Source organism: Lonepinella sp. BR2357, assembly GCF_051851525.1.
GTDB lineage: Bacteria > Pseudomonadota > Gammaproteobacteria > Enterobacterales > Pasteurellaceae > Lonepinella.
This window is the reverse complement of the sequence record NZ_JBPDVG010000004.1, coordinates 1-115,343: the sequence shown is the minus strand read 5'-3', so window position 1 is coordinate 115,343 and position 115,343 is coordinate 1. Positions and strand designations below refer to the sequence as shown.

Here is a 115,343-nt window from a genome sequence, read left to right as displayed (position 1 = left end):
CGTGGTGTTAGATAACAATGTGAAACACTTGGAACGAATTCGCCGTGAAGTGGGCATGGTGTTCCAACATTTTAATTTATTCCCGCATTTGACGGTGTTGGAAAATCTGACTTTAGGACAAGTTTGGGTATTAAAAAAGAACAAACAAGTGGCCATTGATACCGCTTTAGGCTATTTAGAACGGGTGAAAATTGCCGATCAAGCTAATAAATACCCTGGGCAATTATCAGGCGGACAACAACAACGTGTGGCGATTGCACGCTCTTTGTGTATGTCACCGAAAGTGATGTTATTTGATGAACCCACTTCGGCATTGGATCCTGAAATGGTGAAAGAAGTGTTAGATGTGATGGTGGAACTGGCCGAACAAGAACGTATCACCATGTTATGTGTGACCCATGAAATGGGCTTTGCTCAACGAGTAGCGGATTCGGTGGTGTTTATGGATCAAGGCAGTATTATTGAACAAACGCCACCGGATGAATTTTTCCGTCAGCCAAAATCTGAACGAGGACGTCAATTTCTGGCGCAGATTTTGTAGGACGAAACAAGCTAGACGAGATAAAAAGAGAAAGTGCGGTGTTTTTCACCGCACTTTTTGTTGAGATCATTGAGTTGATTATTCTCTATCGGTTTCCAATTCCCGCTCAGTATAACCCGTATACACTTGACGTGGACGCACAATTTTTAAGGTGCCGAAATCGTACATTTCTTTCCAGTGGGAAATCCAACCTACGGTACGACCTAAGGCGAAGATCACGGTAAACATAGACACTGGAATACCAATGGCTTTTAAGATAATACCGGAATAGAAATCCACATTTGGATAGAGATTGCGATCAATAAAGTATTGATCGGTTAAGGCAATGCGTTCTAATTCCATGGCCACTTGTAGCAATGGGGTTTTAATGCCTAATTCTTGTAATACTTCATGACAAGTTTCACGCATGACTTTGGCACGAGGGTCGTAATTTTTATACACACGGTGACCAAATCCCATTAAACGGAACGGATCCTTTTTATCTTTGGCTCGAGCAATAAATTCAGGAATACGATCCACGGTGCCGATTTCTTCTAACATTTTGATACAAGCCTCATTGGCTCCACCGTGCGCTGGTCCCCAAAGAGAGGCAATCCCCGCCGCAATACAAGCGAATGGATTCGCACCAGAGGAGGCGGCTGTCCGTACTGTTGATGTTGACGCATTTTGTTCATGGTCAGCGTGCAGAATCAAAATACGGTTAATGGCTTTTTCCAATACAGGGTTGACGACATAAGGTTCGCACGGGGTGGCAAACATCATATGTAAGAAATTCCCCGCATAAGAGAGGTTATTTTGTGGGAACATGAACGGATGCCCAATGGAATATTTATAACACATGGCCGCCAAGGTTGGCATTTTGGCTAATAAGCGAAGTGCGGTTAAAGTACGGTGTTCTTCATCACTCACATCTAGTACATCATGATAGAATGCGGCCAACGCACCGCTGACCCCGCACATCACCGCCATGGGGTGTGAGTCACGACGGAAACCGTGGAAGAAACGGGATAATTGTTCGTGCACTAAGGTATGTTTACGTACCACTTTGCTAAATTCCGCATAATCGTCTTTGTCAGGGAGTTCGCCATAAAGCAATAAGAACGCCACTTCTAAATAATCACACTTCATGGCGAGGTCATGAATCGGATAACCGCGGTGTAATAAAATCCCTTTTTCCCCATCAATATAGGTAATTTCCGATTTACACATAGCGGTGGACATTAAACCGGGGTCAAAGGTGAATAAGTGATTTTTACTGAGTGCTTGTACATCAATGGAATCGTATCCCAAACTGGCTTTATGTACTGGCAAATCAAATTCTCGACCATCACTTAAACTTAGTTTTGCTGTTAAATCAGACATGGTTCACTCCTTTTGTCATTTGTTGTGTTTATGTTATGTTTTTGTGAACGTCATAGGTGTCTATTAAAGGATAATGATAGTTTAATAGATCGCATGATGGCGTCCCAAATTTGGTTTAAAAATTAACATAGTCTAAATATAACTCTATTTTGTATGTTTTGTCTGCAAAAAAGTATGTAAATTTTTTGTTAAATTTCAAAAGTGTGACGTAGATCATATTTTTCTTTTTCAGAATAGGGTAAAGTTACACTAATTTAGATGAGATTTATCACCTCTAAATTTTTTGTGTATGATGGATATTAAAATTTAATATAGGTAGGAACACGATGCAGAAGAATTCATTTCAGCAGTGGCTCGATCAAAGTGCGTTGTCTGGTGGCAATCAGGCTTATATTGAAGATCTTTATGAACGTTATCTTGAAGATTCTGATTCTGTGGAAGTGAGTTGGCGAGATGTTTTTGATCGTTTAGCCAAAAACACGACGACGTCAAGTCAACCAGAACAAGCCCATTCACCAATACGTGAGTATTTTCGTCGCTTAGCGTTGGAAAAATCACCCAAAGGGGTCACGGTGATTGATCCTAAAGTAGGGGAACGTTTAACCAGTGTATTAAGATGGCTCAACGCTTATCGCTATCGTGGGCATTTATTAGCGGATGTTGACCCGATTAATTTACGGGAAAAACCGGATGTTCCCACGTTAGATTATCGCTATTATAATCTGACTGAAGCGGATCTTGATGAAGTGTTTGATTTAAGTGGTCATATTTTCCACAAAGAAAAAATCAGTTTGCGTGAATTGGGGGAAACTCTAAAGAAAACCTATTGTGGCAGAATTGGCTTGGAGTTTATGCACGTCAATGATTTAGATGCACGGATTTGGTTACAACAACAAATAGAAAATTGGGTAAATGCACCGCACTTTAGCCAAACCGAGCAGGAAAAATTATTAGCCGAGCTGACCGCTGCAGAAGGTTTGGAGCGTTATATTGGGGCAAAATTCCCAGGGGCAAAACGGTTCTCCTTAGAGGGCAGTGATGCCTTTGTGCCGTTAATTAAAGAAATTATTCGTCATGGGGCGAAACAAGGCACGGAAGAAATGGTGTTCGGCATGGCTCACCGTGGACGTTTGAATATGTTGGTGAATGTGCTAGGTAAAAAGCCGGCGGAATTGTTTGATGAATTTGCCGGTAAACATCATGGTAATGGCACCGGTGATGTGAAATATCACCAAGGCTTTTCTTCGGATTTTATGACGGACGATGGCCTCGTGCATTTAGTGTTGGCTTTTAACCCATCCCATTTAGAAATTGTCAGCCCTGTGGTCACCGGTTCCGTGCGAGCCAGACAAAAACGCATTGGTGATGATGATCATCGCAAAGTGCTAGCGGTTACGGTGCATGGTGACAGTGCGGTGGCAGGTCAAGGGGTGGTACAAGAAACCTTGAATATGTCTGATGCTCGAGGTTATACTGTGGGCGGTACCATTCGTATCGTCATTAATAACCGAATTGGTTTTACCACCTCTTTCCCGAAAGATACACGTTCTACCGTTTATTGTACCGACATTGCCAAAATGATTGAGGCACCGATTATTCATGTGAACGGGGATGATCCAGAGGCGGTGGCCTATGCAGCTCGTATGGCGGTGGAATTTAGAACTTTATTTAAGCGTGATATTTTCATTGATTTAGTGTCTTATCGTCGTCATGGGCATAATGAGGCAGATGAACCGTCCGCCACCCAACCAATGATGTATAAAAAAATCAAAGCCCATCCAACACCACGTCAAGTTTATTCCGACAGACTGATTAACGCCGGCGTGATCAATAATGAAAAAGCCACTGGATTTATCAATAATTACCGTGACGCACTGGATCGTGGTGAGCGAGTGGTGCCTGAATGGCGTGAAATGAATTACGATAAAGTGGATTGGTTGCAGTTCTTAAATCCAGAATGGAATGCGGCTTATGAAAGTCGTTTTGATACACAACGCTTTAAAGCCTTAGCGGCAAGCATTTCACAATATCCAGAAACGCACCCGATTCATTCTCGCGTGGAGAAAATTTACGCCGATCGTGCCTTAATGGCTAAAGGCGAAAAATTGCTCGACTGGGGCATGGGCGAAACCATGGCGTACGCCACCTTGTTAGATGACGGTTATCATATCCGTTTATCCGGTGAGGACTGCGGACGGGGGACATTCTTCCATCGTCATGCGGTGCTACACTGTATTAATGACGGAACAGGCTATGTGCCATTATGTCATCTGCATGATAAACAAGGTAATTTTGAAGTATGGGATTCTGTGCTTTCCGAAGAGGCGGTACTGGCCTTTGAATATGGCTATGCCACCACCACGCCGAAAACGCTCACTATTTGGGAGGCTCAATTTGGTGATTTTGCCAACGGTGCACAAGTGGTGATTGACCAATTTATCAGTTCGGGCGAACAAAAATGGGGCAGAATGTGTGGTCTGGTGTTATTGCTCCCACATGGTTATGAGGGACAGGGCCCTGAGCATTCTTCTGCTCGGTTGGAACGCTATTTACAACTTTGTGCACAACACAATATGCAAGTTTGCGTACCGTCCACGCCGGCACAAATTTATCATTTATTACGTCGTCAAATGTTGCGTACCGTTCGCCGTCCATTGGTGGTGATTTCACCAAAATCCTTGTTACGTCATCCGTTAGCGGTGTCTGCACTGGAAGAGTTAACCAACGGTACATTCCAAAATGTAATCGGTGAAATTGATGAGATTGATCCAAAACAAGTGAAAAGAGTGGTGTTCTGTTCGGGTAAAGTGTATTACGATTTATTAGAACGTCGTCGCAAAAATAATCAAAGTGATGTGGCGATCATTCGGATTGAGCAACTTTACCCTTATCCAGAGGACGAAGTGCGGTCTATTTTGGGGGATTATTCTCATGTGAAAGATTACGTGTGGTGCCAAGAAGAACCGTTAAATCAAGGCGCATGGTATTGTTCTCGTCATAACTTTATGCAAAGCATTCCTGCGGATGCGAATTTGCGTTATGTGGGACGACCGGCCTCCGCCTCACCGGCCGCTGGTTACATGGCGTTACATAATGAACAGCAACAAAATTTAGTCACCGAGGCGTTGACGTTATCGGCTTAATTTTAATACACAATTAAAAAGGAAATATTATGAGTGATTTAGATATTCTTACCCCAGTATTACCGGAAAGTGTTGCGGACGCAACGGTGGTTAAATGGCATAAAGCGGTGGGTGAAACCGTCAGCCGTGATGAAATTTTAGTGGAAATTGAAACGGATAAAGTGGTGCTAGAAGTGCCGGCCAGTGCGGACGGTGTGGTTGCGAGCATTGCTGAAAACGAAGGGGCAACAGTGGTGAGCAATCAGGTTCTTGGCAAATTAAGTACCAAAGTGGATGGTGCTCGTGCCTCAGCACCAACGGCGACAAGTGAGGCTACGCCTGCGGATCGCCAAACCGCTAATTTAAATCCAGATTCACAAGATCATCAAGAAGATTTAAGCCCCGCTATTCGCCGCTTAATCGCAGAACATGATCTTGACCCGAAAGCCATTAAAGGTTCCGGCGTAGGCGGTCGAATTACCCGAGAAGACGTAGATCGTGCTTTAGCGAATCAATCCCAAACTGCGGTGCAAACTGGCGGAGATTTCTCACAAGCCAATTTGCGCAGTGAAAAACGAGTGCCAATGACTCGCTTACGTAAACGTGTGGCGGAACGCTTGCTTGAAGTGAAAAATACCACCGCCATGTTGACCACGTTTAACGAAGTGGATATGCAACCGATTATGCAATTACGTAAAAGCTATGGCGAAAAATTTGAAAAACGCCACGGTGTGCGTTTAGGCTTTATGTCTTTCTATGTGAAAGCGGTGGTGGAGGCGTTAAAACGTTATCCAGAAATTAATGCCTCTATTGACGGTGATGACATTGTTTATCATAACTATTTTGACATCAGTATTGCGGTATCGACGCCACGTGGCTTGGTGACACCGGTATTGCGTGATTGTGATCAAATGAGCATGGCCGAAATTGAAAAAGCAATTAAAACCTTAGCGGAAAAAGGACAAAATGGTAAATTAACTGTGGAAGAATTAACCGGCGGTAACTTCACCATTACCAATGGGGGCGTATTTGGCTCCCTCATGTCCACACCGATTATCAACCCACCACAAAGTGCGATTTTAGGCATGCACGCCATTAAAGATCGTCCGATTGCGGTAGAGGGTCAAGTGGTGATTCGCCCAATGATGTATCTCGCCCTTTCTTACGATCACCGTTTAATTGACGGACGTGAAAGCGTGGGGGCGTTAGTGACGATCAAAGAATTGCTTGAAGATCCAACCAGATTATTATTGGATATTTAATTTTTCGATTATTTTCGTGGGGCAGCCATGCCCCTAACATCAAATAAAAGGGACAGTCCATGAATTTACATGAATATCAATCCAAACAAATTTTTGCACAATATGGTTTACCGGTAAGTGAGGGGTATCCTTGTCAGAACGTTGAGCAAGCCATTGACGCCACTAAAAAATTGGGTGGTTCTGCTTGGGTCGCTAAATGCCAAGTTCACGCTGGCGGACGGGGTAAAGCGGGGGGCGTAAAAGTGGTGAAATCCACTGACGAAGTGCGGTCATTTTTTGACAAATTTTTAGGTCAACGTTTGGTCACTTTCCAAACTGACAGCCGTGGTCAACCGATTAATACTATTTACGTAGAAGCCTGTGCCGACGTCAAAAAAGAGCTTTATTTAGGGGCGGTGATTGATCGTAGCTCACAACGTGTGGTGTTTATGGCATCCACGGAGGGCGGGATGAACATTGAAGAAGTGGCTCAAAAAACACCGCACTTATTACACAAAGTGGCCATTGATACCTTAATTGGAGCGCAACCTTATCAAGGTCGTGAGCTAGCATTCAAATTAGGCTTAACAGGCAAACAAGTGGCTCAATTTGCGCATTTATTTACCCAATTAAGCAAAATGTTTATGGAAAAAGATCTAAGCCTATTAGAAATCAATCCATTAGTGATTTTACAAAATGACGACTTACATTGTTTAGATGCCAAAATCGTGGTGGATGACAATGCCTTATACCGCCAACCAGATTTAAAAGCCATGCAAGATCCAAGCCAAGAAGATGGTCGTGAAGCAGAAGCAGAAGCCTTAAGTTTAAACTATGTGGCCTTAGAGGGAAATATTGGCTGTATGGTGAACGGTGCAGGGCTTGCTATGGGTACCATGGACATCATCAAACTGCACGGCGGTCAACCCGCCAACTTCCTTGATGTGGGCGGTGGTGCCACCAAAGAGCGTGTGGCTGGCGCATTTAAAATTATTCTGTCTGACCCTAATGTGAAAGCCATTTTAGTCAATATTTTCGGGGGCATTGTGCGTTGCGACTTGATTGCAGAGGGCATTATTGCGGCAGTCAACGAAATCGGTGTCAGCGTGCCGGTGGTGGTACGACTTGAGGGCAATAATGCGGAATTGGGGCGTGATATTTTAGCCAAAAGCGGCGTAAATATTCTGGCCGCCAAAAGTTTAACAGATGCCGCTGAACAAGTGGTCAATGCAGTGAAATAAGGAGCGGTTATGTCAATTTTAATTAATAAAGATACCAAAGTCATTTGCCAAGGTTTCACTGGTGGTCAAGGCACCTTTCATAGTGAACAAGCGTTAGCCTACGGCACGCAATTAGTGGGCGGCGTGTCACCGAATAAAGGCGGCACCACGCATTTAGGGTTACCTGTCTTTAATACCGTGCGTGAGGCGGTAGAGCAAACAGGGGCAACGGCGAGTGTGATTTATATCCCTGCACCATTCTGTAAAGATGCGATTTTAGAGGCCATTGATGCAGGGATTAAATTGATCGTGTGTATCACTGAGGGCATTCCAACGGTGGATATGTTAACCGTGAAACAAAAACTGGCGCAAACCGATGTGGTGATGATCGGACCAAACTGCCCAGGAATTATCACGCCAGATGAATGTAAAATCGGTATTATGCCGGGTTACATTCATAAAAAAGGCCGTGTGGGGATTGTTTCTCGTTCTGGTACGTTAACCTATGAGGCAGTGAAACAAACCACCGATAACGGTTTTGGTCAATCCACTTGTGTAGGGATCGGCGGTGACCCAATTCCGGGTTCTAACTTTATTGATATTCTCAAACGTTTCCAACAGGATCCAGAAACTGAAGCCATTGTAATGATCGGTGAAATCGGTGGTTCTGCGGAAGAAGAGGCGGCTGCCTTTATCAAAGCTAATGTGACGAAACCTGTGGTGTCTTATATTGCAGGGATGACCGCTCCGAAAGGCAAACGTATGGGACATGCAGGGGCGATTATCAGTGGTGGAAAAGGCACCGCTGCTGAGAAAATTCAAGCCTTGCAAGACGCAGGCGTGACCACGGTGCAAAGTCTGGCTGAAATCGGTGAGGCGTTGAAAAAATTGTTGGGATAGTTAAAGTTACTTCCTACATTTTAAACTGCGGTGTAAAAATATTGATTTTTTACACCGCACTTTTTTGTGATGTGATTGACGAAATCAATTTTCCCTTTAAAATAGGCATAATGTTTTTATCTCAAGGATCCTATTGTGTTAAAAAAAATCTCTTTTTCAATGGCATTGCTTTTGTTAGCTGGTTGTAGCTTTGGCGATAAGCAAGACAGCATTCCGGCTGAATATGCGGGGGCCGCCTATCAATTATCGGATGTCAATGCGCAGAAATGGGCGTTTGTGGCCAAACAAACGGAGCAATGTATTTATCCGAATTTAACTCGAATTCAATACGAGCATTTTCAAAAAGAAGATAGCTACATTCATTCCCAATATGTGTTTTTCTATCCTTTAGAGGACATTATCGGCGAAGATAACGTCAAAATCATTCAAGGCGATCAAAAAGCCATGGACTATGCGACCTATCAATTTAAAAAATACAAATCTAGAACGGATGTAGAAAATCTAGAAAATAAACAATGTGCCGTATTACGCACCAAAGCCCGAGATGATTTAGCCGTAGTAAAAGGCGAACGTAAATCTGCCATGGTGGAAGAAAACAAAGAAAACGGCACTGCAAACGCAGACAGCAAAGCGGCCACGGATGATAATAGATTTTTCTTTGATATTATTAAGTGGGGCGCAGCGTTGTTGTTGTAGTTTTTTGTTAGTCAACATCCAACAAATCATCATATAAGGTTTCTAATTGACGGAAATCATTTGTCTTTTCGAGTTCAGTCAATGATGTCAATTTCAGGCAATCTCTAAATCTACCTAGAGGAATTGCCTGAATAGCTTGTTTTAAGGCAATCGGCTTGCCTAAATGGAACAAATAATAATCTTCCGAGCTTGTATTTTCTTTGCCTAATAGGGCGCCAAATTGCTTTTGTAATTCACTTCGTTTTGCTTTAATCACTGAATGCACAGGATAAACAAAGGTAATTTTATACTGCTGTGTGTCATCTGGGTAAGCAATGGCTAAATAACTGACTTCAGAAAGCAAAAGAGCTTGAATATTCTGTTTAAAGATTGTCGCTTTTGTATGGTAATAGTGCGCTTTTCCCTTGGCAAAAGATTCAATATAGTGCTTATCTCGTTCATCACCTAAACGAATGGTAAGGGTTAAATCGTGGTGATAACGTTGTTTCATGCCAGTATAAGGAATATGGTATGCTTCCTGTAAAGAGAGAATATTTTCGGATTTAACATTTTGTGGATAAATCACATGGTGAGCCAACTGTTTCTCTAAAAAGGCTTTCAGCCATGCTTGGCCTTGTTCTTTTTCTGAGGGCAACAATGGAAAGGCGCCGATACCTACTTCACGAATAGGCTGTGCGTAGGGGTTTTCATGTTGGTTATGCTTATCTTGAATAAAATAGCCAGGATATAAGGCATAAGCACCAAAAACGGGTCGAGATTTTTTTAATAACGTCTTTTGATCTTGATAAATGAGCGCATCCCGATAGCGGTGCATTTGGTTGATGGCATCATCAGGTACTAAATCTTGCGTATCTTGTGTTGTTTTTTTATCGTTCTCACTAGGGACTTTAATCCGATATTTTGCATCAAATATAAAAATGGATTTATTACCATTTTTAAATGTGATTTCCAATAAAATATCGGGTTTTTGGGTCACTGTATAAGATTTTATATGGACGTTATCTTTATCAAAACTGGGTTCATGGGCAAGTTTAATTTTAATCCCCTCGTTATTTTTAAAGCGAAATGCCCCTCCAACTCCATTTTTTAAACTCCACTCTCCAGTTGGTTTTTGGTTAAGTCTATTTTTATTGGATTCTACAAGATGAAAGCCCAAATCAAATAACATATTTTTGATCGTAATAAAGCACCATATCTCATAAAGTTCTTCAATAGATTTCATGGAAATATGCTTGTTTTCCCCAAAGAAATCTAAATAATACTTCATTTCTTGCCAAATTTGATACACTTGGCTATACCCTGATTTTTGCTGTAATGCAAGGCTTGAATGGGTAGGTAGTTCTGCCGGAATATTTTTTAAGAAACTAAATTTCTTTAATTTTGCTAAAGGTTTGAGCCAATTTTCTAAATCGTTTTTTAGGTAGTCAGAAAATTCTTCATTTTTCTTATCAATAAAAATTGCTTGAAGAATCTTGTTGAGTTGTTTATAGCTTTGATCAACAACAAATTTGATAAACCGATTTTCAGGTGTATCGGTACTTAAATATTTAGCATTGACAGGATAATGATGATGATATTCTTGATTATGTAAATGCTCTTTACATTTTTCTGCAATACGAGGGCTTAATTTCCCTTTAATTTTGTCGGCTTTGACAAAGTGCTGATTATCTCTCAATTTATTATGTGGTTGCTGTTCAATTATTTTGAGATTCTTCTCAAAATTGATTCTTAAACAGCGAAAATGGGCAAGCCAAAACAGAGGGAAATTTCCCCGCACTTCGTTTTGTTGACTGTCGTTTTCTGTTTTGCTTAAAAAGTTAAAGCGTAATAATGGAAATTCTTTATCAATTTTTTCATAAATTTCAGGTAAATCGGTATCTAGTATGATTTTCGTTGGCAATACTCGAAACGTTAATTCAATCCGTTTTACGACAGATTTTTCTAACTGATAAACAATAGGTAAACTAAACCAACCTAAGTTGTTACCCGTAGACACATTGCCTTTAAATTGATTGGCTTTAAAAGGTGGTTTCTTGGGATAAAATCGATTATTAATACCTTTGAAATAATGTACGATCTTGGCAGAAACTAACTTAGTTTTAAAGGTGAATTCAAAGGAATATTCACAGTTCTCAAAGAAAATAGGCGGATCGAGCATGATTTTATTATCATGGATCTGAAATGTTTTATCACCACAGTTTGCTTGTCGAACATCAATTCCCTCCAGATAGCAATATTCTGCTACCAAGGTATGGTGGCGTTGGTTCAATAAGGTCGTTAAACTTTTTTGACGATTATCGACCGAAATGGCACGAACGGTCAAATCAAAGTCATCTGTTTCAATACTAAGATATTCTTCCATGATTATGGCCAGAATGAAGTGAAATCAAAATAGTCTAATTTTTCTAACATATAAGCGAGTTTTTTCTGACTACGGCATTTAATCGGCTCGCTCGTCAGGCGTAATAAATCAATACGATTTTTCAAGATGAATTTTAGTTCTTCTTTTAGCAAGCTATCTAATTCTTTTAGTACATTGCTTTTTTCCCCCCGGCTAGATGAATTTTCTATGCTTTCATCTGATGAATTTTCTTGCATTTCCTCAGATGAGGTTTCCGTTGATTTATTGGTTTGAGCAGTTTCATCATCATCGAATAAGTTTTTTTGCGATATATCAATGATGTTTTCTGGTGTTTGGCTCGCTATTTTTTTCGGGCGTTTTTGTTTTTCACAGTACAATTTATCAATACTTCCCTCAATACGTGGCAACACTTTCATCATTAAAAAATCATCCCACAAGGCCTGTAATTCGGCTTCATTTTGTGGTTGAAAACAAATTACGCTAAGTAATAATTCATTTAATGCACGATAGGCTAATTCAAATGGCGTGTTGATTAAAATTTGATTAATCTTTGTGAGAAATTGCACACTTTTTTCAATATAAATATCATTTAGCTTATATTCTCTGGCACTGGAATAAATCGGGTAGGAGAGTGCTTTATTTACGGTGTTTGGTGAGAAATATTGATCAAATTTATTGGGATAGAATTCATTAAAGTCAAAACTTAACGCCCGATCTAATACTTTACGAGAAAAACCATGGGTTGTTTCATCCATATTTACCGTGCCGGCGACGATTAAGTTAAATGGCAAAGGGATACCATACTGGCTGAAATAGGCGACTAAAACAGGATCTTCGGTTAATTCCAGTTCATTTAAAAAATCCTCATTTTTCTCAAATTTTTTAAAATCTTGAGGGCTGAAGATCGGTTTAGATTGGTAATAAAAATGATCGTTGTTTTGTTTCCATTCTCTGGTTTCTAAAATAGAAAGGTAATCCGCAAAATATTGCTCCACCGGCGCTAAATTCATTTCATCCAAACAAAGCCAAAATGGTCGAATTTGTTCAATTTGAGAAAGATGTAATTTAACACGATTTTGCTCAAATTCTGGCTGTACGGTGATAATTTCTTTCCATGCTTTGATCAGAAATTGCAGTAAAGGGGTAACAATATAACGATCTTGACCAGATAAACGAGAAACATAACCCAATAAATCAGAGGGTTCATGCCAATCGGGACGAACGGGCACTAAGCAATAATTATCCCCATTTTGTCCAGTTATTTCCGCTTGTTGTGTGACAAAACGGGTTTTACCTGTGCCAGAAATGCCGGCAAGAATGAGGAATGGTTTTGGGAGGCGTATACTAATATTAGTTGATTTGTGGCTAGCTTTTCTATCTATAATAACATTAGTTACTAGATTATTAGATTTTCCTCTTGAAGGAAAATCTAATAATAATCTCTCATAAACAGACCCTTTCTCTACTACGGATAAATTAATATTACTCTCGTGTCTGTATACACAGATAATAGTTTCAGGAGATAATAATTTGTTATATCCAATAAATTCGCTTAGTCCACTTAATGATAATCTATGTTCTGATTTTGATGGTGGTCTTGAATATGTTACATGTACAATTCTATTTTCATTTATAATGTTTAGCGTAATCGTTTCATTTACTTCAGGATGCTGATGAACGTCTCTATCAGGAAAAAATATTTCCCTTGCCTCGGTAGGTACAAGTAGAAATGAACCTCGTCCAGTTCCATTTTCAGTTTGGCTAATTCCTAGCTCATTTGCATTAACTTTGTGTATCCAAACTAGTTTACTCATAATTTATCCTTATTTGTATTTTGTTAAGATCTTTTCTAATATTATTGCTATTTTCTTTGCAAATAATGGCGGAACCGCATTACCGATCATTTTGTATTTAGCTCCCATAGATCCCATAAATTGAAAATCATCAGAAAAAGACTGAAGTCTAGCAGCCTCTCTGACTGTAATACTTCTCCCTTGTTCTGGATCTGGGTGAATATGCCTTAATCCATCTTTATATAAATGAGCAGGAATAGTATTACTAGGCATGTTTTCTCGTAGTACATGGTATTTGTGTACATTAGATAATTTACCTGTTGCTTGGGTATAAATTTCTTGTAATGCTTTTGTGCTAGTATATTTATTTTCTCCATTTCTTATATCATTAGCTAGCATTTGGAAGATCTTTATATCTCTTAGACTATGGAATCTTGGCTCGTGATCTGTCAATGTATTTTTATCTGATGATATATGAGAAACTTTTCCTGCTTGATAAGTCGGGTAGAGTTTAGGTAAATCAGATATAGCGTCATGTACTGTTTTAGTTTTTTCTTTATTTTTATTCATTTCAGAATAAAATTCTGAAATCATTTCTTTATGGCTAGTAAATTTTTCTTTATTGACCGCAATTATTATAACCCTTTTTCTTTTTTGTGGAACACCAAATTCAGAGACATCAAATATAGCCTCTTCTTTAATATTTTCTGATATAGCATACCCTGCATTATTAAAAGCTAATAAGATGCGATCTAAAATAGGTTTTCCATCTGGCGTAGCACTAAGCATGCCCGTCACATTTTCAAATATACAGACTAAAGGTTTAAATTCTTCAACTATTCTAATATAGGATTCAAAAAGGTAGTTTCTATAATCATATTTCATTCCATTATTATCTCTGATTCTCCCCGCAATAGAATATGCTTGACAAGGAGGGCCACCAATAATGACATCAACATTATTTTTATCAATAATTTGCTTTAGGCCAACAGATGAGCCATAAATAGGATCATGATGAAACCCATTTATAAGTTCTTGAGTTCGTTGTAGATCAAAATGGATAATTATATCTTTAACATTGTGGTACCCCCATTTTTTTTCTAGCCTATTTCTAAGCACTTCTAATGGTTGTTTATCCCATTCAACGCCAGCTAATAAATTATATTTATTACTTTGTTTGAAGCCATCTGTTAGCCCCCCACAGCCTGCAAATAAATCTATTGTATTAAGCATTATTGATTATCCAATTCTAATATTTTCTTACCAATTACATATCCTAATAATGGAGGAACTGCATTACCAATCTGCCTGTATTGTTGGGTTTTATTACCTTTAAATTCAAAATGATCAGGAAATGATTGTAATCTCGCATTTTCTCTTGCCGTAGGTATTCTATTCCAACGATAGTGGAAATGATTTCTATGGCCCGTATCAATGGTTTTTGATGGTTTCTGGCTGTGGTATCTTGTCCACGCCTCATTAAATTTTCTTGAATTACCTACACCATCTGGAAGATCTTTGTGATTTCCGCCCTCTGGAACTTGTTTGATAACATTAATAACAAGATCTGTGTGTTTTGTACCAGTATGATTTAAAAGTTTATTAGATTTTTGTCTCATCATTTTTTGGTATTCAGAGCTAGGTTGCTTGGTATAATCACTAATATCTTGACCTAAAGAATATTCTAGGCTTGGTAAATCTCCAATTGCTTGTTCACAAGTTACATAATTATCAGGGCTATTTGTTGCTTGTGGAAATTCAAATACATCACCATTTAAAATACCTACAAAAAACATTCTTCTTCTTATTTGTGGTACGCCATAATCAGGTGCATATACTAGTTTTTCTGAAACAGAATATCCTAATTTATTAAATTCATTTATAATCGCATTTCTAGCTTTTCCTCCATATAGCGTTTTAATGCCTGGAACATTTTCAATAACGATATATTTAGGTTTTATTTTTTCAGCTAATTTAAAAACAGAATAGAATAACTTATTTCTTATATCATGTTCATTTCGTTTGCCTGTTAAAGAAAAACCTTGGCAAGGAGGGCCCGCAACAATTAAATCAATTTTTTTATTTCCAATTTCATTAACAATTGTTGTAATACTTTCTTCTTGAGATAAATCTAGATTTAATGCTTTCGCATGTTTGTGGTTGTGGGAGAAAGTATCTAGCGCAGATTGTTCTATATCTACACCAATAACACATTCAAATCCAGCTTGCTCAAAGCCAAATGACAATCCTCCGCAACCAGAAAATAAATCAATAAGATATTTTTTTTTACTCATGAGATGTTTACTCAACCCACTCAATCACGTCATCCACTGGCTTACGGTGTTTTTTCTTAATCTCTTTATTACGATATCCAAACGTCACCATGCAAGAGACACCGTATTCATTGAGATCAAATACCCTTTCTTCGGATAAAATACAGTTCACTTCATCATAGTTAAATCCCTCAATGGGGCAACTGTCAATACCGATTAAGGCGGCACCAGTCATCATATTCGCGAGAGCGATATAGGTTTGTTTGCTACACCAATCAAATAAAGTGCGTTCGCTTTCAAGGATTTTAATGTCATCTTGTTGGAATGATTTATAGCGGATGACCGTAGCCGCCATTTGTTCTGGCGTGAGGCCACGTTGTACGAGGGCATTGCGTAAGAAGTCGCTGTCATAGCGTGCATTTTTTTTGGCTAAGATCACCACTAAATGGCTTGCCTCATGAATTGGGTGTTTGATCCCCCAACTGACCGGGGCGATTTTTTCACGCAGTGCGGGGTTTTGCAATACAATAAATTTCCACGGTTCGGATCCGACAGAACTTGGAGACAGACGGCCTAATTCCAGAATATAATCCATGTCCTCTTTGGGAATTTTACGTGCCGGATCGTAGGTGCGACAAGCTGCACGGAAATGAAAGGCATCAAGTACCTGTTGTTTATTGATATCGGTCATTTGTTATCCTGTTTTTATAAAAAATCAATAAAATAAACCGCACTTTATATGCGGTTAAACCGAGTACAAGCGTACTCGGCGCATTTCACACAAGGCGCAACGCATGATAATTATCGTTGCTTGGGGAAGTTGTTAATTTAAGTATTTAAACACTTTCACCACTTTCTTTACATCAGACACTTTACGTGCCACTTCTGCCGCGGCTGAACCTTGATCTTGGGTGACGTTACCGAGTAAAAAGACTTCGTTATTTTCGGTAATCACTTTGACGTCGGTGGTTTTCACCGCAGAATCAAGCAACATATTGGATTTAATTTTGGTGGTGATCCAACTGTCTTGCGCTTTTTGTGTGGCGCTAATTGGCGAGCCAGTGCGCATTTCGTTGTAAACATCACCCACATTTTCAACACCTTTGGCTAAACCTGTGGCCACTTCTTTTAGGCTTTCTTCAGGCACTTGACCGAGCAATAAGATACGATTGCTGTAAGAGACAACAACAACACGTCCTTCTGCTTTGATTTGTTCATCTTTGGTGACGGCATCATAGACTTTCAGTTCTAAGGTTTCATCATCTACTTGTGAACCCACAGTGCGGGGGTCAGTTCCTACTTTGGTGGCAACGGCGGCGCCCCCTAATCCTAAAACAACACAACCTTGTAGCATAACGCTAGCGGTTAAGAGAAGACCGAGCTTTTTTAATATGTTCATTTTCATTTGATTTCCTCCTTAAAATAATCTGTATATAGTCTGTGGTGAGTTGTGCTTTTTGTCAACTGCTTTGTGTAAATAAACTGTGATCAATAAGCTCACAAAGGGCATTGATGAGGAATAAATGCCCTTCTAAAATGCGACTTTCCCGATGGCTTGGCACGGAGATTTCTAAGTCATTTTCGGTTAATAATCCACGTAAATGATCGCTATTATTACCGGTTAAGGCGATTACCGAAATTTCTTTGGTAAAGGCCTGTTGTACCACATTTAAAATGGGCGATTCATTGCCAAGAGAAGAGAGGACAATTAAAATATCGCCCTGTTGTGCCACGGCATTAAATTGGCGTTGCAGTAAGGTTTCGTTTGGGTTGTCAGCCATAATCGCTGAACCAATAGCACCCTCGAGGCTGAGTAATACCGAGGGAAAACTGGGCCGTTCTAATTCGTAGCGGTTGATTAAATTAGCCACTAAACATTGTGCATTAGCATAGGAACGGCCTAATCCGCACACAATAATTTTATGTCCACTTAATAAGCAATTAACCACATTTTGCGTGGCCAGACAAAGATTGTTGGCTAAAGATTTTGAGGCCTCAATTTGAATTTGAATATTTTCGGCAAAAAGATCGTTAATTTTTGTTAGCATGATTAATCCAAAAAATTAGGAATCCATTCAAGATCATCTAATTGTTGACCAAAGGCCACCAAATCAAAACGGCAATCGGCATCTTCAAGACTTTGTCCTCGTTGCATGAGCCATAAATTGGCGGCGTCTTGCCATTTTTGTTGTTTACGCCAATCGACACTGTCTACTGCGGAACCAAAATGATCGTTTTTACGTTGACGCACTTCCACAAATACAATAGTGTCGCCCTCTAACATAATCAAATCAATTTCACCGCACTTAAAAGATTGATTGGCGGCCACAAAGCATAGCCCTTGTTGTTCTAAAAAGAGGCGAGCATAGCGCTCAAATCTCGCCCCTTGTTGTTTGGTCGAACGGGTTCGTTTGGCCGAAAACATTAGTTTTTAATGGTATTGATATTGCCGTCTTGGTATTGGAACCACGTCATATCACGTTCAATATTACAGTTCGGGCCAGCGCTCAGTTTACCCGTTAATCCACTCACGGAATAACCGGGTACTTGACGTAATTCATTGAATTTATTAATTAATAACCACGCGTCTGCGCCCATGGCATACAATCGCATTAAGGAATAATCGCCACCGGTTTTGCTTTCAATGGTTTTATATTGTTCAGAATCCGTCTCTTTAAAGAACGGAATATCACTGAATTGTAACCCATTCATTTGTAAACGATATTCTGGCGTATTGTTGGAGGAATTAATCCGTGAGCTAGCATACAGTTTAAGATTCGGGTTTACGTTATCAATCACGGATTTGAGTTCGCTTAGTTGCTCACTTAAGGCCACAATATACATGGCTTCCGCTTGCTTACTGGCGCCTTCTTCTAAGGCCAGTGCAATGTCTTGCGCTTGATTGTAGAAACGAATATTGGCATCGGTGCCAGACAGTTGTTGCCAACGTACGGTAAAAGCACTGGCGGTGCGTTGCCCTAAGTCAGATTGTGGCACCATGACTAACGGAGAGCGAATATTATCATTCCACATTTTATCCGCAGCAGATTCGGCTTCATCTTCAGGGGCTAAACCATAATAACAAAGCTGATTGACAGCACGAGCATTTGGGGTGGAATTTAAAGCTAACACATTTAAGCCTTGAATGCTGCTTGGGTTACTTAACACCACATCCACATTGTTTTTTAACAATGGCCCCACGACAGCCATGGCGCCGGATTGTTTGGCTTGTTCAATGGCGGTTGGAATATCCGTTGTCATGGTATCAATCACATCAACTTGAATATTGCTTTCGCTCTCACCGGTTTCACCTTTAGCGTTATCGAAACCTGATTTCACGGTACTGCCAATTAATTGTGCATCCCCGCTTAAAGGCAATAACAAAGCCACTTTGTTGACTTGTGTTTGTTGGAAATTGGATAAACTTTTTAATTCTGTTGGGAATAAATAGGCCGCACTATGGGTTGCGTAAGCGGTTTTCCAATTTTGTAAGGCTTGGCTTAATTGGGTTGGTTGATTAATATTGTCATTGTAGGCTTGAGCCAAAGCGAGCCAACCGCCTAAGGAAACATCCCCGTCAGCAGATGTACTGTTTACAGTGCCTTTATTGGTTTTGCGTAATAACGCCCAAATGTCGTCAATATTGTCTTGTTTGCGTTGAACGTCAGTGAGATAGCTGTCAATTTTAATACGGGCTTTGACGGCGTCCATAAATTGATTTTGGTTTTCTGCAATTTGTGCGGAAACTTCATAATAACGGGCGCTTTGTGATGGGCTAAGTTGCGCCAAATTAATCAATTTTAATTGGCTTTCGGCTTGGCTATTCTGTTGTTTTGCCGCTGAAATATGGGCGTCAATAATGGATTTATCTAATAATTGTTCTGGTGTGAGTTCTTTGAGATTCAACTCTACTAATAAGGCCTCGGCTTGTGCCACTTTATTTTCCGTGATTAAGACACGAGCCGCTAAAAGTTTATAGGTTTGTTTATCTTCTAATTCTTGGGTTTGGGCTATTTTATTCATATAAAAATCGGAACTGGCATTGGCGTCCAATTTTAAGGTTTGATCAAAGTCACTTCCGAATAAATTTGTACAGCCTGCCAATAACACAGGAAATAAAAGTGGCATTAAACGTTTTTTAAATTTCGTCCCTTGTAATAGAATAGACATAATAACTCCGTGATAAGAAAGAAGTGTAGATCTTACTTCGCTCATCAATTAAAAGCAATAAAAGAAGAGATAAAATGACAAATTCAGGAACTTTATATATCGTTGCCACGCCCATTGGCAACTTACAAGACATTACGCAACGGGCATTAGACGTATTTTCCAAGGTGGATTTAATTGCAGCGGAAGATACCCGCCACAGTGGTTTATTATTAAGCCATTATGGCATTAAAAAGCCGTTTTTTGCGTTACATGATCATAATGAACAGCAAAAAGCGGATTTATTAGTGGAAAAATTACAACAAGGGCAAAATATTGCCTTAATTTCCGATGCGGGTACGCCACTCATTAGCGACCCGGGGTTTCACTTAGTACGAAAATGTCGTCAAGCAGGGCTGAACGTGGTGCCATTGCCGGGGGCTTGTGCGGCGATTACCGCCTTGTGTGCCTCGGGTATTGCCTCCGATCGTTTTTGTTTTGAGGGCTTTTTACCCGCAAAAAGCAAGGCTCGCCGAGATAAATTGGAAAACTTAGCCAAAGAAGACCGCACGTTGATCTTTTATGAAAGTACACACCGTATTGTAGACACCTTGGCGGATGTGGAAACCGTGTTGGGGGCAGATCGTTATGTGGTGCTTGCCCGAGAAATCACCAAAACATGGGAAACGATTTCTGGTGATCACGTGGGGAATTTGCGCCAATGGTTGGCTGAAGATGCCAATCGTACCAAAGGCGAAATGGTGTTAATTATTGAGGGGTATAGCCAAACGGAGAATGAGGCATTTGATCCACAAGTCGTGAAAGCCTTGCAATTAATTAGCCAAGCATTGCCGTTAAAAAAAGCGGCGGCGATTGTGGCAGAACTTTATGGCGAGAAGAAAAATGCCTTGTATCAATATGGATTAGCGCATTTTGGTTAAAATTTTGCGATCTAGATCAAACTTTTGAAAATCAAGGCTTTATTTATACTGGATAATGAATTTATAATCAACACTGGGAATTTTGCAGTATTGAGGGAACGATGAAGTTAGAGGAATTAGCCAAATTAGCTGGGGTGTCACGCACCACGGCCAGTTATGTGGTCAATGGAAAGGCCAAACAGTACCGAGTAAGTGATAAAACCATTGCCAGAGTCAAGGCATTAATTCATGAACATGACTTTAGACCCAATGCATTGGCAGCGAGTTTACGAGTGGGCAGAAGTCGCACGATTGGGTTAATTATTCCTGACTTTGAAAACATGAGTTATGCCAAAATTGCCAATCAATTAGAAAATCGTTGTCGTGAGAATGGTTATCAGCTCTTGATCGGCTGTTCGAATGACAATGAAAACAATGAGATGAGTTGCGCTAATCAGTTATTACACCGCAACGTGGATGCGTTAATTGTATCCAGTGCGTTGTCGCCCGATCATGGTTTTTATGCAGAATATGCAGATAAAGTGCCGGTCATTGGGTTTGACCGCCGTATCAACGCGGAAAATGTGTTGAATGTGTTAACCCATGATGAACAGGACGCTTTTCAATTAGCAGATAAACTCTTTCAACATTCCTATGACAAAGTGCTATTTTTAGGCGCTTTGCCCGAATTACAAACCAGTCGAGAACGGGAAATTGGCTTTCGTAAAGCCCTTGAAGTGCGGTCAAAATCGGCTGAGTTTTTATATGCGGAGCATTTCCATAAAGAAAGTTGTGCTAAAACTTTTTCACAATGGTTAAGCCATAATCCGTTGCCTGACGCCATTTTTGTGACCTCGCTCACCTTATTGCAAGGGATCTTCAGTGTGTTATTAAGCCAACGTAAATCGATCCCAAAAGATCTGGCGATTGCTACCTTTGGGAATGATGACATGTTGGATTTACTTGAAAATAAGGTGATTTGTAGCGTACAAAATCACCATAAAGTCGTGGATTCCTTGTTGGATCTCACATTTAAACGCTTACAGAGCCAAGCTCATGTGGCCAATTCAACCTTGTTGGTTCGAGAGATTGTCTGCCGTAATACTTAAGGTGCATTTTCGCACCTTATGGCCTCATGCGAAGTTATAGCATGCCCGCATCTACTGACAATTTACCCGGTTCAACCGTAATGCCTTTGGCAAATTTTTTGATCAGGGCATCTCTCACTTTGCTGTCGTCTAGGGTATAAATCGGCATACTGGATAATAACGCCCCAATGCTGTCACTTAAAAACGGCATAACTGATTGGAGTTGGGCGGCGTAATTATCTGGTGAACCTGACCAACGTAAAATTCGCAGATCTTTTAAATACACTTCGCCTTTTTCTGCATTATAGTAGGGAATGGTGTCAAAGGTGAGGTTTAGTTTACCGGCATAAATTTTATTGCTGAGGTTAAGTGAACTGTCAATGGTACCAGTGAGTTCCACACGTCCCGAATTATTTTCACCGATTTTGGCTTGTAGATTTTCAACTTTGTAATCCATGCTGAATAAACCTGGTAGGCCGAGTTTGTCTTCGACATTTAATTTTTCCGCTAAATAATGATTCACTTCGCTTTCGCTGATAGAAAAAGGATTGGCAGCTTGTGCTTGCGAATAAGTGAATACACCAAGGATGAGGCTACAACAGACCATAAATTTGTTAAACATAAGGATTTCCTATTTGTTAATGAATGTTTGCTAAAATAAATTTTTTATATCTTAACAGTTTTTGCGAATTGCTGTACAATTTTCCTTTAATTTAATATTAGGAAAGATGATGAAAAAAAGTATTTTGTTGATATTAGCAGTGAGTTTGCTTTCCGCTTGTACGTTTGGTGGTGGTTTCGGTGTTGGTCATGGCGGAGCTGGCGTTTCTCTTGGTACAGGGATTGGATTTTAAAAAAGACTTGTATTTTCACAAATTTTATGTATAATATGCCCCATATTTCGGACGCGGGGTGGAGCAGCTTGGTAGCTCGTCGGGCTCATAACCCGAAGGTCGTTGGTTCAAATCCGGCCCCCGCAACCACTTTCTGAAAGGTTTATAAGTCAGAAAGGAAATAAAGGTTCAGTGAAACCCAAATTTGGAATTTGGGTTTTTTTGTACGTAAAATTTGGACATTTACACTGGGCTTTTAGGCCCTTTTTTTGTGCTTGAAATAACCCTCACCCCAACCCTCTCCCAAAGGGAGAGGGGGCTGATCGAGGGAAGAATTAAATTTGTCATTAACACAAAAACCGTTCCCTCTCCCTCTGGGAGAGGGCTAGGGTAAAATTAAATTCGTCATTAACACAAAAACCGTCCCCTCTCCCTTTGGGAGAGGGCTAGGGTGAGGGTAAAAATAAACGGAGAAATCATGGCAACATTAGAACAAAAATTAACAGAATTACTACAAGATTCCGTGCAAGATCTCGGCTGTGAGCTGTGGGGAATCGAATGTCAACGCACTGGTCGTTTTATGACCGTACGTTTATTTATTGATAAAGAAGGTGGCGTGGGAATTGAAGACTGTGCCGATGTCAGCCGTCAGGTGAGCGCGATTTTAGATGTGGAAGATCCCATTGCGGATAAATACAATTTGGAAGTGTCCTCACCGGGTTTAGATCGCCCATTGTTTACCCTAGAACAATATCAACGTTATGTAGGCAAAGAGATTAGCGTACATTTACGTATTCCGGTGGCGGATCGTCGTAAATGGCAAGGCATATTGGAAAAAATCGACAATGATATGTTGACCTTGGTGGTGGATAATCAACCGCAAACCTTGGTGTTTGGCAATATTCAAAAAGCCCACGTGGTGGCAAAATTTTAATGACTGAATTTAACTATTAAAAGGATAATGAAAAAATGAGTAAAGAGATTTTATTTGCAGCGGAAGCTGTGTCTAACGAGAAATCCCTACCGAAAGAAGTGATTTTTGAAGCCTTAGAAAGTGCCATTGCACTGTCAACTAAGAAGAAACATGCGCAAAAACAAGAGCGTTTAGGGGTGGAAAAACCGTCTGAAATTGATGTGCGTGTGGTGATTGATCCAAAAACCGGTGAATTTGACACATTCCGTCGTTGGATGGTGGTGGAAGAAGTCACTAACCCGACGAAAGAAATTACCTTAGACGCTGCTCGCTTAGATGAACCTGAGATTCAGTTAGGCGATTTTGTGGAAGATCAAATTGAATCCGTAGCCTTTGACCGTATTACCATGCAAACCGCTCGCCAAGTGATCAGCACCAAGATTCGTGATGCAGAACGTAGCCGTGTGGTGGAACAGTTTATCAGCGAAGAAGGCAAAATCGTGATTGGTACGGTGAAAAAAGTCAACCGTGAAACCATTATTTTAGAATTAATTGGGAACAAAGAAGATCCGGTGAAAGCCGAGGCCGTGATTGTGCGTGAAGATATGTTGCCACGTGAAAATTTCCGCCCCGGTGACCGTGTGCGTGGCGTGTTATACAAAGTCAGCCCTGAAAGCAAAGGGGCGCAATTATTTGTTACTCGTGCCAAACCGGTGATGTTAGAAGAATTATTCCGTTTGGAAGTGCCAGAAATTGGCGAAGAAGTGATTGAAATCAAAGGCTCCGCACGTGATCCCGGTTCAAGAGCGAAAATTGCTGTGAAAAGCAGTGACAAACGCATTGATCCCGTGGGTGCATGCGTGGGCATGCGTGGGGCGAGAGTGCAAGCCATTACCAATGAATTAGGTGGTGAGCGTGTGGATATTGTGCTTTGGGACGACAATCCGGCGCAATATGTGATTAATGCCATGGCCCCTGCGGATGTGAGTTCTATCGTGGTGGATGAAGATAATCATTCCATGGACATTGCGGTTGAGGGAGCGAATTTGGCCCAAGCCATTGGTCGTAATGGACAAAATGTCCGTTTAGCCACGCAGTTAACTGGTTGGACATTAAATGTGATGACCACCGATGAGTTAAATGAAAAACACCAAGCGGAAGATAATAAAATCTTAAAATTATTTATGTCGGCCCTTGAAATTGATGAAGATTTTGCACAAATCTTAATTGATGAAGGTTTTACTTCTTTAGAAGAAATTGCTTATGTGTCGGTCAGTGAATTAACCGCCATTGACGGTTTAGAAGACGAAGACTTAATTGAAGAATTACAAACCCGAGCTAAAAATGTGATTACCGCGACGGCGTTAGCGGAAGAAAAAGCCTTGGAATCGGCACACATTGAAGATCGCTTATTAAATCTTGACGGCATGGAACGCCATATCGCCTTTAAATTGGCCGAGCAAGGTATCGTGACACTGGAAGAATTAGCTGAACAAGGTGTTGATGATTTAGCAGAAATTGAAGAATTAAGCCCAGAAAAAGCCGCTGAATTAATCATGGCAGCACGTGAAATCTGTTGGTTTAGTTAATCGTTGTAAGGAGAAACAGTATGACAGATAAAATAGAAAATCAAGCCCCTAAAAAATTGAGCTTACAACGCCGTACCAAAACCACAGTGAGTACGACAACCCCGACAGGTAAAGCCAAAGCGGTACAGGTTGAAGTGCGTAAATCACGTAAAATTGACACTGAGGCCGCCAAAAAAGCAGCAGAAGAGGCTCGTTTAAAAGCACAAAAAGAGGCAGAACAAAAAGCCCAACAACAAGCGAAAAATGAGGCAGCTCAGAAAGCTAACGAAAAGGGTAAAAAAGAGCTGGAAATTAAATCGGATTTAGTCAAAGCCAAAGTGGAATTGAAATCTAAACCAGAAAAAAGTGCGGTGCAAAAACCGTTAGATCCAGAAAAAGAAAAACGCCGTGCAGAAGAGGCAGAATTACGCCGTAAAGCGGATGAATTAGCTCGCCAAAAAGCGGAAGAACAAGCACGCAAAGCAGCCGAAGAGGCCAAACGCTATGCAGAGCGTGATGACAGTAGCGAAAGTAGCAGCACAGAAGAATTTGCGGATTATCATTTAACCTCAAGCTATGCTCGTGACGCGGAAGAAGAAAATGTTCGTCGCAATGAAAGCCGTGGCCGTGGGGGTAAAAATAAAGTCACTAAAGCCAAAAAAGGCGGGCGTGATGACGATAAAGGCAATAAAAATGAACGCCAATCGGATCGTCGCAACCAAAAAGATTTTAAAGGCAAAGGTAAACAAGGTAAAAAAGGCAGTTCCATTCAACAAGCCTTTACCAAACCTGCCGCTGCGGTCAACCGTGATGTGGTGATCGGTGAAACCATTACCGTGGCAGAATTAGCCAACAAAATGGCGATTAAAGCCTCTGAAATCATTAAAACCATGATGAAAATGGGCGAAATGGTGACGATTAACCAAGTGATCGACCAAGAAACCGCACAACTGGTGGCGGAAGAATTAGGTCATAAAGTGATCTTGCGTAAAGAAAATGAGTTAGAAGAATCCGTCTTAGGCGACCGTGATATTGAGGCAGAAAAAGTCAATCGTGCCCCAGTGGTGACCATTATGGGTCACGTTGACCACGGTAAAACGTCGTTACTTGACTATATTCGTAAAGCCAAAGTGGCTGCCGGTGAGGCCGGTGGAATCACCCAACATATCGGTGCGTATCATGTTGAAACCAAAGGCAAAGTGATTACTTTCTTAGACACCCCAGGACATGCGGCCTTTACTTCCATGCGTGCTCGTGGTGCGAAAGCCACGGATATTGTGGTGTTGGTGGTGGCTGCCGATGATGGCGTGATGCCACAAACCATTGAGGCGGTCCAACATGCGAAAGCCGCCGGTGTGCCGATTGTGGTGGCCGTGAATAAAATTGATAAACCAGAGGCCAATCCCGATCGTGTAGAGCAAGAATTATTGCAATATGAAGTAGTCGCCGAAAAATTTGGTGGTGACGTGCAATTTGTGTATGTGTCCGCTAAAAAAGGGACGGGCGTAGATGAATTACTTGACGCGATCTTATTACAATCGGAAGTGCTTGAATTAACTGCGATTAAAGACGGTATGGCAAGCGGTGTGGTGATTGAATCTTACTTAGACAAAGGCCGTGGCCCCGTGGCGACTATCCTTGTTCAATCGGGAACCTTAAACCGTGGCGACATTGTACTTTGTGGCTTTGAATACGGTCGTGTACGTGCTATGCGAGATGAAAATGGTAAAGAAATTGACAATGCCGGCCCATCTATTCCTGTGGAAGTGTTAGGCTTATCTGGCGTACCAGCCGCTGGTGATGAGGCCACCGTGGTGCGTGACGAGAAAAAAGCACGTGAAGTGGCATTATATCGTCAAGGTAAATTCCGTGATGTGAAATTGGCTCGTCAGCAAAAAGCCAAACTGGAAAATATGTTTAGCAACATGGCCGAGGGCGATTTAGCCGAATTAAACGTGATCGTGAAAGCCGACGTACAAGGTTCCGTCGAAGCCATTGTTCAATCTTTACAAGAACTTTCAACCGACGAAGTGAAAGTGAAAGTGGTGGGTTCAGGCGTTGGTGGTATTACCGAAACGGACGCAACTTTAGCTGCAGCGTCTAATGCGATTATGGTCGGCTTTAATGTCCGTGCGGATTCGTCTGCTCGCCGTATTATTGAAAATGAACATATTGATTTACGTTATTATTCGATTATTTATGAATTGCTTAACGAAATCAAAGCCGCCATGAGCGGTATGTTACAACCTGAATTCAAACAAGAAATTATCGGCTTGGCAGAAGTGCGTGACGTGTTCCGTCATCCGAAATTTGGTGCGATTGCTGGCTGTATGGTGACCGAAGGTGTGGTGAAACGTAACAACCCAATCCGTGTATTACGTGATAACGTGGTGATTTTTGAGGGCGAATTAGAATCTCTCCGCCGTTTCAAAGATGACGTAAGCGAAGTGCGTAACGGTATGGAATGTGGTATCGGCGTGAAAAACTACAACGATGTGAAAGTCGGCGACCAAATCGAAGTATTTGAAGTGGTTGAAGTAAAACGCACGATTTAATATTGAAACCCTTTACCCTCACCCCTGCCCCTCTCCCAAAGGGAGAGGGGGAAAGTGTGGTTAAAAGGTGAAGAATTTTGATATCCTTTAAATCGTTCCCTCTTCCCTGCCCCTCTCCCAAAGGGAGAGGGGGAAAGTGCGGTTAAAAAGTGAATAATTTTGATATTCTTTAAATCGTCCCCTCTCCCTTTGGGAGAGGGCTAGGGTGAGGGTATTAAGGGCAAATTTTAAGAGAAAACAATGAGCAAAGAATTTAAACGTGCCGACCGAGTCGCACAAGAATTACAAAAAGAAGTGGCCATTATCTTGCAACGAGAAGTCAAAGATCCACGCATTGGCATGGTTACCGTATCGGACGTGGAAGTCTCCCGAGATTTAGCCTATGCCAAAGTCTTTGTCACGTTCTTATTTGATCATGATGAAACCGCCATTGAACAAGGCATGAAAGGGCTTGAAAAAGCTACGCCGTATATTCGTTCATTACTGGGCAAAGCCATGCGATTACGCATTGTGCCAGAATTGCATTTTGAATATGATCGTTCCTTGGTGGACGGCATGCGGATGTCGAATTTAGTCAGCGATGTGATTCGTCAGGATCAAGCTCGCCACGTGGAAGATAAGGAAGCATAATGTCCCGACCACGCAAAAAAGGCCGTGATATTCACGGCGTTTTTTTATTAGATAAACCGCAAGGCATGTCGTCTAACGATATTTTGCAGAAAGTAAAACGCTTATATCAAGCCAATAAAGCTGGTCATACGGGGGCGTTAGATCCCTTAGCCACAGGCATGTTGCCAATTTGTTTAGGGGAAGCCACAAAGTTTAGCCAGTTTTTGCTTGATGCGGATAAACGCTATCTTGTCACGGCAAAATTGGGTGAACGCACTGACACTTCTGATGCAGAGGGTCAAGTAGTGCAGACCCGAGAAGTGCGGTCAAAAACATCGGATATTTTAACCGCACTTGAGCATTTTCGTGGCGATTTAATGCAAGTACCTACCATGTTTTCAGCCTTAAAACATCAAGGCAAACCCTTGTACGAATATGCTCGCCAAGGTATTACGGTAGAACGTGAGGCTCGCCCGATTACTATTTTTGAACTGAATTTCATTGGCTATGAATCACCCTATTTAACCCTTGAAGTTCATTGTTCCAAAGGGACTTATATCCGTACCTTGGTGGACGATTTAGGCGAACATTTAGGCTGTGGCGCCCACGTCACCATGCTCCGCCGTACTGCGGTAGCCGATTATCCCGCGGAGAAAATGTTAACTTGGGAACAGTTGCAAACCCTAGCCGAGCAGCAAGATCTTGCGATTTTAGATAGCCATTTATTATCTGTGGATAGTGCTGTTTCAAAACTCCCCATGCTGACATTAACCGCAGAGCAAACCCGAGCGGTTGGCTTTGGGCAACGAGTGAAATTTGAAAATAGCCAACAACTTTATGGTCAAGTGCGGTTATTTTCTGATAAGAATCTGTTCTTAGGTGTAGCGGAAATTAATGCGGATAATGTGATTCGGCCGAGTCGAATGGTGAATTTGTAGATTAGGGGGGGCATGTTGACATGCCCCTTTTTACGTGATTATTTCACTGTCACTCTAGCAAACTTCCGTTTACCCACTTGATAAACCGCCGTTGTTCCAGCTTGAATCATTTGTTTTACATTATCCACCTGCTCGCCATTGATTTTCACCCCACCTTGTTGAGCAGCACGAATGGCCTCAGATGTAGATGGCACTAACCCTGCTTCTTTTAACAAATTGGCTAAACCGATTTCGCCTGTAAAGGTAAATTCAGGCATTTCATCCGGCATGGCTCCTTTTTGGAAACGATTGATAAACTCTTGCTCCGCCACATCAGCAGCCGCTTGATCATGGAAACGTGCGGTAATTTCTTTGGCGAGTAAAATTTTCACATCACGTGGATTTTTACCATTTTCCACATCGGCTTTTAATTGAGCAATTTCCGTTAATGGGCGGAAAGACAGCAAATCGTACCAATCCCACATTAATTCATCAGAAATGGACATCACTTTACCAAACATTTCATTCGGTGCGTCGGCCACGCCAATATAGTTACCTAAAGATTTGGACATTTTTTTCTCACCGTCTAAGCCCACCAATAATGGCAAGGTAATGGCGACTTGTGGTTTTTGTCCGTTGGCTTTTTGTAATTCACGACCGATTAACAAATTGAACGTTTGGTCTGTTCCGCCAAGTTCTACGTCTGCCTGTAAATGTACAGAATCGTAACCTTGTAATAACGGATAAATAAACTCGTGAATCGCAATAGGTTGTTGATTAGCAAAACGTTTTTTGAAATCATCACGTTCTAGCATACGAGCCACGGTATAGTTAGACGCTAAACGAATCATGCCCTCGGTGCCAAGCTGCCCCAACCATTCTGAGTTGAATACGATTTGAGTTTTTTGCGGATCAAGAATTTTGAAAATTTGTTGCTTATAGGTTTCTGCGTTGCGTAACACATCTTCACGTGTTAACGGTGGACGAGTCGTATTTTTGCCTGACGGATCACCGACCATGCCAGTGAAATCACCAATTAAAAATTGCACCTGATGACCCAATTCTTGGAACTGGCGTAATTTATTGAGAACCACCGTATGGCCTAAATGAATATCGGGAGCTGTTGGATCCGCCCCTAATTTCACACGCAAAGGGCGATTTTCTTTTAATTTTTCGATTAAATCTTGTTCGGAGAAAATTTGATCAATACCGCGCTTTAGTTCCGCGAGAACAGTATTCAAGTCTGCCATTTTGCATTCCTAATAAAAATAAAATAAAGGTTACATTATAGGGTAATTCAAGTAAAGATAAAGGGCAGAATGCGATATTTTCACAAATATCAATCAATTTACTCGTTTTTTGACTTTATCCACAGGTAAATCCACAACCTTAGAAATCATATTTAAATCTAATCCTAAAGAAAGCATATTTTGAGCATTTTGTTTTATGGTTTCTAATCGTCCTTTTTGAATCCCTCTCGATTCAGCTGATGTCAGCAAGGAATATTCGTCCCATTTGCGTTTTAAACTCACATCATACATTTGTTTTTCTCTCTTATTTAGGTTGCTGTATTCGGCAATTTGAAACAGTTTCTCAAAAATCGGCTTATTTAAATAGCGTGGCAACTGATTTAAATCTGCTATATTTTTTAACACATACAACCATTTGTGTAAATCGTTTTCTAGTTTATTTTTGAGTATTAAGTGCGGTGAAAATATCGCAAGATTTTTAGTTTAATTTTGGAATGGAGATCACAAAAATGGGAATCTTCAAGGGGAAAACGTGGGGGAATAGGGCGATTGCCCGTTGTCGCTAGTGTGTAAATTCTTTGATAAAAGCAATTAAATGGATTTTTTGTGATGGGGTTAATGCTAACCAATGGCGATCCAATTCATCCTGATTCCACTCCGCCATTTCCATACAATCCGCAAAAAAATAGCTAATCGGTGTTTTAAGAAACGTAGCAATGGCGACTAAATGTGCCACGTTGATTTTGTTGGTGCCACGTTCGTAGCGGGAAAGTTGGGGCTGAGAAATATCCACATACTCCGCTAATCGTTCCGCAGAATAACCTTGTTCACGGCGTTTTTGTTGGATACGTTGACCGATCAATTTATCAATTTCCGTAGAGATTAACTGTGCCATGGTATACCTTTTTTCAATTATTCATTTACTGCATAATTCTTCTCTATTTTTTACGTTGACTGAATACTCATTGAAGAATATAATTAAGTTAAATTATTCATCTATTAATAAAATAAGGAGTAAATTATGCGTAATTTAAGAAAATTGGCTTTATTGGCGGTTGGGTTAGGGGTTTCTAGTGTGGCTTTGGCTGAGTGGGAATCGGCTGAACTTGAAACAATGTTTGATACATCAGGTCGAAATCCTAATGGGGATTATGTAACCTGTGACTATAAAACAGGTGGACTTGTTGGTGGTGGATACCGTTTTTCCGTTACAATGAAAGGCTCGTGTGAGCTTTATATCGAGGTCGATCCTGAAAGTGGAAAATGGAGAAGAAGATAAGGAGAACGATAATGTTAACATCCGAATTTGAAATTAACGGAAAAATTGCACTTGCTTGTGAACCTGAAAAATTGAATGAAATCAAAGAAACATTGTCAAATTTTGACTATCAATTTTTTGAAAGAGTTTCGTGGAGATTCTACTGAGCTGGTTACGTTGATTTTCAAAAAACAATTTTTATTGCAAAATCCTAGTCAGCAGGATATGGATATGGCGGTTAATGATGAATTAGAGAGATATATTCCTAGCTTATTCAAAGAATTATCCGTACTTTCCATTGATAAGAATGATTTCACAGGGCGTATTGTAGAAAAGTCAGAACAAGCGGAAAAAAGTTAGCGTTATTTTATTTTAATGACCCAAAACCGAGTTTAGGCTCGGTTTTATGTTGATAATAAATAACTAGTTGCACTGTGTATTCGTTTGTTCTAAAATAATGGCATATCAATCAACATCAAGGCAAAAATGTTTAATCTTACATCCGCTCATTTTCGTGATAATTATCTTTACCGTTTTTTTCAATATGGTGAAAGCAACAGTAAAATCCCTGCAAATTTGGCAAAGGTATTAGCACGAAAATTGGATATGATAAGTGCAGCGGAAGGTCTTAATGATTTACGCTCACCGCCAGCTAATCGTCTTGAGTTACTTGAACCGAAAGAAAATAAGGTATATTCCATTCGAGTAAACAAGCAATATCGGTTGATTTTTAAATTTGAAAATAACGAGATTTCCAATCTCTATTTGGATCCACATCATTACGATTTATAGGAAAAAACAATGTACGCTACACAACGCAAACCTACTCCAGTCGGTGAAATCTTACAAGAAGAATTTTTAATGCCACTTAATCTTAAAATTGGTGATTTAGCGGAAATGCTTGATGTACATCGCAATACTGCCAGTGCTATTGTGAACAATAAATCTAAAATCAGCCTAGAAATGGCAATGAAACTTGCCAAAACCTTTGATACCACGGCGGAATTTTGGCTTAATTTGCAAAATAACGTGGATTTGTGGGAATTAAATCATAATGTTAAATATCAACAGAGCCTTGAAAAAGTCAAAACAGTGAAAGAATGGGCTAGGTTGCCTGCTTTTGCTATGTGATGATATAAATTTAGCACTACAATTCCCCCCTAAAAACTGATAGAATCCATTCCATCTACGGCTTTTTGTTAAATGTATATGGAGTATTCTATGAAAATCGTTTTTCTTGACAGCACCGCATTACCAAAACACATTCCTATTCCACGTCCCAATTTTGAACATCAATGGGTCGAATTTGAACACACTTCTGCTGAACAGGTGTTAGAGCGTGCGGCAGATGCGGATATTGTGATTACCAGTAAAGTGGTGTTTAGCCGTGAAATCATGGCTCAATTACCCCAATTAAAACTCATTGCATTGACGGCTACTGGTACAGATAATATTGACAAAGTCGCAGCGAAAGAATTCGGTATTGCGGTTAAAAATGTCGCGGGTTATTCAGCGGTAACCGTGCCAGAACATGTGTTAGGCTTTATTTTTAGCCTAAAACACAGTTTACATTTGTGGTATAAAGATCAGTTGCAAGGTAAATGGACTGAAAGCAAACAATTCTGCTATTTTGATCATCCTGTGCAAGATGTACGTGGTTCAACTTTAGGCGTATTTGGTAAAGGTTCGCTTGGTTCAGAAGTGGGACGATTAGCCACGGCTTTGGGCATGAACGTGCTTTATGCGGAACATAAAAATGCCACTCAATGCCGTGATAGTTACACGCCTTTTTATGATGTGTTAGCACAAGCGGATGTGTTAACCTTGCATTGCCCATTGAACCCAGAAACGAAAAATCTTATTAATGCGGAAACCCTTTCTCATTGTAAAAAAGGGGCGTTGTTAATTAATACTGGACGTGGTCCATTAATTGATGAACAAGCGGTGGTGGATGCGTTAAAAAGCGGGCAACTTGGTGGCGTGGCCATTGATGTGTTAGGTAAAGAACCAGCTACCAAAGACAACCTATTAATTATGGCGAGTCAGACGTTACCGAATATTATTGTTACGCCACATATCGCTTGGGCATCGGATCAGGCGGTTGAGATTTTGGTGGATAAAGTGCGGTTAAATTTAGAAGAATTTGTGAGAACGGGAAAATAATGAATTTAGGCATTTCAGCGTTTATTGCCTTACGTTACTGGCGAGCCAAAAGTGCGGATCGTTTTGGGCGATTAGTGACTAACCTTGCCAGTAGCGGCATTGTACTTGGTGTGATGGCGTTGATTATTGTTTTATCGGTAATGAACGGGTTAGAACAACATCAAAAACGCCAAGTTTTATCGAGCTTACCGCATGCGATTGTGATGAAGAAAAATGGGCATTTTTCCACCGCACAATTTCAATCGGAATTGCCTGATTTAAGCCAGCAGAATGTGATTAATGGTGTGACGTTGATTAATAGCACAAAAGCTATTTATCAAACGGCAAACGGTGTGAGTGCAGGTCAAGTGATTGGGGTGAAACAGCCGAGTGATGATCATTTATTAGACTATTTAGATCAAGGCAAATTAGATCATTTATTGCCAACCGGTGAATTTAAATTAATTATTGGTTCACAATTAGCTCAAAAATTAGACGTGCAAGTGGGTGACAAAATTCGCCTAATGTTAACAGAAAATAGCCAATATACGCCCTTGGGTCGAATTCCTATGCAACGCTTGTTCACCGTGAGTGAGATTTATTTTGCCACGAATGAGGCATCAGGTTACGAAACCTTTGCTAATTTAGCGGATATTGGACGATTAATGCGGATTAAACCTGAAAATGCACAAGGTGTACGATTATTTCTGCAAGATCCTTTTCAAATTACTGAACTTCCCCAAATTTTCCCTGAAGAGCAATGGCAAATTGATGATTGGCGAAGTCAAAAAGGCGAATTTTTTCAAGCGGTACGCATGGAAAAAAACATGATGGGCTTGTTAATTAGCTTAATTATCGTGGTGGCGGTGAGCAATATTATTACCTCATTGAGTTTAATGGTGGTGGATAAACAGGGTGAAATTGCGATTTTACAAACCCAAGGCTTAACTAAAAAACAAGTGCGGTGGATTTTTATTCTACAAGGTTTTTTTGTGGGATTGGTGGGAACCTTGATCGGTGCCGTGTTAGGCGTGTTGATCACCCTGTATTTAGGCGATATTGTTAATGCTATTAACCCTGTGGGTATTTATTTACCGACCGAGATTAATCTGTGGCAAATTGCGGTGATTGTGGTGTTTTCGTTGGGATTGTCGTTGGTATCGACGGTTTATCCGGCGTATCGGGCGAGTCGGGTGGAGCCTGCCGAGGCACTACGATATGAGTGATATTTGTGGGGTTTCGCCCACGGGGCGACTTACTTTTTCTTTGCTTTGCCAAAGAAAAAGTAAGCAAAAAGAAAGGCAACCCCAACTTTGCCTTGTTTCCTGAAAATGTTTTAATTTGCTTAACGGAAAATGGCTGAACTCGCTACGCTCAGACAGACGCCATTTCCCTACAAATTAAAACATTTTCAGGCGGCAAACATGGGGTCCATTGGTGATGAAATAAAGTGCGGTGGAAAAATACCTAGTACTGGCATACTAGGTTAAGCATGGTAACGCTACTTCGTAGCTTAGAAAAAAATATCTATTTTTTAACCGCACTTTTATTTATGCTCGGTCAAAACTTGGGGCCCCGTCTGAACCGCCTGAGCGTTTTGGTATTTTTAGCTAAATTTTGCATGTCTGAGCGTAGCGAGTTCAAAATTTAGCGTGAAGAAAATACCAAATAAGCTCAGAAAAGCGGTGAAGTCGGGGTGTGCTTTTCTTTGCCTACTTTCTTTTACACAAGTAAAAGAAAGTATGGTCGCCCATCGGGCGAAACCCGATTTAAATAAATTAACCAATTTAAACTAAAAAACTTAACAAAGAACATAAAAATGACAACAGAATTATTAACCTGCAACAACATCACCAAACACTACCACGATGGCGAAACCAAAACCCAAGTGCTTAACAACGTTAATTTTACGTTGAACGAAAAAGAATTGGTCGCCATTGTCGGCTCGTCAGGTTCGGGCAAAAGTACCCTGCTTCATACCCTCGGCGGACTGGATCAACCGACCACAGGCGAAGTGTTTATCAAAGGGCAATCGCTACAAAAAGCAAGTAGCGATGAATTAGCCAAATTACGTAATCAATATCTCGGTTTTGTGTATCAATTTCATCATTTAATGGCGGATTTCACCGCACTAGAAAACGTGATGATGCCAATGTTAATCGGCAATCAAAACAAAACCGAAGCCAAAGATCGGGCGGAAAAGATCTTAAAATCTGTTGGACTTTCGCACCGCATTTCTCATAAACCGTCTGCCTTATCAGGCGGTGAACGTCAGCGTGTGGCGATTGCAAGGGCGTTAGTCAATAATCCAGCGTTGGTATTGGCAGACGAACCAACAGGGAATTTAGATCGTGCTACCACCGAAAGTATTTTTGAGTTAATTCAACGACTTAATCAAGAACAAGGTATTGCCTTTTTATTGGTCACGCACGATTTGCATTTGGCAGAAAAATTACAACGTCGCATGATTATGCAAGACGGCGTATTGCGAGTGGAGTAGGCGATGAATACCGCATTCTTAATTAGTTGGCGTTACCAACGAGCCAAGCAAAAAAATCATTTGGTTTCCCTGATTGCGTTTTTCTCTACACTCGGTATTGCATTGGGCGTGGCAGTATTGATCGTGGGATTGAGTGCCATGAATGGGTTTGAGCGAGAACTGAATAACCGTATTTTAGCCGTTGTTCCTCATGCTGAAATTATATCGGCGGAAAATCAGCCCATAACTGACAAACAACAATTAGTCAGCACCTTGCAACAAGTACCCAATATTCAAGGCGTATCGCCTTTTGTCAGTTTTACTGCTTTAGTGGAAAATGGGGCAAAAATGAAAGTGGTGCAAGTGAAAGGAGTGGACAAAACAGTACAAGATACGGTCAGCCGACTAGGGGATTTTGTCCTCGATCAGGCATGGCAATCGTTCTCTAATCATTCAGGCTTAGTATTAGGCTACGGCATTGCCAAAGAGTTAGAGGTACAAACAGGCGATTGGGTGACATTGCTGATTTCGCAAAATAACGGTGAAGACATGGCACAGCCAAGTCGTGAGCGGATTCAGGTGTCGGGAATTTTACGTTTAGACGGTCAACTTGATCATAGTTATGCCCTCATGCCGTTAGCCCAAGCACAACAATATTTAGACTACAATGCTAATCAAATTTCGGGTGTCGATCTGAAAGTAGCGGATCCGTTTAATATGAATAGCTTGGATTTTTCTGCGTTAAACAGCTATCCACAATTACTCAATTTACAAACTTGGGTGAGCAAATTCGGCTATATGTACCGTGATATTCAACTGATCCGTACCATAATGTATATTGCCATGGTGCTAGTGATTGGGGTAGCTTGCTTTAATATTATTTCCACGCTGATTATGGCAGTGAAAGATAAAGCAGGCGACATTGCGATTATGCGAACATTGGGGGCAAACAACGCCTTTATTAAACGCATTTTTGTTTGGTATGGCTTACAAGCAGGCATGAAAGGCTGTTTAATCGGCATTGTATTAGGGGTATTTTTAGCCTTAAATTTAACCGCACTTATTCAAGGTTTAGAAAGTCTGATTGGACGAAAATTATTGTCTGACGGCATTTACTTTGTGGATTTCTTGCCAACAGAATTACATTGGCAAGATGTGCTATTCGTGTTGGTTTCAGCATTATTATTGAGTTTATTGGCAAGTCTTTACCCAGCCAATCGAGCTGCAAAATTACAACCTGCTCAAGTATTAAGCAGTTATTAAAATAATTGCATTGTACTAGTTTACTAGTGCAGAAATTGATGCTACATTAACAGCATGTTTACACGGAAAGTGTTTTATTGATTTTATGAGAGTGATGAATTATGGTAAAAAGTAAAAATGAAATTCGTATTGCGAATGACGATACCCGTATTGGTAAAATTGAACAATTATTACCCCCAGTTGCCTTATTAGAAAAATATCCAGCCAGCGAGATTGCCGTTGAAACGGTGAAAACGGCACGCTCTGAAGCACATAATATTATTCACGGTGAAGATGATCGCTTGTTAGTGGTTATTGGCCCTTGTTCGATTCATGATCCAAAAGCAGCAATGGAATATGCTCAACGTTTAAAATCATTGCGTGATAAATATCAAAATAATTTACAAATTATCATGCGTGTATATTTTGAAAAGCCTCGTACGACAGTGGGTTGGAAAGGGTTGATTAACGATCCGTATTTAAACGACAGTTATGCGTTAAATGACGGTTTGCGTCTAGCACGTAAATTATTAGCCGATATTAATGATTTAGGCTTGCCGACCGCTGGCGAATTTTTAGATATGATCACGCCACAGTATGTGGCGGATTTAATGAGCTGGGGAGCGATTGGGGCAAGAACCACCGAATCGCAAGTTCACCGTGAATTAGCGTCTGGCTTGTCTTGCCCTGTGGGCTTTAAAAATGCCACCAACGGCGGCGTAAAAATTGCCCTTGATGCCATTGGATCCGCAGAAGCAACACACCATTTCTTATCGGTGACAAAATTCGGCCATTCCGCTATTGTCTCTACCAAAGGTAATCAGGATTGCCACATTATCTTACGTGGTGGCGATAAAGCCACTAATTATGACGCAGAAAGCATTGCCAAAGTCTGTGCCGATATTGAAAAAACAGGACATATTGGTCACGTTATGGTCGATTTCAGCCATGCCAACAGCAGCAAGCAATTTAAACGTCAAATGGACGTATGCCAATCTATCAGCGACCAATTAGCCCAAGGCTCAAAACAGATTTTTGGTGTGATGGTAGAAAGCCACTTAGTAGAAGGTCGTCAAGATTTAGTTCCGAATAAACCACTCACTTACGGACAAAGTATCACCGATGCTTGTATTGGTTGGGAAGACACTGAAATCTTGTTGCAACAGCTTGCAGAGGCGGTTGAGGAAAGAAGAAAAGGGTAATTTATTCAGTGAGATAGAAGTGCGGTGGAAAAAATAATAGTTTTTTTCACCGCACTTTTTTTGTTTGTGTATCTTCCTGAAAAGCCCCTTATACAAAGGACGATCTGCCGTTTGAGATTCCGAATAGTTGGGAATGGGTGAGATTGGGGGATATTTTGGACGTAAAAGGGGGAAAACGTATTCCAGCAGGATTAAAACTTCTTAGAGAAGATACTGGCTTCAAATATATTCGTGTTGCAGATATGAAAGATGGCTCTATTATGGATTCGGATATTCATTATATATCTGAAGAAATTTATCAAAAAATTTCTAACTATACTATTTCTTCAAATGATCTCTATATAACTTGTGCTGGAACGATAGGAAAGGTTGGTTTAGTTCCTGAAATTTTTGATGGTGCTAATTTGACAGAAAATGCAAATAAACTTATCTTTTCATATTTAAATAAAAAATGGTTATTTTATTTTTTATCTTCCAATTTTGTGCAAGAGCAGATAAAAGAAGCTACTACGAAAGTGGGGCAACCTAAATTAGCAATTAAAAGGATCTTAGAAGTACGTATCCCATTAATACCATTAAACGAACAACACCGCATTGTCGCCAAAATAGAAGAGCTACTTCCATTTATCGATCAATACGACCAAAAAGAACAAGCTCTAACCGCATTAAATAAAAATTTCCCCGAGCAATTAAAAAAATCCATTTTACAAGCGGCGATTCAAGGCAAACTCACCGAACAGCTAGACACCGATGAGCCTGCGATTGAGTTGGTTAAACGGATTCAAACGGAAAAACTGCGGTTAATTTCGGAAAAGAAATTGAAAAAGACGAAAGGGCAAATGAATATTTTTGATCCTGATAATTTACAGAATGAGAATGTGCCGTTTGAGATTCCTGAGAATTGGGTTTGGGTAAGGTTGGGAGCGATAATTTTATTGAACCCAAGAAATAAACTAGATGACGATTTAGATGTGTCATTTATTCCTATGAATTTGATTTCTGATGGTTATAAAAATGAACATTCATTCCAAAAGAAAAAATGGAAAGAAATTAAATCTGGTTTCACTCATTTTTCAGAGAATGATTTAGCTATTGCTAAAATAACACCTTGTTTTGAAAATAGAAAATCGGTTATTTTTCAAAAATTAAAAAATGGATTTGGAGCAGGAACGACTGAGTTATTTATCCTGAGAGCAATTAAAGAAACGATAAATATTCGTTATCTTTTTTGGTTTGTTAAATCTCATTACTTTATCAATAATGGGGTTAAATCTTATACTGGAACTGCAGGACAGCAGAGAATATCATCAAATTATATTAATAATTGTTTATTTCCACTCCCTCCTCTATCCGAACAACATCGCATAGTGGAAAAAATTGAATTGTTATTAAATCAAATCAATCATTTATCGTAGGGTCGGATCTATGTATCCGACCGAAATTACGCTCCGTTAATCAATGGGCGGATACGTAGATCCGCCCCTACAAAATTATCACCAATCAATAATCTTATTCACAATTGCCTGTTGTTCCGTGCTAGTTCTACGCAAATAAATTCGGGTAGTTTCAATACTTTCGTGTCCCATTAAATCGGCTAAAAAGGCAATATCATTAAATCGTTCCAAAAAACTTTTAGCAAAGCGATGGCGAAATGAATGGGGATAAACTACTTTCGGATCGAGTTGATAACGTTTTGCCAAGATCTTTAATTGCCCTGAAATGCCCCTCGTAGTAATGCGTTCGCCGTATCGATTTAAAAAAATAAAACCATATTGTTTATGTTGAGCCGTTAGCCAAGCTAAACATTCTTGTTGTAATTTTTCGGGGATATAAATTCGGCGTAATTTCCCGCCTTTGGAATAAAGATCAAGAAAACCCACTTGAATATGTTCGCATTTAAGTTGAATAAGCTCGCTCACCCTTGCCCCAGTCGCCGCCATAAATCGAATGACAAAATACCAATAAAGCTCATTATCTTCTTTTAAACGTTGTTTAAAATAATGATAATCGGCTTCGCTAATCACATTTTCTAAAAAAGGCTTTTGTTGTACTTTTACGAAAGACATTTTCCACTTTTCTTTTTTGATAAATTCCAAATAAGAATTAATAGATCGTAAGCGTAAATTAACGGTTTGCGGTTTGAAATGTTCAATTAAATAAACCTTATATTCTTTCAAATTAGATTTATTAATTTCGGGAAAAAGATGAAAATATTGTTTCACGGCAAATAAATAAGCGGAAACGGTATTTTTAGCGAGATTAGATTGCATTAAATGCTGTTGATATGATTTTATCATATTGATTTCCTTTTGTTGGTTGAAAATCAATATGATAAATCAAGCATTGTTTGTTTATACAGGTAATGTTAAAATAGATAAAAATTTAATTGAAAGGTCTAGAAATGACAAAAAAGATAAAGATTAATGAAAAAGGGTACGACTTATCTCATTTGGATGTCTTTTATCATACATTTATACAAAATGAAACTAAAACATCTAATCAAAAGACATACCGTTGTCTTATTGAATTTAGTCATCACTGTTTTACTAAGAGTCCTAATATTCATAAGGGTGAAACATTAAATGATTATGACACTATGTTACATTATAAAACAGAAAAAGAAACAAGAATATTTGATTATGATAGATATGAATTATCAAAAAAGTTACCAGAAATTCTAAAAAATATGGATAAGCAAAAATGCTTTTTCACTTCTGCTGACGATAAATTCTTGACTATTTCAATACAACGATTAGATGGAACATTCATTGATTACGAAATTTATTTTTCACTCAAGCGATCTAAAAAATGTGATGTACATATCTTCATAAACAGTGCGTATGCTAAAGACGTAAATTACAAGCACAAGGAAAGAAAACAGATCAGACGTAAACCAATTTCATTTTTTGTATTACTGAAAAATACATTAGAAAACAAGAAAATAAAACGCCCGAAATAGTAAAGCCCCATAAAATTATGGGGCTGTACAGAAACCGCTTTATAACCGCTCTTGGGCTAGTAACCTAAAAAGGCTGGACAAACGCTAGGGAAATTCCCCATTTCTGCTTACACGTCTTGTTAGTAATCTTAGTATATAATATCTATTCTTTAATAGCAAAATATTTTGAAGCTTACTAGAGCTAGATAGGATCAAATCCATTGATCCTGCTATAGGCTCAGGCGGTTTTCTTGATTTAATAACAATTCAATTTTTTCTACTATGCGATGTTGTTCGGCTAGTGGCGGGAGTGGTATAAATTCATCTTTTAATAATACATAATGTCGGGCATATCCACGATTTCTGAGTTTATCTGAGATATACTGAAACCAATAATACATATATAAATAATTAACAAGAATAAATTTATGTAATTTTGTTCCATCAGCACCAATAACGAATGGAAAATCAATATATTTTATATTTCTAGTATGGTCTCCAAATAATACAACAGGAATATCTTTAATTAATTTTAATTCCTCATCAACATAACCATCTATAATATTTTTCCCTTGACTAACTACAGGATGTTTCCCTATTTTTTTTATTTCTTTTGATAATACTTGGTTATCTTTACTACCTATAAGGTAGGATATTGTTTCTAACTTCACCCAAACCCAATTCTCAGGAATCTCAAACGGCACATTCTCATTCTGTAAATTATCTGGATCGAAAACTGCCGATTGCCCTTTCGTCTTTTTCAATTTCTTTTCCGAAATTAACCGCAGTTTTTCCGCTTGAATCCGTTTCACCAGTTCAATAGCAGGCTCATCGGTGTCTAGCTGTTCGGTGAGTTTGCCTTGAATCGCCGCTTGTAAAATGGATTTTTTTAACTGCTCAGGGAAATTTTTATTTAATGCGGTTAAGACTTGTTCTTTTTGATCGTATTGATCGATAAATGGAAGTAGTTCTTCTATTTTTGCGACAATGCGGTGTTGTTCATTTAATGGGGGGAGTGGAAATAGTATATTATTTAATTCATCAACAGGAAGCCCTTTTACTGTTAATCCCTGCCCTTGTAGCTTTAATGTTTTGAAGAAATAAATGAAAAATAATTTATGTATATCATCAGATAATATAATTCCTCTAAGATCTTGATTTATGGCTAAATCTATTTTATTTATTGCAATTTTTCCTAATCCCATTCTAGTGCAGAGAATGATATTTTCTTTTGGTATTATGTTGGATGAACTATTTTCTAAACCTATTTGAGAAATGAGATCGGTAGTTCTATCTATATAAATACTATCTTTATCCAAGTCTTTAACACTAGCCCAAGGAATTTTTCCATTCCAATATTCAAATACATTTTTTAATGGCGTACCGCCACCAATATTTTGAATAATAATATCCCCCAATCTCACCCACTCCCAACTCTCAGGAATTTCAAATGGCAGTTCGTCCTTTGTATAAGGGGCTTTATCGGCAGATTTTTTGCTTTTTTTAATTTTACCTTCGGCAATCAAGCGGTCCTTTTCCGCTTGAATTTTACCTAGCAAAACACTTGCAGGTTCATCATTCGGATCTTGTGGCACAAGTTTGCCTTGAATGGCAAGTTGCAAAATCGCATTTTTTAATTGTTGAGCTTTCATTTTTTGTTTTACTCTGTTTAAAATTCAGTTATCAAGTAATACTTAATAACTGAATTTATCATAATATATTGTTATATAATGATTAATCTCATTATTGATTGATTTTTAATCGCAGGTGTCAAAATTTTTAATCTACAACTTAATCCCCAAAATCCCCGTAATTTCCCCCAAAATGCGATCAATATCGGAATTCAACGCGGTGCGTTTTTGTTGATATTGTTGGATCAACTCATCAGGCGGTAAAATTTCTTCTTCTTCGTGGGGGAAACCGCATAAATCAAGGTTAAATTGACGATCAGCAATCTCTTGATAACTAAAACTTTTCGCCTTAAAAAATCCTTCAATTTCAATGTCTTTGCGGTCATTCCACCATTCCACTACATCATTAAAATGTTCCAATTTCATCGGTTTGGTTTTAGAGAAATTTTTATAGCCTTGTGGCATATCTAAGCGATAAATCCAGGTTTTTTCCGTGGCTTGGGTGTTGTCAAAAAATAAAATATTGGTGGTAATCGACGTATAAGGAGCGAACACGCTATGGGGCAAGCGAATAATGGTATGCAAATTCATTTCGCTCATTAATTTTTGCTTAATCGCCACTTTGGCATTGTCGGTGCCGAATAAAAAACCATCTGGCAACACAATCGCCGCTCGTCCATTTTTCTTTAAACGGTACATAATTACCGACATAAACAAATCCGCCGTTTCGCTGCTACGTAAATTGGCGGGAAAATTGGTTTTTATTTGCTCAATTTCACTGCCCCCATAAGGCGGATTCATTAAAATAATGTCAAATTTATCGGCTTCGGTATAATCTTTCACCGATTTTTCAAGGGCATTGTCGTGGTGAACATCGGGGTTATCAATGTCGTGTAATAACAAATTGGTGATACAAAGTAAATGTGGCAGGGCTTTTTTCTCAATGCCGTAAACCGATTGATTAAACAAACTGCGGTCAGAAACCGACTGAATTTGCAACTCCAACACCTTTAAGGCGGAAGTTAAAAATCCGCCCGTACCACAGGCAAAATCCGCAATGCGTTCGCCTAATTTCGGCTTGATCATCTGCACCATAAAATCGGTTACGGCACGTGGGGTATAAAATTCCCCCGCATTGCCCGCACTTTGTAGGCTTTTTAAAATATTCTCGTAAATATCGCCAAAAGCGTGGCGTTCTTGGTATTGTTCAAAATTAATTTCATCAATAATATTAATTACTTGGCGTAATAATACACCATTTTTCATATAGTTATTATTATCTTCAAACGCCGCCCGAATAATCCGTTGATTCATCGGGGTTTGAGCGGAAACAGGCAGATTTTTCAACGCAGGAAAGAGATCGTTATTGACAAAATTGAGCAGTTCGTCGCCTGTCATTGCTTTGCCGTCTTTCCGATCTTTCGCCCAATTTCCCCAACGTAAAAAATCGGGGATAAGAGAGCGGTAATTATCGTTAATCAACTCCCATTCTTGTTCTTTGGCATCGTAAATTTTTAAAAACAAAATCCACACGATCTGCTCAATACGTTGTGCATCACCGTTAATCCCTGCATCATTTCGCATTACATCTTGCAGGCGTTTGACTAAATTATTTAGGCTCATAGGGTTCCTTGTGTTGTTGTTCGTTTAAAAGTGCGGTTCAAAATGGGGGATTTTTATTCTGCATAAATCATCTTCTCCAACCCTTTTACCGCTTTTTGATACAATTCTTTGCCACCAAATTTTTTGATAATCGACACTAAACCGCCAAAAGGGCTAAATTGTGGCGTTTGCAAGAGTTCGGTTTTGGCTAAATCTTTTACGCCTGATTTCACATATTCATCAAGTAGCAAGCCTAAAACCTGTTGATTTTCTTCGGGATATTGTTCCACATAGCCACTTTGTTTGACTCTCTCGGCTCGTTCGGTTTTGGTGAGTGGGGTTTTGTTGAATGCCACGCTACTGAGCAAGTCAAAATCATCAATATTGTCATCGAAATGGGCTTTTTTGCGTAAGCTGACGAGCCATTTATTGTTGGCGTAGAATTTTTCGGATAGGGTTTCAGAACCTTGCTGCCATTGTTGTTTAAATTGTTCAAAGTCGGCAAAATCTTGTTGAATATGGCGTTTGGAGAATTGATCGATGTCTTCATAAACCAATTCGCCTTGTTCGTTGAGATATTGCACTTTTTCATCAATAATGCGTAAGGTGAGTTTGCCTGCTTCAATGATGATCGCAGGTTTGTAAATTTTAGGTTCTTCTTCTACCTTGTCAGGTTTATTTCCGTTATCTGGATCGGGATATTTTGTTGGTTTGGGATTAGGCTCAGGATCTAAAATGACAACAGGTTCCCCATCAAAATCAGGATCGGCAAACAATTTGCTTACACCACGAAAATCCATAATGGTGAAGAAATTTTTATCCGCTTCGGGGCGAAGTCGGGTGCCACGTCCGATAATTTGTTTGAATTCGGTCATGGATTGAATATTGGCGTCTAATACCACCAGTTTGCAGGTTTGGCTGTTGACGCCTGTGGTCATTAATTTTGATGTCACCGCAATCACAGGATAGGCTTTTTCTTCGTTTTTTACATCACAAAAGGCTTCTAAATCACCTGTTTTGCTGGACTGATCGCCGGTGATTTGGCGAATATATTTGGGATTTTGTTGTACCATATCCGCATTTAAGCGACAAAGCTCGGCGACCATTCGTTGTGCGTGGTCAATATTGGCACAAAAAACAATGGTTTTGTCATTGCGATCGTTTTGCTTTAAATGCTCGGTAATGCGTTCCGCCACAAGGCGAGTGCGGTCATCTAGCACGATGTTGTAATCAAAATCTTTCACCGTGTAAAGGCGGTCTTCTACGGGATTACCGTTTTTATCTAACAAGCCTTTAGTCGGTCGCCAGCCTTTTAAATCGCAATCTAAATTGACATCAATCACTCGATAGGGTGCAAGAAAGCCGTCCTCAATGCCTTGTTTTAGGCTGTAAGTGTAAATCGGATCGCCGAAATAATGAATATTGCTGGCATCCGCCGTTTCTTTGGGCGTGGCGGTCATCCCAATATGGGTAGCTTGATTGAAATAATCCAAAATGGCTCGCCAGTTAGAATCTTCTTTGGCACTGCCACGATGACATTCATCAATAATAATCAAGTCAAAAAAGGACGGTTGGAACTGTTTAAACAGCTCATTTTCTGCGGTAGGACTGCCGTCTAATTGCTGATACAACGCCATATAAATTTCAAAGGCACTGTCCATTTTGCCTTGTACTTTGGTGAGCACTTTTTTAAACGGCTTAAAATCTTCTCGAATGGGTTGATCCACCAAAATATTGCGATCCGCCAAGAACAAGATCTTTTTCTTCGCTCCACTGGCTTTTAAACGGTGAATAATTTGAAAAGCGGTGTAGGTTTTGCCCGTTCCTGTTGCCATTACAATCAAAATGCGTTGCTTTCCTTGAGCGACCGCTTCAATGGTGCGATTAATAGCGATTTCTTGATAATAACGCGGTTCCCGAAAGGTATTTGCGTCGGTGTAATAAGGCTGTTGAATCAGTTTTAACTGTTCGGGCGTATAGCGGCTGAAAAAACGCTGGCTTAATTCATCAGGCGTTGGAAATTGGTTTATCGGCAAAGTGCGTTGTACGCCAGTTAAAAAATCATGTTCTACAAACTCGTCACCATTACTACTATAAGCAAAGGGAATATCAAGTAGTTGAGCGTAATCTATGGCTTGTTGTAAGCCAAATCTGGAGGAATGCGTATTATCTTTAGCCTCCACAACGGCAATTTTCCGGTTGGGGGAATGATAAAGCAAATAATCTACTCGCTTGGCTTCTTTGCGAGAGGCTTTTTTCGTTTTCGGATCTATCAACATTCGTCCGTCAGTAAATGGTTTTCGCACCGAAAAGCTGTATTCTTCGCTGATTTGACGCTCGTTCCAACCTGCTTGAACAATGGCTGGCGTGATAAATTTGGTGCGAATATCCGCTTCGGACATTTGGCGTTTTTCTTCTGGTGTGAATTCCGTGGACATAAGGTTAACTTCCGATAATGATTTATTATGTTGAGATTATGCCAAAATTCTTGAGATTTTTCTATCTTTCCAACAAGATAAAAATTTCAGAAATTTATACCGCACTTTTCCCTTAAAAAGCCCATGAATTTGGTATATGATATACGGCATATTTTGTTATGCAGAGATAGATTTTATGGCTAAAAAACCGACGTCCACACGAGAGCAAACGCTAGAGCAAGCCAATATTCCGCCGCATTCTATTGAGGCGGAACAGGCGGTGTTAGGGGCGGTGATGTTGAATAATCAGCATTGGGAAAATGTGATTGAACGTGTGGTAGCGGATGATTTTTATACGGCAGCACATCGTTTTATTTTCCGTGAAATGGACATGTTGGCTCGTCAGAATTCACCGATTGATTTGATTACCTTAGATAAATCCTTGAAAGATCGAGGGGTAATTGACGAAGTCGGTGGGTTTGCTTATTTAGCAGAATTATCTAAAAATACGCCAAGTGCAGCGAATATTAATGCTTATGCGGAGATCGTGCGAGAAAAAGCAGTGTTGCGTGAGTTGATTGGGGTGGGGAATAATATTGCTCAGATGGCCTATCAACCAAAAGGCAAAGATGTCAAAGATATTCTCGATCAAGCCGAGCGAGAAGTGTTTCAAATTGCGGAAAAACGCACCTCTGAGAAAGAAGGACCAGAAAATGTGTTGTCGATTTTGGGGCGTACCATTGATCGCATTGAAATGTTGAGAAATATGGAAAACAATGGGTTAACGGGCGTATCGACAGGGTTTATTGATTTAGATCACATCACATCAGGTTTACAGAAGTCAGATTTGATCATTGTGGCGGCGCGTCCCTCCATGGGAAAAACGACTTTTGCCATGAATATTTGTGAGAAAGTCGCATTAGCAAATGAAAAACCCGTGTTAGTGTTCAGCTTGGAAATGCCAGCAGAAAGTATTATGATGCGTTCTTTGGCGTCTTTATCAAGGGTGAGTTTGAAGTCGATTATGACAGGTAAAATTAATTCTGATGATGATTGGGCGAGTCTGTCGTCCGCAATGGGACTTTTAACCCAAACACCCAATATGTTTATTGATGATTCCTCTGGGTTGACGCCGACAGAATTGCGTTCCCGTGCTAGACGAATATATCGTGAGAATGGCGGATTGAGCCTGATTATGGTGGATTATTTACAATTAATGCGTGCCCCCGGTTTTGACAATAACCGTACTTTGGAGATTGCTGAAATTTCTCGTTCTTTGAAAGCGCTTGCTAAAGAATTAGAAGTGCCAGTAATGGCCTTGGCGCAGCTTAACCGAACCTTGGAAAATCGTCCGAATAAACGGCCTGTGAATTCAGATTTACGTGAATCAGGATCTATTGAGCAAGATGCGGATTTAATTATGTTTATTTATCGTGATGAAGTTTATAATCCAACGGAAGAAAACAAGAATAAAGCCGAGATTGTGATTGGTAAGCACCGTAATGGCCCAATCGGGCGTGTTCCGTTGATATTCCAAGGGGATTTTTCACGCTTTGATAATGCCGCACATAAACTTGATGATGAAGATTAAGAAGAAAAAATGAAACCAGCCACCGTAAAAATTAGTTCAGTTGCACTGAAACATAACATTCAAAAAATTAAACAAAAAGCACCGCACAGTAAGTTAATTGCCGTGGTGAAAGCCAATGCCTATGGGCATGGGGTTGAATTTGTCGCTCGAGCCGTAGAAGACAGTGTCGATGGTTTTGGCGTCGCACGTTTAGAAGAAGCCTTAACCTTACGTTCTAATGGGATTATTAAACCGATTTTATTATTAGAAGGCTTTTTTTCCGCTACCGATTTGCCGATTATTGCGGTGAATAATATTCAAACCGTCGTGCATAATCAGCAACAATTAAGTGCATTACAACAAGCGGATTTGCCTAATCCGATTAAGGTCTGGTTAAAAATTGATACTGGTATGCACCGTTTGGGCGTGCATTTAGACGAAGTGGATTATTTCTACCATGAATTGCAACAATGTCAAAATGTGCAACCGCAAATCGGTTTTGTCAGCCATTTTAGCTGTGCGGACGAATTAGAAAGCGGTTATACCGAGTTACAATTACAACGTTTTTTACAAGCCACCGAGCATAAACAAGGTGAACGCACCATTGCTGCATCAGGCGGTATTTTATTTTGGCCACAATCCCATTTAGATTGGATCCGCCCAGGGATTATTATGTATGGCGTGTCGCCAACCAATACACCGGCCGATATTTACGGCTTAAAACCGGTGATGACCTTAACCTCCTCCTTGATTGCCGTGCGAACGCATCAAGCCGGTGAACCAGTGGGTTATGGGGGCATTTGGGTGAGTGAAAAAGACACCAAAATTGGTGTGGTGGCGATTGGTTATGGTGATGGTTATCCACGCAATATTCCCGTAGGTACACCGGTATTTATTAACGGTCGCCGAGTGCCAATTGTGGGACGTGTTTCCATGGATATGGTGACGGTAGATCTGGGAGCAGATTGTCAAGATCAAGTGGGTGATGAAGTCATTTTATGGGGCAACGAATTACCTATTGAAGAAATTGCCAGCATGTCGGGGATATTGAGTTATGAATTAATGACTAAATTGACACCACGAGTATTAACAGAATATGTCGATTAATCAGAATATTACCCCCTCTCCCTTTGGGAGAGGGCAGGGGTGAGGGTAATATAATATTAAAATGGTTTAAACCCTCACCCTAACCCTCTCCCAGAGGGAGAGGGAACGAATTATTAATCATTAAAAAAGGAAATTACAATGAAAAACATCAATCCAACCTCTACCGCTGCGTGGAAAGCCTTAGAGCAACATAAAGCAACTTTTGCTAAAACCACGATTCAACAACTTTTCGCACAAGAACCAAACCGCTTTGCAGATTATTCATTAACCTTTAATGATGAAATCTTAGTGGATTATTCTAAAAACAATATTAATCAAGATACCCTGAAATTATTACGTCAATTAGCGGAAGAATGTTCCCTTTCTACTGCGATTGAAGCGATGTTTACAGGCGAAAAAATTAACCGTACCGAAAATCGTGCCGTATTACACACCGCACTTCGTAACCGTTCTAACACCCCTGTTTTGGTCGATGGCAAAGATGTTATGCCTGAAGTCAATGAAGTCCTTGCTAAAATGAAAGGTTTTTGCCAACGTGTGATTTCAGGCGAATGGAAAGGTTACACTGGCAAAGCTATTACAGATGTGGTGAATATCGGGATCGGCGGTTCAGATCTTGGTCCTTATATGGTCACGGAAGCGTTACGCCCCTATAAAAATCATTTAACCATGCACTTTGTGTCTAACGTAGACGGCACGCATATTGCGGAGACCTTGAAAAAAGTGAACCCCGAAACCACACTTTTCTTAATCGCCTCTAAAACATTCACGACGCAAGAAACCATGACCAATGCAGGATCGGCTCGTGACTGGTTCTTAGCACAAGCGAAAGATGAAAGCCAAGTGGCAAAACATTTCGCTGCACTTTCTACCAACGCCACTGAAGTGGCGAAATTTGGTATTGACACTGACAATATGTTTGGTTTCTGGGATTGGGTAGGCGGCCGTTATTCTTTATGGTCAGCGATCGGGTTATCTATTGCGTTGTCCATTGGTTTTGAAAATTTTGAAGCCTTATTATCGGGTGCTCATGAAATGGATAAACATTTCCGCACCGCACCGATTGAGCAAAATATTCCTGCCACATTAGCCTTAGTCGGCTTGTGGAACACCAGTTTCTTAGGGGCTCAAACAGAAGCGATTTTACCTTACGACCAATATTTACACCGTTTTGCGGCGTATTTCCAACAAGGTAATATGGAATCCAATGGTAAATATGTGGGACGTGATGGCAAAGTGATCACCAATTACCAAACTGGCCCAATTATTTGGGGCGAACCCGGTACCAATGGTCAACATGCGTTCTATCAATTAATTCATCAAGGCACCAGTTTAATTCCTTGTGATTTTATTGCTCCGGCTAAAACCCATAATCCATTAGCGGATCATCACGAGAAATTACTCTCTAACTTCTTTGCTCAAACGGAAGCTCTTGCGTTTGGTAAAACCCAACAAGAAGTCGAAGCAGAATTTGTCAAAGCCGGTAAGAATTTGGATGATGTGAAAGACATTGTGCCATTTAAAGTATTTACAGGTAACAAACCCACCAACTCAATTTTAGTACAAAAAATTACCCCATTCACATTGGGTGCATTGATTGCCATGTATGAGCATAAAATCTTTGTACAAGGTGTGATTTTCAATATCTTTAGTTTCGACCAATGGGGCGTGGAATTGGGTAAACAGCTTGCTAACCGTATTTTACCTGAATTAAAAGATGGCGAAAAAGTGGCGAGTCATGATAGCTCAACCAATGGGTTGATTAATCAGTTTAAGGCGTGGCGCTAAACATTTTTTGAAATAATTTATGAGGTCTTTCTCTCAATTTAGGGAAAGACCTTTTTATTGTGCGGTTGTCAGAATTCACATGCCCCTTGAGGGGCATGTGAAGTAATAGGCCCTTATAGGGTAGCCGAAAAAACGCACGTTTTACGTGCGGATTGTTATTACCCCCAATCCCTTTCCCACGCCCGATCATCCAATTCTTGTTCAAAATGGCTTTCCACTAGCCGTTTAGTAATATCGCTTTTCGGATGGCTAAACACATTTCGGGTGTCGCCATATTCCACCACCATGCCCTTATCTAGCACGAGCACTTGATCCGCAATATGTTTGACAAAACCAAGGTGTTGGCTTACATAAATATAGGATACGCCACGGCGTTCTTGCACGTTTAGCATCAAATTGGTCAGTTGTGTTTTGACGGAGGCATCTAGGGTGCCAATGGTATCATCTGCAATAATGATTTGCGGTTCTAAAATAAGGGCTTGTGCTAGGGCAATACGTTGTTTTTGACTGGCGGAAAGTGTCTTGATTTTGACATTGGTATGGTCTGGATAAAGACCCACTAAACGCAAGGTTTCAAAGATTTTCTCATTGCGTTGTGATTCATCTAGTTCGGTGCCAAGGCGTAATGGTGTGTCCAGAATTTGCCCAATATTTAAACGAGGATTAAAGGCAAAATTGGGATCTTGCATCAGCATGCGAATACGTTTTGAACGATACTGATAATCCCCGAATGTCACGGGTTTTCCCTCTAATAAAATACAACCTGACGTGGGGCGTGTAATGCCGACAATCATTTTCGCTAAGGTCGATTTCCCCGAGCCATTATTACCGATAATCGCCAAGGTTTTTTTATGTTCAAGGCTAAAACTCACGTCTTGCACGGCATGAAAGGTATCGGGGCCAAATAACCCTTGGTGTTCTTTAAAGGTTTTGGATAAATCGTTAACTTCTAAAAGTGCGGTCATTTTTTCTTCCATTTTTCGGGCAAACCCATTACTCGGTCTGTTGTTGTGCAGTATTGTCAATGTTTAACACTAACGGGCTAGCCGTTTCTTTGATGGCGCCATTTTCCCGTAAGTTGAGCGGGTGGTGACAAGCAAATTCATGTTGTCGAACACGGCGTAGAGGCGGTTTATTGACACAGTCTTTTTGTGCAAATGGACAACGGGGGCCTAAGCGACAACCCATCGGCATGTGTTCCAATAATGGTACGCTGCCTCGCAAGGTACTTAAACGGCTTTTGAGTGGTAAAGGTTGACTGAAATCTGGCGTGGCATGCAACAACGCTGCTGTATAAGGGTGAAATGGGGTCTCTAGTACGCTTTCTTTCGGCCCCATTTCGGTGTTTTGGCCACAATAAAGTACGCTAAAACTGTCACACCATTCACTGATTTCGGCAATGTCGTTACTGGCCAGTAAAATGGTCATGCCGTTATTTTTATTCATGCTAGACAGCAAGCGAAAGATTTGTAATTGCGTAGTGGGTTCCAGTGAATTGGTCGGTTCATCGGCAATCAGTAAGCGAGGTTGATTCGCCACCGCAATGGCAATCATCACTTTTTGTCCCTCTCCCTCAGTGATTTCTTTCGGGTAGCTGTTCATGATGTCTTTGTGTTCTTTGATCCCGACACGATGTAACAATTCAATGGCACGGCGTTTTTTCCAACCGAACCATTTCCACCAACGGCCTTTAAACGTCCAAGAGGGAATATTTTGAATAATTTGTTTACCAATTTTACGGCTCGGATCAAGATAGGTGAGCGGTTGTTGATAAATCATGGAAATGGCTTTGCCCACCAGTTTACGTCGTTGATAAGGGCGTAATTTCAGCAATTCCACATCGTCAAAACGAAAGCGATCGGCGCTGATGATCCAGTCTTCTTTTACCGCATTACAAATCACTTTGGCAATGAGGCTTTTGCCTGATCCTGTTTCGCCCACCAGTCCGCAAATTTCACCCTCATTTAGGGTTAAATTGACATTATCTACCAATTTAATGCGCCCTTGTGGGGTGGGAATTTCAATGCAAAGATTACGAATATCTAATAATGCCATGTTGACTCCTATTCATAATATTTGTTGATGGTTTTACATAAGCCGTTACCAAATACGACCACCACGAGCAAGGATAAAATAATGGCAATACCCGGTAGAATCACCGTCCAAGGGGCGAGATAAACCAATTCTAAGCTATCTCGAATCATTGCCCCCCATTCTGGTGTTGGGCGTTGTGCACCGAGGGCAATAAAACTTAATGCACTGATTTCCATCAGGGTGACTGAAAAAGAACGAATGACTTCTTGAATATAGCGTACGCTGATATTCGGTAAAATGGTTTCTTTCAGCAACACCAAATTAGATACGCCCTCTAAACGGAGGACCAAAACATATTCTTTTTTCAATTCTTGTCGGATTGCTTGATAAATTTCATGGATAAAGTGCGGTAATAATGCGAGGAAAATCGCCAACATCGCATTGGGGAGGCTCGGTTCCATTAATGTGGCAATCACGATACTGATTAACAAAATCGGAATGGATAAAAACGCATCTAGAAAATGCCCTAACATACGTGATTTTAACCCTTTCGACATACCAGCCAGAATACCTAAAATGCCGCCCAGTAGCGAAGCAAAAAATACCACAATCACGCTGCCACCAAAGGTGTAAGTGACACCATAAATCAAGCGACTAAAGACATCTCGTCCAAGATCGTCTGTGCCTAAAAAGTAAATCACTTTACCGGTATTGTTCCAAGAGGGCGGCGTTAATTCTTCGCCAACAAATTGCATATCGCTACTATAAGGCGCCAGCCAAGGGGAAAAAATCGCAATAAATAATAAACCTAGAGTGGCATAAAAACTAAATAGCGCAATACGATTTTTGCGGAACAATAACCAAATTTGGTTTAACGTATCACTTTCACGAAATTCGTAGGGTTCTTTATCGAGCATTATTCAGCCATCCTTTTTTGCCAAAGGGATCGAGTATAAATAAACTCAATTCCGCCATAATATTTACGATTATGATAAATAAACCAATAATTATCACGCCCACCGCAATACTATTATAGTCCTGTTGTTCCATGGACAAAATTAACCAACGCCCAATACCAGGCCATGCGAAAGTGGTTTCAATTAACATGGACAAGGCCAAAGTAAAGGTGATTAAGCGGGGAATTTCTGGGATCAACACAGGGAGCGTGTTACGAAAGATGTAACGGCGCAAAATGGTAAAATTTGACCAACCACGGGTCATGGAAAATTTGACGTAATTTTGCGACAAAATCCATTCGGTGCGTTGTTGGATTAGCTTGGTGATTTCCATGGTCGGTGAAATGGCCAACACTAACGTTGGTAACGCCAGATGTTGGAATACATTTTGAATCACTTTGATGCGATAAGGCACATCTAAAAACCATACATCAATCACACTAAACCCCGTGATCTTTGGGATTTCATACAACACATTGTATTGCCCTACGGCGGCAATTTCCCACTGATAAACAGCGCCTAAATACAGTAAAATTGGTGCAATCCAGAACACGGGCACCGACACACCGAAAGAAGACAAGGCGCTGATGGTTTTACCGTAAATCCGATTTTTGTTAAAGGCACCAATAATCCCCCAAGGCACACCAAATAAAAAGGCCAGAAAAATGGCGGCAAAACACAGTTCCAAGGTGGGTGGAAATACGGTAAAAATTACCGAATTGAGAGAATCGCCGCCGTTATAGGTTATACCTAAATCGCCGGCTAATAAATTGCTCACATAGTCGATATAACCCGAAAAAAAGTGCGGTCTAGAAAAAGCAAGATTGGACGGCTCACGCATAAAAATCGTGTAGCTTACCAAAGAAAGTAACAGTAAGTTAATAAAGGTCAGAAAAATCCGCCGACAAAACGCATAAATCATTTTTTCCGTCCTTTCATGGATAATTTACCAAAATGAATATTCCCAAAAGGGGTGATTTCAACACCTTGCACATTGGTATTGGAAATCAACAAACGCTTGATATTGGCAATAGGAAAAATCGGCAACTCGGTTAAAATTTCTTGTTGTGCCAAAGCATAATCTGCGTTACGTAATTCCGTATTGTTACTCATTAAGGCTAAATCTAACAGGTTATCAAATTTGTGTGAACACCAGTTAGAAAGATTGGTGATTTCGTTGGTGGTGTTGCAGGTTAACAACGGGCGTAAAAAACTATCAGGATCAAGGCTACTAGACAGCCAACCGCTGACGATCAGATCATAATCTTCGGTTTTATTATATAGGTTACGCATTAAAAAGTTGCGAGAAACCGACCGCAGTTTGACGCTCACGCCCACTTTGGCTAAATCGGATTTGATCATTTCGGCCATTTTTATTGGTGAGGGATTATACACTTGTTCTTGATCGATCACCCACATTTCTAATTTCAGTTTTTTATCTTGTAATAAGGCTTTAGCTTGTTGTGGATCGTAAGGATAATCTTGATAACGACGGTTATCATGCCCCGCCCAAGAGGCGGGGGGGATAATGCGATTGGCGATCGTTGCTGTGTCATAATAAATATGTTGGATAATACGCTCACGATTAATGGCTTGCGCAATGGCACGGCGAACATTGACATCTTGCATGGCTGGACGCAAAAAATTAAAGGCCAAATAGGCTAAATTCATGCCGTCGGTCATGGTCATTTGAAAACGCTCGCCACGTTGTTTTAACAAGCCCAGTTGGCTTGGATCGGGATAATTCGCAATTTGACATTCATCATTGAAAAATTTGGCCAAACGCCCCATTCTATCGGTCGACAGATCAATGACAATATGCGGAATTGAGGCTTTTTTGCCCCAGTAATGAGGGTTGCGCTGTAAGCGAATATATTGGCTACGGAAATAATCTTTCAGTTGATAAGCGCCCGTTCCCACCGGTAATTCATCTAACTGGCTAAGGTTATCCTTGGCATTCAGTTGTAAGACATATTCCTGTGATAAAATCACCGCATATTGACTGGCCAAATGAGATAACACTGACGCATCGGGCGCAAACAGTTCAATTTGCACCGTATAAGGATCGATGGCGGTAACTTGTTTGATTTTTTGGTTGAGTTTGATACTTTCAAAATAAGGAAAGCGGGATTTTTTGGCTAACTCGTGATAAATCTGATATTGTTGATTGACTTTTTGATTGCTATCAGCGGCAAATTCTGGCAAAGCGGTATCATGCCCTAACACCCTATTTAACGAAAAAACCACGTCATCTGCATTGAGTGTACGAGTTGGGGTAAACCAAGGTGTATGGTGAAATTGCACGCCTTTACGTAAATGAATAGTAATGATTTTGCCATTGGGTGACACTGTATAGGACTGTGCCAGTGAGGGCTGAATGGCAGCGCTATTGTGAGTGGGTTCAAATAATTTATTATAGATTTGCTCCGTGACCACATTCATACTGGTGCCAGCGTCTGCGGTTTGTGGATTAAATGAAAATCCACTGGCATTGGTGCAGTAAATTAAGCCATTATTTGTTATAATTTGTGGCACTTTCGGGGCAGCCAATGCCATCGTCGTGGCGCTGAGTAGGCATAGCCACAAGAAAAAACGGCATGGACGAAAAGCAAATGTGTTAAGCATAATGTCAGTTATTTGTGATAAATTAGCTTAATTTTATAGGATTTAGGCCGAGATTAAAAATAAAAATGTTCAATAGTTTACAAAAAGAAGTGAATCAATTTATTGACCGTGGTTTAGACCGCAGTTTACGTCTGGCAGTGACGGGACTGAGCCGTAGCGGAAAAACTGCTTTTATTACCAGTTTAATCAATCAGTTATTACATATTAACCGTGCCGATAATAGCCATTTACCGCTGTTTGATGCTGCTCGCAATCATCGTATTTTAGGCGTAAAACGTATTGCACAACAGGATTTGAGTGTACCACGTTTTGACTATGAGCGAAATTTGGCCGAACTTATGCAAAATCCACCGCACTTTCCGCAGTCTACCCGTGGCGTGAGTGAAACCCGTTTGGCGATTCGTTATGAACGCCAAAGCGGATTGATGCGTTATTTAAAAGAAACAGGCACATTGTATCTGGATATTTTTGATTACCCCGGTGAATGGTTGCTCGATTTACCGTTGTTGGAACTGGATTATCAACAATGGTCACAAGGTTTATCGGCGTTATTTTCGCCCCACCGTCAGGCGTTGGCGCAAAATTGGTTAAACAAAGTCGCAACATTGGATTTAACCGCAGTGGCGAATGAAGATGTATTGGCCGAGATCGCACAGGATTACACCGATTATTTACAGGCCTGTAAGGCGCAAGGGTTGCATTTTATTCAACCGGGGCGATTTGTGTTACCGGCAGAATTAGAGGGGGCGCCAGCGTTGCAATTTTTCCCGCTGTTACAGCTCACAGATGAACAATGGAAACAGTTAAAAAATACTGCCAGTTCAAACAGTTATTTTTCCGTGCTAGAAAAACGTTATGAATATTATCGTAATAAAATTGTGAAAAAGTTCTATCAGGATTATTTTGCGCATTTTGATCGTCAAGTGATTTTAGCCGATTGCTTGACACCGCTCAATCATAGTCGCCAAGCCTTTGAGGATATGCAAGAGGGCTTAACCCAATTATTTCACAATTTTCATTATGGTAAACGTCATTTGTTAAGCCGATTATTTTCCCCTCGCATTGACAAATTAATGTTTATTGCGACCAAAGCCGATCACATTACTACGGATCAGTTGCCGAATTTAATGAGTTTAATGCGTCACTTGGTGCAAAAAGGCGGGAGCTATGTGGAATTTGAGGGCATTGAAACCGAATACAGTGCGATTGCTGCCATTCGGGCCACCCAACAGGTGAACGTTACGCAAAATGGACAGAAATTCAAAGCCATTCAAGGCGTGCGTTCCAGTGATTTACAACGGGTAACGCTGTTCCCCGGTTCAGTGCCAATGAATATTCCCAACGAGGCTTTTTGGCAACAGAATAAATTTGAGTTTGATCAGTTTGAGCCACAACGGCTAGAACAAGGCGAAATCATACCGCACTTGCGTATGGATACCGTATTACAATTTTTACTCGGTGATAAGTTAGATTAGGACAAGATATGAACGATAAAATGATTTTTGATGAAACCCAAGCAACGGAAAATGACAATGTTTTTCAAGCGAAACAAGAGTTTAGCGAAACCGAGGCGGACATTGAACTGGACAATTCACCTTTAGAGGGGGAATTATTAGAGGAACAATTTGAACAGGCCATTGGGGCAACATCCAACTGGTGGGTGAGAGGATTGATGATCGCCTTTGGATTATTATTCGTGGCTACGGTGGCACAATCTATTCAATGGTTAGTGGATACGTGGCAGCAACATCAATGGATTTATTTTGTCTTTGCTTTGGTGAGTTTTTTTGTGGTGATATTGGGCATCACGGCCGTTGGGCGGGAATTGCTACGCTTGCGCCATTTACGCCAACACCTCTTAATGCAACAACAAAGTACGCATTGGCAAGCGAATACGACATTGAATACGATGCAAAGTGCGGTGCAATTTGAGTCAGATTTTTCTCATGAACAAGCCCAATCCTTTTGCTTAAAGGTGGCGGAGGCAATGCAGATCGATCCACAACAACCGAGCATTGTGCAATGGCAAAAACAAATTTCCGAAAGTCATAACGCACAAGAAGTGGGCTTTTTATTTAGTCAAACCGTGATGCAACCCTTTGATAAAAAAGCCAAACAACTGATTACGAAAAACGCCTTAGAAAGTGCGGTAGTGATTGCTATCAGTCCCTTGGCCGTGGTGGATACCTTTTTTATGGCGTGGCGCAATATTCGCTTAATCAATCAAATTGCCCGCTTATATGGTATTGAACTGGGCTATTTCAGCCGTTTGCGTTTGATGAAATTAGTGTTGATGAACATGGCGTTAACTGGTGCCTCTGAACTGATTCAAGAAGTGGGCATGGATTGGCTGTCACAAGATATGTTGGCGAAATTGTCTGCTCGAGTGGGGCAAGGCATCGGTGCGGGATTATTGACCGCACGCTTAGGCATTAAAACCATGGAATTTTGCCGCCCGTTAGCGTTCCAAAAAGGCGAAAAACCTCGTTTGAGCCATATTCATAAGGAAGTGTTAAGCCATTTAAAATCCACGGTCTTGATGTCAAGCAAGTTGAAACAAACGGAAAAATTGTAAAGATTAATTGACGATTTGCCTTTTTTGGTTTACATTTTAATCATCTAACGCTATAAAAACGTAGAGAGAATGAAAAAATGACCGAAAATGCACCGCAGTTCATGCCCACTTTTACTGACATCGTGGCTGAAAGCGACAGTATGCAAGCCTTGTTGGCGACCGCTAAAAAGTTTGCCGCACTGAATGCACCGTTGTTAATTCAAGGTGAAACAGGCACGGGTAAGGATTTATTGGCCAAAGCCTGTCACCAAGCAAGTGAACGGCGAGGCAAGAAATTTATTGCGGTGAATTGTGCTGGTCTGCCGAGTGAAGATGCGGAAAGCGAGATGTTTGGTCAAGCCAAAGGTGATAAAACCAGTATCGGCTTTTTTGAATATGCCGAGGGTGGCACCGTGTTATTGGATGGCGTGGCGGAATTATCTTTGCCACTACAAGCAAAATTATTGCGTTTTTTAACCGATGGTACGTTCCGACGAGTAGGCGAAGAACAAGAACATTATGCCGATGTGCGAGTGATGTGTACAGCGCAACAGCCTTTGCACTATGCGGTGCAACAGGGAAAAGTGCGTGATGACTTATTTCATCGTCTGAATGTACTCGTGTTAGATGTCCCCCCTTTACGCAAACGTCAGCAAGATATTCCAGCGTTAACGGCATTATTTATCCAACAAATTAGCCAAAAACTGGCAATTTCTCCACCGCAGTTTAGCCCAGAATTGATAACTTATTTACAGCATTATACTTGGTCGGGCAATGTACGAGAATTGTACAATGCCTTGTATCGGGCTTGTTCCTTAGCTGAACATCAAACGCTTGATATTCAAGCCCTGAATTTATCTGAACAAGCCATGCCATCCTTAGAACATAATGCCTTGTCTATTGAACAATTTGGCTCACAAACACTAGATCAAATGATGGCGGATTTTGAATGTCAGGTGTTAACAGCATTTTACAAAAAATACCCGAGCACTCGAAAATTGGCACAACGTTTAGGTGTATCTCATACGGCTATTGCGAATAAGTTGAAAGCCTATGGTATTGGGAAATAATTAAGGGTTAAAGACGGTTAATGCTTTAAATTTTTTTACCAACTTTAGCCATTCTACTTGATCGATTCGCAGTTGTAATTGATAGTCACCAAGGTCGCTCATTTTTTCTTGGCGAACGCAATCAAGCTGATAAAAGGCGTGGCGAATTTTGCCATCTTGGGGAGAGAGCTGGATGTTTAAGTTGAGAATGGTATTGCTTAAGCGCTGACGAATCGCCTCTCGCAATAAATCTATCCCTTTGCCTAATTGTGCCGACAGATAGACCGCAACAGGTTGATTTTCATCATTATATTCAATATGAGCTTGCACATTGTCGAGTTGATCGATTTTATTATACACCAACAAAGTCGGCACCTTATCGGCCTGAATTTCTTGTAACACGTCATCCACGGCCTGAATATTTTCCCTTTGACGCTGATCCGCCGCATCGACTACATGCAATAATAAACTGGCCTCAGTGGTTTCCTGCAATGTGGATTTAAAGGCAGAGACTAAATCATGAGGCAGTTCACGAATAAAGCCCACGGTATCTGCCACAATGGTGGTGCCGAGATCTTGAATGCTCAAACGGCGTAGGGTTGGATCTAGGGTGGCGAACAGTTGATCTGCCGCATACACATCAGCTTGGGTGAGCTGATTAAATAGGGTGGATTTGCCAGCATTGGTATAGCCCACGAGGGAGATCGTGGGAATGGCGGCCTTTTGTCGAGTTTGGCGATTTTGCTGGCGCTGTTTGCTCACTTTTTCTAAGCGATTTTGTAGCTGTGCCATACGTACTTTAATTAAACGGCGATCGGTTTCCAGTTGGGTTTCCCCTGGGCCTCGTAAGCCAACGGCGCCTTTTTGTTGATCTAAGCCAGTTTTTCTTCGCACTAATCGGGTGGCCAGATGTTTTAGTTGGGCCAGTTCAACTTGTAATTTTCCCTCGTGGGAACGTGCTCGTTGCGCAAAAATATCTAAAATTAGCCCCGTGCGGTCCACCACACGGCATTGGCATAGGGTTTCTAAATTTCGAGTCTGGGCAGGGGTGAGCTGATGATTGACTAAAATTACATCCGCTTGATGACATTCCACGGCTTGTGCAATTTCTTCCGCTTTGCCTTGACCAACAAAATATTTGGCTTGTGGTGTTGAGCGAGCGGTGGTGAGTACTTGGGCAATGTCCACTTGTGCAGACTTGGCTAATAATTGAAATTCATTCAAATCATCCAGATTTTTATCTTGTGAGAAAAAAACGTGAACAACAATAGCACGGTCTAATTGGCGCAAGTCAGAGACTGCGGTAGAAATTGATGAATTTTCTACCGCACTTTTCAGGTTATCAGCACAATATTGTGTCTGAATGGGATCGAAATAAGTCAATCTTATTCTGTGACAGTTTCGACTTCAGCGGATTGTTGTGTATGTTGCTGTCCGTTATTATTATGATGTGATACTGAACGAGCAGGTACAACCGTTGAAATCGCATGTTTGTACACCATTTGATTAACAGTATTTTTCAGCAAAATCACAAATTGGTCGAATGATTCGATTTGGCCTTGTAATTTGATGCCGTTGACTAAGTAAATAGAAACTGGAATACGCTCACGACGGAGTGCATTCAAATAAGGATCTTGTAATGATTGTCCTTTTGCCATGTTGTTTTCCTTCTTATTGTTATTATGCGTTAGCCGTGTCGGTTAACTGTTTCACTATATCAATTTTGCATAGCAAGATCAAAGGCTTGTTGCACCTTTTTTAAATTTTGTTCATTTTGTAAGCTATCTAGCCATTGAATCGGGCTTTTCCAACCTCGTAACCACGTAATTTGACGCTTGGCAAGCTGTCGGGTGGCGCAAATTCCTCGATAGATAGCCTCCTCTAAATCATAATCACCTTGTAAATGTTCCCACATTTGACGATAGCCCACACAGCGCATAGCGGGCAAATTAATATGTAAATCAGGGCGTGCGTAGAGTTTTTCCACTTCCGCTTGAAAGCCTTGTGCGATCATGTTTTGGAAACGTAAAGCGATCCGTTGATGTAAAATCGTACGCTCTTCTGGGGCGATGGCAAATTGCAAAAGCTGATAGGGCAGTGTCTCGCCTTTTTGTGCGGTGAGTTCGGTCAGTGATTTGCCCGTTAAATAAAATACCTCTAATGCCCGATTAATGCGTTGGCTGTCATTGGGGTTAATACGTTGTGCAGAAACAGGATCTACCAGTGCCAACTCTTGATGTAACGCCACCCAACCTATTTTTTCGGCTTTCGTTTCAATCTCAGCTCGCAAGATTTCATCGGCATTGGGCAAAGGAGAAAGCCCCTCTAATAAGGCTTTGTAATATAACATGGTGCCACCGACCAACAAGGGAATTTTGCCTTTGGCGGTAATCTCTGCCATTTCTCGCAACGCATCGGTTCGAAAATTCATGGCGGAATAGCTTTCTGCGGGATCCAAAATATCAATTAGACGGTGTGGCGCTTGTGCTAATTCTTCGGCGCTAGGTTTGGCGGTGCCAATGTCCATGCCTTGATAAATCAAGGCACTGTCTACGCTGATAATTTCCACGGGAAGTGACTGATACAGTTTAATGGCTAAATCGGTTTTTCCCGAGGCGGTAGGCCCCATCAGAAAAATGGCAAGAGGTTGAGTTGACATAGCGGTGAGGTTTTCCTTAATCAAGATACGGGGAAAAATCCACGTTAATCAATAATGATGATAATTGCGGTGCGGCTTGCTTGTGCTGTTCTACTTCTTGCAATACATTCACCGCACTGGCCAATGTTGTGATGGGCGAGGATTCCACCAAGTCTATGAGTGCGGTGCGAAAATCGTCCATTTTGGCTAAAGGTAAATTAAGCAAAGACAGCACGATTTTTTGTAAATTTTGTTGGCGTAAACAGACGGGGACTTGATTGAGCGTAAGGCGTTGTTGTGCCACATTTTCCACAAATTCAAAGCCAACTTCTGCAAAATAAGCCTGTTGTTGTTGCCAACGATCACGTTGTGACGGGGCTAAACGAAAGACCACGGGAATTAATAATGGCTGTTTCGGGGCATGGTTCGTCAGGGCTAACTTCAGCGCTAACTTTTGTAAAGCGGCTAATGGCAACAAATAGAACGTCTCATACTGTTGTAATAATAACGCACGATTTTCGACGAGTGCTAAAGCACGCAACATTGTGGTTTGGGCTAACTGTGGCGCAGTATTGACCTCGACAGACATGCTTGGTGTCGTATTGCTAGAGGGGGCCACTGTCGGTGTTGTTTTAATCAGCTCCGCATATAAGTGTTGCTCTGTTTGGGTCGGACGGTTAGCGTCAACCGATGAGGTAAAGTGCGGTGGAAAATGTGCTGATTTTGCCGCTGTATTTGAACTGGAATGGCGAGAAAAAATATTTTCTCCTGCCGCTTGGCGATTCGGTTTTATGCTGACATGATACTCAGCTTGTGGTTCTTGCACTTGCCCATGATTGGCGTCAACTGGTTCAGCTTGTAAGTCTAACTGATCGGCCGATAATAGGGCATTGCTTACACCCTGAAAAATAAAATCATGAATTAAACGAGCCTGTTGAAAACGGACCTCATGTTTAGTCGGGTGAACATTCACATCCACTTCATTGGGATTGAGATCCAAAAATAACACAAAAGCAGGGTATTGTTCCGTGCCTAAATAGTCCGCATAGGCCTGACGAATGGCATGAGTAATAACTTTATCTTTCACCATACGCCCATTGATATAACAATAACTTAAATCATTTTGGGTACGAGTAAATTGGGGGGGCGCCACCCATCCTGATAAATGCAGATCATCGTGTTTCCAATTGATATGCAAGGCGTGCTGTACAAAATCTTCGCCACAAATGGCGGCCACACGTTTTAAAATCTGTGATTTTTCCACCGCACTTTTATATTGACGCATTATTTTGCCATTGTGCGTGAGTGTAAAGGCAATCTGTGATTTGGCTAAAGCAATACGACGAATCACTTCATCAATATGGGCGAATTCCGTTTTATCCGCCCGTAAGAATTTACGTCTGGCGGGGGTATTGAAAAATAAATTAGCCACTTCAACCGTTGTGCCCACTGGGTGAGAGGCGGGCGTGATGGTGCTTTGTTGATCTCGCCCTTGCACATACACTTGCCAAGCCTCATTTTGTTCTGCGGTGCGAGAGGTAAGGGTTAAACGTGAAACCGAGCTAATACTCGCCAACGCCTCGCCGCGAAAGCCAAGGCTTAAAATGGCTTCCAAATCTTCTAAGCACGTGATTTTACTGGTGGCATGGCGAGCTAAGGCCAACGCTAGTTCTTGTTTGGCAATCCCTATGCCATTATCCCGAATACGAATTAACGTGGCGCCGCCGTGTTCAATATCAATTTGAATACGATTGGCGCCTGCATCAAGGCTATTTTCAACCAATTCTTTCACCACCGAGGCAGGCCGTTCCACTACTTCGCCCGCAGCGATTTGGTTAGCCAGTTGAGGGGGGAGAATTTGAATCGTCATCTTGATCAATCCCCTTATTCTCGAATTTGGATTTTCTGGCCAACAACCACTTTACCATTTTTCAATTTCGGATTTAATTTCAAGATCTTATCTGCCGATATCCCATATAAACGTGAGACCGCATAAATGGTTTGATCTTTCTCAATGGTGTGATATTTCGGGATTGCCTGACTTTTTTCTTTTTTATGCTCCACTTGATTGGCCGTTGTTTTTTGCTCTGTTTTTGGCGTTGTTTTTACCGTCGTTTTGGCAGTCGCCGAGGCGGTTTCTTTGGTCTGGGTTTTGCCCGTATTTTCCTTGTTTTTAGTGTTTTTCTTCTGGCTTTCTTTCGCATTTTCCCCATGACTATTTTTATCGACCGTTTTTTTACTGTCAACTTTCTCGCTAGAACTTGTGGTGGTTTTGCTACTCGCCGGGATTTTGAGGGTTTCACCAATCCACAATTCTTTACGTTTGAGGTGATTTAATGTCACAATGTCGTCCGATTTCACCGCATATTTTTGCGCCAATCCACCGAGCGTTTCTCCTGATTTTACCTTATGTCGAACCCCACTATCTGATATTTCATTGGAGGCATTTTTCTTGTTATCTTTATCCTCTTTATGGGTTGTTTTATCCGAGTTTTTACTGTCTTTTTTCTCACTGGTTTGATTTTTTTCTTTAGCACTTTCTTTATAAGCTACCGTGGTATTCACGTCTAATCCGCCATTTTTACGGCGATAATCCACTAAGCCCTGATAAATAATATAGGCAATGCGACGACGATAAGAAGGCGTACTTAATTTAGCCTCTTCTTCGGTATTTGACAGAAAACCAGTCTCCACCAAGACGGAGGGAATATCTGGCGAACGCAACACGCCGAGGCTCGCATGTTGAGGGCGGCTGCGGCTCAATGTGGTGATGCGTGAAAAATGTTGTAAAATGGTATTACCCAACTCATAGCCCACACGTTGGCTATGACCAAATTGTAAATCAAGAACAGTTTGATTCAGATAGACTTCCTTGCTATGGGATAACACTTTGCCAGCGCCGCCCAGTAATTCCGATTGTTTTTCGTGATCTTCCAACCATTGCCCCATTTCATCATTGGCACGACGATTAGACAGTACCCACACGGAGGCGCCACGCATACTGCTTTTTACAGAGGAATCGGCATGAATGGAAATTAAATAATTCGCTTTGTTGCGACGGGCAATTTCGGAACGAGAGGGCACGGTAATATAATAGTCGCCATTACGGGTTAATACGCCACGGAAATTCGGATCTTTATCCAATAACGCTTTGAGTTCACGAGCGATAGAGAGGGTGACATTTTTTTCATAAATATGTAAATTACGCCCAATGGCACCGGGGTCTTTTCCGCCATGGCCAGGATCAATCGCAATCGTCCACACCTCCGCCAAGCTGACAGAGGAAAAAAGTGCGGTTAAAATTAACAATAAAATACGTTTCATAGGGTTATTGGATGTTGTTGTAATTGTGTGATGATTTCGGCACCAAGAGTACTATTGGCGCTTAATTCAATACGTCGTGTGTCGTTATCGTAGTCGATATTCACGAATAAATCTGCGCTATTTAACACGCCCTCGCCTTTTTCAGCCCATTCAATCAAGCAAATCGCTTGTGCGGAAAAATAATCACGAATGCCCATAAATTCTAATTCTTCGGGATCGTTTAAGCGATACAAATCAAAATGATAAATGTCTCGCTCGGCCACATGATAGGTTTCCACTAACGTGTAAGTAGGGCTTTTTACATTGCCTTGATAGCCTAAACCTTGAATCATACCACGGCTTAATGTGGTTTTTCCGGCCCCCAGTTCACCATTTAAATAAATGACCACGCCATGTTCATGGGTGAACGGATAAATAAGGTTCACTAATTGGGCGCCAAAGCGACAAGTAGCTTGTTCATCAGCAAGTGGTTGGCTATAACTTATATTCATGTGTAGGCGTTTGATATATGACGAAAATTGCGAAAATTATACCGCACTTTACACATTTTAGCAGTAAAAATATACTTTTTATTGGCTGACTTATGAGGTGGAGCGGCGAGTTACGCCGCAAATTTCATGCTATTTTTACGTGGTTTCATTTGATGAATCGTATTGGTCACTGTGCCAACAATAGGCAGACTATCCCAATGTTGGGTTTTAATATGCTGTGCTTTTGAACTCAAGGGAAAGAAAATAAATTCACCATTATTGTGGCTTACAAACTCATAGACTTCCATTTGTTGATCCACATCAATCACAATCAGATCACCCAAAGATAAGCTATCATTTTTTTCTACCACGAGCATATCATCTTGTTCAATGCCCCAAGCTAACATATCGGGATTGGTGACCCGAATAAAACAAGTTTGTTGTGGCCGTTTGATACAATATAAATTGAGATCGAGCTTACGACTGTAATTTTTCGTCATAGACTGGCGATCCTCAAAATAGGGAATCGGGTGGTAAGAAAAATCATTGGCGATTCGACTATTGGTATCATGGTAGTGAGCGTTATTCATAATAATGACCCTGTAAATAAAGTAACTTGTTTTCTTGAACAGGTGTATGTTACTGTATTTGAAAACAGTTAGTCAAGTGAAATTTAGATTTTTTTTAAAATTTTTAATTTTTTTTGTAAAAATATCGTAATTTATTTTTTTACTATTTCTTTTAATTTAAATTTCAGCTATCTTTGAAGCGCTTATTGGATCGTAAGATCTGTGTGATTAACCGCAAGCAAACGCTTGCCTCATTTTGTGGATTGAAATTATGGAGAGTTCACGTTTATTTTCATTTTTATTCCAAGGAAGTTTAGTTAAACGCATTTCTATTGGTTTAGTTCTCGGTATTTTACTGGCTTTGGTTGCGCCTGAATGGGCCGCTAAATTTGGTGTGTTAGGGACGATTTTTGTTAAAGCATTACGTGCTGTTGCCCCGATTCTTGTGTTCGTGTTAGTGGTCTCAGCCATTGCCACTCGAGATGTGGGCGCAAAAACCAATATGAAATCTATTGTTTGGCTTTATATTTTGGGGACTTTCTTAGCTGCATTCACTGCTGTGATAGTGAGCTTTGTATTCCCTGTGACCATTCCGTTGCAAGCCGCTGAGCAATCCTTAACTCCTCCAGGATCGATTAGCGAAGTCTTGATGACAGTAATCTTAAATATTTTTGATAACCCAATCAAAGCCATTGCAGATGCTAATTTTATCGGTATTCTTGCTTGGGCGATTGCTTTGGGCTTAGTGTTACGCCATGCGGCAGAAAGCACAAAAAATGTGTTTAATGATATTTCCGAAGCGGTGTCTAAAATTGTTCATTTAGTGATTAGTTTGGCACCATTTGGGGTATTTGGTTTAGTGGCGGATACCTTAGCAGATAAAGGATTAGGCGCATTAGCTAATTATGCTTATTTATTAGCTGTGCTATTAGGTTCCATGTTCTTTGTGGCGTTCGTGATGAACCCAATTATTGTATACTGGAAGATCCGCCGCAATCCTTATCCATTAGTTTGGGAATGTATCCGTGTGAGTGGGGTGACCGCATTCTTTACACGCAGTTCAGCAGCCAATATTCCAGTGAACATGGAGTTAGCTAAACGCTTAAACTTAAATGAAGAAACCTATTCGGTATCCATTCCGTTAGGAGCCACCATTAACATGGGCGGTGCAGCCATTACGATTACCATTTTAACTTTAGCTGCCGTGAATACCTTGGGTATTCAAGTATCGATTCCGTCAGCCATTTTGTTAAGCCTAGTGTCTGCGATCTGTGCTTGTGGTGCATCGGGTGTGGCAGGCGGTTCATTATTGCTGATTCCATTAGCTTGTAGCTTATTTGGTATTTCTGCTGATGTAGCCGTGCAAGTGATTGCTGTTGGTTTCGTCATTGGGGTGCTACAAGATTCCACAGAAACCGCATTAAACTCCTCCACTGATGTACTCTTTACCGCAGCGGTTTGTCTGGCGGAAGAGCAGAAAGGAAATCAAGAGGCTTAATTGATATTGATAGCCTACATGAAAAAGCGATCCTGTGAGGTCGCTTTTTTATTGCCATAAAAATAAAATTGATCAGCAAGGAACTTATTACCTATTTAAGACTCTTAGCATACGAGTATGATCACTCTATATATTTTATTATCACAAGGAATTTACATGAAAGCATTTGCCTCTATTTTAACATTAGGGTTTGGTTTAGCCATTTCTTCCACCTCATTTGCGAGCAGCGTGACGAATACGGTGTTATCCACCGCAAAAGACAATGCAAAATCGGCTGTGACAGAGAAAGTCACATCTAGCACCAGTTCTGCCACCAATGCGGTGAGTTCAGCGAAAACAGCGGTTAGCGATAAAATTAACGCAGTAAAAACTTCTGCCACCAGTACGTCGACCAGTTCGGTAACGGATAAAGTTACCTCAGCCAAAACAGCGGTAACAGATAAAGCGACTTCAGCCAAAACAGCCGTAACAGACAAAGCGACTTCGGCAAAAACAGCCGTAACGGATAAAGCGACTTCAGCCAAAACAGCGGTAACTGATAAAGTCACGTCAGCAAAAAGTGCGGTATCTTCAAGCGCTAAAGTGAATATTAATACGGCGGATGCCAGTACCTTACAATCACTCAGCGGCATTGGTGAAACCAAAGCAAAAGCCATTATTGAATATCGCAATAAAGTGGGTAAATTTACCTCAGCCTCTGATTTATCCAATGTATCAGGCTTAGGCAGCACCACTATTGAGAAAATCACCCCATATTTAAGTTTCTAACTTTTGGCTTACGCAATAAAAAAACCGAGTGAAAACTCGGTTTTTTGTTGCCAAAAATTGGCGAAAAATGACCGCACTTTACGTGCCGTTAATACCACAAATATGCTTTATTAATCAGATTTTCTACTTGGTTCCAATACAGGGTCAAGGTTATCTCCCCCTCGGCATAATAACCAATCGCATAAGGCGGATAAACAAAATTTATACCCTCAGCGGTGAAATAAAATGCCTCTGAAACGGTGACATCTTTTTGGCTCGCATAGAGTTCGCCATTAGAACGTTCTTGACGATAGGTTTTGTAGGCCTCCCAAAGCAAATCTTGCACTTGCTGTTGATTGGCTTTGGGAATCAAATCATCCAGTTTAATTTTGGCTTTTTTGTTGATGTCTACATTAATGTAATCTGTCCAACCATTGCCATGAGCGCCGCCAGTAAATGTGTACATACTATGGGAAAAGGTGACTACATTTTGACGTTGACCTAAATAGAAAACGGAGTCGGAAAGCTCGTTGCCAAAAGTATTAAATTCCTTGGCCTCTGCCAATCCCTCTTGATAATACACCTCATAGAGTTTGAGTAAACGATCTTTTGGTGTTGGGAGTGCTTTAAGTTCAGCCAATAAATTTTTATCTTCAGTGGTGGAGATATCGCCAATCAGTTCGTTGTAAAGCAAATCATCTAGCCACGTTATTCCTGTTTCAACGCTCGATAAATGATAATCCACGTAACTTTGACTTACACCAAAATCATCTTCTTTGATGCTATCAGGATCACGGTTAAATTCTTGTCTTTTCTCAAACAAGGTGACAGGTTTTACTTGTAACGCAGGGACTTCCGTGCGCTTTTCTTGTGCGACTTTTAATTCTGCTTGCGATTTTTCCAACTGTGCATTTAGCTGACTAATCGTTTGCTCGGCGGTTTGTAATTTGGCTTGCGTATCTTTGTCATCACAAGCAGAAAGTACCAAAGTGGAGGCTATCAATAAAGCAAGGAGCGATTTTTTCATACCATTTTCCTTTTGTTATCTGAACATCCCCTCTCCCCATGGGAGAGGGCTAGGGTGAGGGGCGTTACATTTTCTCAACCGTTTTAATCCCAAGTAAATCTAAACCTTGTTTTAAAATACGTTCGGTTAATTGAGCTAATTTTAGTCGGCTTAATTTTACATTTTGCTCGGCATTTAGAATCGGGCAATGTTCATAGAAACTCGAGAACACGCCAGCCAATTCATATAAATACGCACAAAGCACATGCGGTGTACCGTCTTTCACCACGGTTTGCACGGCTTCTTCAAATTGCAATAATTTTATTGCCAATGCCCGTTCTTTCTCTTCATTTAACACAATAGAGGCTTGTGAAAGTGCGGTGGAATCCACATCTGTTTTATTGAAAATCGAACGAATACGTGTATAAGCATATTGCATATAAGGTGCCGTGTTGCCCTCAAAGCTCAACATATTATCCCAATCAAAAACGTAGTCCGTGGTGCGGTTTTTAGACAAATCCGCATATTTCACCGAACCAATGGCCACCGCCTCAATCACCTCGGCTTTTTCTTGCTCAGAAAGTGCAGTGGATTTTTCATTAATTAATTTGCCAGCACGTTCCACAGCCTCGTCTAACAAATCCGCTAATTTCACCGTGCCACCGGAACGCGTTTTAAATGGCTTACCGTCTTTACCTAACATCATGCCAAAATTCTGGTGTTCAAGGCTAAAGCTGTCTGGCACATAACCCGCTTTGCGAGTAATCAACCAAGCCTGTTGCATATGTTGACTTTGGCGAGTGTCGGAGAATACTAACGCACGGTCGGCGTGCAAGGTTTCATAACGATATTTGGCTGCTGCAATGTCCGTGGTGGTGTATAAAAATCCGCCGTCTTTTTTCTGCACAATTACGCCCATTGGGTCGCCGTCTTTGTTTTTAAATTCGTCCAAATACACCACTAAGGCACCGTCATCTTCCACGGCTAATCCTTTTGCTTTCAAATCAGCGACAATTTCAGGCAACATTGGATTATATAAACTTTCGCCCATCACATCTTTTTCAGTGAGACTCACATTTAACCGATTATAATTAAGTTGATTCTGTGACATGGTCATATCAACTAATTTTTTCCACATGGTTAAGCAATATTGATCGCCCCCTTGCAATTTCACCACATATTGACGGGCTTTTTCAGCAAAGACTTCATCGGCGTCATAATGTTCTTTGGCAGCACGATAAAAGGCCTCTAAGTCGCTTAAGTCCATTTCGCTAGCATGTTCATTTTCCATTTTTTCAAGGTAAGCAATCAACATACCAAACTGCGTTCCCCAGTCGCCCACATGGTTAGCACGGATCACCTTATGTCCCATAAATTCCAAGGCACGGACAACGGCATCACCGATAATCGTAGAACGCAAATGCCCCACGTGCATTTCTTTGGCAACATTCGGAGAGGAGTAATCTGCCACCACGGTCTGCGGTTTATCCGTTTTTATGCCAAAATTCACCGCACTTAACGCCTGTTCGGCGTTGTCGGCTAACCAGTTTTTATCTAAGAAAATATTAATAAAACCGGGCCCCGCAATTTCTAATTTTTCCACTATCCCATTTAATTCAACCGCATCCACTACTTTTTGTGCAAATTCACGAGGATTTAAGCCTAATTTTTTGGCTGCACCCATAATGCCGTTGGCTTGATAATCACCAAATTGAGGTTTACCCGATTGACGTACTGCTGGCTCGACATTGTTTTCTGCCCCAGCCTTAATCATGGCTTGTTGAATTTTTTCCGATAAAAGAGTTTGAATATTCACGTTTTATACCTATAAATAAATGATACTTGTTAATGGGTTATGATACCGTTGTTTGTTGGTTTAGAAAAGGAAATTTGCACAATCAAAGGGTAATTTGCTGTTTCTATTTGGTGGTTTTCCACGGTGCAATCCAAATCAAACACAACATTCCTGGGATCGCCAACCAAAAACAAAGCCAAAAATAATCATAATAACCCAACCGATCAATTAACGCACCGGCTTGTGTATTGATCGTGGCACGTGGCAAGGCGGATAAACTGGTAAATAAGGCGAGTTGCGTCGCCGTATAAAGTGGATTGGTTTCCCTTGCCATAAAGGCCACAAAGGCGGCGGTGCCTAAGCCGACGCCGATATATTCAGCGGCAATCACTAGGCTTAAAGCAAATAATTCATAGCTGCCGATTTGATCAAACGGCCCTTGTTTAGCCAACCATGCAAAGCCTAAAATGGTGAGAATTTGCACCACACCAAATAACCATAAGGCTTTATTAATGCCAATTTTCAGCATGATCACACCACCCACAATACTGGCAATCACCATAGGCCAAAGGGAGGCATTTTTGGCCACAATCCCGATTTGACTGTTGCTAAAGCCCATATCTAAATAGAATGGGGAAATCAACGCCGTTGCCATGCTGTCGCCGAGTTTATACAGGAAAATAAAGGCGAGAATGGCTAAGGCTGACCAAAGTCCTTTGCGACCAAAAAATTCTTTAAATGGCTCAATCACATTATCCCGTAAAGTGCGGTGTGAATTAAGCAAGATTTTAGGTTCACGGCTGATAAATAAGGTCATAAAAATCCCCGGCAACATAAAAAGTGCGGTGATAATAAACACGGTTTGCCAATCAAAATAATCTGATAAAATCAATGAGAGAGAACCCGGCACTAAACCTGCAATGCGATACGCATTAACATGAATAGAGTTGCCCAAGCCCAATTCTTCGTCCGATAAAATTTCTCGCCGATAGGCATCCAACACCACATCTTGATTTGCCGAAAAAAACGCACAAAGGGTGGCCAGTCCTGCGATTAGGGTTAAGCCTTGATTGCTTTGAGGGGAGATAAATCCAAATAACGCCATGGAGAGTAATAACAGAAGTTGCGAAACCAAAATCCAACCACGGCGGCGACCGAGAAAAGGGAGCGTGTAGCGATCAAGCAACGGCGACCACAAAAATTTCCATGTAAAAGGGAGCGTAACGGCGGTGAAATACCCGAGCGTTTTTAAATCCACCTGTTCAGAACGTAGCCAAATAGGCAACAGGGAAATCAAAATATAAAAGGGCAACCCAGAGCTGAATCCAGTAAAAATACAGATCAGCATATTACGGCTGAAAATTTGGGAGAGAACGGTCGGTTTATTTGGCATAGTCAATTGATTATTGTTGTTAAAACCCCCTCACCCAAAGGGAGAGGGGATTTTTGGGGTTAGTCTTTATAGCCCTTTGGATTATTTTTCTGCCAATTCCACGTATCACGCATCATGGCATTTAAATCACGTTCCGCTTTCCAACCTAACTCTTTCAAGGCACGGCTGGCATCGGCGTAATTTTCGGCAATATCACCTGCACGACGTGGTGCGAATTTATACGGCACTTTGATATGGTTGGCTTGTTCGAAGGCATTGACCATATCTAACACGGAATACCCCACGCCCGTACCCAGATTATAAATATGTAAACCGCCATCATTTTCGTGACGAGCTAAGGCTTTGACATGTCCGATAGCCAAATCCACCACGTGAATATAATCACGTACACCAGTGCCATCTGGGGTTGGGTAATCGTTACCAAAAATAGATAATTCTTTCAATTTACCGACAGCAACTTGGGCAATATAAGGCATTAAATTATTCGGGATTCCATTTGGATCTTCGCCGATCAAACCGCTTTCGTGGGCACCAACAGGGTTAAAATAACGTAATAGGGTAATGCTAAATTTCGGCTCGGCTTTGGCAATATCGGTGAAGATTTGTTCTACCATTAATTTAGAGGTGCCGTATGGATTGGTTGTTCCACCCACTTTGCAATCTTCGGTGACAGGAATCACTTCAGGATCGCCATACACCGTGGAAGAGGAGCTAAACACAATATTCCATACGCCAGCTTGTCGCATTTGTTCGATTAAATTGAGTGAGCCGACCACGTTGTTGTGATAATACGCAATGGGTTTTTGCACGCTTTCGCCCACCGCTTTTAAGCCGGCAAAATGGATCACTGATTCAATGTTGTTTTCGGCGAAAATACGCTGTAAAAGTGGACTGTCTAAAATATCCCCTTGATAAAATTTGGCTTGTTTGCCTGTAATTTGTGCCACTCGTTCAAGGGATTTGGCGGAGGAATTACATAAATTATCCAATACCACCACCTCTTTACCGACGTTTAATAATTCAACCACGGTATGTGAACCGATATAGCCGGCACCGCCTGTGACTAAAATTGCCATAATATTTTCCTTTTATTAAACTGAGTTTAACTAGTATAAATCCGATTCGCCTTTTCACAAAGGGATAAATTATTCGGGTTTATTGCTTGCAAATTGTTTCATTAAATCGTGCATTTTGGCACATTGTGCTTGAAATTTTCGGCAATGTGGACAAAGCATGACATGGGTTTTAACCCCAATTTTTTCGTTAAAATTGAGTTCACGTTCCTGTGCATCAGAAATTAATTTGGTGGCTTGTAAGCAGTTCATGAGTCATCTCTTATTTCTAATGTAATTTATGGGTTAAGCAATGTTGTAGTTGTAATCTGGCACGGTACAGCAAAATATGCAAGTTGCTACTGGTAATATCGACTTCTTGGCAAATATCCTGAGCAGAGTAGTCCAAATATTCTCGCATCATAAACACTCGACTTTGTTTGGCGGGCAAATGGGTTAAACAGGTTTCAAACACTAACCAAAATTCATCAGAATACACCGCACTTTCGGGCAAATTTTCGGGGGAATATTCGGCTTTCCAATGACCATGTTGATCAAAAAAGGCATTGTCATCTTCATCGTCCACCAAATCGCTTTCCACCACAAAACGATCTTTCTGACGCAAATAGTCAATAATCTTATTTTTCAGAATAGCGAACACCCAAGTTTTCAACGCCGATTGACGTTGAAAATTCTCAATATTTTTCACCGCACTTAACAAGGCCTCTTGCACGATATCTTCCGCTACGGTTTCATCTCGCAGTTGAAGTCGGGCAAATTTCAGCATTTGCTCCCGAATTTCAACTAGCTGTGCAGATTGCATTAAAGAGAGAGTTTGCACATTAATGTTCTCTGGTTTTGAAGAATGTCACATCAGGATAACGTTCCTGAGCCAAATTTAAATTTACCATGGTTGGAGCAATATAGGTTAAATTATCGCCGCCATCTAATGCCAAATTCTGCTCATTTTTGCGTTTAAATTCTTCAAATTTTTTCACATCGCCACATTCCACCCAACGAGCGGTTGCCACGTTGACATTTTCATAAATCGCCTCGACGTTGTATTCAGATTTTAGGCGAGAAACCACCACATCAAACTGCAACACACCCACTGCCCCGACAATTAAATCGTTGTTTATTAATGGACGAAACACTTGCACTGCTCCCTCTTCAGAAAGCTGTACTAAGCCTTTGAGTAATTGCTTTTGTTTAAGCGGATCTTTCAAACGAATACGGCGGAACAGTTCAGGGGCGAAGTTTGGAATCCCAGTGAATTTCAGATCTTCTCCTTGGGTAAAGGTATCGCCAATTTGAATGGTACCGTGATTATGTAAACCGATAATATCGCCTGCGTAGGCTTCTTCTGCATGGGTGCGGTCGCCTGCCATAAAGGTCAAGGCATCGGAAATCACCACATCTTTACCAAGGCGAACATGACGAAGTTTCATGCCTTTTTCATATTTGCCTGATACCACACGCATAAACGCCACTCGGTCACGGTGTTTTGGATCCATATTGGCTTGAATTTTAAACACAAAACCGCTGAATTTTTGTTCGCTACTTTCTACTAAACGTATATCTGCTTGACGAGCTTGCGGAGCGGGCGACCATTGGGTTAGTCCATCTAAGAAATGATCTACACCAAAGTTACCTAACGCTGTACCAAAATAAACAGGGGTTAATTCGCCATTAATAAATAAATCGTGATCAAACTCATTGGAGGCACCTTGCACCAGTTCCAATTCATCACGCAACTGTTGAGCCAAATCTTCGCCCACGGTTTGATCTAACTCAGGATTATTTAACCCTTTGATAATACGGACGTCTTGAATGGTATGCCCTTGCCCTGTTTGGTATAAATAGGTTTCATCTTTATATAAATGATATACCCCCTTAAACAGCTTGCCACAACCGATAGGCCAAGTAATCGGGGCACAATGGATTTTCAACACATTTTCCACTTCGTCCAATAATTCCATGGGGTCACGAATATCACGGTCGAGTTTGTTCATAAAGGTGACAATGGGAGTATCACGTAATCTTGTGACTTCCATTAATTTAATGGTACGTTCTTCCACCCCTTTGGCACTGTCAATCACCATTAAACAGCTATCCACCGCAGTTAACGTGCGGTAAGTATCTTCCGAGAAATCTTCATGCCCCGGGGTGTCGAGCAAATTCACCAAACAATCGTTGTACGGAAATTGCATCACGGATGTGGTAATCGAAATCCCCCGTTGCTTTTCCATTTCCATCCAGTCCGATTTCGCATGAGCCTGAGAGCCTTTACCTTTCACAGAACCTGCGGTTTGAATGGCATTTCCATAGAGCAACACTTTTTCCGTAATGGTAGTTTTCCCTGCATCGGGGTGAGAAATAATCGCAAAAGTGCGGCGTTTGTTTACTTGTTGTGGGTAGGTCATTTTTTGTCTGTTTTTTTAAAATAAAATTAATAGCGTATTGTCGTTGATTTTGTGGGTGGGTGCAAGGTAAAAATTGGAGAAAAAACACCGCACTTCAATCACTCAAAGTGCGGTGTAAATTTTACGAATTTTTGCTTATTGTGTCGCTTGAATCGCTGTCAACGCAATAGTGTACACAATATCATCCACCAATGCACCACGAGATAAGTCGTTTACTGGTTTACGCATACCTTGCAGCATTGGACCGATAGACACTAAATCTGCAGAGCGTTGTACTGCTTTGTAAGTAGTGTTACCGGTGTTCAAGTCTGGGAACACGAATACAGTCGCTTTACCCGCAACAGGGGAGTTTGGCGCTTTGGATTTTGCCACATCTTCCATCACGGCGGCGTCATATTGTAATGGGCCGTCAATGATTAAATCTGGGCGTTTTTCTTTGGCAATACGGGTCGCTTCTTTCACTTTTTCAACATCTGCACCAGATCCTGATGTGCCTGTTGAGTAAGAGATCATGGCCACTTTTGGATCCACGCCAAAGGCTTTGGCTGAATCGGCGGATTGAATGGCGATTTCCGCTAATTGTTCAGCGTTTGGATCTGGGTTTACTGCGCAGTCGCCATAAACTAACACTTGATCTGGTAGCAACATAAAGAAGATAGAAGAAACAATCGAGCTACCTGGTGCCGTTTTGATGATTTGCATTGGTGGGCGAATGGTATTCGCTGTGGTGTGAACTGCACCTGATACTAAGCCGTCCACTTCGTTGGCCTCTAACATCATGGTACCCAATACCACATTGTCTTCTAATTGCTCACGAGCTGAGGTTTCTGTCATGCCTTTAGCTTTACGCAATTCTACTAAACGATCCACATAGTTTTCACGAACTGAGGCAGGATCAATAACCGTAATACCTTTTCCTAATGTCACGCCTTGCGCTTCTGCTACACGTTGTACATCTGCTGGATTGGCTAATAAAATACATTCTGCAATGCCACGTTCCGCACAAAGTACAGCGGCTTTAATGGTGCGAGGTTCGTCGCCCTCTGGCAACACAATGCGTTTTTTCGCCGCACGAGCTAATTCGGTTAATTGGAAACGGAACGCCGGTGGGGATAAACGGCGGATACGTGTAGAGGCAGCCGCTAATTGATTAACAAATTCTGCATCAAATTGTTCGCTAGTATATTGTTTGATATTTTCAATGCGTTCTTTGTCATCCACTGGCACTTCTAAATTGAAACTTTGTAGATTTAACGCCGTTTGCCATGTGTTACCCTCTACACGGAAAATCGGTAGGCCTGTGGTTTCAAAGGCACGTTGGCAGAGTTTGCTGATTTGTGCATCAATTTTGTAACCACCTGTTAATAAAATCCCCGCTAATTCTACACCGTTAGTGGCAGAAAGTGCGGCGGCGGCTAATACATCGGGACGGTCAGCGGAAGTCACTAATAAGCTACCGGTACGGAAATGTTCCACCATATTTTGTAAGCCTCTGGCACAGAATGTAATGCCACGGATACGGCGTGTGGTGATTTCTCCCTCATGAAGAATCGCCGCACCTAAATGTTTGACTAAATCAATGGCACGGGTGGCAATGAGTTCTGCCGACCAAGGAATACAAGCCAACACTTTAATTGGGCTAGTGGCAAATAAGCGATAGACTTCACCGGCTTGATTATGGCTATGTTGATAAGAATCGAAGATCTCGGTTAAATCTGGACGAGTACGTTCGGATTCATCCACAGGGGCATTAAATTTGTTCACTACTACGCCGAGTAAGTTTTTATTTTCTTTGCCACCAAAAGAGGCTGCGGCGGCTTCAATTCGTTCTTTTAATTCCACAGGGGTGTCATTGCCTGGTGCGGCCACTAAAATAATTTCCGCATCAAGGGCTTGTGCGATTTCGTAGTTAATGCTGTTGGCATAGGAATTTTTGCGAGCAGGGATTAAGCCCTCGACCACCACAATTTCATTGTTTTTACTTAATGCTTGGTGCTGTTCAACGATTCTTTCTAATAAGACATCGGATTGATTGCGACCAATTAAGGTTTCTGCCACACTTAACATTACTGGTTCGGCAGTTTCCAGTGCGGTACTGGTGCGAACAATGGAAGTGGTGCGGTCTAATTTATCCTCACCGGAACTTGGTTGTGAAATGGGTTTAATAAAGCCGATTTTGACCCCTTTTTGTTCAAGTGCTCGAATTAAACCCAGACTTACGCTGGTTAAGCCCACGCCACTACTAATGGGAATAAGAATAATCGTTCTTGACATAATATTTCCTATATTGAGATTGTACTGAATGCAAAAGTAAACAGCCGATAATTATCGGCTGTTGTTGGGATTATTTAATGCAAAGACGAGCGGTGTCTTGTGCAATCACTAATTCTTCGTTAGTTGGAATTACCATAGCGATTGGTGACCCCTCTTTGGTAATTACGCCCTCTTTGCCGAAACGTGCGGCTAAGTTTTTCTCATCATCCACGTTATAACCAAATAATTTTAAGTGGTTTAAAGTGATTTCACGTACGTGAGCAGAGTTTTCGCCGATACCACCAGTAAACACGATAGCGTCTAGACGTTCACCGATAACGGCCATGTAAGAACCAATGTATTTAGCTAAACGGTAGCAATACACATCTAACGCACGTTTGGCTGGTTCTTCTTTATCGTAGTTATCTTCCGCATAACGGCAGTCGCTCGTCACTTCAGTTAAGCCTAATAAACCTGATTTTTTGACTAAGGTTTCTTCCACTTCGTCCATTGACATACCAAGATTTCTATATAGATAGAACACGATTGCAGGGTCAATATCACCAGAACGAGTTCCCATCACTAAACCCTCTAATGGGGTTAAGCCCATGGACGTATCAATACATTCACCATGACGAACAGCAGACACTGAGCCACCGTTACCTAAATGGCAAGTGATGACATTCACTTTATCTTCCGCCACACCTAAGCGTTTAGCGGCTTCACGGCTCACAAAATAGTGGCTTGTACCATGAGCACCGTAACGACGAATAGCATGATCTTTATAAAGTGAGTAAGGAAGAGCATATAAATAGGCTTCTTCTGGCATGGTAGTATGGAATGCAGTATCAAATACCACCACGTTTTTGTCTTTTAAGTGAGGGAAAATGTTGAATGCTTCTTTAATACCGATTAAGTGAGCAGGGTTGTGTAATGGAGCAAATTGAATAGCGTCTTCAATACCTTTTACCACTTCATCTGTCACGATAACAGAGGAAGTAAATTTCTCACCACCGTGAACGATACGGTGACCGATTGCGACAATGCTGTCTTTTAATTCTTGAGTTAATACATTTTCAACGATAAATTTCAAGGCTTCGCTGTGAGCTGCACCGGCACCTAAATCGGCATTACCTTTTTCACCGTGAATTTTCCATTTAATCCGAGCTTCTGGCAGATAGAACGCTTCAGCTAAACCTGATAATTTTTCGTCACCAGACACAGGATCTAAGATAGCAAATTTTAAAGATGAGCTACCACAGTTTAAGATAAGAACTAATTTTGACATAAATTAACCTATATTAAGGGTTGAAGTTAGAAGATATTCAGCAAATACTGAACAGACGTTTTAAAAGTCATAATGTGGTATAGAATACACTTTTCTGACGATAAAATAAATTATTAAACAGAGAAAAATTGCATCTTTATCAAAAAAGTTGAATATTTAAACATTTTTTATAAAGTGCGGTGTGAATTTATTGAATTTACATCTTAAAATTGATATTAATCAATGAATAGGTGAATTAGACTTTTTATTTGTAAGGTTTTTGTATATGATTCCCGCATCAAGAGAAGATGCTTGATAATTCATAAAGTTCCTAAATAAATATAACTAGATAATAGCTAAACTACTTTCCTACCACCCAAAATTTGGGTGGTTTTTTTTATTTATAAGCTAGCAATTAGCAACTGAATAAAAAAGATCAGCGAAATCACCATTTCGGCTAAACCCACCTGTTTGGTGGAGAGCTTTTTCGTTGGCAATATAATCGCTCTGATTAATGGAATAACAAACGCCAGTGCTAATAAACATTGTTGAAAAGGCAGAAAAATTATCACGCATACGGTATGGTAAAGAATTGAAGCAATGAGATAATAAGGATTTTTCCGCTCACGTAATACCGATTTGACATAAAGTGTCACGCCAATAAAAAATAGGCTCGGTAATACGGCAACCCACCAAATTCGTTGATCAACTTGGTTTTCCGCAAAATAATAGGCGGCCATTCCCGCTATCGCAAAAATCACAATGGCATTGAGATCATTGAATAAAGCACGTTCATTTTTTTGTTTTGCATAGTAGATACTGATGAAACTGAATGGAATAAACAATATGGCAAAATATAAAATTCTCCAATTATGCAAAAGTGCGGGAATCACAAAAATGACACAGGCGACAGCATAAATGAGGGTCCATTTTTTATATAAGGCGAGATTTCTTCCTTTAAACAAATTGAGAAAAGGGTAGCTCATTAGATATAAGGAAAACCAAGCGAGCAGCAGAAAAGTATGTTGCCAAATGGGGTGGGAAAGCAACATGCCATATAAAAAGGGCATTAATGCCATCACAATGGCGCCGTGTTGGTTGGAGATTAATAATTTCATGCTTAAATAATTGATTGACAAAATAAGAAATTTTCGTTTATTTTAGCTTTCCCTTATTTAAAACACAATCCAAAGGAAGTAAACATGACAGTTCAACGTTTTCACATTAGCAAGCGTTTATCCGAAGTAACGGTATACAATGGCGTCGCCTATTTGGCGGGGCAAATTCCAGCCAATATGCCAAATCAACCTATCTATGAGCAAACGAAAGATGTATTAGCTGAAATTGATCGTTTATTGGCGGAAGTTAATTCCGACAAAAGCCGTATTTTACGGGCTGAAGTGGTATTGGTGGATATGAATGATTATGCCGAAATGAACCGTGCTTGGGACGAATGGGTGGCCGACAATAATGCGCCACCACGAGCGACGATTCAAGCGAAATTAGCCAATGAGGCGTGGAAAATTGAAATTGTGATCACCGCCGCAACAAATTAATCACCCTTAAAAAACAGGTAATGTGCATCACTCATAGCATATTACCTGTTTTTATTTTCAGATAAAAACAAAATAAAATGCTTGCCTTTTAGGCAAAAATGCGTATTATAGCCGTCTATACTTCTAAATGAAAAAATTAAGGAACATTATGTCAAGCTATTTGTTTACTTCTGAAAGCGTATCAGAGGGACATCCTGATAAAATTGCCGATCAGATTTCCGATGCGGTGTTAGATGAAATTTTAAAACAAGATCCGAAAGCCCGTGTTGCCTGTGAAACCTATGTGAAAACAGGGATGGCGTTGGTGGGCGGTGAAATTACCACTTCTGCTTGGGTAGATATTGAAAACTTAACCCGTCAAGTGATTTGTGAAATTGGTTATGAACATTCTGATATGGGATTTGATGGCCATTCTTGTGCCGTATTAAATGCCATTGGTAAACAATCTTCCGATATTAATCAAGGGGTTGACCGTGCGAATCCATTAGATCAAGGGGCGGGTGACCAAGGTATTATGTTTGGTTATGCCACCAACGAAACCGATGTCTTAATGCCAGCGGCGATTACTTACGCCCATCGTTTAATGGAACGTCAAGCACAGGTGCGTAAAAATGGTACCTTAGATTGGTTGCGTCCCGATGCGAAAAGCCAAGTTACCCTGAAATATGATAATAACAAAATTATCGGTGTCGATGCCGTAGTGCTTTCCACGCAACATAGTGATGCAGTGAGCCAAGCCGATTTAATTGACGGCGTGATGGAAGAAATTATTAAGCCGATCTTGCCAGCAGAATGGTTAAATAAAGACACTAAATATTTTATCAATCCAACAGGACGTTTTGTGATCGGTGGTCCAATGGGCGACTGTGGTTTAACAGGACGTAAAATTATCGTGGATACCTACGGCGGTGCAGCTCGTCACGGTGGTGGTGCCTTTTCAGGTAAAGATCCGTCAAAAGTGGATCGTTCCGCCGCTTATGCTGCACGTTATGTGGCAAAAAATATCGTGGCAGCAGGGCTGGCAGATCGTTGTGAAATCCAACTTTCTTATGCGATTGGCGTAGCGGATCCCACTTCTATTATGGTGGAAACCTTTGGCACAGGCAAAGTGAGCAATGAATTGTTAGTTAATCTTGTGCGTGAATTTTTTGATTTACGCCCTTATGGCTTAATTAAAATGCTCAATTTAATCCAACCGATTTATCGTCAAACCGCCGCTTATGGACACTTCGGACGTGAGCAATTTCCGTGGGAAAAAACGGATCGTGCAGAAGAATTGAGAAAGGCGGCTGGGTTGTAATTTGATATAATTTATTGTGAAGTGGGCGAAATGCCCACTTTTTTGTTTGTTGCAAATCAGGTATCATGTTGCCCTAAATTTCTATCAAGGGGACTTGACTTTTAAAACAAGGGGCTAACAATGACAGACAGACAGACAGACAGACAGACAGACAGACAGACAGACAGACAGACAGACAGACAGACAGACAGACAGACAGACAGACACTAGAAATTCACCTTTATCAAGCCTTACAATCTGATCATAGACTGTGGACGGATGAGAATAAAACTGAATTAAATCGCACCGCACTTTTGGATCTGATCAACAAAACCGATCCGCAAGTGATGGCATTATTATTAAGTGATGCCGAACTTCAACGTCATTTTTTTACCCCAATCAACGATGTTTTTGTTTTCAAAGCACAAGATTTCCATTTCTTTTTGGATAGCCGAAAAATTGATAATTCTTATACTCGTTTTGCCAACCGCATTGGTTTAAGCACCAATCAAAAATTATTGCGAGAAAATGCGGATGTCGTGCTGGATTTTCCCTTTAAAGATTGTGTTTTATCAGGCGGACAAAGCACAGAAGATGGCACGGACACGGCATTTAATCTGAAAAATGGCGAAATTGAACAATCTACGCAAAAACGCCAGGAAATTTTCTTTAATCAAGTGTTAGCTTTTGATGAAATAGACCGCCTGCTCGATCCCAAAGCCTTTGCCAATGCTAAACGTATCAATGCCAGTGGCAAAAGTGTGGCAACTAAACTTAACCGCAATGAAAATGGTGAGATTACCGACAATATAATTATTAAAGGCAATAATCTCATCGCTCTGCATACCTTAGCGACACAGATTCGTGACAAGGTGAAATTGATTTATATTGATCCGCCCTATAACACGGGCAACGATAGCTTTAAATATAACGACCGCTTTAATCATTCCACTTGGCTGACTTTTATGAAAAATCGTCTGGAGATTGCAAGGGAACTTTTAAAAGATGATGGCAGTATTTGGATAAATCTTGATGATAACGAAGCACATTATTGCAAAATATTATGTGATGAAATTTTCGGCAGAGAAAATTTTGTTAGTAATATTGTTTGGCAACACAGAAAAAGCGTTCAAAGTGATATTGCAATTAGTTTGTCCCATAATCATATTTTAGTTTATGCGAAAAAATCTAATGAAATAACTTTAAACCGCCTTGAAGTTGATGATACAAAATATGAAAATCCTGATAATGACCCAAGGGGGAAATGGGTGGCAACGCCTTTTGACGCTCCTAATATCCGTCCCAATTTAACCTATCCAATTACTAATCCCAATACAGGTGAAACCTATTATCCGCCACAAGGTAGGTGTTGGAGAACCACGCAATCAGAGTATGAACGTTTATTATCGGAAAACCGTATTGTATTTGGCAAAACAGGAAATTCAAAACCACAAGCCAAATTATTTTTAAGTGAAGCTAAACAAAAAGGCAATAGTGTTAAAACTTGGTGGGACGATTGCGGAACAGCAACCGAAGGAACTAAGGAATTGCAAAAAATTTTTGAAACGAAAAATACTTTTTCTACACCAAAACCTGAAAAATTATTAGAAAAAATAATACACATCGCCACCCAAGAAAACGACATCGTCCTAGACTTCCACTTAGGCTCTGGCACAACAGCTGCCGTTGCCCACAAAATGAAACGTCAATATATCGGTATTGAGCAAATGGATTATATTGAAACCATTACTCTTGAACGCATGAAAAAAGTCATCGCTGGTGAGCAAGGCGGGATTTCAAAAGCAGTAAACTGGCAAGGCGGTGGCGAATTGGTGTATTGCGAATTAGCCTGCCTGAACGAAACCGCAAAACAGCAAATTCTTTTGGCAAATTTACCTGAAAATTTGACCGCACTTTTTGCCGAAATTTGCGAGCGTTATTTTTTAAAATACAACGTTAATGTGCAGGAATTTGCCGAAAATATTTTACCAAGTGTGGAATTTAAGGAGTTGGATTTGAACGAGCAAAAATCCATGATATTGGCAATGTTAGATTTAAATCAGCTGTATTTGTCTTATAGCGATATGACAGATAGCGAGCATGGATTAAGCGAAGACGAACAGGCGTTTAGTTGTTCATTTTATGGGGAGAGTAAATAATGAAAACCCTATTAGAAACCATAGAAAACAGCAAACAAGCCTTAAAAGGTTTTAAGCAAAACGCCTTATTTGCTATTCCTGATTTTGTCAGCCAAAATTTAAAATATCCGCTATTTGAATGGCAACAAAGTGCGGTGGAAAATTTTATGGTTTTTGCAAATATGGACGATGTGCCGAATTTCCCTGAACTCAAAAATCAACCCACGCATTTACTCTTTCAAATGGCAACTGGGGCAGGGAAAACCTTGGTTATGGCAGCTTTGATTTTATATTACTATCAAAAAGGCTATCGCCATTTTCTGTTTTTTGTCAATCAAAACAATATTGTGGATAAAACCGAAAGTAATTTTGTGGAGAGTATGCACTCGAAATATTTATTTCAACCGAAAATTATGCAAGGTGAAACGGTGATTCCTATTAAAAAAGTAGAAGCCTTTAGCCCAAATCCGCAAGGCATTGAAATTAAATTTACGACGATTCAAAAATTGTATAATGATGTGCGTATCGAAAAAGAAAATCAAACCACATTAACCGATTTACAAAAACTTAATATCGTGATGTTGGCAGATGAAGCCCATCATTTAAATAGCCAAACTAAAAAAGGACAGCAAGTTAATTTAACCGAAATTACAGGGAAAACCAAAGAAAGCGAAATTGAAGCGAAAGGCTGGGAATATATGGTTATCAATCAGCTATTACACAAAAATGGTAAAGATAATCAAAATATCTTATTAGAATTTACCGCCACGATTCCAGAAAATGCCGAAGTACAAGCCAAATATGCCGATAAAATCATTACCCAATTTGATTTGAAAGCCTTTATTTTGAAAAAACATACCAAAGAAATTAATTTAATTTCCTCTACGCTGAACAAGAAAGAGCGTATTTTACATGCCTTATTATTTGCCTGGTATCGTCATCAAGTGGCGTTGAAATATGACATTGCAAATTTTAAACCCGTGATGTTGTTCCGCAGCAAAAATATTGCCAGTTCTTGGCAAGATTATGCGTTTTTTATACAGTTAGTCAAAGATTGTTCGGCTCAAGATTTTGATTTTTTAAACCATTTACAAGACAGTTTGACACAAAATAATGATGATATTTATGTGCAGGGCAAAACCCGAACAGAACAAGCCTTGCAATTTATGCAGCGAGAAAATTTATCCAGTTGGCATATTGCGGAGTGGGTGAAAAATAATTATCAAGATCGCAATGTGATTATTACCAATTCAAAAACGAATACTAAAAAGTCGGAACAAACCGATGCGGATACCGAACGATTATTAAATAATTTAGAAGCCGCCAATAATCCAGTGCGAGCGATTTTTACCGTAGATAGGCTGACCGAAGGCTGGGACGTGTTGAATTTATTTGATATTGTGCGATTGTATGAGGGGCAAAATAGTGGAGGTAGTACTAAAAAAACACCAGAAACCACCATTAAAGAAAAACAGCTGATTGGACGTGGTGTGCGTTATTATCCATTTAATTATGGCGATAAATCCAAGCATCAACGTAAATTTGATAATGAACTTAATCACGAATTACGGATTTTAGAAGAATTGTTTTATTATACTTTTGATGAGAAAAGCCGTTATATTTCTGAACTCAAAGCTGAATTGCGAAAATCAGGCTTTTTACCTGAAAATGAAAATAAAGTATTGGCAACCTTTGCGTTAAAAAGTGCGGTGAAAAATAGCCAAGCTTTGCAAAATTGGTTGATTTGGGGCAATCGGAAAGTGGCTAATCCGAATGCGAAACAACATAATGTGGAAAGTTTGCAACAAGCTAATGAAATTATTACTTATCAAATACGAAGTCAGCAAATTACCGAAACCCATTTAGATTGGCAAACCGAGCAAGATCAAGATCTTCGTATTAATGAGCAAATGGCAAGCTATGTGCCAAGTCAATTTATCGCCAATATGGAAAAACATATTTTTGATAAAGCATTGCATATTAAAGGCAAGGCAGTTAATTCGTTATTTCATTTTTGCAATTTACAACAAAAATTGGGGCTAACCCGCCGCAATCAATTACAACAAGACGTGTTAGCAAATTGGAAAATCTTATGGCAAAGCAATAAAGCACCGCAAGCGGATGATAAATTGCAGGCTTGTCTTAAAGTCTTAGAGCGTATGGAAACCTTGTTAGCCCAAACCGATACGCCTTTTATTGGTAGCCAAACTTTTAATCCAGAAAGTTTAGGCGATATTTTTACGCCAAAACAAAAATATGTAGACAAAAATGCACTCAATCCACAACTTGTAGAGCAATATGATTGGTTTATGTTAGATAATTTTGCTGGAACAAGTTCTGAACAAGCCTTGATTGAGCTGATTGAGCAAAATATGGCGAATTTAACCGAGCAATTTGATGTACATTTATTACGCAATGAAGAAATTTATAAAATTTATGATTTTAAAAATGGACAAGGTTTTCAACCTGATTTTTTGCTGTTGCTCAAATCTAAGCAAAAACAACAAATTGATGGGCGAGAACAGCATTTATGTTATCAAATTTTGATTGAACCGAAAGGCGAACATATCAAAGATAACGATCAGTGGAAACAGGATTTTTTGTTAGAGATCACCGAAAAATATGGCAAAGCGAAACCAATCAATGGTGATTTTGCCAATTATCGGGTCATTGGCTTGCCGTTTTTTGTGGAAGCTGAACAGGAAAACTTTTATCAAGCCTTGAATGAAGTGATCTAACCTTAACAATCTGCTTTTTTATTGTATAATCTGCTTACTTTATTTTAATAAGCAGATTTTACCATGAAAAAACAAAACCTCGTTATCCTCGGCTCAACAGGCTCAATCGGTACCAGTACACTTTCCGTTATCGAACATAACCCCGAACAATATCAAGCATTTGCCTTAGTCGGCGGTCGTAATGTGGAGTTAATGGCTCAACAATGCGTGAAATTTCAACCGCAGTTTGCAGCCTTAGATGATGAAAGTGCGGCGAAAAAATTACACGAAAAATTAACCGCACTTGGGAGTAAAACGGAAGTATTAAGCGGACAAAAAGCGATTTGTGAATTGGCGGCTCACCCTGATGCGGATCAGGTAATGGCGGCGATTGTGGGGGCGGCAGGATTGTTGCCAACGCTTTCCGCTGTACAAGCCAGTAAAAAAGTGTTGTTAGCCAATAAAGAAAGTTTGGTTACGTGCGGACAGATTTTTATTGACGCAGTGAAAAAACATCAAGCCCAACTGTTGCCCGTGGACAGCGAACATAATGCGATTTTCCAATCTTTACCGCCCGAGGCTCAGCAAAAAATCGGTTTTTGTCCGCTAAAGGAATTGGGTATTAGCAAAATTGTGCTAACAGGTTCTGGCGGTCCTTTCCGTTATACGGATTTAAGTGAATTTGATAGCATTACGCCAGCCCAAGCGGTGGCTCACCCGAATTGGTCGATGGGGAAAAAGATCTCGGTGGACAGTGCCACTATGATGAACAAAGGGCTGGAATATATTGAGGCTCGTTGGTTGTTTAATGCCAGTGCCGATGAAATGGAAGTGATTATTCATCCACAATCTATTATTCATTCTATGGTGCGTTATATTGATGGCTCGGTGATTGCACAAATGGGGAATCCTGATATGCGTACGCCGATTGCGGAAACTATGGCCTATCCTAATCGTATTATTTCAGGTGTTGCACCATTGGATTTTTATCAGCTTAACGGCTTGACTTTTTTAGCCCCTGATTTTAACCGCTATCCGAATTTAAAATTAGCCATGGATGCCTTTGCTGCAGGGCAATATGCCACTACTGCCATGAATGCGGCCAATGAAATAGCGGTGGACGCTTTTTTAAATGGGCAAATTAAATTTACCGATATTGCCAAGGTCAATCAACAGGTGGTGGAAAAAATTCAACCGCAACAGATTTCAGCGATTGATGATGTCTTGGAAGTGGATCGCTTGGCTCGGGAATTTGCAAGGAATGTGGTAAAAACTCAATGACATATGGCTTGGAAATATGCTATATTCACGCCCAAATTTTCAATTCACCTTTGTGATTTAGGATTAAATGAAAGAATTAGATCCGCATAATATACCGAAACATGTGGCCATCATTATGGATGGCAATGGACGTTGGGCGAAAAGCCAAGGTAAAATGCGTATATTTGGGCATACAAATGGGGTAAAAGCGGTACGCCGTGCGGTGTCTTATGCTCGCCAAATCGGGGTGCAATCCTTGACCATGTATGCTTTTAGCAGTGAAAATTGGAATCGTCCTGAGCAGGAAGTGTCGGCCTTGATGACGCTATTTATGCAAGCCTTGGATTCGGAAGTGAAAAAGCTGCATAAAAATAATATTCGGTTAAATATTATCGGCGATACTTCCAAATTCAGTGAAAAATTACAACAAAAAATTATCAACGCAGAAAAATTAACTGAAAAAAACACCGCACTTTGCTTAAATATTGCGGCTAATTATGGTGGCTGTTGGGATATTGTGCAAGCCGCACAGAAATTGGCATGGCAAGTGAAAGCGGGAGAACTCGCTGTCGATCAGATTGATGAAAATTTGTTTCAGCAACATTTGGTCACAGCACAGCAACCGCCCGTAGATTTATTAATTCGTACCAGTGGCGAACAGCGGATCAGTAATTTTTTACTCTGGCAAATTGCCTATGCCGAATTATTTTTTTCACCGGTATTATGGCCAGATTTTAGTGAACAAGAATTTAACCAAGCTATTTGGGCTTATCAACAACGAGAACGCCGTTTTGGCGGGGCTTAAAGAGGGAAAACACGTGCTTAAACAACGTATTTTATCGGCAATCGTGATGATTGCACTGGTCTGTGCAGCATTATTTTTATTCTCGCCATTTTATTTTACTTTGGCGTTGGGCGTGATTGTCACCGCCGGTGTTTGGGAATGGACGCAATTTCCACGCTTAAAAATCGTCTGGCGTTTTGTGGCGACCTCGATTGCTTTGGCAATGTTATTTGTTTGGATTTTTAGCCAAGCAGATTATCTCAATGCTGGGCGTGTGTTTGCGGATTATGCAGAACCCTTATTATTAGTCGCCGTGATTTGGTGGGTTGTCGCACTGGGTTTGGTGATCACCTATCCGACCTCCGCCAATATTTGGGGTAAATCGGTCATTTTGCAAATTATTTTCGCTTGTGTGACGTTGGTGCCGTTCTTAATTGCGGTGGCCGCATTACGTTTAGAAAATTACAATGTTGACAGTTTACACGGCATTCAATTATTGCTTTATGTATTTGTGTTAGTCTGGGCGGCCGACAGTGGAGCCTATTTTGCAGGGCGGAAATTTGGCAAACATAAATTAGCCCCGAAAGTGTCGCCGGGGAAAACTTGGCAAGGTGTGATTGGCGGTGTGATTACCGCTGGCGTGTTGTCAGAATTATTTATTTATTTTGTTGGCGATCAGTTCTTTATGCACGGAAATACCTTAAGTTTAACCGCACTTTCCATTGCGACCGTGGCGGTTTCGGTGTTAGGCGATTTAACCGAAAGCATGTTTAAACGTCAAAGTGGCATTAAAGACAGCAGTAATTTAATCCCAGGGCATGGTGGTATTTTGGATCGTATTGATAGCTTAACCGCCGCCGCGCCATTCTTTGCGTATTTCTACTTTTTCTGGCTTTAACAGGCGGTATTGATGTCATTTTTGTGGTCGTTGGTTTCGTTTATTATTGTGATTGGTGTACTGGTATCGGTACACGAATATGGGCATTTCTGGGCGGCCAGAAAGTGCGGTATAAAAGTCCATCGTTTTTCCATTGGTTTTGGTAAAGTCTTGTGGTCAAAAAAAGATAAGCAAGGTACCGAGTTTGCCGTTTCCTTAATCCCTTTGGGGGGGTATGTGAAAATGCTAGATGAACGCAATGAAACCGTGCCAGCAGAGCTAAAATCACAATCCTTTAACAGTAAAACCGTGTTACAACGCATGTTTGTTATTGTGGCCGGCCCTTTGGCCAATTTTATTTTTGCTATTTTAGCCTATTGGGTGGTGTTTGCCGTGGGGATCCCGAGTGTAAAACCGGTCATCGATGGCGTTAAACCCAACAGCATTGCGGCACAAGCACAACTTGCTCCGAATAGCCAAATTTTGGCGGTAGATGGGACGGAGTCACCAGATTGGGAAACCATTAATATGTTGTTGGCGACCAAGTTAGGCAATGAGCAAGTCACATTAACCGTCACGCCGTTTGGGGAAAATCGTCCACAACAAAAAACCTTAAATATCCAAGCATGGACATTTGATCCCGATAAACAAAGTGCTTTTGGTGCCTTGGGCATTCAACCCGTAGGCAATCAAGTGGAAATGAAAATCGCTAAAGTGGTGGAAAATTCACCGGCTGAAAAAGCGGGTTTATTGGTTGGTGATGAAATTTATACTGCACTGGGTGAAACCTTTGCATGGCAAGATTTTGTTAAACAAGTGCAACAAGGTCATCCGTTATCGCTACAAATTCATCGTGAGGGGCAAATCTTGGCGGTGACTTTAATACCAGAACAGCAAGAAAACCGTTATGTGGTAGGGATTGCACCGACCATTCATCCGATGAATGAACAGTATCGTACGGAATTAAAATATGATATGCTTGATGCCCTGTGGAAAGGGGCGGAAAAAACCGCACAACTTTCTTGGTTAACCCTGAAAGTGATCGGCAAATTATTGACTGGCGATTTATCGCTGAATAATTTAAGTGGTCCAATTTCGATTGCCCAAGGTGCGGGGATTTCCTCACAAATCGGTTTCGTGTACTATCTTGGGTTTATGGCGTTAATTAGCGTAAACCTTGGGATGATGAATTTATTTCCATTGCCCGTATTAGACGGCGGACATCTGGTCTTTTTGGCAGCGGAAGGAATTAAAGGCAAGCCTGTTTCTGATAAGGTGCAAAATGTGTTTTATCGCATTGGTGCCACCCTTTTATTGATGTTAACAGCCTTTGCTTTGTTTAATGATTTTTTACGTTTATAGAACGTTTTAAAATTTTAGCAGTCTGTATAGATTGTATGGATGCGTATCCTATTTGTAAACGAATGTGTAAAAATTTTTAATATAGAAATTTTATCCGCGTTACTTTAATTTAATAAGGTCATTGTAAGATGAAAAAACTTTTAATAGCTAGTTTATTATTCGGTTCTGCGAGTGTTTATGCGGCCCCTTTTGTGGTACAGGATATTCGTGTGGAAGGTGTGCAATCTGGTTCAGAAATGAACGTGCTAGCAGGGTTGCCCGTGCAAGTTGGCAAACGTGCTACTGATAATGATATTGCCAATGTGGTGAGAACCCTTTATGCTCGTGGTTATGATAATGTACGAGCAGACAGAGAGGGCAATACATTAGTGATTGGGGTGACTCAGCAGCCGATTATTACCGAAGTGACCTTTGATGGTAACAGTTCTATTCCAAATGATGCCTTAAAATCCAATTTAGAATCCAACGGATTTAAATCGGGTGAGGTGTTAAATCGTGAGAAATTAGAGGGTTTCCGACAAAGTTTAGTGGAACATTACGCCAGTACAGGGCGTTATAATGCCAAAGTAGAAGCTATTGTTAATTCATTGCCAAATAATCGTGCAGAAGTAAAATTACAAATTAAAGAAAATGACGTTGCATTATTAAAAGAAGTGACCTTTGAGGGCAACGAACATGTTTCTAGCAGCAAATTAAAAGAACAAATGGAACTACAAGCAGATTCATGGTGGAAATTATTTGGTAATAAATTTGCAGCCGAGCAATTTAGTAAAGATTTGGATGCGATTCAAGATTATTATGGCGAAAATGGCTATGCCAAAGCCAAAGTGACGAATACTGACGTACAAATAAGTGACGATAAAAATGAAGCTCGTGTCAAAATTGTGGTAGATGAGGGCGATGTTTATACTGTGAATAGCGCCAGAATTATTGGTGATGTGGGCGGTATGCAAGATGACTTAGCACCGCTATTGAAAAACATTCATTTACATCAAGAGTTCCAACGTAGCGAAGTTAAAAGCGTGGAAGACAGCATTAAAGCCAAATTGGCTGAGCAAGGTTATGCCACGGCGAAAGTGAATATTCATCCGGAATTTGATGAAACGAATAAAACCATTGATTTAACCTATATCGTGGAAGCTGGGCGCCGTTATTCAGTGCGTCAAATTCGCTTTGAGGGCAATACGGTGAGCGCAGACAGAACCTTGCGCCAAGAAATGCGTCAACAAGAAGGGACTTGGTTATCTTCGCAATTAGTTGAACTGGGTAAAATTCGTTTAGAGCGTACCGGTTTCTTTGAAACAGTAGAACAACGTACGGAAACGATAAAAGGTACCAATGATGAATTGGATGTGATTTACACGGTAAAAGAACGTAATACAGGGAGTATTAACTTCGGTATTGGTTATGGTACAGAAAGTGGTTTTAGCTATCAAGCCAGTGTGAAACAAGATAATTTCTTAGGAATGGGGTCTTCTATTAGTTTGGGTGGCCGTAAAGATGACTATACCACCAGTGTTAACTTAGGTTATACCGAACCCTATTTCACTAAAGACGGTGTGAGTCTTGGTGGAAATGTGTATTATGAAAAATATGATAACTCCGATGATGATACCTCTGCAAGCTATGCACGTACGACATATGGGGCAGACTTAACCTTAGGTTTCCCTGTAAATGAAAATAACTCTTACTATTTAGGTGTGGGTTATGCTTATAATAAATTGAAAAATGTGTCGCCAGAATATACTCGTCAGAAATATATTGATTCCATGGGATATAGTGGTTCCTCATTTAAATCACAAGACTTCACCTTTAAAGCCGGTTGGAACTACAACAGTTTAGACCGTGGTTATTTCCCAACCAAAGGGGTAAGAGCGAGTTTAGGCGGTTCTGTGACGATTCCAGGATCGGATAATAAATTCTATACACTAAGTGCTGACGCACAAGGTTATTATCCATTAGATCGTAATCGTACATGGGTGCTTTCCGCCCGTGCGGGGGCGACCTATGCCAATGGCTTTGGTGGAAAAACTTTACCGTTTTACCGTCATTATGCTGCTGGGGGAATTGGTTCCTTGCGTGGTTTTGCCTCTGGTGCGGTGGGACCACAAGCTATTTACCTAACCAAAGATGGATATCGATTGGATGATGATATTATCGGCGGTAATGCCATGGTGACATCCAGTATTGAATTAATCGTACCGACGCCATTTGTAGCAGATAAAAACCAAAATTCCGTGCGTACTTCTTTATTCTTTGATGCCGGCAGTGTCTGGAATACCAAATGGTCTAATGCAGATAAAGACAAATTCAAAGCTCTTTATCCGAATATGCCAGATTATAGTGACCCAAGTCGTATCCGTACCTCTGTTGGGGTGGGTTTCCAATGGCAATCACCAATTGGGCCATTAGTTTTCTCTTATGCGAAACCATTGAAAAAATATGAGAATGACGATATTGAACAATTCCAATTTAGTATTGGTGGCTCATTCTAATTGATTTAGATTGAACTAATAGTGATTCATTACGTCTAAACAATACCTGTGCTGAATAGCAACTAATCGCATTATTTGGCACGTAATTAAAATAAATAAAAAGGAAATTTATATTCATGAAAAACATTGTAAAAGCTACCGCACTTTCTTTAGCCTTAGCATTTGCCTCCTCGGCTGCCCTTGCAGAAGAAAATATCGCATTCATTAATGCCGCTTATTTATTTGATCATCACCCTGATCGTGAAACGGTTATGAAAAAATTAGATGTGGTTTTCAAAAAACAAGCTGACGAATTGACCGCAAATAAAAAGGTCATTGAGAATAAAATCGCAGCCTTACAAAAAGAAGCTAAAAACTTACGTAGTGCAGACATTAAAAAACGTGAAGATGAAATCAATAAATTGATGAAAGATCACGATGCTAAAGTGCAAAAATATCAGCAAGAAGCACAAAAACAAGAAAATGCTGAACGTGCTAAAATCTTAGAATCTATTCAAGAAACCACCAATAAATTAGCGAAAGAAAAAGGCTATACTTATGTGTTGGATGCCAACTCTGTCGTATTTGCTGTTGATGGTAAAGATATTAGCGATGATGTGTTAAAAGCGATTGGTGGTAAAGTGATGACCACAGAAGAACCAAAAGCAGAGAGCAAAGACGCTGAAAAACCAGCCGCAAAATAATCCTTTAAAAGGTTAAATTTTACTATGCGTTCTTATACATTAAAAGAATTAGCAGAACATATCGGCGGTGTCATGCGTGGCAACGCCGATGTTTTTGTGACGGCCATTGCGCCTTTAGATAAAGCGAGCAAGACCCACCTCACGTTTATTTCCAATGTGAAATATCGTCCTTATTTATCCCTTTCGCAAGCCGGCATTTTGGTTGTGTCAGAGGCAGATGTGGAATTTTGTGCCGAGCAAGCAAACCTCATCATTGTGAAAAATCCTTATGTAGCCTATGCCTTACTGGCTCAATATATGGACAGCACGCCTAAAGCAGCGACAGATATTGCACCAAGTGCGGTGATTTCTAGCACGGTTTCTTTAGGTAAAAATGTCAGTATTGGCGCAAATGCCGTTATTGAAGATGGGGCCGTGATTGGTGACAATGCGGTGATTGGTGCCGGTTGCTTTATTGGACAACACGCCCAAATTGGTGCGAACACGCAATTATGGGCAAATGTGTCGATTTATCATCATGTACAAATCGGTGAACATTGTTTAATTCAATCAGGTGCGGTGATTGGGAGTGATGGTTTTGGTTATGCGAACGAACGTGGACGTTGGATCAAAATTCCACAAACGGGAACGGTCGTGATTGGTCACCATGTGGAAATTGGCGCTTGCACTTGTATTGACCGTGGTGCATTAGATAACACGGTGATTGAAGATAATGTGATCATTGATAACCTCTGTCAAATTGCCCACAATGTGCATATTGGGACTGGTACTGCTGTGGCGGGTGGCGTCATCATGGCGGGCAGTCTCACCGTCGGACGTTATTGCCAAATTGGTGGCGCCAGTGTGATCAATGGTCATATGGAAATTTGCGATCAAGCGGTCGTGACGGGGATGAGTATGGTTATGCGACCGATTACGGAACCCGGTGTTTATTCTTCAGGTATTCCATTGCAGCCCAATAAAGAATGGCGTAAAACTGCAGCGTTAACCATGGATATTGACAAGATGAATAAACGGCTTAAAGCCTTGGAAAAGAAATTAGCCGACTAAATTAACGCATTTCGATAAGCTCATCTTCATGGTGAGCTTTTTTATGATTAAAAATTGGCTTAAATTTCACCGCACTTCACCTATTCATGAACTCAGCGGATCACTGTTTTATGACGGTTTTACTACAATCTATTTTTTAAATCATGTATAATTAAGCAAGACATATTAAAAATTGAAAAACATTGAAGGTAATTATTGTGACAACAGAAACTAGCCCATCTCGTATTATTGAAACAAAAGAAATTATGACATTATTACCCCACCGCTATCCATTTTTATTAGTGGATCGTGTGTTAGATTTCAAAGAGGGTGTGTGGTTAAAAGCGATTAAAAATGTGAGCGTGAATGAACCTTGTTTTACCGGCCATTTCCCGCAAGAACCGATTTTCCCAGGTGTATTAATTCTCGAAGCGCTCGCACAATCCATGGGCTTGTTAGCTTTTAAAACCCATGAATTACAAGGCGGAGAACTCTTTTATTTTGCCGGAATTGATGACGCTCGCTTTAAACGTCCCGTGTTACCGGGCGATCAACTTGAATTATATGTCGAAGTGATTAGAGAACGTCGTGGTATCACGGCGTTTACAGGGATCGCTAAAGTCGATGGCGAAGTGGCTTGTGAAGCTAAACTCATGTGTGCAAGACGTTAATCATTAAGCATAAGGAGCAGATATGATCCATTCCAGTGCGAAAGTCCATCCCTCTGCCATTGTGGAAGAGGGGGCTAAAATTGGTGAAAATGTGGTGATCGGACCATTTTGTGTGATTGGTTCACAAGTGGACATTGGTAAAGGTACCGTTTTGCATTCACATGTTGTGGTGAATGGTATCACGACCATTGGCGAAGATAATCAGATTTTTCATGACGCCACCATTGGTGAAGTCAATCAAGATTTAAAATATAATGGCGAACCCACTAAAACCATTATTGGCAACCGTAACCGTATTCGTGAAAATGTCACCATTCACCGTGGTACCGTACAAGGTGGCGGGGTGACACGTATTGGGGATGACAATTTATTTATGGTCAACGCCCATATTGCTCACGATTGCCAAATCAAAAACCGTTGTATTTTAGCCAACAATGCAACGCTTGCTGGTCATGTGGAATTAGATGATTTTGTGATTGTTGGTGGCATGTCTGCTATCCATCAGTTTGTGATTGTTGGTGCGCACGTGATGTTAGGTGGCGGTTCCATGGTCAGTCAAGACGTGCCACCTTATGTGATGGCACAAGGCAATCATGCTCGTCCATTTGGTGTCAATCTTGAGGGCTTAAAACGCCGTGGTTTTGAAAAGCCGACGTTACACGCCATTCGCAACGTTTATAAATTAATTTATCGGAGCGACCGAACCTTAGAAGAAGTGATGCCAGAAATTGAACATTACGCCAAAACAGAATCGGCGATCAGTTTCTTCTTAGCCTTTTTCAAACGCTCCACACGTGGCATTATTCGCTAGAAAAAAGTCGACGAATTTACACCGCATTTTTGAACATAAAGTGCGGTGATTTTTTATAAAGGACAGTGAAGTGGAAAATCAAGTAAATCCTCCTCAAATTACGCCTACTATTGCCATTGTCGCCGGTGAAGTCTCGGGTGATATTTTGGGGGCGGGGTTAATTCGTGCGTTAAAAAGTCATTACCCACAAGCCAAATTTATCGGGATAGCGGGCAAAAATATGCTCGCTGAGGGCTGTGAAAGCCTGATTGATATGGAAGAAATCTCGGTGATGGGATTGGCAGAAATTTTAAAGCACTTGCCTAGACTATTAAAAATCCGCAAAAACACGGTACAAACCTTGTTAGCCAAAAAACCGGATATTTTTATTGGGATTGATTCCCCTGAATTTAATTTATATGTCGAACAAAAACTGAAAAATCAAGGTATTAAAACCATTCATTATGTCAGCCCGTCCGTGTGGGCGTGGCGACAAAAACGGATTTATAAAATTGCCCGAGCGACCGATCTTGTGTTAGCCTTTTTACCGTTTGAAAAAGCCTTTTATGATCGTTTCAATGTGCCTTGCCGCTTTATTGGGCATACCATGGCGGATGCGATTCCGTTAAAGCCAAACCGTGCCGAAGTATGTCAAATTCTTAATCTCGATCCAACACAACAATATCTGGCGATTTTGGTCGGAAGTCGGGGTTCAGAAGTTGAATTTCTCACCGAACCTTTTCTAAAAACTGCAATATTGTTAAGACAGCAATATCCTCATTTGCAATTTTTAGTGCCTTTAGTCAGTGAAAAACGCCGTGATCAATTTGAACGAATTAAGGCGCAAGTTGCACCCGAACTTGATGTGATTAGTTTGGATGGTAACGCTCGCCAAGCCATGATGATCGCACAAGCGACTTTACTTGCGTCAGGTACAGCGGCATTAGAATGTATGCTGTGTAAATCACCTATGGTAGTCGGTTATCGCATGAAACCACTCACTTATTTTTTAGCCAAACGCTTAGTGAAAACACCCTATATTTCCTTGCCAAATCTGTTAGCCAATGACATGTTGGTGCCAGAAATGATACAAGCGGATTGTACCCCTGAAAAATTAGCCGAAAAATTATCGGTTTATTTAGACCAATCCGAAAGTGCGGTGCAAAATCGTCAAGTTTTAATTCAGCGTTTTACTGAATTACATCAATTTATTCAATGTGATGCCGATAGCCAAGCCGCCAATGCCGTGATTGATTTATTGGAGGGAAAATAACCATGTCAGATTTTGAATATCCGCAAGGCGTTGAGTTGATTGCAGGCGTGGATGAAGTCGGGCGAGGCCCTTTAGTGGGGGCGGTGGTGACCGCTGCGGTCATTTTAGATCCCCATCAGCCTATTGACGGCTTAACCGATAGCAAAAAATTGAGTGAGAAAAAACGCTTATTATTAGCGGAAGAAATCAAGCAAAAAGCCTTAGCTTGGGCGTTAGGCCGTGCGGAACCCGAGGAAATTGATGAACTGAATATTTTGCATGCCACCATGCTTGCCATGCAGCGAGCGGTAAAATCACTGAAAATTCCACCGCACTTTGTGTTAGTGGACGGTAATCGCATTCCTGATTTACCTATGCCGGCACAAGCCGTAGTGAAAGGGGATAGCCTTGTGGCCGAAATTAGTGCGGCCTCTATTTTAGCCAAAGTGGCACGGGATCAAGAAATGGTGGAACTGGATCGACAATTTCCTCAATATGAATTTGCCAAACACAAAGGGTATCCCACTAAAGCCCATTTAGAAAAGCTAGCGGAATTTGGCGTGTTACCACAATATCGCTGTAGTTTTTCACCGGTGCGTCACATACTCGAGCAACATACCCTTTGATTTCAGGACATATTGTGATGAATGCTGACTTATTTACTGCGTTACACACCCCATTAACCGCTGTGATCGTTTTGTTATTGGGGGCGATCTTTTTGTTTATTCAAAATAAATTGCGTATGGATACGGTCGCATTGGTGGTCATGCTTGCCTTTTGTCTGAGTGGCATTTTAACCGTTGAAGATGTATTTGCAGGATTCAGCGATCCCAATATTATTCTCATTGCATTACTGTTTATTGTGGCAGATGGTTTAGTGCGTACCGGCGTGGCCTATCAAGTGAGTGAATGGCTCATGCACGTCGCCAATAACAGTGAAACGAAAGTCCTTATTTTATTAATGTTATCCGTTGCGGGATTGGGATCCTTTATGAGTTCCACGGGTATTGTGGCGATTTTCATTCCGGTGGTGTTGGTGATTTGTCAGCAAATGCACATTTCACCCAAACGTTTAATGATGCCGTTAAGCATGGCGGGCTTAATTAGTGGCATGATGACCTTGATTGCCACGGCGCCGAATTTGGTGGTAAATGCCGAATTAGTCCGCACACAAGCGGGACGTTTTGATTTCTTTTCGTTTACGCCTATTGGCTTAATTGTGTTGGTGTTAGGCGTATTCTATATGTTATTAGCTCGTCGTTGGTTAGCCTCGCCAGAGCAACATAATCCGCAAGAAACCGCCCGTTATTCCTTTAATGATCTCATTGAAAGTTATCAGTTACACCGCCGAATTAAACGTTTTGTGGTGTTAGCGGATTCCGATTTTATTGGGCAGAATGTCGAAGAATTACATTTACGGGCCAATTATGGTCTAAATATTTTAGCTATTGAGCGTTGGAAACGCTTTCGACCGATTTTTATGGCCGCCTCCCTTGGCAAAGAAGAAATTCGCCATAAAGATTTATTGATGATGGATATTAGTCAGCCAGACTTGGATTTGAGCGAATTTTGCCGTGCACATCATTTAGAATTGGCCCCTATTCGTAATGTTCATTTTAGTGAACAAGCCAAATCCATTGGCATGGCAGAAATTACCCCGATTCCCGACGGCAGTGCAGTGGGGAAAAGTGCGGTGCAATTACGCTTTCGATCCCATTATGGGTTGAATATTATTGGGATTAAACGTAACGGCGAGTTATTGCAAGGCAATCTTGCGGAAGAAATATTGAAAGTGGGCGATCTCTTGTTGGTGGTGGGGCAGTGGAAACTGTTACAACAATTACGGGATAAAACCAAATCTTTCTTTTTATTAAGTTATCCCAGTGAAATTGATAAAGCCGTTCCGGCTGCCAGTCAAGCATGGCATGCGATTTTTGCCATTGCGACCATGGTGGTGTTAATGGTCACGGGCGTCGTGCCGAATGTGGTGGCCGCTCTTATCGCTTGTTTAATGCTCGGTAAATTCCGTTGTATTGACGCCAAAAGTGCTTATGCCAGTATTCATTGGCCTAGCCTGATTTTAATTGTTGGCATGATGCCTTTTTCCATTGCGCTACAAAAAACCGGAGGGGTGGACTTAGCCGTAGATTTTATGATTCACACCGTGGGAACCATGGGCAAACACTGGATGTTGATTAGCTTGTTTATGCTCTGTGCGGTTGTCGGTTTGTTTATTTCCAATACGGCGACCGCTATTTTAGTGGCACCCATTGCGATTAGCATGGCGCAGCAATTACAGCTTTCGCCCATGCCTTTTGCCATGACTGTCGCTATTGCCTCGTCGGCGGCGTTTATGACCCCAATTTCTTCCCCAGTAAATACCATGGTGTTAGGACCGGGTGGCTATAAATTTGCGGATTTTGTTAAAATCGGTGTGCCATTTACATTGTTAGTCATGTTAGTCACGGTATTTTGTATTCCGTTGTTATTTCCATTTTAAAAATAAGGTAAAAAATGACCGCAGTTGATGAAAAAATCTTAAAAATTGGCTTGGTTTCCGTTTCTGATCGGGCCTCGCAAGGTCTCTATGCCGATCAAGGTATTCCCGAATTAACCGCTTGGTTAGAACAAGCATTAGTGGATAAATTTTTAGTAGAAACCCGTTTAATCCCTGATGAACAGGATAAAATTGAGCAAACCTTGATTGAATTAGTCGATCAACAACAATGCCAGTTAGTTTTAACCACGGGCGGTACGGGGCCGGCAAAACGTGATGTGACACCGGAGGCGACACTGGCCGTGGCGGATCGTGAAATGCCGGGATTCGGTGAACAAATGCGTCAGGTGAGTTTACATTTTGTGCCTACTGCCATATTGTCACGGCAAGTCGGGGTGATTCGCAAAAACAGTTTAATTTTAAATTTACCTGGGCAACCCAAAGCCATTAAAGAAACCTTAGAGGGCGTGAAAGACGAACAAGGGAAAGTGCAAGTAAAAGGTATTTTTGCTGCCGTGCCTTATTGTTTACAGTTGATTGATGGGATTTATATTGATACGGATCCTGCTGTGATTGAAAGTTTCCGTCCAAAATCCGCTAAAAAATAGGAGCAAATGATGAAAAAAATTGAGGCGATTATCAAACCGTTCAAATTAGATGATGTTCGTGAGGCTTTGTCGGATATTGGGATTACCGGCATGACAGTAACGGAAGTGCGAGGCTTTGGCCGTCAAAAAGGGCATACTGAACTGTATCGTGGTGCCGAGTATGCGGTGGATTTTTTACCGAAAGTCAAACTGGAAATTGTGATCGCAGATGATGTGCTACAACAATGTATTGACGCTATTGTGGAAACGGCTCAAACCGGTAAAATCGGTGACGGCAAGATTTTTGTGTATGATGTGGCTCGTGTGATTCGTATTCGCACCGGCGAAGAAAATGAAGAGGCGATTTAACTAAGTGCGGTATATTTTATGATAAAAAACAATCCATTACATCAATTTATTTTTGTGAGTGCCGCCTTGGTGATTATTTTGGCGGGCATTAAAGTGTCCTCTGTGATCGTGGTGCCATTTTTGCTATCGTTATTTATTGCGATCATCTGTTCACCCTTGATTCGTTTTATGACTAAGCGACATGTGCCGCATTGGTTAGCGATTGCCTTATTATTGCTGTTGATTTTATTGGTGTTTTTCTTTTTAGTCGGCTTGATTAACGGATCGGCGCAAGAATTTACGCAATCCATTCCACAATATCGGCAATTAATGACCGCTCGCTTGAACGATATTCAGGCCATTGCACAAAAATGGCATATTCCTTTTTCTGTCAAACCCGACGCTATTGTTAAGCATTTTGACCCGAGTTCAGTGATGAATTTCGCTAGCAGCCTGCTGATGAATTTCTCCAATGTGGTGTCCAATGCCTTTGTGTTAATTTTAGTGGTCATTTTTATGTTATTAGAGGCACCCACCGCTAAACATAAATTTGCGTTGGTGTTTAGTCGTCAAGATGGCGAGGAAGAAAACCATTTAGAACGCGTGTTAGAAAGCATTATTGGTTATTTGGGCGTCAAAAGCATGATGAGCCTGTTGACGGCGGTGGCGATTTGGACGTTACTCACCGTAGCAGATGTACAATATGCGATTTTATGGGCGACCTTAAGTTTTCTGTTTAATTATATTCCAAGTATCGGCTCGATTATTGCCACGATACCGATTATTTTACAAACGTTCTTATTAAATGGTTTTACCACCGGATTTGTGGTCACCATTAGCGTGATTGTTATTAACGTATCGATTGGTAATGTGCTAGAGCCGAGAATTATGGGAAAAAAATTAGGACTTTCTACTTTAGTGGTATTCCTTTCTCTCTTGTTTTGGGGGTGGTTATTAGGCACCGTGGGCATGTTGCTTTCTGTTCCTCTGACGATGGCATTAAAAATTGCCTTAGAATCAAGCCCAAGTACAGAACGTTATGCCATTTTGTTAAGTGATCGATTGCCGAATAAAGGAAAAATACCGTCATAATTTAATGCAATTTAGTTATAAAATAGAACAAATAGCTATTTTTTTATTATTAAATATTATGTTACAAATAACATCAACAATTAAATCATTCTTTCAAGGAGAAACACAATGACGATTTTTGCAGATAATTCCTATTCTATTGGTAACACCCCATTAGTTCGCTTAAACCATTTTGGTCAAGGCAACATTGTGGTGAAAGTTGAGGGCCGTAACCCGAGCTTTAGCGTAAAATGCCGTATTGGTGCCAACATGGTATGGCAAGCGGAAAAAGATGGCACGTTAACCAAAGATAAAGAAATTGTTGATGCGACCAGTGGTAACACCGGTATTGCTTTAGCCTATGTGGCCGCCGCCCGTGGCTATAAAATCACCCTCACCATGCCAGAAACCATGAGTACCGAACGTAAACGTTTATTACGTGGTTTAGGGGTGAATTTGGTGTTGACCGAGGGCGCCAAAGGCATGAAAGGAGCAATCGCCAAAGCCGAAGAAATTGTGGCAAGCGATCCAAACCGTTATATCATGTTGAAACAGTTTGAAAATCCGGCTAACCCAGCCATCCACCAACAAACCACAGGTCCTGAAATTTGGCAAGGCACAGAGGGAAAAGTGGATGTTATCGTGGCAGGTGTGGGGACAGGTGGTACCATCACGGGGATTAGCCGTTATATCAAACAAGATCAAGGCAAAGCCATTACTACCGTTGCTGTTGAACCAGCGGAAAGCCCAGTGATTACGCAAACCTTAAAAGGCGAAGAAGTGAAACCGGGTCCACATAAAATTCAAGGTATCGGTGCGGGCTTTATTCCGAAAAACTTAGATTTGAGCTTGGTTGATCGTGTTGAGCCAGTGGACAGTGAAACTGCCATTGCCACCGCACGCCGTTTAATGGCAGAAGAAGGTATTTTAGCCGGTATTTCCTCAGGCGCCGCCGTTGCCGCCGCAGAGCGTATTGCGAAATTACCCGAATTTGCTGATAAATTAATTGTGGTGATCCTCCCATCTGCGTCAGAGCGTTATTTAAGTACCGCTTTATTTGAAGGTGTAGAGGCATAAGCCCAATTTAATCCGAATCCCCTAAATAAAAATAATAAGTATAGATAGTATTTGACCAACTCAACTGAGTTGGTCTTTTTTGTCTGGGAATAGAAAATAAAAGCATGGGAAGTCAATGATTGATAACCTGTTGTTTGGCGTAGTTTTAGTTTATTTCGGCAGTTTATTTCGGCAGTTTATTTCGACACATAAAAAAAGACGGCATAAACCGTCTTTTCTTGTTGAATGGTGCGCTGAGCGGGACTTGAACCCGCACGCCGTGAAGCACTACCCCCTCAAGATAGCGTGTCTACCAATTCCACCACCAGCGCATGTTGTTTTGAGGTTAAATTAACTGTTAGTTTTGCGGAATATCTGCATTTTTATTTTCTTCAACGGCTGGCGCTACTGCTTTTTGTTGTTCTAACTGTTGTGCAGCTTGAGATAAGTCGTCAAATTTCCCCTCTTTTACTTTATCATGGTGAGAGTTTAAGTTGCCAAGCACGATACTTGAGGCGAAGAAAATAATAGCTAAGATAGCCGTGGTACGAGATAAAAAGTTACTTGAACCCGCAGAACCAAATACCGTACCAGAGGCACCGCCACCGAATGAGGCACCTGCATCAGCGCCTTTTCCTTGTTGAATCAGGATAAAACCGATCATCACGACGGAGACGATAAGGTAAACAAATAATAATGCGTTGTACATTGTAAATTCTTCTCTGTTATCAATTTATAATTTAAAAAACGTGTGGATATTACCGAATATTTCGTGTTTAATCAAGGCGTTTTTATTCGGTTGATGAAAATCTAAGCGGAATTCACCGCACTTTCTGCTTTATTTTTTGTTTTTGCTTTTCCTTTGTTAAATTTCGGCTTGGCAGGATTGTTTGCCACCGTACTTAATTGGCGTAATGCAGAGAAATTCACGTAATGCACTAAATCCGGTAACATTTGTGTGAGTTGCCACATAAAGTGTTGATAATTCGTTTCTTTTCTACTAATACTGGTTAATTGTGATTCCCATTGTGCGGTCATGTCGGGTTGGGTCGCCATATCGGGTAAGGCCTGAATTAAAATCCGTCCAGTGTCGGTGCTGTGGATATTTTTGCCTTTTTTAACTAAAAAACCGCGTTTAAATAATAATTCAATAATGCCCGCTCTGGTGGCCTCGGTGCCTAATCCATCCGTTTCACGTAGGATTTTTTTCAATTCTTTATCTTGCACAAAACGTGCAATGCCCGTCATGGCGGAAAGCAAGGTGGCGTCCGTGAACGGTTTGGGGGCTTGCGTTTTTTTACTGACAATTTCCCCGTGATGACAAAAAAGTAATTGCCCTTTTTTGACGACGGGCAATGGTGGGGATAATTGTTCTTCGTCATCTTCTTTGCCGATTAACTCTTTCCAACCGGCAATTTGTAAGTTGCGAGCTTGGGCAATAAAGGTGCCGCCCGCAATGGTTAAGGTGATTTTGCTTTTACGATATTCCGCATCAGGACAAAATTGCATGAAATATTGACGAGCAATAAGTTGGTAAATTTGCTGTTCTCTTAAATTTAAATTGACGGGGCGGTTTTTGGCGGTCGGAATAATGGCATGGTGAGCCTCGACTTTTTTATCATTCCAACAACGATTTTTTTGTTCTAAATTCACCGCACTTGGCACATTTTGATATTCGGCACAATGCGTGGCAATGGCTTGTATGACTTTATGGCGGTCAGCAAAATGCTCATTGGGTAAATAACGGCAATCGGAACGGGGGTAAGTAATAATTTTGTGTTTTTCATATAAATCTTGGCATGTGTCTAGCACTTCTTGGGCGGACAGGCCAAAACGTTTTGCCACATCAATTTGCAACGCCGAAAGGGAATAGGGCAGTGGGGCGGTTTCTTTTTCCCGTTTATCTTCATAAGCTGTGACTTCAGCAGGTTGTTGGGTGATTCGTTTCACCACATTTTCAGCTAAACCTTTAGATAGCACTCGGCCGTCATCATCTTGATAATCTTCGCAGGCTTTGCTCGGTTGCCAAAGTGCGGTGAAATTTGCCGGTGTTTGTTCATCATGGGAGAGATGGGCTAATACTTCAAAAAAATCTTTTGGTTGAAAATGTTCGATTTCTAAATCTCGGCGAACGATCAAGCCTAACACGGGCGTTTGCACCCGCCCAACAGACAGCACGCCATTGTAACCCGCTTGACGACCTCGAATGGTGTAGGCTCGGGTCATGTTAATGCCATACAGCCAATCGGCTCTGGCTCGGGCTAAAGCAGAGGTGGCAAGGGGAATAAAATTGCGATTGGGTTGCAATTTATTGACCGCTTTTTCCACCGCACTTGGGTTTAAATCACTGATTAAACAACGTTGGATTTTCGGGTATTTGTCGGCCGGTAAATTGGCGTAGTTAAACACTTCATCTACCAATAATTGCCCCTCTCTATCGGGGTCGCCTGCGTTAATCAGAATATCGGCTTGGTGAATGAGTTTTTCCACCGTTTTTAACTGTTTGGCCACTTCTTTACGTGGTATTAATTGCCATTTTTCCGGTATGATTGGCAAATGCTCCAACCGCCATTGTTTAAAATTGGGGTTGTAAGCATCCGGTTCGGCTTGCTCAAGCAAATGACCGACACACCAAGTGACATAATCCTGTTCGCCACAGCGAATAAAACCGTCGCCACGTTGATGTGGTTTGGGTAAAATATCCGCAATGGCACGTGCCAAGCTCGGTTTTTCAGCAACAAATAAACGCATTCAGTAAAAAATTAAAACACTTTTTTGAACGGTTTGATGATCACATCACCATATACGCCTGCGTCCACATAAGGATCCTCACTGGCCCATTGTTGCGCTTGCTCAATAGAATCGAATTGTGCAATAACCGTGGAACCGGTGACGCCAGCGCCATCAACGGTTGGATTGGGGCCTGCCGTTAAGAGACGATTTTCTTGTTGAAGTTGTTCTAAACGAGCCAAATGTTGGGCACGCACAGCCAAGCGTTTTTCTAACATATTGGGTTTGTCTTGCGCAAAAATTACATAATATTCCATATAAAACTCCTTAATTACACATTTTCGATCATAGCTAGCGCTTGATCTAATTCGGGATTATCCTCACGCGGAATGGCTTTGGGTTTCCCATTTTTGTCAATCGCCACATAGGTAAATAACGCCTCGGTGACGCAATAGCGATCACGCAATCCTTGGTACACTTTTTTGATCCAAACATCCACTTTCACTTGTAAGGAGGTTCGTCCCACTTTGACCAGTTTCCCATAGCAACACACCACATCACCGACCGCAATGGGTTGTAAAAAACTCATTTTGTCGACACAAACCGTGACCACAGGGCTTTTCGCAATTTCTTTGGCTAAAATCGCCCCGCCAATATCCATTTGCGACATAATCCATCCGCCAAAAATATCCCCATTGGCATTGGTATCAGAAGGCATGGCGAGGGTTCTTAATAAGAGGGTGCCGTGGGCTCTTGCGTCGACGGGTTGCTCGGTTACGGTATTACAACTCATATATCACTCCTTGTCTTTCGGTAAATAACGATAAATATAAACGCCTGTGCCAATGGTGGCAACAAAGGTCATGGCTAAAATGCCAAAGGATTTAAATTCTACCCACACTTCTTCGGAAAAGGCTTGGCTAATATAAATATTCACCAACATACACAGGATAAAAAAGATGGCCCAAGCAAGGTTGAGATTGTGCCAGACGGCTTGTGGCAGTTCAATTTCTTTACCCAATAATTTTTGAATCAGCGGTGTTTTGAAACCAAATTGCGCCACCAATAAAATCAGCGCAAATAATCCGTAAACAATGGTCACTTTCCATTGTAAGTATTTAATTTCATTAAAATAAGCGGTGAGTAAGCCGAAAAAAACGACCGCACTTCCCATCACAACTTGTTGTTTTTCAATTTTGCCGTATTTCCATTTTAAAATAATCAGTTGCAAAAGCGTGGCAATTACCAAGGTAATTGCAGCCTCACGCACACCAGCCAATTTATAGACGACGAAAAATAAAATAAGTGGAATAAATTCTAACAGTTGTTTCATATCAAGCCTGCTGATTGAATACGCTGTAAAAGCGATAAGTAAACACAATGGAGAACACATTAATCAATGACATAATGATTAAGGCGATCACAGTTAACAGAAAATTTTGCGCAAGTAAGGCCAGTTGAAAGCCAATCAGCGGAAAGAATAAATAGCTGATTGTGCAATAGAAAAACAACACAGAGGTGCGTCCTTTGGCAGAATTCAGGCTATTTTGCACCGCACTTTTTAGGGTTTCATTGGCCACCAAATAACGAACCGGTGCCAAGCACAAGCGAATTAAAATAAAAATCCCCGACACCATCAAAAACAGGCTCACAAAAGAAAGTGACGATTGACTTAACACGCCCGCAATGGTGCCGATTGCGCCGATAAAAAACGGCAAAAAGCACAGCACAGTGAGCAGAATAATGCCAATTAAGCGGCTAAATGTGATACCCGCTGTGTGAGCTAATTGTGGCGATTGGCGTTGACTAATGTGATGAACGGTTAAGGTACCCCAATAGACAATAAACACGGTGGCAAGGCCTTTTGCGAGGGTGAACCATAAAAAGGTTAAGTCACTGCTTTGTTGGAGTAAGACGTCCATTTGTTGTTCTTCAGTCAAGCTGTCAACATTTTCCAGAACAGGAAAAATCGCCTGTTGCAACAGGCCAAAACCCGCCGAGGCTAACACAAAGAGAGAGAGAAAGATGAACGCAAACTTTCGTTCATTTTGTAAAAAATGCCAACTGTCTTTAAAAAGTTGGGTAAAATTGATCGGCATGGCTTTTCCTTTTCGCACATCACAAATTCTTCGCCTAATTATACCGATTTTAAGGATAAATGTATAAAAAAGTGAGAAATTGATTTCCATCAACGTAGCGGGTTTGTTTAAAAAATTAACAAATAAGTAAAAACAATAAAAATTTTTTAACAATCTTTCAATTTTATGATCTAGATCACAGTTTTTATTTTCCAAAAGGGGTATATTTCTCCTCGTGTTAAACACATATTTTTTTTATGGGTATAATCTAGGGAATAAACCCCCTAATAAATAATCAAGGAGATCAATATGAAAAAATCAGCATTAGCAATCGGTTTAGCCACAGCGTTATTAAGCAGTGTGGCCATGGCTCACCAAGCAGGTGATGTGTTAATTCGTGCTGGTGGCGTAGCCGTTTCACCAACTAACGTGAAAAATACATCAAATGACCAAAATGCGGCGTTGAATTTAGATGTTAACACTAATGCACAATTAGGTTTAACCGCAACTTATTTGATTACCGATAATATCGGTGTTGAGTTACTTGCAGCAACCCCATTTAGCCATAAAATTACTTTAGGCAACACATTGGTTGGTAAAACCAAACATTTACCACCTAGCCTATTCCTACAATATTATTTTGGTGGCAAAGAATCTGCAGCTCGTCCTTATGTTGGGGTGGGTGTGAATTACACAACTTTCTTTGATGAACAAGAAAAATTAGCTGGAGTGACAGATCTAAAATTAAAAGATTCATGGGGTGTTGCAGTCAATGCAGGTGTGGATATTAACATTACTGATAATTTATTTGTTAATGCCTCTATTGATTATGCAAAAATTAAAACCAAAGCGACATTTAAAGTAGCTGGAGCTGAACATTCACAAGATGTTAGACTTGACCCAGTGGTTTACTTCTTAGGTGTTGGTTATCGTTTCTAATTAATCTGACTTAATCACTAACCTCGTACATTCGTACGAGGTTTTTTTATGCCCTGCACTGGCGTACAGGGCTAGGCAAATCACGATGCTCCGCATCTTAAACTATATGGAAAGCTACGGCGTAGCGACACTATGTTAACCACGTCAGTGTGGGGTATTTTAGTGAGCTATTTACCCTTGCTTTCTACTCTTAACTCGCCAAATCCAACATTTCTTGTGCATTCGCTAAGGCGGAATCCGTAATTTTACTTCCGCCCAATAACTTCGCTAAGGCTTTAACCCGTTGCGAGGCAGAAAGTGCGGTCATTTTTGTTTCGGTTTTTTCATCAACGGTAAATTTTTCTACCACAAAATGATGATTACCATAGCTTGCCACTTGCGGTAAATGGGTGACGCAAATCACTTGGCATTTGGTGCCTAAACGACGTAAAAGTTTGCCTACCACGCTCGCTGTGGCCCCGCTAATTCCCACGTCAATTTCATCAAAAATCAAGGTTGGAATGGCACTTTTATCGGAAGTGAGTACCTGAATAGCTAAAGCGATCCGTGATAATTCCCCGCCAGAGGCCGTTTTTGCCAAAGATTGTGCGGATTGTCCCAAGTTACTTTGTAAATCAAATTGTACATTATCCGCACCATTTGCCCCAATTTTACTGTAATCGGTATTTAATTTAATAAAAAATTGGGCGTTTTCCATGGCTAATTGCTTAATGGATTTTGTCACTTGATCGGCTAATTTACTTGCGCCCATTTCACGGCTTTGATGTAAGGCGGTGGCGGTCGCTTGCATTTGGGCAAAGGCCTGTTTTTCTTGTTTAATCAGTTCATCTTCACTTTCGGAATAATCGATCAACTGTGCCAACTCTGTTTTTAAAGTGCGGTGAAATTCCACTAAGTTTTCTGGCGAAATATAATGTTTCTTGGCTAAATGAATCGCTTGGCTCATGCGTTGTTCGATTTCTTCTAATAAATACGGATCTTGCTCAATATCAGAGGCCAAATGTTGCACTTCACTACTGGCTTCTTGTACTTGAATTAACGCATCTTGCAACATAGTTTGAATGTCGGCATAGCGAGGATCGAGTTCTGCCAATTCATCCACATATTGGGTGGCTCGATAGAGTAGGCTATCCGCACTCACGGTATCACTTTCACTTAAAATACCGAGCAAAGACTGGGAAAGCGAAGTCAGTTCTTCACTATTAGAAAGCCGTTTGTGATCTTCCTCTAATTGCTCAAATTCATCTTCTTGCAGATTAAATTCATCCAGTTCATTAACTTGATATTGGAGTAATTGTTTTCTAGCCTCATTTTCTGCACATTTTTGTTTAAATTCAGCCACTTGTTGTTGTAAGGATTTCCAACAGTGGTAATCGGTTTTCATTTGTGCCAATAAAGGCGCATGAGAACAGAACGTATCTAAGGTTTGTAATTGATACTCGGGTTTTAATAATAATTGTGAGGCATGTTGCCCATTAATATGAATAAGATAAGTCCCCAATTCCTTTAATTGCGCCACCGACACCGGCGTGCTGTTAATAAAGGCTTTAGAACGTCCATCTTGATTGATAATACGGCGTAAAATACAGCTTTCAGGATTATCCTGATCTTCTAATTCTTGCTGTTGTAACCAATGGGCTGCGGCACTTTGGGGATCAATTTGAAAGGTTGCACATACGTCTGCTCGTTCTTGCCCCTCACGTAGCATAGCAAGCTCGGTACGTTGGCCTAAACAAATCCCTAAGGCATCAATGGCAATGGATTTACCGGCCCCCGTTTCACCGGTGATCACCGACATACCTTGGGCTAATTCAATATCTAAATGACGAACAATGGCAAAATTATTAATAGTGAGTTGAGTAAGCATAAAAAATCCCCTTTACTGTATGGAATGCAGTATAATTCATAATAAATTTACAGTAAAGGTTTTTTTTACAGTTTTTAGAAAAGTTTTTTTAGCCAACCTAATTTTGAGCTTAACACATTGTAATAATTGTAATTATGCAAATGGAGCAAACGGAGCTTATAGGCGCTTTTTTGTACGGTAACCACATCATCACTGGTTAAATTTAAAGCTAATTGGCTGTCGCAGCTCACTTCTAATTGCGGTGTGTTGTAATCGGCAAAACGCAGTGAGATCTTGCTGTCACCGTCAATAACCAAAGGACGAGATGAGAGCGTATGTGGATACATAGAAACGAGCGTGATTGCGTTCATATTTGGGGTTAAAATCGGGCCGCCGGCAGAAAGCGAGTAGGCTGTGGAGCCGGTTGGGGTGGCGATAATTAACCCATCTGAACGTTGCGAAAAAGCAAATTTATCATCAATATACACATGGAAATCAATCATATGGGCGATTTGCGCAGGATGAATGACCGCCTCATTAATGGCATTACCGTTATTGATCACCACGCCGTTATGCTCAATATTAACCTCTAATAAAAAGCGTTCTTCTACAAAAAACTCACCGTCCAGACAAGCCTGTAATTGGGCGTAAGCATTTTTCGGGTCAATATCGGTTAAAAAGCCTAAGTTGCCACGGTTAATGCCGATTAACAACAGATCGTATTTCGATAAAATCCGAGCACGCCCAAGCATATTGCCGTCGCCGCCGATAACGATAGCCAGTTGTGCTTGTTTGCCGATTTGTTCTAATGACGCAATTTGTTGCTCGGGCAGTGCTAAGGCTTGGCCCACTTCGGTTTCCACTAAGACGGTATAGCCCTTTTCTTGCAACCATAAAAAAATATTTTTGTGCATTTGCAAGGTCATATCATTGCGTGGGCGACCGACTAACCCAATGGTTTTAAAGGTTTTATGTAGCGGGTTAATATGATTATTGATAAATTCCATGATCCTGATGACTTGAATTTTAAAAAAACGCCTTTATATTACATTGAAAATGACTTGGAGCAAAGGTTAACATTTGATTATTCCTTTGTTACAATGCGCAACCGCTCAGATTTTATCATATTTTTAATGGAGTACATGATGACAGAACAAGAAAAACAACCTACCGAAGACATGATCGCAGAAGAAATGGTTACAGAAGAAACGCAACCAGAGCAAGTGGAAACAGCAGAAGAAAGCGCCGAGAATGCAGAAGCCAATGAAGAAACAGATGCCTTGGAAGAAGCCATTTTACGTGTGCAAGAATTAGAGCAACAACTGGTTGAGGCCGCTCAAAAAGAACAAGAAAGTTTGTTGCGTGCCAGAGCCGAAATGGAAAACGTTCGTCGTCGGGCGGAACAAGATGTGGAAAAAGCGCATAAATTCGCTTTAGAAAAATTTGCCAAAGAGATTTTGAATACCATTGACAACCTTGAGCGAGCCTTAACTACGCCGGCAAATAAGGAAGATGAATGTGTGAAAGGCTTATTTGACGGTGTAGAATTAACCCTGAAAGATTTATTGGCCACCGTTGCTCGTTTTGGTATTGAGCCAGTGGGCGTGGTGGGCGAAACCTTTAACCCAGACTTGCACCAAGCGATTTCCATGCAACCCACCGAGGGATTTGAAACCAATCAAATTACCGTGGTATTACAAAAAGGCTATTTATTAAATAGCCGTGTGATTCGTCCCGCCATGGTGATGGTCGCTGCGTAATTTCACTAAAACGCCCCCTTTAGGCATAGTAGACAAAATAGTTGGTAAAAAACAGGTTAAAGCCTTATAGTAATTGGCTTTAACCTAATTTTTTGAAATATGAACAAAAAACTGCCCTTTTTGCCAAAATTCATCAATTCAGAAATATGGCACTCAAAACAATATTCAACGCTATAAATGTAGTACTTGTCATAAAACTT

General features: G+C 40.8%; 103 protein-coding genes, 2 tRNA genes and 1 pseudogene (1 of these 106 running past the window's edge). 57 read left to right on the top strand and 49 right to left on the bottom strand.

The features are described from left to right. On the top strand, positions 1-541 hold the 3' portion of the coding sequence (locus ACTG7L_RS03705) for an amino acid ABC transporter ATP-binding protein (protein ID WP_439327513.1). 185 nt of this gene lie to the left of the window's left edge; 541 of the gene's 726 nt are visible here — the last part of the coding sequence; its start codon lies beyond the left edge, outside the window; the stop codon is at positions 539-541. 78 nt (positions 542-619) lie between these two features. Here the strand turns inward: ACTG7L_RS03705 and ACTG7L_RS03700 are convergent, their stop codons facing one another. After that, positions 620-1,903, bottom strand: coding sequence for a citrate synthase (locus ACTG7L_RS03700; protein ID WP_439327456.1), 1,284 nt, complete (start codon positions 1,901-1,903; stop codon positions 620-622). Positions 1,904-2,229: 326 nt separating this feature from the next. Here ACTG7L_RS03700 and sucA point away from each other — a divergent pair, with 326 nt between their 5' ends. The 5 genes from sucA (at position 2,230) to ACTG7L_RS03675 (ending at position 9,082) form a co-directional block, all read left to right on the top strand. Then, entirely contained in the window at positions 2,230-5,046 is a 2,817-nt protein-coding gene (gene sucA, locus ACTG7L_RS03695; RefSeq protein WP_439327455.1) for a 2-oxoglutarate dehydrogenase E1 component, read from the top strand. Positions 5,047-5,075: 29 nt separating this feature from the next. After that, positions 5,076-6,287: a 2-oxoglutarate dehydrogenase complex dihydrolipoyllysine-residue succinyltransferase gene (gene odhB, locus ACTG7L_RS03690; RefSeq protein ID WP_439327454.1), complete on the top strand. Its 1,212-nt coding sequence runs from the start codon at positions 5,076-5,078 to the stop codon at positions 6,285-6,287. A 59-nt stretch (positions 6,288-6,346) separates the two neighbouring features. Further along, entirely contained in the window at positions 6,347-7,507 is a 1,161-nt protein-coding gene (sucC, locus tag ACTG7L_RS03685) for an ADP-forming succinate--CoA ligase subunit beta (protein ID WP_439257877.1), read from the top strand. 9 nt (positions 7,508-7,516) lie between these two features. Beyond that, positions 7,517-8,386, top strand: a complete 870-nt coding sequence (gene sucD / locus ACTG7L_RS03680) for a succinate--CoA ligase subunit alpha (RefSeq protein ID WP_439242141.1) — start codon at positions 7,517-7,519, stop codon at positions 8,384-8,386. Positions 8,387-8,521: 135 nt separating this feature from the next. Further along, positions 8,522-9,082 (top strand): DUF5358 domain-containing protein, encoded by a 561-nt coding sequence (locus ACTG7L_RS03675; RefSeq protein WP_439257879.1) that lies wholly within the window; start codon positions 8,522-8,524, stop codon positions 9,080-9,082. A gap of 7 nt (positions 9,083-9,089) precedes the next feature. Here the strand turns inward: ACTG7L_RS03675 and ACTG7L_RS03670 are convergent, their stop codons facing one another. The 9 genes from ACTG7L_RS03670 to ACTG7L_RS03630 all read right to left on the bottom strand — a co-directional run bounded on the left by ACTG7L_RS03670 (position 9,090) and on the right by ACTG7L_RS03630 (position 19,680). Further along, positions 9,090-11,444: a DUF2357 domain-containing protein gene (locus ACTG7L_RS03670; protein WP_439327453.1), complete on the bottom strand. Its 2,355-nt coding sequence runs from the start codon at positions 11,442-11,444 to the stop codon at positions 9,090-9,092. Between the two features lie 2 nt (positions 11,445-11,446). Next, positions 11,447-13,258, bottom strand: a complete 1,812-nt coding sequence (locus ACTG7L_RS03665; RefSeq protein ID WP_439327452.1) for an McrB family protein — start codon at positions 13,256-13,258, stop codon at positions 11,447-11,449. A 9-nt stretch (positions 13,259-13,267) separates the two neighbouring features. Further along, entirely contained in the window at positions 13,268-14,470 is a 1,203-nt protein-coding gene (locus ACTG7L_RS03660; protein ID WP_439327451.1) for a DNA cytosine methyltransferase, read from the bottom strand. Next, on the bottom strand, positions 14,470-15,531 hold the full coding sequence (locus ACTG7L_RS03655; protein ID WP_439327450.1) for a DNA cytosine methyltransferase: 1,062 nt from the start codon (positions 15,529-15,531) through the stop codon (positions 14,470-14,472). The genes ACTG7L_RS03660 and ACTG7L_RS03655 overlap by 1 nt, the downstream gene beginning before the upstream one ends. Before the next feature lie 7 nt (positions 15,532-15,538). After that, the gene (locus ACTG7L_RS03650) at positions 15,539-16,201 is read right to left on the bottom strand and encodes an NAD(P)H-dependent oxidoreductase (protein ID WP_439327449.1); all 663 of its coding nucleotides are present in this window, start codon (positions 16,199-16,201) and stop codon (positions 15,539-15,541) included. A 132-nt stretch (positions 16,202-16,333) separates the two neighbouring features. Further along, positions 16,334-16,915 carry a division/outer membrane stress-associated lipid-binding lipoprotein gene (gene dolP / locus ACTG7L_RS03645; protein ID WP_439327448.1) on the bottom strand — a complete coding sequence of 194 codons (582 nt, stop codon included), beginning with the start codon at positions 16,913-16,915 and terminating at the stop codon, positions 16,334-16,336. 55 nt (positions 16,916-16,970) lie between these two features. Beyond that, positions 16,971-17,558, bottom strand: coding sequence for a D-sedoheptulose-7-phosphate isomerase (locus ACTG7L_RS03640; protein ID WP_439327447.1), 588 nt, complete (start codon positions 17,556-17,558; stop codon positions 16,971-16,973). A gap of 2 nt (positions 17,559-17,560) precedes the next feature. Then, positions 17,561-17,935 (bottom strand): YraN family protein, encoded by a 375-nt coding sequence (locus ACTG7L_RS03635; RefSeq protein ID WP_439327446.1) that lies wholly within the window; start codon positions 17,933-17,935, stop codon positions 17,561-17,563. After that, positions 17,935-19,680, bottom strand: a complete 1,746-nt coding sequence (locus ACTG7L_RS03630; RefSeq protein WP_439327445.1) for a penicillin-binding protein activator — start codon at positions 19,678-19,680, stop codon at positions 17,935-17,937. Before ACTG7L_RS03630 ends, ACTG7L_RS03635 begins: the two co-directional genes overlap by 1 nt. A 74-nt stretch (positions 19,681-19,754) precedes the next feature. Between ACTG7L_RS03630 and rsmI the strand changes: the two genes are divergently transcribed. Both rsmI and cra read left to right on the top strand, forming a co-directional pair. Continuing rightward, complete coding sequence (gene rsmI / locus ACTG7L_RS03625) at positions 19,755-20,597, top strand: 16S rRNA (cytidine(1402)-2'-O)-methyltransferase (protein ID WP_439327444.1); 843 nt, start codon at positions 19,755-19,757, stop codon at positions 20,595-20,597. Between the two features lie 101 nt (positions 20,598-20,698). Continuing rightward, positions 20,699-21,685, top strand: a complete 987-nt coding sequence (cra, locus tag ACTG7L_RS03620; RefSeq protein ID WP_439327443.1) for a catabolite repressor/activator — start codon at positions 20,699-20,701, stop codon at positions 21,683-21,685. A gap of 34 nt (positions 21,686-21,719) precedes the next feature. Here cra and ACTG7L_RS03615 read toward each other — a convergent pair whose 3' ends face one another. After that, entirely contained in the window at positions 21,720-22,286 is a 567-nt protein-coding gene (locus ACTG7L_RS03615) for a DUF1439 domain-containing protein (protein WP_439327442.1), read from the bottom strand. A 109-nt stretch (positions 22,287-22,395) separates the two neighbouring features. Between ACTG7L_RS03615 and ACTG7L_RS03610 the strand changes: the two genes are divergently transcribed. The 7 genes from ACTG7L_RS03610 (at position 22,396) to truB (ending at position 29,080) form a co-directional block, all read left to right on the top strand. Further along, positions 22,396-22,518 (top strand): hypothetical protein, encoded by a 123-nt coding sequence (locus ACTG7L_RS03610; protein WP_439327441.1) that lies wholly within the window; start codon positions 22,396-22,398, stop codon positions 22,516-22,518. 52 nt (positions 22,519-22,570) lie between these two features. Then, a tRNA-Met gene (locus tag ACTG7L_RS03605) sits at positions 22,571-22,647 on the top strand. A gap of 328 nt (positions 22,648-22,975) precedes the next feature. Next, positions 22,976-23,431: a ribosome maturation factor RimP gene (gene rimP, locus ACTG7L_RS03600; RefSeq protein ID WP_439327440.1), complete on the top strand. Its 456-nt coding sequence runs from the start codon at positions 22,976-22,978 to the stop codon at positions 23,429-23,431. A gap of 35 nt (positions 23,432-23,466) precedes the next feature. Next, positions 23,467-24,999, top strand: a complete 1,533-nt coding sequence (gene nusA, locus ACTG7L_RS03595; protein ID WP_439327439.1) for a transcription termination factor NusA — start codon at positions 23,467-23,469, stop codon at positions 24,997-24,999. 20 nt (positions 25,000-25,019) lie between these two features. Next, the gene (gene infB / locus ACTG7L_RS03590; RefSeq protein ID WP_439327438.1) at positions 25,020-27,533 is read left to right on the top strand and encodes a translation initiation factor IF-2; all 2,514 of its coding nucleotides are present in this window, start codon (positions 25,020-25,022) and stop codon (positions 27,531-27,533) included. Positions 27,534-27,773: 240 nt separating this feature from the next. Next, positions 27,774-28,163, top strand: coding sequence for a 30S ribosome-binding factor RbfA (gene rbfA / locus ACTG7L_RS03585; protein WP_439242108.1), 390 nt, complete (start codon positions 27,774-27,776; stop codon positions 28,161-28,163). Beyond that, a complete protein-coding gene (truB, locus tag ACTG7L_RS03580) occupies positions 28,163-29,080 on the top strand; it encodes a tRNA pseudouridine(55) synthase TruB (RefSeq protein WP_439327437.1) in 918 nt (305 codons plus the stop codon). The genes rbfA and truB overlap by 1 nt, the downstream gene beginning before the upstream one ends. A 38-nt stretch (positions 29,081-29,118) precedes the next feature. Here truB and tyrS read toward each other — a convergent pair whose 3' ends face one another. The 3 genes from tyrS to ACTG7L_RS03565 form a co-directional block, all read right to left on the bottom strand. Further along, positions 29,119-30,309 (bottom strand): tyrosine--tRNA ligase, encoded by a 1,191-nt coding sequence (gene tyrS, locus ACTG7L_RS03575; RefSeq protein ID WP_439327436.1) that lies wholly within the window; start codon positions 30,307-30,309, stop codon positions 29,119-29,121. A 93-nt stretch (positions 30,310-30,402) separates the two neighbouring features. Then, entirely contained in the window at positions 30,403-30,759 is a 357-nt protein-coding gene (locus ACTG7L_RS03570; protein WP_439327512.1) for a PD-(D/E)XK nuclease family transposase, read from the bottom strand. Positions 30,760-30,871: 112 nt separating this feature from the next. Then, the gene (locus ACTG7L_RS03565; RefSeq protein WP_439327435.1) at positions 30,872-31,204 is read right to left on the bottom strand and encodes a helix-turn-helix domain-containing protein; all 333 of its coding nucleotides are present in this window, start codon (positions 31,202-31,204) and stop codon (positions 30,872-30,874) included. A gap of 126 nt (positions 31,205-31,330) precedes the next feature. Between ACTG7L_RS03565 and ACTG7L_RS03560 the strand changes: the two genes are divergently transcribed. From ACTG7L_RS03560 to ACTG7L_RS03515, 10 genes are all read left to right on the top strand, one after another. Beyond that, positions 31,331-31,588 carry a hypothetical protein gene (locus tag ACTG7L_RS03560; RefSeq protein ID WP_439327434.1) on the top strand — a complete coding sequence of 86 codons (258 nt, stop codon included), beginning with the start codon at positions 31,331-31,333 and terminating at the stop codon, positions 31,586-31,588. Positions 31,589-31,663: 75 nt separating this feature from the next. Next, positions 31,664-31,927, top strand: coding sequence for a hypothetical protein (locus ACTG7L_RS03555; RefSeq protein WP_439327433.1), 264 nt, complete (start codon positions 31,664-31,666; stop codon positions 31,925-31,927). Between the two features lie 126 nt (positions 31,928-32,053). Next, positions 32,054-32,359: a type II toxin-antitoxin system RelE/ParE family toxin gene (locus ACTG7L_RS03550; RefSeq protein WP_439327432.1), complete on the top strand. Its 306-nt coding sequence runs from the start codon at positions 32,054-32,056 to the stop codon at positions 32,357-32,359. A 9-nt stretch (positions 32,360-32,368) separates the two neighbouring features. Further along, positions 32,369-32,698, top strand: coding sequence for a HigA family addiction module antitoxin (locus ACTG7L_RS03545; RefSeq protein WP_439327431.1), 330 nt, complete (start codon positions 32,369-32,371; stop codon positions 32,696-32,698). A 90-nt stretch (positions 32,699-32,788) separates the two neighbouring features. Next, on the top strand, positions 32,789-33,730 hold the full coding sequence (locus ACTG7L_RS03540) for a 2-hydroxyacid dehydrogenase (RefSeq protein ID WP_439327430.1): 942 nt from the start codon (positions 32,789-32,791) through the stop codon (positions 33,728-33,730). Next, entirely contained in the window at positions 33,730-34,935 is a 1,206-nt protein-coding gene (locus tag ACTG7L_RS03535; RefSeq protein ID WP_439327429.1) for a lipoprotein-releasing ABC transporter permease subunit, read from the top strand. The genes ACTG7L_RS03540 and ACTG7L_RS03535 overlap by 1 nt, the downstream gene beginning before the upstream one ends. A 593-nt stretch (positions 34,936-35,528) precedes the next feature. After that, entirely contained in the window at positions 35,529-36,209 is a 681-nt protein-coding gene (lolD, locus tag ACTG7L_RS03530; protein ID WP_439327428.1) for a lipoprotein-releasing ABC transporter ATP-binding protein LolD, read from the top strand. A gap of 3 nt (positions 36,210-36,212) precedes the next feature. Next, the gene (gene lolE / locus ACTG7L_RS03525) at positions 36,213-37,451 is read left to right on the top strand and encodes a lipoprotein-releasing ABC transporter permease subunit LolE (RefSeq protein ID WP_439327427.1); all 1,239 of its coding nucleotides are present in this window, start codon (positions 36,213-36,215) and stop codon (positions 37,449-37,451) included. Between the two features lie 101 nt (positions 37,452-37,552). Continuing rightward, positions 37,553-38,632, top strand: coding sequence for a 3-deoxy-7-phosphoheptulonate synthase AroG (aroG, locus tag ACTG7L_RS03520; RefSeq protein ID WP_439327426.1), 1,080 nt, complete (start codon positions 37,553-37,555; stop codon positions 38,630-38,632). Between the two features lie 104 nt (positions 38,633-38,736). Beyond that, complete coding sequence (locus ACTG7L_RS03515; RefSeq protein ID WP_439327511.1) at positions 38,737-40,047, top strand: restriction endonuclease subunit S; 1,311 nt, start codon at positions 38,737-38,739, stop codon at positions 40,045-40,047. A 78-nt stretch (positions 40,048-40,125) separates the two neighbouring features. Here the strand turns inward: ACTG7L_RS03515 and ACTG7L_RS03510 are convergent, their stop codons facing one another. Beyond that, a complete protein-coding gene (locus ACTG7L_RS03510; protein WP_439327425.1) occupies positions 40,126-40,929 on the bottom strand; it encodes a tyrosine-type recombinase/integrase in 804 nt (267 codons plus the stop codon). 104 nt (positions 40,930-41,033) lie between these two features. Between ACTG7L_RS03510 and ACTG7L_RS03505 the strand changes: the two genes are divergently transcribed. Then, entirely contained in the window at positions 41,034-41,591 is a 558-nt protein-coding gene (locus ACTG7L_RS03505) for a hypothetical protein (protein WP_439327424.1), read from the top strand. 209 nt (positions 41,592-41,800) lie between these two features. Here ACTG7L_RS03505 and ACTG7L_RS03500 read toward each other — a convergent pair whose 3' ends face one another. The 3 genes from ACTG7L_RS03500 to hsdR form a co-directional block, all read right to left on the bottom strand. After that, a complete protein-coding gene (locus ACTG7L_RS03500; protein ID WP_439327423.1) occupies positions 41,801-43,222 on the bottom strand; it encodes a restriction endonuclease subunit S in 1,422 nt (473 codons plus the stop codon). 132 nt (positions 43,223-43,354) lie between these two features. Beyond that, positions 43,355-44,824: an N-6 DNA methylase gene (locus tag ACTG7L_RS03495; protein WP_439327422.1), complete on the bottom strand. Its 1,470-nt coding sequence runs from the start codon at positions 44,822-44,824 to the stop codon at positions 43,355-43,357. Between the two features lie 53 nt (positions 44,825-44,877). Continuing rightward, a complete protein-coding gene (gene hsdR, locus ACTG7L_RS03490) occupies positions 44,878-47,241 on the bottom strand; it encodes an EcoAI/FtnUII family type I restriction enzme subunit R (RefSeq protein ID WP_439327421.1) in 2,364 nt (787 codons plus the stop codon). A 175-nt stretch (positions 47,242-47,416) separates the two neighbouring features. Here hsdR and ACTG7L_RS03485 point away from each other — a divergent pair, with 175 nt between their 5' ends. The 3 genes from ACTG7L_RS03485 to pgi all read left to right on the top strand — a co-directional run bounded on the left by ACTG7L_RS03485 (position 47,417) and on the right by pgi (position 51,685). Further along, positions 47,417-48,811 carry a replicative DNA helicase gene (locus tag ACTG7L_RS03485; protein WP_439327420.1) on the top strand — a complete coding sequence of 465 codons (1,395 nt, stop codon included), beginning with the start codon at positions 47,417-47,419 and terminating at the stop codon, positions 48,809-48,811. Between the two features lie 9 nt (positions 48,812-48,820). Next, positions 48,821-49,897 (top strand): alanine racemase, encoded by a 1,077-nt coding sequence (gene alr / locus ACTG7L_RS03480; protein WP_439327419.1) that lies wholly within the window; start codon positions 48,821-48,823, stop codon positions 49,895-49,897. Positions 49,898-50,035: 138 nt separating this feature from the next. Then, entirely contained in the window at positions 50,036-51,685 is a 1,650-nt protein-coding gene (gene pgi / locus ACTG7L_RS03475; protein WP_439327418.1) for a glucose-6-phosphate isomerase, read from the top strand. A gap of 158 nt (positions 51,686-51,843) precedes the next feature. Here pgi and ACTG7L_RS03470 read toward each other — a convergent pair whose 3' ends face one another. From ACTG7L_RS03470 to ACTG7L_RS03450, 5 genes are read right to left on the bottom strand one after another with little or no spacing between them, the layout of a single operon-like run. Further along, entirely contained in the window at positions 51,844-52,650 is an 807-nt protein-coding gene (locus ACTG7L_RS03470) for a peptide ABC transporter ATP-binding protein (protein ID WP_439327417.1), read from the bottom strand. Between the two features lie 28 nt (positions 52,651-52,678). After that, entirely contained in the window at positions 52,679-53,740 is a 1,062-nt protein-coding gene (locus ACTG7L_RS03465) for a peptide ABC transporter ATP-binding protein (protein ID WP_439327416.1), read from the bottom strand. An 8-nt stretch (positions 53,741-53,748) separates the two neighbouring features. Continuing rightward, a complete protein-coding gene (locus ACTG7L_RS03460; protein ID WP_439327415.1) occupies positions 53,749-54,636 on the bottom strand; it encodes an ABC transporter permease subunit in 888 nt (295 codons plus the stop codon). Further along, positions 54,626-55,597, bottom strand: a complete 972-nt coding sequence (locus ACTG7L_RS03455; RefSeq protein WP_439327414.1) for an ABC transporter permease — start codon at positions 55,595-55,597, stop codon at positions 54,626-54,628. Before ACTG7L_RS03455 ends, ACTG7L_RS03460 begins: the two co-directional genes overlap by 11 nt. Further along, on the bottom strand, positions 55,594-57,300 hold the full coding sequence (locus ACTG7L_RS03450; RefSeq protein ID WP_439327413.1) for an ABC transporter substrate-binding protein: 1,707 nt from the start codon (positions 57,298-57,300) through the stop codon (positions 55,594-55,596). The genes ACTG7L_RS03455 and ACTG7L_RS03450 overlap by 4 nt, the downstream gene beginning before the upstream one ends. 65 nt (positions 57,301-57,365) lie before the next feature. Between ACTG7L_RS03450 and ACTG7L_RS03445 the strand changes: the two genes are divergently transcribed. The 3 genes from ACTG7L_RS03445 to ACTG7L_RS03435 all read left to right on the top strand — a co-directional run bounded on the left by ACTG7L_RS03445 (position 57,366) and on the right by ACTG7L_RS03435 (position 60,924). Next, positions 57,366-58,775 carry a YcjX family protein gene (locus ACTG7L_RS03445; RefSeq protein ID WP_439327412.1) on the top strand — a complete coding sequence of 470 codons (1,410 nt, stop codon included), beginning with the start codon at positions 57,366-57,368 and terminating at the stop codon, positions 58,773-58,775. A gap of 8 nt (positions 58,776-58,783) precedes the next feature. After that, a complete protein-coding gene (locus ACTG7L_RS03440) occupies positions 58,784-59,875 on the top strand; it encodes a TIGR01620 family protein (protein WP_439327411.1) in 1,092 nt (363 codons plus the stop codon). 77 nt (positions 59,876-59,952) lie between these two features. Then, a complete protein-coding gene (locus tag ACTG7L_RS03435) occupies positions 59,953-60,924 on the top strand; it encodes a sigma 54-interacting transcriptional regulator (protein WP_439327410.1) in 972 nt (323 codons plus the stop codon). On the opposite strand, the gene hflX is transcribed toward ACTG7L_RS03435, so the two are convergent. The 7 genes from hflX to ACTG7L_RS03400 form a co-directional block, all read right to left on the bottom strand. Beyond that, positions 60,925-62,241: a ribosome rescue GTPase HflX gene (gene hflX, locus ACTG7L_RS03430; protein WP_439327510.1), complete on the bottom strand. Its 1,317-nt coding sequence runs from the start codon at positions 62,239-62,241 to the stop codon at positions 60,925-60,927. It lies immediately after the preceding gene. A gap of 47 nt (positions 62,242-62,288) precedes the next feature. After that, positions 62,289-62,561 (bottom strand): RNA chaperone Hfq, encoded by a 273-nt coding sequence (hfq, locus tag ACTG7L_RS03425; RefSeq protein ID WP_439241053.1) that lies wholly within the window; start codon positions 62,559-62,561, stop codon positions 62,289-62,291. 59 nt (positions 62,562-62,620) lie between these two features. Next, positions 62,621-63,562, bottom strand: coding sequence for a tRNA (adenosine(37)-N6)-dimethylallyltransferase MiaA (miaA, locus tag ACTG7L_RS03420; protein ID WP_439327409.1), 942 nt, complete (start codon positions 63,560-63,562; stop codon positions 62,621-62,623). A gap of 16 nt (positions 63,563-63,578) precedes the next feature. Then, on the bottom strand, positions 63,579-65,411 hold the full coding sequence (gene mutL / locus ACTG7L_RS03415; protein WP_439327408.1) for a DNA mismatch repair endonuclease MutL: 1,833 nt from the start codon (positions 65,409-65,411) through the stop codon (positions 63,579-63,581). 14 nt (positions 65,412-65,425) lie between these two features. Next, positions 65,426-66,865: an N-acetylmuramoyl-L-alanine amidase gene (locus ACTG7L_RS03410; RefSeq protein WP_439287492.1), complete on the bottom strand. Its 1,440-nt coding sequence runs from the start codon at positions 66,863-66,865 to the stop codon at positions 65,426-65,428. Beyond that, positions 66,862-67,356: a tRNA (adenosine(37)-N6)-threonylcarbamoyltransferase complex ATPase subunit type 1 TsaE gene (gene tsaE / locus ACTG7L_RS03405; RefSeq protein WP_439287491.1), complete on the bottom strand. Its 495-nt coding sequence runs from the start codon at positions 67,354-67,356 to the stop codon at positions 66,862-66,864. The genes ACTG7L_RS03410 and tsaE overlap by 4 nt, the downstream gene beginning before the upstream one ends. Positions 67,357-67,466: 110 nt before the next feature. Continuing rightward, positions 67,467-67,925: a LexA family protein gene (locus tag ACTG7L_RS03400; RefSeq protein WP_439287490.1), complete on the bottom strand. Its 459-nt coding sequence runs from the start codon at positions 67,923-67,925 to the stop codon at positions 67,467-67,469. A gap of 250 nt (positions 67,926-68,175) precedes the next feature. Between ACTG7L_RS03400 and sstT the strand changes: the two genes are divergently transcribed. Both sstT and ACTG7L_RS03390 read left to right on the top strand, forming a co-directional pair. Further along, the gene (gene sstT, locus ACTG7L_RS03395; RefSeq protein ID WP_439287489.1) at positions 68,176-69,402 is read left to right on the top strand and encodes a serine/threonine transporter SstT; all 1,227 of its coding nucleotides are present in this window, start codon (positions 68,176-68,178) and stop codon (positions 69,400-69,402) included. A 156-nt stretch (positions 69,403-69,558) separates the two neighbouring features. Continuing rightward, positions 69,559-70,170, top strand: a complete 612-nt coding sequence (locus tag ACTG7L_RS03390; protein ID WP_439287488.1) for a ComEA family DNA-binding protein — start codon at positions 69,559-69,561, stop codon at positions 70,168-70,170. 88 nt (positions 70,171-70,258) lie between these two features. Here ACTG7L_RS03390 and ACTG7L_RS03385 read toward each other — a convergent pair whose 3' ends face one another. The 10 genes from ACTG7L_RS03385 to ACTG7L_RS03340 all read right to left on the bottom strand — a co-directional run bounded on the left by ACTG7L_RS03385 (position 70,259) and on the right by ACTG7L_RS03340 (position 82,456). After that, on the bottom strand, positions 70,259-71,176 hold the full coding sequence (locus ACTG7L_RS03385; protein WP_439287487.1) for a DUF3298 domain-containing protein: 918 nt from the start codon (positions 71,174-71,176) through the stop codon (positions 70,259-70,261). A 64-nt stretch (positions 71,177-71,240) separates the two neighbouring features. Beyond that, positions 71,241-72,971 carry an arginine--tRNA ligase gene (argS, locus tag ACTG7L_RS03380; protein ID WP_439287486.1) on the bottom strand — a complete coding sequence of 577 codons (1,731 nt, stop codon included), beginning with the start codon at positions 72,969-72,971 and terminating at the stop codon, positions 71,241-71,243. Positions 72,972-73,074: 103 nt separating this feature from the next. Beyond that, positions 73,075-74,343, bottom strand: coding sequence for an AmpG family muropeptide MFS transporter (locus ACTG7L_RS03375; RefSeq protein WP_439287485.1), 1,269 nt, complete (start codon positions 74,341-74,343; stop codon positions 73,075-73,077). Positions 74,344-74,402: 59 nt separating this feature from the next. Beyond that, a complete protein-coding gene (gene galE, locus ACTG7L_RS03370; protein WP_439287484.1) occupies positions 74,403-75,419 on the bottom strand; it encodes a UDP-glucose 4-epimerase GalE in 1,017 nt (338 codons plus the stop codon). A 69-nt stretch (positions 75,420-75,488) separates the two neighbouring features. Then, complete coding sequence (locus ACTG7L_RS03365) at positions 75,489-75,668, bottom strand: zf-HC2 domain-containing protein (RefSeq protein ID WP_439287483.1); 180 nt, start codon at positions 75,666-75,668, stop codon at positions 75,489-75,491. 16 nt (positions 75,669-75,684) lie between these two features. Continuing rightward, positions 75,685-76,218, bottom strand: coding sequence for a sigma-70 family RNA polymerase sigma factor (locus ACTG7L_RS03360; RefSeq protein WP_439327509.1), 534 nt, complete (start codon positions 76,216-76,218; stop codon positions 75,685-75,687). Between the two features lie 19 nt (positions 76,219-76,237). Continuing rightward, on the bottom strand, positions 76,238-77,818 hold the full coding sequence (prfC, locus tag ACTG7L_RS03355; protein WP_439287482.1) for a peptide chain release factor 3: 1,581 nt from the start codon (positions 77,816-77,818) through the stop codon (positions 76,238-76,240). A 135-nt stretch (positions 77,819-77,953) separates the two neighbouring features. Continuing rightward, positions 77,954-80,092, bottom strand: coding sequence for a phosphate acetyltransferase (gene pta / locus ACTG7L_RS03350; protein WP_439257898.1), 2,139 nt, complete (start codon positions 80,090-80,092; stop codon positions 77,954-77,956). A 70-nt stretch (positions 80,093-80,162) separates the two neighbouring features. Then, complete coding sequence (locus ACTG7L_RS03345) at positions 80,163-81,359, bottom strand: acetate kinase (RefSeq protein ID WP_439241018.1); 1,197 nt, start codon at positions 81,357-81,359, stop codon at positions 80,163-80,165. Positions 81,360-81,739: 380 nt separating this feature from the next. After that, entirely contained in the window at positions 81,740-82,456 is a 717-nt protein-coding gene (locus tag ACTG7L_RS03340) for a YwiC-like family protein (RefSeq protein WP_439287481.1), read from the bottom strand. Between the two features lie 84 nt (positions 82,457-82,540). Between ACTG7L_RS03340 and ACTG7L_RS03335 the strand changes: the two genes are divergently transcribed. The 20 genes from ACTG7L_RS03335 to cysK all read left to right on the top strand — a co-directional run bounded on the left by ACTG7L_RS03335 (position 82,541) and on the right by cysK (position 105,811). Continuing rightward, complete coding sequence (locus tag ACTG7L_RS03335) at positions 82,541-82,894, top strand: RidA family protein (protein ID WP_439287480.1); 354 nt, start codon at positions 82,541-82,543, stop codon at positions 82,892-82,894. A gap of 148 nt (positions 82,895-83,042) precedes the next feature. After that, positions 83,043-84,194 carry a methionine adenosyltransferase gene (metK, locus tag ACTG7L_RS03330; RefSeq protein WP_439287479.1) on the top strand — a complete coding sequence of 384 codons (1,152 nt, stop codon included), beginning with the start codon at positions 83,043-83,045 and terminating at the stop codon, positions 84,192-84,194. A gap of 293 nt (positions 84,195-84,487) precedes the next feature. Further along, a complete protein-coding gene (locus ACTG7L_RS03325; protein ID WP_439287478.1) occupies positions 84,488-86,332 on the top strand; it encodes a DNA methyltransferase in 1,845 nt (614 codons plus the stop codon). Beyond that, the gene (locus ACTG7L_RS03320; protein ID WP_439287477.1) at positions 86,332-89,049 is read left to right on the top strand and encodes a DEAD/DEAH box helicase family protein; all 2,718 of its coding nucleotides are present in this window, start codon (positions 86,332-86,334) and stop codon (positions 89,047-89,049) included. The genes ACTG7L_RS03325 and ACTG7L_RS03320 overlap by 1 nt, the downstream gene beginning before the upstream one ends. Positions 89,050-89,112: 63 nt before the next feature. Continuing rightward, complete coding sequence (gene ispC, locus ACTG7L_RS03315) at positions 89,113-90,309, top strand: 1-deoxy-D-xylulose-5-phosphate reductoisomerase (protein ID WP_439287476.1); 1,197 nt, start codon at positions 89,113-89,115, stop codon at positions 90,307-90,309. 67 nt (positions 90,310-90,376) lie between these two features. Continuing rightward, positions 90,377-91,093, top strand: coding sequence for a polyprenyl diphosphate synthase (uppS, locus tag ACTG7L_RS03310; protein WP_439287475.1), 717 nt, complete (start codon positions 90,377-90,379; stop codon positions 91,091-91,093). 13 nt (positions 91,094-91,106) lie between these two features. After that, entirely contained in the window at positions 91,107-91,970 is an 864-nt protein-coding gene (locus tag ACTG7L_RS03305; RefSeq protein WP_439241003.1) for a phosphatidate cytidylyltransferase, read from the top strand. 12 nt (positions 91,971-91,982) lie between these two features. Then, positions 91,983-93,311: a sigma E protease regulator RseP gene (rseP, locus tag ACTG7L_RS03300; RefSeq protein ID WP_439287474.1), complete on the top strand. Its 1,329-nt coding sequence runs from the start codon at positions 91,983-91,985 to the stop codon at positions 93,309-93,311. Positions 93,312-93,439: 128 nt separating this feature from the next. After that, positions 93,440-95,806 (top strand): outer membrane protein assembly factor BamA, encoded by a 2,367-nt coding sequence (gene bamA / locus ACTG7L_RS03295; protein ID WP_439287473.1) that lies wholly within the window; start codon positions 93,440-93,442, stop codon positions 95,804-95,806. 116 nt (positions 95,807-95,922) lie between these two features. Beyond that, entirely contained in the window at positions 95,923-96,489 is a 567-nt protein-coding gene (locus ACTG7L_RS03290) for an OmpH family outer membrane protein (RefSeq protein WP_439287472.1), read from the top strand. 24 nt (positions 96,490-96,513) lie between these two features. Continuing rightward, positions 96,514-97,539, top strand: a complete 1,026-nt coding sequence (gene lpxD / locus ACTG7L_RS03285; protein WP_439240995.1) for a UDP-3-O-(3-hydroxymyristoyl)glucosamine N-acyltransferase — start codon at positions 96,514-96,516, stop codon at positions 97,537-97,539. 197 nt (positions 97,540-97,736) lie between these two features. Continuing rightward, positions 97,737-98,189 carry a 3-hydroxyacyl-ACP dehydratase FabZ gene (gene fabZ, locus ACTG7L_RS03280; protein ID WP_439240993.1) on the top strand — a complete coding sequence of 151 codons (453 nt, stop codon included), beginning with the start codon at positions 97,737-97,739 and terminating at the stop codon, positions 98,187-98,189. A 22-nt stretch (positions 98,190-98,211) separates the two neighbouring features. Continuing rightward, entirely contained in the window at positions 98,212-99,000 is a 789-nt protein-coding gene (gene lpxA, locus ACTG7L_RS03275; RefSeq protein WP_439287471.1) for an acyl-ACP--UDP-N-acetylglucosamine O-acyltransferase, read from the top strand. Between the two features lie 70 nt (positions 99,001-99,070). Continuing rightward, a complete protein-coding gene (lpxB, locus tag ACTG7L_RS03270) occupies positions 99,071-100,252 on the top strand; it encodes a lipid-A-disaccharide synthase (RefSeq protein WP_439287470.1) in 1,182 nt (393 codons plus the stop codon). Between the two features lie 2 nt (positions 100,253-100,254). Then, positions 100,255-100,857, top strand: coding sequence for a ribonuclease HII (gene rnhB / locus ACTG7L_RS03265; RefSeq protein WP_439287469.1), 603 nt, complete (start codon positions 100,255-100,257; stop codon positions 100,855-100,857). A 17-nt stretch (positions 100,858-100,874) separates the two neighbouring features. Further along, complete coding sequence (locus ACTG7L_RS03260; protein ID WP_439327508.1) at positions 100,875-102,731, top strand: SLC13 family permease; 1,857 nt, start codon at positions 100,875-100,877, stop codon at positions 102,729-102,731. Positions 102,732-102,745: 14 nt separating this feature from the next. Continuing rightward, positions 102,746-103,336, top strand: coding sequence for a molybdopterin adenylyltransferase (mog, locus tag ACTG7L_RS03255; protein WP_439287468.1), 591 nt, complete (start codon positions 102,746-102,748; stop codon positions 103,334-103,336). Positions 103,337-103,345: 9 nt separating this feature from the next. After that, positions 103,346-103,684 carry a nitrogen regulatory protein P-II gene (glnB, locus tag ACTG7L_RS03250; protein WP_439240983.1) on the top strand — a complete coding sequence of 113 codons (339 nt, stop codon included), beginning with the start codon at positions 103,346-103,348 and terminating at the stop codon, positions 103,682-103,684. An 18-nt stretch (positions 103,685-103,702) separates the two neighbouring features. Continuing rightward, entirely contained in the window at positions 103,703-104,755 is a 1,053-nt protein-coding gene (locus ACTG7L_RS03245; protein ID WP_439257914.1) for an AI-2E family transporter, read from the top strand. 108 nt (positions 104,756-104,863) lie between these two features. Then, a complete protein-coding gene (gene cysK / locus ACTG7L_RS03240; RefSeq protein WP_439287467.1) occupies positions 104,864-105,811 on the top strand; it encodes a cysteine synthase A in 948 nt (315 codons plus the stop codon). 226 nt (positions 105,812-106,037) lie between these two features. Here the strand turns inward: cysK and ACTG7L_RS03235 are convergent. The 7 genes from ACTG7L_RS03235 to ACTG7L_RS03205 form a co-directional block, all read right to left on the bottom strand. After that, positions 106,038-106,122: transfer RNA gene (locus ACTG7L_RS03235), tRNA-Leu, on the bottom strand. 26 nt (positions 106,123-106,148) lie between these two features. Then, complete coding sequence (gene secG, locus ACTG7L_RS03230) at positions 106,149-106,499, bottom strand: preprotein translocase subunit SecG (RefSeq protein ID WP_439287466.1); 351 nt, start codon at positions 106,497-106,499, stop codon at positions 106,149-106,151. 101 nt (positions 106,500-106,600) lie between these two features. Beyond that, the gene (locus ACTG7L_RS03225) at positions 106,601-108,541 is read right to left on the bottom strand and encodes a DNA topoisomerase III (protein ID WP_439287465.1); all 1,941 of its coding nucleotides are present in this window, start codon (positions 108,539-108,541) and stop codon (positions 106,601-106,603) included. Between the two features lie 11 nt (positions 108,542-108,552). After that, entirely contained in the window at positions 108,553-108,837 is a 285-nt protein-coding gene (locus ACTG7L_RS03220; RefSeq protein WP_439257917.1) for a YciI family protein, read from the bottom strand. A 14-nt stretch (positions 108,838-108,851) separates the two neighbouring features. Beyond that, entirely contained in the window at positions 108,852-109,313 is a 462-nt protein-coding gene (gene yciA, locus ACTG7L_RS03215) for an acyl-CoA thioester hydrolase YciA (RefSeq protein WP_439240837.1), read from the bottom strand. 3 nt (positions 109,314-109,316) lie between these two features. Continuing rightward, positions 109,317-109,853, bottom strand: coding sequence for a septation protein A (locus tag ACTG7L_RS03210; RefSeq protein WP_439287464.1), 537 nt, complete (start codon positions 109,851-109,853; stop codon positions 109,317-109,319). Between the two features lies 1 nt (position 109,854). Next, positions 109,855-110,619 (bottom strand): hypothetical protein, encoded by a 765-nt coding sequence (locus tag ACTG7L_RS03205; RefSeq protein ID WP_439257920.1) that lies wholly within the window; start codon positions 110,617-110,619, stop codon positions 109,855-109,857. A gap of 288 nt (positions 110,620-110,907) precedes the next feature. Between ACTG7L_RS03205 and ACTG7L_RS03200 the strand changes: the two genes are divergently transcribed. Further along, entirely contained in the window at positions 110,908-111,537 is a 630-nt protein-coding gene (locus tag ACTG7L_RS03200) for an OmpW family outer membrane protein (RefSeq protein WP_439287463.1), read from the top strand. Between the two features lie 190 nt (positions 111,538-111,727). Here the strand turns inward: ACTG7L_RS03200 and recN are convergent, their stop codons facing one another. Both recN and ACTG7L_RS03190 read right to left on the bottom strand, forming a co-directional pair. Further along, on the bottom strand, positions 111,728-113,404 hold the full coding sequence (recN, locus tag ACTG7L_RS03195) for a DNA repair protein RecN (RefSeq protein ID WP_439287462.1): 1,677 nt from the start codon (positions 113,402-113,404) through the stop codon (positions 111,728-111,730). A 74-nt stretch (positions 113,405-113,478) separates the two neighbouring features. Further along, complete coding sequence (locus ACTG7L_RS03190; RefSeq protein WP_439240827.1) at positions 113,479-114,390, bottom strand: NAD(+) kinase; 912 nt, start codon at positions 114,388-114,390, stop codon at positions 113,479-113,481. 138 nt (positions 114,391-114,528) lie between these two features. Here ACTG7L_RS03190 and grpE point away from each other — a divergent pair, with 138 nt between their 5' ends. Further along, positions 114,529-115,143: a nucleotide exchange factor GrpE gene (gene grpE, locus ACTG7L_RS03185; RefSeq protein WP_439287461.1), complete on the top strand. Its 615-nt coding sequence runs from the start codon at positions 114,529-114,531 to the stop codon at positions 115,141-115,143. A 121-nt stretch (positions 115,144-115,264) separates the two neighbouring features. Further along, positions 115,265-115,343 (top strand): annotated as a pseudogene (locus tag ACTG7L_RS03180) (transposase-like zinc-binding domain-containing protein); the annotation flags it as partial.

Excerpts from the sequence above, each read along its gene's own strand:
- ACTG7L_RS03700 (WP_439327456.1), bottom strand. The coding sequence starts at position 1,903 with ATGTCTGATTTAACAGCAAAACTAAGTTTAAGTGATGGTCGAGAATTT.
- sucA (WP_439327455.1), top strand. The coding sequence starts at position 2,230 with ATGCAGAAGAATTCATTTCAGCAGTGGCTCGATCAAAGTGCGTTGTCT.
- odhB (WP_439327454.1), top strand. The coding sequence starts at position 5,076 with ATGAGTGATTTAGATATTCTTACCCCAGTATTACCGGAAAGTGTTGCG.
- sucC (WP_439257877.1), top strand. The coding sequence starts at position 6,347 with ATGAATTTACATGAATATCAATCCAAACAAATTTTTGCACAATATGGT.
- sucD (WP_439242141.1), top strand. The coding sequence starts at position 7,517 with ATGTCAATTTTAATTAATAAAGATACCAAAGTCATTTGCCAAGGTTTC.
- ACTG7L_RS03670 (WP_439327453.1), bottom strand. The coding sequence starts at position 11,444 with ATGGAAGAATATCTTAGTATTGAAACAGATGACTTTGATTTGACCGTT.
- ACTG7L_RS03665 (WP_439327452.1), bottom strand. The coding sequence starts at position 13,258 with ATGAGTAAACTAGTTTGGATACACAAAGTTAATGCAAATGAGCTAGGA.
- ACTG7L_RS03660 (WP_439327451.1), bottom strand. The coding sequence starts at position 14,470 with ATGCTTAATACAATAGATTTATTTGCAGGCTGTGGGGGGCTAACAGAT.
- ACTG7L_RS03655 (WP_439327450.1), bottom strand. The coding sequence starts at position 15,531 with ATGAGTAAAAAAAAATATCTTATTGATTTATTTTCTGGTTGCGGAGGA.
- ACTG7L_RS03650 (WP_439327449.1), bottom strand. The coding sequence starts at position 16,201 with ATGACCGATATCAATAAACAACAGGTACTTGATGCCTTTCATTTCCGT.
- dolP (WP_439327448.1), bottom strand. The coding sequence starts at position 16,915 with ATGAAAATGAACATATTAAAAAAGCTCGGTCTTCTCTTAACCGCTAGC.
- ACTG7L_RS03640 (WP_439327447.1), bottom strand. The coding sequence starts at position 17,558 with ATGCTAACAAAAATTAACGATCTTTTTGCCGAAAATATTCAAATTCAA.
- ACTG7L_RS03635 (WP_439327446.1), bottom strand. The coding sequence starts at position 17,935 with ATGTTTTCGGCCAAACGAACCCGTTCGACCAAACAACAAGGGGCGAGA.
- ACTG7L_RS03630 (WP_439327445.1), bottom strand. The coding sequence starts at position 19,680 with ATGTCTATTCTATTACAAGGGACGAAATTTAAAAAACGTTTAATGCCA.
- rsmI (WP_439327444.1), top strand. The coding sequence starts at position 19,755 with ATGACAAATTCAGGAACTTTATATATCGTTGCCACGCCCATTGGCAAC.
- cra (WP_439327443.1), top strand. The coding sequence starts at position 20,699 with ATGAAGTTAGAGGAATTAGCCAAATTAGCTGGGGTGTCACGCACCACG.
- ACTG7L_RS03615 (WP_439327442.1), bottom strand. The coding sequence starts at position 22,286 with ATGTTTAACAAATTTATGGTCTGTTGTAGCCTCATCCTTGGTGTATTC.
- ACTG7L_RS03610 (WP_439327441.1), top strand. The coding sequence starts at position 22,396 with ATGAAAAAAAGTATTTTGTTGATATTAGCAGTGAGTTTGCTTTCCGCT.
- rimP (WP_439327440.1), top strand. The coding sequence starts at position 22,976 with ATGGCAACATTAGAACAAAAATTAACAGAATTACTACAAGATTCCGTG.
- nusA (WP_439327439.1), top strand. The coding sequence starts at position 23,467 with ATGAGTAAAGAGATTTTATTTGCAGCGGAAGCTGTGTCTAACGAGAAA.
- infB (WP_439327438.1), top strand. The coding sequence starts at position 25,020 with ATGACAGATAAAATAGAAAATCAAGCCCCTAAAAAATTGAGCTTACAA.
- rbfA (WP_439242108.1), top strand. The coding sequence starts at position 27,774 with ATGAGCAAAGAATTTAAACGTGCCGACCGAGTCGCACAAGAATTACAA.
- truB (WP_439327437.1), top strand. The coding sequence starts at position 28,163 with ATGTCCCGACCACGCAAAAAAGGCCGTGATATTCACGGCGTTTTTTTA.
- tyrS (WP_439327436.1), bottom strand. The coding sequence starts at position 30,309 with ATGGCAGACTTGAATACTGTTCTCGCGGAACTAAAGCGCGGTATTGAT.
- ACTG7L_RS03565 (WP_439327435.1), bottom strand. The coding sequence starts at position 31,204 with ATGGCACAGTTAATCTCTACGGAAATTGATAAATTGATCGGTCAACGT.
- ACTG7L_RS03560 (WP_439327434.1), top strand. The coding sequence starts at position 31,331 with ATGCGTAATTTAAGAAAATTGGCTTTATTGGCGGTTGGGTTAGGGGTT.
- ACTG7L_RS03555 (WP_439327433.1), top strand. The coding sequence starts at position 31,664 with ATGAAATCAAAGAAACATTGTCAAATTTTGACTATCAATTTTTTGAAA.
- ACTG7L_RS03550 (WP_439327432.1), top strand. The coding sequence starts at position 32,054 with ATGTTTAATCTTACATCCGCTCATTTTCGTGATAATTATCTTTACCGT.
- ACTG7L_RS03545 (WP_439327431.1), top strand. The coding sequence starts at position 32,369 with ATGTACGCTACACAACGCAAACCTACTCCAGTCGGTGAAATCTTACAA.
- ACTG7L_RS03540 (WP_439327430.1), top strand. The coding sequence starts at position 32,789 with ATGAAAATCGTTTTTCTTGACAGCACCGCATTACCAAAACACATTCCT.
- ACTG7L_RS03535 (WP_439327429.1), top strand. The coding sequence starts at position 33,730 with ATGAATTTAGGCATTTCAGCGTTTATTGCCTTACGTTACTGGCGAGCC.
- lolD (WP_439327428.1), top strand. The coding sequence starts at position 35,529 with ATGACAACAGAATTATTAACCTGCAACAACATCACCAAACACTACCAC.
- lolE (WP_439327427.1), top strand. The coding sequence starts at position 36,213 with ATGAATACCGCATTCTTAATTAGTTGGCGTTACCAACGAGCCAAGCAA.
- aroG (WP_439327426.1), top strand. The coding sequence starts at position 37,553 with ATGGTAAAAAGTAAAAATGAAATTCGTATTGCGAATGACGATACCCGT.
- ACTG7L_RS03510 (WP_439327425.1), bottom strand. The coding sequence starts at position 40,929 with ATGATAAAATCATATCAACAGCATTTAATGCAATCTAATCTCGCTAAA.
- ACTG7L_RS03505 (WP_439327424.1), top strand. The coding sequence starts at position 41,034 with ATGACAAAAAAGATAAAGATTAATGAAAAAGGGTACGACTTATCTCAT.
- ACTG7L_RS03500 (WP_439327423.1), bottom strand. The coding sequence starts at position 43,222 with ATGAAAGCTCAACAATTAAAAAATGCGATTTTGCAACTTGCCATTCAA.
- ACTG7L_RS03495 (WP_439327422.1), bottom strand. The coding sequence starts at position 44,824 with ATGAGCCTAAATAATTTAGTCAAACGCCTGCAAGATGTAATGCGAAAT.
- hsdR (WP_439327421.1), bottom strand. The coding sequence starts at position 47,241 with ATGTCCACGGAATTCACACCAGAAGAAAAACGCCAAATGTCCGAAGCG.
- ACTG7L_RS03485 (WP_439327420.1), top strand. The coding sequence starts at position 47,417 with ATGGCTAAAAAACCGACGTCCACACGAGAGCAAACGCTAGAGCAAGCC.
- alr (WP_439327419.1), top strand. The coding sequence starts at position 48,821 with ATGAAACCAGCCACCGTAAAAATTAGTTCAGTTGCACTGAAACATAAC.
- pgi (WP_439327418.1), top strand. The coding sequence starts at position 50,036 with ATGAAAAACATCAATCCAACCTCTACCGCTGCGTGGAAAGCCTTAGAG.
- ACTG7L_RS03470 (WP_439327417.1), bottom strand. The coding sequence starts at position 52,650 with ATGACCGCACTTTTAGAAGTTAACGATTTATCCAAAACCTTTAAAGAA.
- ACTG7L_RS03465 (WP_439327416.1), bottom strand. The coding sequence starts at position 53,740 with ATGGCATTATTAGATATTCGTAATCTTTGCATTGAAATTCCCACCCCA.
- ACTG7L_RS03460 (WP_439327415.1), bottom strand. The coding sequence starts at position 54,636 with ATGCTCGATAAAGAACCCTACGAATTTCGTGAAAGTGATACGTTAAAC.
- ACTG7L_RS03455 (WP_439327414.1), bottom strand. The coding sequence starts at position 55,597 with ATGATTTATGCGTTTTGTCGGCGGATTTTTCTGACCTTTATTAACTTA.
- ACTG7L_RS03450 (WP_439327413.1), bottom strand. The coding sequence starts at position 57,300 with ATGCTTAACACATTTGCTTTTCGTCCATGCCGTTTTTTCTTGTGGCTA.
- ACTG7L_RS03445 (WP_439327412.1), top strand. The coding sequence starts at position 57,366 with ATGTTCAATAGTTTACAAAAAGAAGTGAATCAATTTATTGACCGTGGT.
- ACTG7L_RS03440 (WP_439327411.1), top strand. The coding sequence starts at position 58,784 with ATGAACGATAAAATGATTTTTGATGAAACCCAAGCAACGGAAAATGAC.
- ACTG7L_RS03435 (WP_439327410.1), top strand. The coding sequence starts at position 59,953 with ATGACCGAAAATGCACCGCAGTTCATGCCCACTTTTACTGACATCGTG.
- hfq (WP_439241053.1), bottom strand. The coding sequence starts at position 62,561 with ATGGCAAAAGGACAATCATTACAAGATCCTTATTTGAATGCACTCCGT.
- miaA (WP_439327409.1), bottom strand. The coding sequence starts at position 63,562 with ATGTCAACTCAACCTCTTGCCATTTTTCTGATGGGGCCTACCGCCTCG.
- mutL (WP_439327408.1), bottom strand. The coding sequence starts at position 65,411 with ATGACGATTCAAATTCTCCCCCCTCAACTGGCTAACCAAATCGCTGCG.
- ACTG7L_RS03410 (WP_439287492.1), bottom strand. The coding sequence starts at position 66,865 with ATGAAACGTATTTTATTGTTAATTTTAACCGCACTTTTTTCCTCTGTC.
- tsaE (WP_439287491.1), bottom strand. The coding sequence starts at position 67,356 with ATGAATATAAGTTATAGCCAACCACTTGCTGATGAACAAGCTACTTGT.
- ACTG7L_RS03400 (WP_439287490.1), bottom strand. The coding sequence starts at position 67,925 with ATGAATAACGCTCACTACCATGATACCAATAGTCGAATCGCCAATGAT.
- sstT (WP_439287489.1), top strand. The coding sequence starts at position 68,176 with ATGGAGAGTTCACGTTTATTTTCATTTTTATTCCAAGGAAGTTTAGTT.
- ACTG7L_RS03390 (WP_439287488.1), top strand. The coding sequence starts at position 69,559 with ATGAAAGCATTTGCCTCTATTTTAACATTAGGGTTTGGTTTAGCCATT.
- ACTG7L_RS03385 (WP_439287487.1), bottom strand. The coding sequence starts at position 71,176 with ATGAAAAAATCGCTCCTTGCTTTATTGATAGCCTCCACTTTGGTACTT.
- ACTG7L_RS03375 (WP_439287485.1), bottom strand. The coding sequence starts at position 74,343 with ATGCCAAATAAACCGACCGTTCTCTCCCAAATTTTCAGCCGTAATATG.
- galE (WP_439287484.1), bottom strand. The coding sequence starts at position 75,419 with ATGGCAATTTTAGTCACAGGCGGTGCCGGCTATATCGGTTCACATACC.
- ACTG7L_RS03365 (WP_439287483.1), bottom strand. The coding sequence starts at position 75,668 with ATGAACTGCTTACAAGCCACCAAATTAATTTCTGATGCACAGGAACGT.
- ACTG7L_RS03360 (WP_439327509.1), bottom strand. The coding sequence starts at position 76,218 with ATGCAATCTGCACAGCTAGTTGAAATTCGGGAGCAAATGCTGAAATTT.
- prfC (WP_439287482.1), bottom strand. The coding sequence starts at position 77,818 with ATGACCTACCCACAACAAGTAAACAAACGCCGCACTTTTGCGATTATT.
- pta (WP_439257898.1), bottom strand. The coding sequence starts at position 80,092 with ATGTCAAGAACGATTATTCTTATTCCCATTAGTAGTGGCGTGGGCTTA.
- ACTG7L_RS03345 (WP_439241018.1), bottom strand. The coding sequence starts at position 81,359 with ATGTCAAAATTAGTTCTTATCTTAAACTGTGGTAGCTCATCTTTAAAA.
- ACTG7L_RS03340 (WP_439287481.1), bottom strand. The coding sequence starts at position 82,456 with ATGAAATTATTAATCTCCAACCAACACGGCGCCATTGTGATGGCATTA.
- ACTG7L_RS03335 (WP_439287480.1), top strand. The coding sequence starts at position 82,541 with ATGACAGTTCAACGTTTTCACATTAGCAAGCGTTTATCCGAAGTAACG.
- metK (WP_439287479.1), top strand. The coding sequence starts at position 83,043 with ATGTCAAGCTATTTGTTTACTTCTGAAAGCGTATCAGAGGGACATCCT.
- ACTG7L_RS03320 (WP_439287477.1), top strand. The coding sequence starts at position 86,332 with ATGAAAACCCTATTAGAAACCATAGAAAACAGCAAACAAGCCTTAAAA.
- ispC (WP_439287476.1), top strand. The coding sequence starts at position 89,113 with ATGAAAAAACAAAACCTCGTTATCCTCGGCTCAACAGGCTCAATCGGT.
- uppS (WP_439287475.1), top strand. The coding sequence starts at position 90,377 with ATGAAAGAATTAGATCCGCATAATATACCGAAACATGTGGCCATCATT.
- rseP (WP_439287474.1), top strand. The coding sequence starts at position 91,983 with ATGTCATTTTTGTGGTCGTTGGTTTCGTTTATTATTGTGATTGGTGTA.
- bamA (WP_439287473.1), top strand. The coding sequence starts at position 93,440 with ATGAAAAAACTTTTAATAGCTAGTTTATTATTCGGTTCTGCGAGTGTT.
- ACTG7L_RS03290 (WP_439287472.1), top strand. The coding sequence starts at position 95,923 with ATGAAAAACATTGTAAAAGCTACCGCACTTTCTTTAGCCTTAGCATTT.
- lpxD (WP_439240995.1), top strand. The coding sequence starts at position 96,514 with ATGCGTTCTTATACATTAAAAGAATTAGCAGAACATATCGGCGGTGTC.
- lpxA (WP_439287471.1), top strand. The coding sequence starts at position 98,212 with ATGATCCATTCCAGTGCGAAAGTCCATCCCTCTGCCATTGTGGAAGAG.
- rnhB (WP_439287469.1), top strand. The coding sequence starts at position 100,255 with ATGTCAGATTTTGAATATCCGCAAGGCGTTGAGTTGATTGCAGGCGTG.
- ACTG7L_RS03260 (WP_439327508.1), top strand. The coding sequence starts at position 100,875 with ATGAATGCTGACTTATTTACTGCGTTACACACCCCATTAACCGCTGTG.
- mog (WP_439287468.1), top strand. The coding sequence starts at position 102,746 with ATGACCGCAGTTGATGAAAAAATCTTAAAAATTGGCTTGGTTTCCGTT.
- glnB (WP_439240983.1), top strand. The coding sequence starts at position 103,346 with ATGAAAAAAATTGAGGCGATTATCAAACCGTTCAAATTAGATGATGTT.
- ACTG7L_RS03245 (WP_439257914.1), top strand. The coding sequence starts at position 103,703 with ATGATAAAAAACAATCCATTACATCAATTTATTTTTGTGAGTGCCGCC.
- cysK (WP_439287467.1), top strand. The coding sequence starts at position 104,864 with ATGACGATTTTTGCAGATAATTCCTATTCTATTGGTAACACCCCATTA.
- secG (WP_439287466.1), bottom strand. The coding sequence starts at position 106,499 with ATGTACAACGCATTATTATTTGTTTACCTTATCGTCTCCGTCGTGATG.
- ACTG7L_RS03225 (WP_439287465.1), bottom strand. The coding sequence starts at position 108,541 with ATGCGTTTATTTGTTGCTGAAAAACCGAGCTTGGCACGTGCCATTGCG.
- ACTG7L_RS03220 (WP_439257917.1), bottom strand. The coding sequence starts at position 108,837 with ATGGAATATTATGTAATTTTTGCGCAAGACAAACCCAATATGTTAGAA.
- yciA (WP_439240837.1), bottom strand. The coding sequence starts at position 109,313 with ATGAGTTGTAATACCGTAACCGAGCAACCCGTCGACGCAAGAGCCCAC.
- ACTG7L_RS03210 (WP_439287464.1), bottom strand. The coding sequence starts at position 109,853 with ATGAAACAACTGTTAGAATTTATTCCACTTATTTTATTTTTCGTCGTC.
- ACTG7L_RS03205 (WP_439257920.1), bottom strand. The coding sequence starts at position 110,619 with ATGCCGATCAATTTTACCCAACTTTTTAAAGACAGTTGGCATTTTTTA.
- ACTG7L_RS03200 (WP_439287463.1), top strand. The coding sequence starts at position 110,908 with ATGAAAAAATCAGCATTAGCAATCGGTTTAGCCACAGCGTTATTAAGC.
- recN (WP_439287462.1), bottom strand. The coding sequence starts at position 113,404 with ATGCTTACTCAACTCACTATTAATAATTTTGCCATTGTTCGTCATTTA.
- ACTG7L_RS03190 (WP_439240827.1), bottom strand. The coding sequence starts at position 114,390 with ATGGAATTTATCAATAATCATATTAACCCGCTACATAAAACCTTTAAA.
- grpE (WP_439287461.1), top strand. The coding sequence starts at position 114,529 with ATGACAGAACAAGAAAAACAACCTACCGAAGACATGATCGCAGAAGAA.